Raw genomic sequence first — 108,276 nt, 5'->3', positions numbered from 1 at the left:
GTTGGGTCAGCGTCGAAGGCGACGCCTGCGGCCCCGGTGTCGGCGATGCGCGCAGCGAAGAGGCCCGCATGACGATCGCGGTTGATAAAACGTCGAGCCACGGCTTCGCCGATCTGTCGATCACGGCACACGTCGCGGAGACGCAGCGCAAGAACGGGGATTACTCGGATACGGGCAAGCGCACGGCGCGCACGATCGTCCACTACGACGGCAAGTCATACGGCATCGATATGTTCCGCGACTTCTGGTATTCACCCGCTTCGAAGAAGCGCTTCAAGTAAGACCGCCACTCCGCCCACCTACTCCACAACCTTCGGCCCGATCGCATCGGTCGGCGCCGGCATCCGCAACGCGTCGTCCCGCACGCGTCGCGCCTCGCGCGCCGAATAGCGGTCCTTCAGCCGCAGGAACGGTTTTTCGACGAGAAAATAGCTGGCGGTCGCGGCCAGCAGCGCCCACACGATGCCGAGCGGAAATGCGTGCGCGACCGGCAAATCCGGGTTCGCGAACGGCTGCTGCCACAGATAAAGGCTGAACGAGATCGTGCCGATGAACACGACGGGCCGCGCACGCAACCACCGCGCGCACCAGAACTCGCTGCGGAAATTCAGCACGACGATCACGATCGCGATCAGCGCGGCTTCGAGCGTCACGCCGTACGTCGCATTCCAGAAGCCGCCCAGCCGATGTTCGGCAAGCGGCATTCCGAGCAGCACGACGAAGACGAGCGCCGTCACGATGCGCGCCTCGCCGCGCCACGAGCCGATCCACGCCTCGAGCCGTTCGCGGTTGAGCGACGCATAGCAGCCGATCAGGATCGGGTCGACACCGGTATGGAGCATCATCCCGAGCTGCCCGCGCAGCGCGGGCGCAGCGAAATACGTGACGGCGCGCACCAGCGGCACGATCAGGATCAGCGCGGCCAGCCAGCGCGTGCCGGCGCGGCGCATGCCGAACACGAACAGCAGCGGCCAAAACCAGTAGAACTGCTCCTCGAGCGCAAGCGACCAGAAATGGCCGAGGTACCACGCGCCGTCCGGATGCAGCGCGTTGTCGCCGGTCAGCCCGAACCATGCCGAGTAATTCCACAGGTGCAGCGCCGCATAGAGCCATTGCCGGCGATCGACGTCGAACCAGCCGGCGAATGCCACGATTGCAACGGCCGCGAGATACACGTAACAGGCCGGCCAGATCCGCAACGCGCGGCGCACGTAGAACGACGTCAGCGCGATGCCGCCCGTGCGCGCGAACTCGGCGCGCAGCACGTTGGTAATCAGGAAACCGCTCAGCACGAAGAAGATCAGCACGCCGAGCCGGCCGTCGGCGATCAGCCGCAACGGCGCGTACCAGCCCGTATAGCCGCCGGGCAGCACATGCTCGGCATGACCGACGACGACCATCGCGACCGCGACGGCGCGCAACCCGGTCAACTGCGTGACGCGATGGTTCATCGGCTGGTTTCCGTTGGCACGGTAAAGAAACGGGAGTCGGCCGGCGCCCGATTGGCCCGCCGACCTGCCGCCGGGATTTTGTATGAAAAATATCGGAATGAAATTGCTTCAAAAATCCGCGTGACCAATACCGCCCGCGACGCTGCACCACAGCGTGCCAACGTCAAGCGCGACGAATGGGCATAATGACAAGCCTTGCCCGGCGGCGGCCGGTCCGATGCCCACGCAACGAATTTTGCGGCGCAGCAGCATTCGCGGCACCGTACCTCGCCCGCCCTCCGGCCCGCGCTTCGTCCGTCTCCTGTCGCCCCTTACCCGGAGCCTGCCTGTGTATCCACCGATCGAACCCTACGCCCACGGCCACCTCGACACCGGCGACGGCCATCGCATCTACTGGGAGCGCTGCGGCAACCCGGCCGGCAAGCCCGCCGTGTTCCTGCACGGCGGCCCCGGTGCCGGCTGCGGCCCCGACCATCGCCGCCTGTTCGATCCCGAGCGCTACGACATCCTGCTGTTCGATCAGCGCGGGTGCGGGCGCTCGACGCCGCATGCGAGCCTCGAGAACAACACGACGTGGCATCTGGTCGCCGATATCGAGCGCCTGCGCGAGATGGTCGGCGCCGAACAGTGGCTGGTGTTCGGCGGCTCGTGGGGCAGCGCGCTGGCGATCGCGTACGCGGAAACCCACCCCGAACGCGTGAGCGCGCTGATCGTGCGCGGCATCTTCACGATGCGTCGCGCGGAACTGCTGTGGTACTACCAGGAAGGCGCGTCGTGGCTGTTCCCCGATCACTGGGAAGACTTCCTCGCTCCGATTCCGGAGGCCGAGCGCGGCGACCTGATGGCTGCCTACCATCGCCGGCTGACCGGCGACGACGAAGCCGCGAAGCTCGAAGCCGCACGCGCGTGGAGCATCTGGGAAGGCCGCACGATCACGCTGCTGCCCGATCCCGCACTCGCCGCGCACTTCGCGGACGGCCACTACGCGCTCGCGTTCGCGCGGATCGAAAACCACTACTTCGTGAACAAGGGTTTCGTCGAGGAAGGCCAGTTGCTGCGCGACGCACATCGTCTCGCCGGCATTCCGGGCGTGATCGTCCAGGGCCGCTACGACGTCGCGACGCCTGCACGTACCGCATGGGAGTTGTCGAAGGCGTGGCCAGGGGCGACGTTCGAAATCGTGCCCGGCGCCGGGCACGCGTACAACGAGCCGGGGATTCTGGAAGCGCTGGTCGCAGCGACGGACCGGTTCGCGGCCTGAGCGGCGCAACAACGCGACGCGGCACGTGCTGCCGGGCCTACCGGCATACGCACGCGCCGCCGGTCACAACGCGGCTTCGACGATCGTCCGGCCGCTGATCGCCTGCTCGACGAGCTGTTCGTCACCGACCTTGCGGATCGCATCGTCGAGCAACCCTTCCGGCTCTTCGGTCGCCACCTTCAGCAGGCCCGACAGCCCGCGCGCGTCGAGCACGACCAGCGTCTGCATCGAATCCGCGCGGCTCACGAGCACGCGGCGGAACGCCGGGCCCGCGCCGAAGCTCGCACAAAGCTCGATCGTCTCGTTGCCGAGCGTGTAGTCGAAGTGCTTGATCATGGTCTGCCGCCGTTGCGTGGAAATGGCGACGCGCGACGGCGCGGCGCCGTGACGTCGACGCACCCGCGCGTGCCGCCGGCGTGCCGGACCGGGGTCCGAACGTTCGCCGGCATCACCATGCTAGGCGTGCAGAATTAACGAAGACTTAAAGCGCGCGAGCCCCGCCCGGCGCCCCCTCAAACCGTATCGAGCGGCTCGACCGTCACGCCGACCTTCAGCTCCTGATCCGCCCCGCCGCCGCGGATCACGCCGCGCAGCGGCGTCACGTCCGCGTAGTCGCGGCCGACGGACAGCATCACGTAGTCGTCGCCCGGCGCACGATCGTTGGTCGGATCGAGCTGCAGCCAGCCGCCGTCCTCGGGCCACGCCGGGTCGTACACCTCGACCCACGCATGCGACGCGTCGGCGCCGATCAGCCGCGGCTGGCCGGGCGGCGGCTGCGTGAGCAGGTAGCCGCTGACGTACCGCGCGGCCAGCCCCAGCGAGCGCAGCGCGCCGATCATCACGTGCGCGAAATCCTGGCAGACGCCCTTGCGCAACCGCAACGCGTCGAGGGCCGACGTCGTGATGTCGGTGCTGTTCGGCGTGTACGCGAAATCGGCATGCACGCGCCGCATCAGGTCCCACGCAGCCTGCACGAGCGGGCGTTGCGGCGTGAAGCTCGCGGCCGCGTATGCGGCGAGTTCGGAGTCGCATGCCACATGCGGCGACGCGAACACGAACTCGCTCGCCGGGTCGTAAGGCTGCCCCGCGCGGAACCGCAGGCGGTCGCGCACGGCCTCCCATGTGGTGGCATGCGCGGCGTCCGGGTTCGCGATCGCAGGCGGCGGCTCGCCGCGCGCGCCGAGCGACCACACGGGCGGCGTCACGCGCACGGTGCTGCGGCTGCGCACCAGCAGCGTGTCGTGCGGCAGGTTCAGCGCGAACGATGCGCGCGCATTGCCGAATGCATCGAGTTCGGTGCCGACCGATTCCGGCGCGGGCTCGATGTCGAGCGAGAACGACAGCACCTGCTGGCGCGGCGTCGCGAGCGGTTGCAGGCGTGCCTGATGCTGCGCGGATTCGACGCGCGCCGCGTAACGGTATTCGGTGTCGTGCGTGACGCGCAGCAACCGGCCCGGCGTGACGGCGGCCGGCGCATCCGTTGCGGCCGGAGCCGACGGCGGTGCCTGCCGTGCGGTTCCGGAACCGGCCGGGGTTTTAGGCGCGCCCTTCGTCGTCACCATAGCGTCCTGCCCGCCTCGCGCACGTGGCTGAAATAGCGCTCGCCGATCCGGTTCGACAGTTCCCAGACCGCCTTCACCGTCGTGTCGAGCGCGGCAAGCAGCTTGTCGTGCCGACCGCCTTCGGCGGTCTCGCACAGCTCGTGCAACGACCACGCGGGGATGTCCGGAACCGTCTCGGCCAGCTCGGACAGCGCATAGCCTTCGCCGCGCTCGACCTTCGTCAGCCGTCCGCGCAGCGCCTGCACGACCCAGCCGAGCGAGCGGGGGTTGTCGGTATCGAGCACGACGAGCGACAGCAGCGGCGCGACGTCGAAGCCGCGCTGGAACCGCGAGCGGAACGTGATCGTGCTGTCGAACAGTTCCAGCACGAGTTCGAAGCCGTCCTGCCGATGCACGGCGCCTTCGTCGAACGCGAACTTCAGCACGCTGCACAGGAAGTCGAGCCGGTCGATCTGCCGGCCGATCGACAGCAATCGCCAGCCGTCGTCGCGCGTCATGTTGTCGGTCTGCGCGCCGGTGATCGCGCCGAGCAGCAGGCCGACGCGTTCCAGCAGTTGCAGCGCCTCGTTGCCGATTTGCTCCTCCGCCTCCGGTTGCCCTGCGCTGTCCGCGAACAGTTGCGTCGCGTCGTCGATCAGCCGCCACTGATCGCTCGACAGCCGTTCACGAATCGCGGCAGCCGCGCCGCGCATACCGAACAGGCACGACGCGATCCCCGACGTGCGGTCGGCGCCGCGCGTCAGCGACGTCGCCAGCTCATGCTGGAACGCGCGCGGCGCATCGACGGCGTGCGGCGCGTCGGCCGCGATCAGCCCGGTGTCGCGGCACAGCGTGTCGAGCAGTTCCAGATGCGCGGGGCTGTCGACGTCGTCTTCGCCGCGCAGCCGTTCGAGCGCGGCACGCGCCAGGCGCATCAGATTGGTCGCGCGCTCGGTGTAGCGGCCGAGCCAGAACAGGTTCTCGGCCGCGCGGCTCGCGATCGCGCGCGGCCGCTCGACGAGGTCGTCGGGGCCGAGGTGCGTCTGCAGCAGCGTCGTCGAATCGACGATGCCCTCGGTCATCACCCACGTATCGACGGTGCTGCCGCCGCGCGGCATCGGCGCGTTGAACAGCGTGTCGCGCGTACCGACCCGCGATAGCCCGCCCGGCAGCAGCCGCCAGCGCTGCGCGCCGTCGGCAAGCGCGAAGACGCGCAGCAGCAGCGGCTTCGGTACGATGCGCGCGCTGCCGTTGCCGTCGGGCGCATCGGCTCGCGGCCAGGTCGGCGCCTGCGACAGCGGGAGATCCGCCTGCACCGTGTAATGTTCGGGCCGAGCGAGAATCCGCGCGCGCCATTCCGCCAGTTGCGCCTGCGTGAGCCGCGCGCCGATCACCGGTTCGAATGCACCGCCATCCTGCACGTCGGGTGGATAGGATGCCTTGACGATGCCGCGCGCGAGCTGCGGCAGCGCGTCGTCGCACGCGGCCGCCTCGCCGCACCACCACGAATGCACGGCCGGCAGCGTCAGCGTTTCGCCGAGCAAGCCTTCCGCGAGACGCGGCATGAAGCCGAGCATCGCCGGCGATTCGAGGAAGCCCGAGCCCGGCGCGTTCGCAAGCAACACGTTGCCCGCGCGCACGGCCTGCAACAGCCCCGGCACGCCGAGCATCGAATCGGGCCGCAGTTCGAGCGGATCGAGCCACGCATCGTCGACGCGCCGCAGGATGCCGTGCACCGGCTCGAGCCCGCTCAGCGTCTTCAGGAACACGCGGTTGTCGCGCGCGGTCAGGTCGCCTCCTTCGACGAGCGTGAGGCCGAGATAGCGCGCGAGATACGCGTGCTCGAAATAGGTCGCGCTGTGCGGCCCCGGCGTCAGCAGCACGATCCGCGAATTCTTCGCGGCGGGACTGAGCGACTGCATGCTCTGCAGCAGTGCACGGTAAGCGGACGCGAGCCGCTGCACGCGCAGCCCGCGAAACCCGCGCGGAAAGAGCCGCGACACGATCAGCCGGTTCTCGAGCAGGTAGCCGAGCCCGGCCGCACCCTGCGTGTGTTGCGCGACGATCCGCCACTGGCCGTCGGGGCCGCGCGCGAGATCGAACGCGACGACGTGCAACCACGTATCGCCCGGCACGCGCGCGCCGCGCATCGCGCGCAGGTAGCCGGAGTGGCCGGTGACGAGCGCTGGCGGCAGCAACCCGCGCTGCAGGATCGTCTGCGGCCCGTACAGGTCGGCCAGCGTCGCGTTGAGCAGTCGCACGCGTTGCAGCACGCCGCGCTCGATCGCGACCCAGTCCTCGGGCGTGACGATCAGCGGCAGCAGGTCGAGCGACCACGGGCCGACCGCGCCGTCGCCGGCGCGCTGCTCGTGCAACTGGTAGAACAGGCCGTTCTCGCGCATGCGCCGATGCAGCGCGTCGGCGCGGCGGTCGAGGTCGGCCACGCCGTCGCTGCCGATCGACGTGAAGAAGCTGCGCCACGCGGGCGCAAGCGCAGGCGCGTTCAGGCCGGCCGCGCTGCCGCGCAGTTCGTCGTAACGGCCGGCGGCCGCCGGTGCCGCGAGCGCGGCGGCCAGTTCGGCGGCGTCCGGCTGAGCGCCGGAATCGAAGAGCGTGGGCATCGCGTCGAGGGCGGCGAGATGATCGATGTCAATGGGCGGCACGATGTCGTTCCGTCGTCAGGATGCAGCCGCGCATGCGCGCCGCCGCACCGGCGGCAAGCTACCGCGGCGCGCGGCCGCGATCTGCCCGCATCCTAGCATTCCGGCGCGGCCGCCGGGAGGTCGGAAACCCCGCATCGTCGTCCGCCCTGTCATCGATCGATCACGGCCGCCGCAAGTCGAGCGTGAACGGGAATTCGCGGCTCGGCGCGGCAGCCGCGACATCCATCCGCCCCGGCGTGTGCCCGATCTCGACGAAGCGCGCGAGCCGGCGGCTCTCGGCTTCGTACGCATTGACCGGGAACGTCGCGTAGTTGCGCCCGCCCGGATGCGCGACGTGATACCGGCAGCCGCCGAGCGAGCGCTGCAGCCACGTATCGACGACGTCGAACGTGAGCGGCGCATGCACGCCGATGGTCGGGTGCAGCGCAGACGGCGGCGCCCACGCCTTGTAGCGCACGCCCGCGACGTACTCGCCGACGGTGCCGGTCGGCTGTAGCGGCAGCGCGCGGCCGTTGACGGTCACGACGTGCCGGTTGTCGTTCAGCCCCGTCACGCGCACTTCGAGCCGTTCGACCGACGAATCGACGTAGCGCACCGTGCCGCCGGGCGCGCCCTCCTCGCCCATCACGTGCCACGGCTCCAATGCGCCGCGCAGCGACAGTTGCATCCCGTTCACCGCGATCTGCCCGAACAGCGGGAAGCGGAATTCGAAGTGCGGCGCGAACCACGCCGGATCGAACGCGAAACCGGCGTCGCGCAGCTCGGCCAGCACGTCGTCGAAATCCATCCGGAGAAATTCCGGCAGCATGAACCGGTCGTGCAGCGCGGTGCCCCAGCGCGTGAGCGGCGTCGTGTACGGCGCCGCCCAGAAGCGCGCGACCAGCGCGCGCAGCAGCAGTTGCTGCACGATGCTCATTCGTGCATGCGGCGGCATCTCGAACGCGCGCAGTTCGAGCAGGCCGAGCCGGCCGGTGGACGAATCGGGCGAATACAGCTTGTCAATGCAGAACTCGCTGCGGTGCGTGTTGCCCGTCACGTCGATCAGCAGGTTGCGCAGCACGCGGTCGACGAGCCATGGCGGCATGTCCTGCCCGTAGAGCAGCTTGTTGCGCTGGATCTCCGCGAACGCGATGTCGAGCTCGTAGAGCTGGTCGTTGCGCGCCTCGTCGACACGCGGTGCCTGGCTCGTCGGCCCGATGAACAGCCCCGAGAACAGGTACGACAGCGACGGATGGTTGTGCCAGTACGCGATCAGGCTCGCGAGCAGATCCGGGCGACGCAGGAACGGGCTGTCGGCCGGCGTCGCGCCGCCGAGCACGAAGTGGTTGCCGCCGCCGGTGCCGACGTGCCGCCCGTCGACCATGAACTTCTCGCTGCACAGCCGCGTTTGCCATGCGGCGTCGTACAGGAATTCGGTGTGGTCGACGAGTTCGTCGAAGCTCGCGGCCGGATGGATGTTCACCTCTATCACGCCGGGATCGGGCGTCACCTGCAGCAGCTTCAGTCGTGCGTCGCGCGGCGGCGGGTAGCCTTCGAGCACGAGCTTCACGCCGCGTGCGTGCGCGGTCAGCTCGATCGCGCCGAGCAGGTCGAGATAATCCTCGAGCGCGGCGAGCGGCGGCATGAACAGGTACAGGATGCCGTTTCGCACCTCGACGCACAGCGCGGTGCGCGTGATCCACGCGGCCGATTCGAAGCGCTCGGGCTGGCGATGCGGGTCCGCGGTGCCTGATCGGCCGCTCGCGGCCGCGTCATCGGCACGCCACTGCATCACGGTCTGCGCGGACGCTTCGCGATGCACGCCGGACAGGTAGCGCGGCGCGTCGGCCGGGCCGGTATAGCGCGCGCGGATGGCCGCGGCTTCCGGCAGCGCGTCGCGCGGCGCGAACGGATCGCGATCGACGAGGTACGGATGGTCGGCGCGGGCCGCCCATGGCAGCGAATCGAGCGGCAGCCGATAGCCCATCGGCGAATCGCCCGGCACGAGGTACATCCGCTCGTCGCGGAAGAACCACGGGCCCGTCTGCCAGCGCGGCCCGTCGAGGCCCGACCGATCGCGGTCCGACTCGTCATCCGTGCACTTGACCGGCAGCACGTAGCCGACCACGCTGTCGAGCTGCTGCTCGAACACCTTGCGCAGCCGCGCGCGTTCGAGCTCGTCGTCGAGGCGCGCGTCGAACGGATCGACGTTGACGGGCAGCCGACGCTCGCGCCACAGGTAGTACCAGACGTCCTCGTAGCCGGGCTGGATGAATTCGCCGCTCAGGTTCAGCCGCGCGGCAAGCGCATGGATGAAACGCTTCGCGTCGTCGGTGGTGTACGACGACGGCTCGCGTTCGTCGGCGAACAGCGACGGATCGTGCCACACGGGCTGGCCGTCCGCGCGCCAGAAGATCGACAGCGCCCAGCGCGGCAATTGCTCGCCCGGGTACCACTTGCCCTGCCCGAAATGCAGGAAGCCGCCGTCGCCGTATTCGGCGCGCAGCCGCTGCACGAGTTCGGTCGCGAAGCCGCGCTTGGTCGGGCCGAGCGCATCGGTGTTCCACTCGGCGCCGTCGCGATCGTCGATCGACACGAAGGTCGGCTCGCCGCCCTGCGTGAGCCGCACGTCGCCGGCGGCCAATGCGCCGTCGACCTGCGTGCCGAGCGCCAGCACGGCATCCCACTGCGATTCCGTGTACGGCTTCGTCACGCGCGGCGACTCGTACACGCGCGTCACGCTCATCTCGTGCTCGAACGACACCTCGCACTCGTCGATCAGCCCTTCCACCGGCGCGGCGCTCGTCGGCTGCGGCGTGCACGCGAGCGGAATATGCCCTTCGCCGGCGAGCAGGCCTGACGTCGGATCGAAGCCGATCCAGCCGGCGCCCGGCAGGTAGACCTCGCACCACGCGTGCAGGTCGGTGAAATCGACCGACGTGCCGCTCGGGCCGTCGAGCGATTTCACGTCGGGGGTGAGCTGAATCAGGTAGCCCGACACGAAGCGCGCGGCGATGCCGAGATGGCGGCACAACTGCACGAGCAGCCACGCGCTGTCGCGGCACGAGCCGGACGCGAGTTCGAGTGTCTGCGCGGGCGTCTGCACGCCCGGCTCCATCCGCACGAGATAGCCGATGTCGTGCTGAAGCTGCTGGTTCAGCGCGACGAGGAAGTCCACGGTGCCGGCCGGCGTGCGGTCCACGCCGTCGAGATACGCGCGAAACAGCGGCGCGGCGCTCGTCTGCGGATCGCACGCGAGATACGGCGCGAGCTCGGTCTTCAGCGCGTCGTCATAGCTGAACGGATATTGGTCCGCGCTCGCCTCGAGGAAGAAGTCGAACGGGTTGTACACCGACATCTCGGCGACGAGATCGATCGTGATCTCGAAGTAGTCGGTGCGCTCCGGAAACACGAGTCGCCCGAGATAGTTCGAGAACGGGTCCTGCTGCCAGTTGACGAAGTGCTGCGCGGGCTCGACCGTCATCGAATACGCGAGGATCGGCGTCCGGCAATGCGGCGCGGGCCGCAGCCGCACGACCTGCGGGCCGAGGTTGACGAGCCGGTCGTAGCGATAGCGGGTGGTGTGATGCAGCGCGACGTGGATGGACATGGGAGCTCGAGTCGGGTTGGGCCGGCCGGGCACGCCGCGTCGCTTTCGACGCGGCGGCCCGGCATGGCGGATTCGGCGAAAACGCGCGCCGGGTCAGACGAATTCCGGCGTCTGCACGACGCTGATCTCGACGCCGACGGCCGTCGCGCCGAGCCCCGTCACCGGCTGCGCGTCGCGATGGTCGAGGCCGACCGCGATGCGCACGTAGCGTTCGTCCGGACAACGGTTCATGAACGGGTCGAAGCCGACCCAGCCGAGCCCTTCGACGTAGGCCTCGGCCCATGCATGGCCGGCCGGCTGCTGCGTCAGCGTGGCGGCTTGCGGCTGCGCGCCGAGCGCCGCCTGCGACTGCCCCTGCGATTGCGACTGCGATTGCCCCTGCGATTGCGATTGCGACTGCGATTGCATGGCATGCGACGCGCCGAGCGCCTGCTGCATGCCGTCGCCGCTCTGCAGCGCGAGCGCTGCCTCGTCCTCGACGTCGCCCGCATGCTGTTTCGCATCGGCGATGCGCTGCATCGCGCTGTCGGCCAGCACGTAGCCCGAGATGTAGCGCGCGGGGATCTTCAGCACGCGTGCGGCCGCGATGAACGCGTGTGCATGGTCGCGGCTCGTGCCCTCTCCGCTTTGCAGCGCGGTTTCCGCATCGACGGCGGCGTCGGCGGCCAGGTTCGGCGCGTACGCGATGCGGCCGTGCACTTCCGTCATCAGCCAGTGCAATGCGTCCAGTCCGAGCGGCTCGATGGGCAGCGCGTCGGTCAGCGCGCGCACGGTGTCGCCCGCCTTCGTGAGCGCGGTCTCGCGCTCGAAGACCCACGGCGGCGCATAGCCTTCGGAATGCCCGAGAATGCCCGCGCGGTCCTGCGTCTCGACGACGCCGGCCGCCACGACGACGATCTCCGCCTTCGCGCCGCGATCGTGGCGCACGAGGTCGATCCGGTTGCCGAGCCCGTCGGCGTAAGACAGCGTCGGCTCGACGCCGTCGATCGTGACCTGCCACGCGCGCACCGTTTGCCCGGGGCCCGACTGCGGGCGCAGCCGCAACCGTTGCAGTGCGTGGGTGGCCTGATCGTCGAACTGGTAACGCGAAATGTGTCGGATGGCGAGTCGCATGGCAAGCCTCAGTCGAAGTTGTAAGCCTGGGCGATTTCGAGCCCGAGGCTGTTGTTGCGGCCGATGAAGTCGGTCAGGAACTCGTGCAGGCCGCTCTTGAAGATCCGCTCGACCGAGGTATCGGACAGCATTTGCAGGATCTTCGTGGCCGTGTCGTGACACGGGTGTGTCACGCCGTAATCCTTCGCGAGCAGGTTCAGGCTCGACACGACGCGCCCGTAGCAATAGCGCAGCGAACGCGGCATGCGGCCGTTCAGGATCAGATAGTCGGCAATGTTCATCGGCTTGTACTGCACGTCGTACACCCAGCGGTACGAACGGTGCGCGGCCACGCAGCGCAGGATCGTCTCCCATTGGTAGTTGTCGAGAATCGTGCCGACGTGCGATACCGACGGCAGCAGCAGGTGATATTTCACGTCGATGATCCGCGCGGTGTTGTCCGCGCGTTCGATGAACGCGCCGATCTGCGCGAAATCGAAGATCTCGTTGCGCAGCATCGTGCTGTAGAAGCTGCCGAGAATCAGCGCGGTTTCGCGCTTCACTTCGTCGAGCACGGCCGGCAGCTCGCTTTCCGGCACCGGCTGCGCCAGCGCGCGGCGCAGCGCGAGCCACGCGCCGTTCACGCTTTCCCACGCCTCGCGCGTGAGCGCCGTACGCACCATCCGCGCGTTCGAGCGCGCCGCCTCGATGCACGACAGCACGCTCGACGGATTGTCGCGGTCGCGCAGCAGATAGTCGGTCACGGTATCGGCCGCATACGCGTCGTATTTCTGCCGGTAGCCGTCGTCCGCGCCCGAGCTGACGAGCACCGACGACCATTCGGCCGGCGCGTCGGCCGTGCGCGTGAGCGCCATCCGCAGCCCGGCGTCGACGATGCGCGCGATGTTCTCCGCGCGCTCGATATAGCGGTACATCCAGAAGAGACCGCTTGCAGTACGTCCCAGAAGCATCTCGTGTCCACTCCGTCTTCGTTCGGTTCGCGCGCCGGCTCCGGCGCGCGCGGTCGTGCCCGGCTCAGTCGGCCAGCACCCAGGTGTCCTTGGTGCCGCCGCCCTGGCTCGAGTTGACGACGAGCGATCCTTCCTTCAGCGCGACGCGCGTGAGCCCGCCCGGCGTGATGCGGATGCGGTCCGACACCAGCACGAACGGACGCAGGTCGACGTGGCGCGGCGCGAGGCCGGCGTCGGTCAGGATCGGCGTGGTGGACAGCGCGAGCGTCGGTTGCGCGATGTAGTTCGCGGGACGTGCACGCAGCTTCGCGGAAAACGCCTCGAGTTCGGCCTTCGACGCGCACGGCCCGACCAGCATCCCGTAGCCGCCCGAGCCGTGCACCTCCTTCACGACCAGTTCGTCGAGATGCTCGAGCACGTACTTCAGGCTGTCGGCCTCGCCGCAGCGCCAGGTCGGCACGTTCTCCAGCAGCGCCTTGCGGCCCGTGTAGAACTCGACGATCTCCGGCATGTACGAGTAGATCGCCTTGTCGTCGGCGATGCCGGTGCCGGGCGCATTCGCGATCGTGATGTTGCCCGCGCGGTACACGTCCATGATGCCCGCCACGCCGAGCACCGAATCCGGGCGAAACGTGAGCGGATCGAGGAACGCGTCGTCGACGCGGCGGTACAGCACGTCGATCGGGCGGAAGCCTTCGGTCGTGCGCATCGCGACGCGGCCGTCGATCACCTGCAGGTCGCTGCCCTCGACGAGGTGCACGCCCATCTGGTCGGCGAGGAACGAATGTTCGTAGTACGCCGAATTGTGGATGCCGGGCGTGAGCACCGCGATGGTCGGATTGTCGGCGTTGCCGCCCGGCGGGCAAACGGCCGCGAGCGACTGGCGCAGCATCTGCGGATAGGTTTCGACGGGGCGCACCTTCACCTGCTGGAACAGCTCGGGGAAGAGCTGCATCATCGTCTCGCGGTTTTCCAGCATGTACGACACGCCGGACGGCGTGCGCGCGTTGTCTTCCAGCACGTAGAACGCATTCTCGCCGGTGCGCACGATGTCGACGCCGATGATGTGCGTGTAAACGTTGCCGGGCGGCCGGAAGTCGATCATCTCGGGGATGAACGCCTCGTTGTGCGCGATCAGGTGCTTCGGCACGATGCCCGCGCGCACGATTTCCTGGCGGTGGTAGATGTCGTCGAGGAACGCGTTCAGCGCCATCACGCGCTGCTCGATGCCGAGCGACAGCCGGCTCCATTCCGCCCCCGAGATGATGCGCGGGACGATGTCGAACGGAATCAGCCGTTCGGCAGCCTCCGCGTCGCCATAGACGGCGAACGTGATGCCCGTCTTGCGGAACACGCCTTCCGCGTCGTGGGCCTTCTGGGCGAGGCTCGCAGGGTTCTGCGTGTCGAGCCATTGCTTCAGGCGCGCGTAAGGCGCCCTTACCATGTCGCCGGATTGCAGCATTTCATCGAATGGCTTCATCGATCTTTTCTCCATCGATCGTTTTCCCGGCATTGCGCATGCCGGACCGGCGTACTGAATGCTTTGCAAGGAACGTGCCTTGCTCGATCCCCTCGATATCCCCCTGTTTTTGCGCCGCCCAGGCATGCCCGCGCGGCATTGCGCACCACAACGGTGCAACGCGCGCCGCAACGGGCGCTTGCGGTGCGCCGCGAACGCGCACGGCCGATGCTGCGCCGCGTCCAGCGAACATAGTTCTCCCGCGTGTCACGTATGTGCAATCTGCACTGCACCAAAAGCCGCGAGCCCGGGCCCCGAAATGGCCATGAACGGGCGGGCCGGCACGCACACGGCGCAGCCGGCCCTGGGGAAGTGCCGTCCCGGCCGGCCGGAACAGTCCGACGCGGTGAACTGTCCGGTTAACCAGTGCGGCCCCTCAACGCTATGTAGCCGTAATCCCGCCGACAATGCTCATGCATATTTCGACTGACACCCATCGAAAAAAAACATCGGCCCGAGCGGCGCGAGGCGCGGTACGCTAGAACGTTGGTGCAGCGGACGGCGCCGCCTTTCCGGCGCCCGACTATAAAAAGCGAAGATCGAAATGGAAGCAAAGTGGCTGGAAGATTTCCTGAGCCTTGCGGATACCAAGAGCTTTTCCCGGGCCGCGCGTCACCGGCACCTGACGCAGTCGGCGTTCAGCAGGCGAATCGCCGCCCTCGAAACCTGGATGGACGCGAAGCTGGTGGACCGGAGCATCAATCCGATCGCGCTGACGCCCGCCGGCCAGATGTTCCGCGGGCTCGCCGCGGACATCCTGCGCAGCATGTATGCGGCGCGCAATCTCGTGAACGGTTATGACCAGTTCGCGGCGAGCGACCAGGTCGTGCGCTTCGCCGTCGCGCATACGCTCGTGTTCACGCTGTTTCCCGAATGGCTCAAGCAGCTCAACGACGAGGTCGGCCACGTGACCGCGCGCGTCAACGCGGTGAACGTGCCGGAAGGCGTGCAGCAACTGGTCGAAGGCGAATGCGACCTGCTGCTCGGCTATCACCATCCGCAGTTGCCGATCGTGCTCGACCCGAACCACTTCCCGTTCGTCAGCCTCGGCGTCGAGCGGATCCTGCCCGTGTCGTCGCCCGACGCGCGCGGCAAGCCGGTATTCCAGCTGCCCGGCACGCCCGACGCGCCGCTGCCGCTGCTCGCCTATTCGTCGGGCGCCTTTCTCGGCAACATCGTCGAGATGCTGCTGCTGAATGCGACCGAACCGTATGTCCTGCACCGGTGTTTCGAGACGCACATGTCCGAAGCGCTGAAGGGCATGGTCGTGGCAGGGCACGGCATCGGCTGGCTGCCGGAAAGCTGCGTCGCGAAGGAGCTCGCGGACGGCACGCTCGTGTGCGCGGGCACGGGCGACTGGATCACCGAACTCGAAATCCGCCTGTACCGATCGGCGCGCAAGCGCGGGCTCGCGGCCGAGCAGCTGTGGGCCTACATCATGAACCGGCCGCGCACGGCGATCGACGGTGCGATCGGCCATGAAGAGGCGGCCGCGCCGGCCATGCGCAGCGCGCGGCGAAGCGCGGGCGGCAGCCGCTGACCGAGCGTTCGCGCCGTGGACATCCACGGCGCGCATGGGCGTTCTTTCAAACTGCAATCGATCATCCCGTCCCACTCCGTGAAACCGCTCCCCGTCTGTAATCGATCTCGATAAAACGCAAACGTTTGCGTATTCATGTCGTATTTTTTACTGTTTTCCGTATCAGGTAAGAACATTCAGCCCGCTTTTCCGGGCAGAAATACCTTGTTACACAAGTTTCGATTTACCTGTAACTGTCGGAATGCCTAAAAACGTCGCACCCTCATTTCATGATGTGCGATCTGTATCCCGATTTTGATTGCTTCGCGTCGAACACAGGCGCAATAGTTTCTTTTCTCAGTCGTTATTTTTCGGCACGAACGTCGATACCTCCGATGTGATTCAAAGCGTGCTCGATCATCGCTACCGATGAGCAATTTTCATGTTCGGCAATATCGACTTTATTCTGCATTAAGCGATCCTCACCAATCCCTCCTTATCCTATTTAAATAGGATCTTTCACCCTCGTCCCATTCGGGCCACACGCGGTTGTTGGTTCAAAAACCATCGTGTATCAATAGCGTGTCGCAAAAGAACGTTGGCAAATTCGACTCGGAATCGATGCGCGTCATCGACTCCGAACGGGAGATGGAAATGTCACCCTCGCTTCAACAGCATGCTCGCCCTTTCCTGAGCGTCGCGCTCTCCGTGCTCTGCATGAACGCCATGGCCCAGACACCGGCGGCCTCGTCGCCGGCGTCCGGGCCGGGGGCAAACCGGTACATGATTTCGTATATCTGCGGCGATGCGCGAATCGACGGTACCGCGCCGCTTCCCCCGGACGGCCGCCCGTACAACCTCGGCGTGTCTTTCTTGTCCGGGAGCACCGGGCAGCCGCTCTCCAACGTACAGGTGCGCCTGCGCCGGCACGGGCGCGTGCTCGTCGAATTCAATGCATCGGGATCGCGCTGCCTGTTCAGCGTGCCGGATGCGAGCTATCGGGTCGAAGGAACCTACCAGGGCGCCACCCAGTTCGCGATCGTCGAGACCGGGACGCTCACGACGCAGTTGCGATGGTGAACGTCGCGCCGCCCCGCATCGATCACGTCATTCGTGGAACGCATCGAATCAAGGAGTCTTGAATGCCCCGTGCAGAACGACCGGACGACTCGCCCGCCCGCCAACCGAAACCCTCGTGGGGTCCGGGAAAGAATGCGGCGCTCAGCATCGCCGCGTTTGCCGCGATCTTCGGTGCTTTCGCGTATGTCGAGCGAGACGCGAGGGTCGGCCATGCGAGCGTGACGCACGATGTCGCCGGCGTGATCGGCAACGCCGTCGGCAAGTACCGCGAGTTCATCGTCGCGGCGACGGGCGGCGCGTCCCGTGCAGCGGCGCCGGCCGGTTCGACGTCGACGGTCGCGCAGGCCCCGCCGGTTCCGCCATCTGCATCGGCTGCGCCCGCGATGTCGGCCGCCGCCGAACCGGCCGCGCCGCCGCTTGCGACGGCCCATTCCGACACGAAACACACGCGCCGCGCACATGTGCCCGCGACGAAGCTCGCGGCCGACCCGCACGCCGCGTCGGCCGGCAGTCGTACGGCGCGCCCCGGCGATGCGCATCGGACGTCACGTTCGCAGGCGCTGGCGCGCACGAGAAAACACCCCGACCCCGTGCCGAGACAGCAACCGCAATCGTATCTCGCCGGCACGTCGCACATGGAGGCAGCCAGCGTCACGCACGATGAACTGGAAGGCGCCCGCGCTCTGGCCAAGGCGCGCTGGTGCGCACAGATCGACGAATGGAGCTGTGTAGAACAAAACGCGAGCCGCGCACTCGCCATCGACCCGAAGAACAGCGAATCGCGCGCGCTGCTCGGACAAGCGATCCGCAACCGCCTGTGAACCGGTCGGAGGGCACCGGGCATCGCTGCCCGGTGGTACGACGGCCGGCGACGAGCGTCGTCGGGCGTGCAACCGATGTGATCGTTTCAAAGTGAGGACACACCGTGGCCAACAATCGTCAACAACAATGCACCACCGTCACTCCGTCGAATCGGCGGATCCTCCTGCATGCACCGCTGCTGTGCCTGCTCGTCGCGTCCGGCTCCTGCCTTGCCGGCGAAGGCGACGCGGACCCGCGCGGCACGAGCGAAATCGCCGGATCCCGCGGCGCGCCGGATGCGCTGCCACCCGACCTGCAGCCGATGGGCGCGGCGATGCAGGCCGCCCAGGGTTCGGCCGGGCAGCCCCCTCATGCGCCGACGCCGATCGCTCGGGCCTCGGATGCGTCGATGCAGATCGCACAAGGATCGAACCCGGCGATGCCGACCACGGTCGTCGTGGATCCCGATGCTCCGCAGCCGAGTGCCGCGGCGCCGGGGGCAACGTCGTCGAATGCACCTGCAGCGGTCACGCGTGCGTCGAACACACCGATGCTGCTTGCCCAGGCATTCGACACCTCGCCGCCCGATACGTCTGCGCCACGCGCGCGAAGGTCCGATGCACCGCAGCAGCTCGCCCAGACCGCGACCACTGCACCGCCGGCTACGCCCACGACGCCGACGCTCACCGCGCAGGCATCCGGCACGCCGATGCCGAATTCGCCCACACCCGCGACCGGGACGCCCGGCTCGCAACCGCCGTCGTCCCAGCAACCGACTTCACAGTCACCCGGTGCGCAACTCCCCGGTGAGCCGACCCAACGATCGCAGGGACCCGACGTCGAAGTACCGAACGCGCAGGCGCCGAATCTCCGCACGGCCGATGTCCCGACGGTGCGCAACGACGTGTTCGGCCTCGCGGCGAGCGGCGGCGCGGTCAAGGCGCTCGACGAAGCGAAGGCCCGGCCCGATGCCTTCTCCGCCGTCGACATCGCGCAACTGGAAGAACTGTCGATTCGCCAGCAGGTGCGCGGCGGACGCGACAAGTCGCGTTCGATGACGAGTGCGGACCGCTTCGACGGAATCGACAGCGCGCTGCATGCGGCCGACGACCTCGACAAGCGGATGCCGGCCACGCCGGAGTACACGCCGGTCCGCACCGCACTCGCGGGCGACCGGGTAGTCGCCCTCGCGGCACGCGGCGACATGAAAACGGCCGTCGCGACGTTCGAGACGATTCCGTCCAACGCGGAAATCTCGATCGACGCGCTGGCGGCCGTCGGCGACGCATACCTGTATCTGAGCGAACCGGCCAAGGCGAACGCCGTGTACGCCCGCGCGCTGCAGCAAGCCACCGCGTCGCCGACCGATCGCGCGACCCGCGGCTTCCAGTACGGCTCCCGCACGCGTCCGATCGAACTGCAGGAAGGATTGTTCTGGTCGTACGTCGACCAGAGCCGCGCGGCGCAAGCGAAGCAGGTGCTCGACGAGATGGAGAAGTCGCTGCCGCCGGCCAAGCAAGTGACCAACGTCGGTCCGGGAGAAAGCGACTACCTGCGCTACTACCGGCTGCGTGCGCAGTACCTGATCTTCACGGGTCACGTCAACGAAGGGATCACCGCGCTCGAGCAGCTCGAGAAACAGGTACCGTTCAACGCGGAGATCCGCGCCGCGCACGCCGACGCGGTGTCGGGCCAGTCACATCCGCGCCAGGCGATCTCGATGTATCGCGCGTCGCTGACCGATCACCCGGACAGCGTCGAGATGCTCGCGGGCCTCGGTCGCGCGTCGCTCACCTCGGACGACTACGCGACCGCGAAGACCGTCGATCAGACGCTGGGCAACACGTTCCCCGATAGCGGCGCCGTGCGCGGCTTCAAACGCGACTACAACGCATACCGCAGCCCGGTGTTCACGACCGACCTGAGCTTCGAGCACGGCAACAGCGCACTGGCCGACAACAGCTTCACGTCGGACAGCTATGTGTATTCGCAACCGTTCGGCGACAACTGGCGCGTGTTTTCGCACACGTTCTACGGTTTCGCGCAGACCGACGGCGGCCACCTCAGCCGCACGCGCACGGGCATCGGCGGCGACTACCGGCATGGGCCGCTCACCGTGCTGGGCGAAGTCACGCGCTCGATGGGCTCGGACGGCCGAACCGGCGGCCGCGGGACGATCGCGTACGCGCTGAACGACTACTGGACGGTCAGCGCCGGGCTCGACACCAACGACAACTCGCTGCCGTGGAAGGCGTATGCCGCGCACATCTGGGGCCGCTCCGCGAACGTCGAGGTCGTGTATCGCCAGAACGACCGACGCGAGGTCAAGCTGAGCTACGGCGTGAGCCGCTACAGCGATTCGAACCTGCACCAGGAGATCGCGGCGACCGCCACGCAGCGCGTGTACACGTCCGCGAACCAGCTCGTGAACGTGTCGCTGAATCTCGGTACCGACAGCAACACGCGCCACGACGCGCCCTACTTCAGCCCCGGTCGCGATTACGCGGCCGCCGCGACCGTCATGCATCAGTTGACGCTGTGGAAGAAGGGCGACATGGGGCTGCAACAGCGCGTGTCGGTGTCCGGCGGCGTGTACAACGAGCGCGGCTTCGGCACCAGCCCGCTGTGGAGCGCGCGCCTCGAGCACGCGTGGACGTTCAAGCACGACATCACGCTGAGCTACGGCGTCGAGATCAGCAGCCACGCGTACGACGGCCAGCGCGAGCGCTCCGAAACCGGCTTCCTGTCGCTCAACCTGCCGTTTTAGCAAGGAGCTCTGAATGCAAACCAGACGGACCTTCATGTGCGGATGCCTCGGCACGTTTGCCGCCTGTTCGCTATTCCCGGGCGTGACCAACGCCCGGATGATCGACCTGCTGCCGCCGTCCGATCCGGCCGACGGCAAGACGTTTCGCGTGATCTGCATGCACGACGTGCGCGACAACCTGATGGCGTCGTTTTCGTCGCCGACGGCGATAGTCGATCCGTTCGCGGTCGATACCGGCACGCTGACCGCGATCTTCTCGTGGCTGCAGACCAACAACTACCACACCATCACGGTCAAGCAGATCGAGGAGTCGCGCCACGGCGGCAAGCCGCTGCCGCCGCGCTCGGTGCTGCTCACGTTCGACGACGGCTTCCGCAGCCACTACACGAAAGTGCTGCCGCTGCTCGAGCGCTTCAAGTATCCGGCCGTGATGGGCCTCGTCACCGCGTGGATCGACACACCGGCGGATACGCCGATCCGCATCAGCGACAAGGTTCAGGTGCCGCGCGACTACTTCCTGTCATGGGACGAGGTGAAGAAGCTCGGCCAGTCGGAATTCGTCGAACTCGGCTGCCACACTCACAACCTCCATCATGGCGCGATCGCGAATCCGCAAGGCAACGAATTGCCGGCGACCACGTCGCATCTCTACCTGCAAGACCAGAAACGCTATGAAACCGACGCCGAATTCCATGCACGCGTGCACGACGACCTGCAGACTTGCGTGCGGCAGATCCGCGAACGCACCGGTCTCGTCGCACGCTCGATGGTGTGGCCATACGGCGCGGAAAACCAGCCCGTGCGCCAGATATCGACATCGCTCGGCATGGACATCCAGTTCAGCCTCGATGCCGGCCCGAATACGCCGGACGTGCCGCTCGACCGGCTGAGACGGATCCTGATGATGTACGACGTCGATATCGGCGGGTTCGAGCGCTCGATGCGCGAGCCGGCGTCCAATCGCGGCGACGTCGACGTGCCCGAGCGCACCGTGCAGGTGGATCTCGACCAGGTCTACGACCCCGATCCCGCGCGGCAGGAAGCGAATCTCGGCAAGCTGATCGAGCGCATCTACCGGATGCAGCCGAAATCGGTGTACCTGCAGGCGTATGCGGACCCGAAGGGGACGGGCGTGGCCGAAGCGGTGTACTTCCCGAACCGGCACCTGCCGATGCGCTCCGACCTGTTCTCGCGTGCCGCGTGGCAGCTCAATACGCGCTCCAACGTGCAGGTGTACGCATGGATGCCGGTGCTCGCGTTCCGGCCGCCGGCCGACAAGCAGCGCGCGCTCGAGGCCGTCAGCGCATACGGCGGCGCGCCGGCGCGCGAGAACGGCACGCGCGTGTTCCGGCTGAGCCCGTTCGACCCCGATGCGCGGCTGATGATCCAGCAGATCTACGAGGATCTCAGCAAGCACGCGTCGTTCAGCGGCATCCTGTTCAGCGACGACGCCGTGCTCGACGACTACGAGGATGCGGGCCGGCATGCGCTGCGCACCTATTCGCAATGGGGGCTGCCGGCCGACGTCGGCAAGATCCGCGAGAGTCCCGACCTGATGAAGCGCTGGACGCGGCAGAAGACGCGCTACCTGATCGACATGACGCGGCAGCTCGCCCAGATCGTGCTGGCCCACCAGAACGTCGGCGACGTGCTGACCGCGCGCAACATCTTCGCGATGCCGGTGCTCAAGCCCGAATCGGAAGCGTGGTATGCACAGAACTACGACGATTTCCTCGCGGCCTACGACTACGTCGCGCTGATGGCGATGCCGTACATGGAGCAGGCGAAGGACCCGGAAGGCTGGCTGGACCAGCTCGTGAAGGCGGTGCGCACGAAGCAGCGCGGGCTGCAGCGCACCGTGTTCGAACTGCAGTCGTACGACTGGCACGCGCACAAGGACGTGCCGGCCAGCACGCTGCTTGCGCAGATGCGGCGGCTGCGCAGCGAGGGCGCCGTGAATTTCGGCTACTACCCCGACAACTTCCTGAACGGCCAGCCGGAGCTCGACGCGATGCGTGACGTGATGTCGCTGAAGTCGCGCCTCGACCCCACCTCGATCAACGCGCTGATGCAGATGCAGCAATCGCCGGGAACCAAGACGCCATGAACACCCACAGCCTCATCCAGCGCCTGCAGGATTTCGTCTTCTACTATCCGTTCTTCATGTCGTATCTGTGGATGATCGGCGGTGTCGTGCACTACTTCCTGCTCGAGGAGGGCCGCGAGCTGTCGATGCGCACGATCGCGTCGAGCGGCATCCCGAAGGTCTCGATCGTCGTGCCCTGCTTCAACGAAGCCGCGAACGCGCGCAGCGTGATCACCCATCTGAACGGGATGCAGTATCCGAACTACGACATCATCGCGGTCAACGACGGCAGCAAGGATCGCACCGGCGACATCCTCAACGAGCTGGCCGTCGAGATCCCCAGGCTGCTCGTGATCCATCATGCGCGCAACGAGGGCAAGGCGGTCGGTCTCACGACCGCGGCCGCGGTATCCAACGCGGAATACCTGCTGTGCATCGACGGCGACGCGCTGCTCGCGCACGACGCGATCGGCTGGATGCTCGAGCACTTCCTGACCGATCCGGGCGTCGGCGCGGTGACCGGCAACCCGCGCATCCGCACGCGCACGTCGCTGCTCGGCCGCATGCAGGTCGGCGAATTCTCGTCGATCGTGGGGCTGATCAAGCGCACGCAGCAGGTGTACGGCCGCATCTTCACGGTGTCGGGCGTGATCACGATGTTCCGCAAGACCGCGCTCGCCGACGTCGGCTACTGGAGCTCGGACATGCTGACCGAGGACATCGACATCAGCTGGAAGCTGCAGTGCCGCGACTGGCGCGTCGTGTACGAGCCGCACGCGCTCAGCTGGATCCTGATGCCCGAGACGATCAAGGGGCTCTACCGGCAGCGGCTGCGCTGGTCCAAGGGCGGCATCCAGGTGCTGCTCAAGTACGCGGGCACGTTGATGCGGCCCACGCAGATGATGATGTGGCCGCTGTTCGCCGAATACCTGATCGGCATCGCGTGGGCGTATTCGATGTCGTTCATCCTGCTGCTCGCGCTGATCGACGTCGTCTACCCGCTTCCGCCGAACTGGCATGTGTCCGTGGTGCCGCACTGGCACGGGATGCTGCTGGTCGCGACCTGCATCCTGCAACTGATCATCGGCAGCATGATCGATCGTCAATACGACGAGAAACTCCTGATGTACTTCCTTGACACCATCTGGTACCCCGTCGCGTTCTGGCTGATCAGCATGATCACCACCGTCGTCGCCCTGCCCGCCGTCGTACTGCGGGGCCGCGGCAAACGCGCCGTTTGGGTCAGTCCCGACCGAGGCATTCAACATGAAGAACGCGCCGATTATTGACCTTTCCCTGCGCGCACCGCGCGACATGATCGCCGAACGCGGCGGTATCGTCGGGCCCGTGCTCGTCGCGTGGTTCCGCCTCGTGCGGCCCGCGCTGGTCGGGGGTGTATGGGCATCGATCTGCATCTACACGTACCGCTATCTGTTGCCGTTCAACGAGGCCGAGATGCCGATCGAGCAGATCGTGTTCTACGTGACGAGCATCGCGCTGATCGCCGGCACGATCGTCATGTGGCTGATCGCGGGACGCGTCGTGCATCCATTCGCGTACCGGTTGCGCGTGTCGAAGATGCTGCGGCGCTCGGCCAGCGTGAAGGTGCGCTCGGTGCCGCCGAACGCCGTCGCGAGCGCACGCCGGCGCGGCGCGCGGCGCACGACGCGCATTCTCGTCGCGTCGCACGATGCGAACGGGTCGATTTCGGGCATCGAATGGGTCGCGCACGCCGGGCCGCAGCCCCGCGAATGAATCGCCGAAGACGTGCCGCGCCGCACGCGACGCTTGGCCGCGCGGCGTGGCACCGCTTCTGACATCGAGCTGCCGCGCGTCGCGCGCCAGCCAGCAACTTCCTGGAGACGAGGTGAATCATGTGCGGAATCGTCGGAGCAAGCGGCCTGAACAATCAGGTGCCGCAACTGGTCAATGCGTTGAGCCGGCTCGAATATCGCGGCTACGATTCGTGCGGCATCGCCGTGCAGGGTGATGGCCGCCTGCGCAGCGAACGCACGCTGCGACGCGTGACGGACCTGCAGGATCGCGTGCTGACGCTCGGTCTCGAAGCGCAGACCTGCATCGCGCATACGCGCTGGGCGACGCACGGCGCGCCGTCGGAAATGAACGCGCACCCGATCATGTCGGGCGACACGATCGCCGTCGTGCACAACGGGATCATCGAGAACCACGATACGTTGCGCGCCGAGCTGCGCGAACGCGGCTATACGTTTCGCGGGCAGACCGACACGGAGGTCATCGCGCACCTGATCCACAGTCTCTATCGCGACGACCTGTTCGACGCGGTGGTGCGCGCCGTCAAACGGCTGCACGGCGCGTACGCGATCGCGGTGCTCGGCGCGCGCGAGCCGCAGCGCCTCGTCGCCGCGCGCGCCGGCTCGCCGCTTGTGATCGGCATCGGCGCCAAGCAGAACTACCTCGCGTCCGACTGCGCGGCGCTCGGCGACCTGACCGACCGCTTCGTGTACCTGGAGGACGGCGACGTCGCGCTGATCACGCCGGAGCGCATCGCCGTGGTCGATGCGGGCGGACAGGAAGCGCGTCGCCCGTTGTGCGAAGTGAAGGCGCGCGCGGACGACGCCGCGCTCGGCCCGTACCAGCACTTCATGCAGAAGGAAATCTTCGAGCAGCCGAAGGCGATCGCCAGCACGCTCGACGGCATCGACACGATCTCGCCGGCGCTGTTCGACGCGACGGAAGGCACGCACGCGCAGCTGTCGCGGGTGAGAAGCGTGCTGCTGCTCGGCTGCGGCACCAGTTACTACGCGGGCCTGACCGCGAAGTACTGGCTCGAAAGCATCGCGGGCGTGCCCGCCCAGGTCGAGATCGCCAGCGAATTCCGTTATCGCGACACGGTGGCCGATCCGCGCACGCTCGTCGTCGGCATCTCGCAGTCGGGCGAAACGGCCGACACCATCGGCGCGATCGAGCAGGCACGCGCGATGGGCCAGGACCTGTCGATGGCGATCTGCAACGTCGCGACCAGCACGATCGCGCGCAACGCGCCGCTGCGGTTCCTGACGCGGGCCGGCACCGAGCTCGGCGTCGCGTCGACCAAGGCGTTCACCACGCAGCTCGTCGCGCTGTTCGTGCTGACGCTGACGCTCGCGCAACTGCGCGGCCGGCTCGATGCCGCGCAAGTCGCGACGCACCTGAAGCAGTTGCACGCGCTGCCCGATCGCATCGGCCACGCGCTCGCGCTGGAAACGCAGATCATGGGCTGGGCCGCGAAGTTCGCGCGCACCGAGAACGCGCTGTTCCTCGGGCGCGGCATCCATTTCCCGATCGCGATGGAGGGCGCGCTGAAGCTCAAGGAAGTGTCGTACATCCACGCGGAAGGCTATGCGGCCGGCGAGCTGAAGCACGGGCCGCTCGCACTCGTCACGAGCGCGATGCCGGTGGTCACGATCGCGCCGGACGATCGCCTGTTCCAGAAGCTGAAATCCAACATGGCCGAGGTGCGTGCGCGCGGCGGCCGGCTCTACGTGCTGGCCGGCAATCAGCTCGAAATCGACGCCGACCGCGACACGCACCTGATCCGCGTGCGCGAATCGGGCGACCTGCTGTCGCCGATCGTCAACGTGATTCCGCTGCAACTGCTCGCGTATCACGTCGGCTGCGCGCGCGGCGCCGACGTCGACAAGCCGCGCAACCTCGCGAAATCGGTGACCGTCGAATGAGGCGGCGAACGCGCCCGATACGGGCGGTCATGCGGCTGGCCGCGGCCGCGCTCTGCGGCGCGGGCGGCCTCGGCGCGCCGCCGCCGGCCCTCGCCGGCGCGCCGGCCGTGCATACGGTCACCGTGTCGAGCGCCCCGTCGTCGCCGCAGGACACCGGCGACCCGCGGCGCTTCATGCACGGCATCGGCGTGGCCGACGCCGGCGACGGCAAACGCTGGGTGTTCTTCAGCAGCTCGGGCGTCGCGCCGCGCGGTGCGCTGCGCAGCGGCAACTGGCCGCACGACGTGTACGTCGGCGAATGGCAGCCCGACAAGCCGCGCGTGCTGCACGTGCGCACGTTCATCAGCCGCCCCGAGGCGCAGGAACCCGTATCGATCGCGCAGAACGCGCACGGCGACATCTTCGTCACGTTCGAGGACGGCTGGGACACGCCGCAGGAAGTCAGCCAGCGCTACGGCGTCTACCGCCGCGACCTGAAGCCGATCAAGCCTTACCCGAACGACGTCGAATCGGGCGGCCATTCGGGGCATGTCGCGACGGTCGGCGACCGTTTCGTCGTGTTTTATTCGGCCGACTGGGTCGACGGCGGCGGCGTCGACAACCTCGGCAGCGGCAACGGCGTCTACCTGAAAACCTACGACGCGGCCGGGCGCGTGCTGAACCATGTCGCGGTCGCGCCGCACCGCCGCGAGTGGTGGCCCGTGATCGCGGGCTCGCCGCGCAACGCGCTGCTCGTGTGGCAGAAGTTCATCGAAGGCAGCACGGACGCAACGCTCGAATACGCGATGTTCGATCCGGTCACCGCGAAGCTGGAGAAACTCGGATCGCTGAACGACGCAGTCCAGTACTACGTGTATTCAACCGCCTATGTGCCGGAGATCGACCGTTTCATCGTCGTCACGACGACAGCGGACGATCGCGGCGTCGCGATGCTGATCGCCCCGGACGGCCGCCGCACGGCCACGCTCGATTGCCTGCCCGCTTCGGTGCGCGAATCGGGCATCGGCGTCGCCGGCACGCACGCGTACGTGCCGACCCGCGACGGGCGGCTGCTGACGCTCGCGCTTGCGCCGGCGGAAATTGCGGTGAGCGGCGTGCAGCGCTCGCCGATTCCGTGGGGCTCGACCGGCATCGCCGGTTTCCCGGCGCGAGGCACGGCGATGCATTTCGTATCGCTGACGCCGTCGGGGGTACGCGAAGCCGATTTCGAACCGGAGCAACGCACGCCGATATCGAAGAACGAAGTGTCGTGTTCGAGTCACTGATGGCGGTCCGGTAACGCAACGTCGCGAACGCGGGCAGACCGCGTGTCGCCATCGCCCCCCGCCTTCCCTGGTCCGAAACGCGTTACGCCAACACCGCGCTCATTCAGCCGCCAGGTAGCCGGGCGCGCTGTTGCGGGCCTGTTCGAGCATGACCGCCGCGCCTTCGCGCGCCGAATTCGCCAGCGCCGCCCGTACCGGATAGACTGTCGCCCGATTCCTTCCATCGGCCGCGGCGTCCCGCCTCCTGCCGCCGCCGGAACGCCCCTTCCCGGAGAACGAATGCTGAAGCGCCAGTGGTTTTCGCTCGTGCTGCTGACGGTTTGCCTGCTCGGGCAACGCGCGTCGGCCCAGTCCATGCTCGAACTCGACACCGACGGCACGGCCCGCGCCCTCACCCGACAGACGCTGCTCGCCCGGACGGACGCGACCGACATCCACGTGCCGCGCGACATCGCGTACGGCCGGCCGATGACGTTCCGCGCGGTGCCGTTCGCCGCGCTGCTCGGCGACACGCCGCTGCCGGCCGACGGCGTGCTCGAAACGCGCGCGGCCGACGGTTTCGCCGCGCAACTGCCGCTCGATCTCGTGCGCCGCCGCGCACCGGCCGGCGCGATCCCGTGGCTCGCGATCGAGGATCCGGCCCATCCGTGGCCGAAGCTGCCCGGCAAGCAGGTCAGCGCGGGGCCGTTCTATCTCGTCTGGCTCGGGCCGGACGCGTCGTCGGTACGCGGCGAGCAGTGGCCCTACCAGATCGTGCGCATCACGATCGAATCGTCGCCGCTCGCGCGCTGGCCGTCGCTCGCCGTCGATGCCGCGTTGCCCGCGAACGACCCGGCCCGCGCGGGCCAGCACCTGTTCGTCACGCAATGTCTCGCGTGTCACCGCATCGACGGCGCGGGCAGCAGCCAGGCCGGCCCGGATCTAAACGCGCCGATGAACCCGGTCGACTACTTCCAGCCCGCCGCGTTGCGCCGCTACATCCGCAACCCTGCGTCGGTGCGCGACTGGCCGGGCCGCCGCATGCCGGCGTTTCCGCCCGATCAGTTGAGCGACCGGGAGCTTGACGAGATCGTCGCGTATCTCGCGTACATGGCGCGCCGCAAGGCCGGCAAGTAAGCCGCGCGCCGGTTACCCGCCCGTCGCGCTTACGCTTCCTGCGCACTCTGCAGCACCGCGCGCAACAGCACGTCGGCGCCTGCCGTCGCCCATTCCGGCGTAATCGCTTCGGCCTCGTTGTGGCTCAGCCCGTCGACGCACGGCACGAAGATCATGCCGGTCGGCGCGACACGCGCGACATAGCACGCGTCATGGCCCGCGCCGGACACGATGTCCATGTGCGGCAGCCCGAGCGCGCGGGCCGCGTCTCGCACCGTGTCGATGCAGCGCGGCGCGAACGGTATCGGCGCATACGTGAAAATCTGCTCGATCCGCGCGCCGAGGCCGGTTTCGTCGGCCACACGTGCGAGTTCCGCGCGCAGCGCCGCGTCCAGTTCGTCGAGTACCGCATCGTCGGGGTGACGGAATTCGACCGTGAAAAAGCAGCCTCCCGGCACCGTGTTGCGCGAATTCGGCCGCGCGTCGATCATCCCGACCGTTGCGCGCGCATCCGGTGCGTAACGGCGGCCGAGCACTTCGACGAACGAGATCATCCGCGCCGCGCCGACCAGCGCGTCGCGACGGAACGCCATCGGCGTCGTGCCCGCGTGCGCGTCGACACCGGTGAGCGTCACCTCGTACCAGCGCTGCCCCTGCCCGGCCGTCACGACGCCGATCGTCTTGCCGGCCCGCTCGAGAATCGCGCCCTGCTCGATATGCAGTTCGTACGCCGCGTGCACCGGATAGCCGCCGACCGGCTCCGCGCCCGCGTAGCCGATCCGTTCGAGCTCCTCGCCGATCGTGCGGCCTGCGCCGTCGGTGCGCGACAGGCCATATTCGAGCGTGTAGACGCCCGAGAACACGCCGGCCGACACCATCGCCGGCGCGAAGCGCGATCCTTCCTCGTTGGTCCAGATCACGACGTCGATCGGGCGCTCGGTCTCGATCCCGGCGTCGTTCAGCGCGCGCACGACCTCGAGCCCGCCGAGCACGCCGTAGATGCCGTCGTAGCGGCCGCCGGTCGGCTGCGAATCGGCGTGCGAGCCCGTCATCACCGGTGCGGCGCCGGGATTGCGGCCCGCGCGGCGCGCGAACACGTTGCCCATCCGATCGACGCGCACCGTGCAGCCGGCGTCGCGCGCCCACTGCACGAACAGGTCGCGCGACTCGCGGTCGAGATCGGTCAGCGCGAGACGGCAGACGCCGCCCTTCGGCGTCGCGCCGATCCGCGCCATCCGTTCGAGCGACGCCCACAGGCGGTCGCCGTCGACGCGCGGCATGGTCATGGTGGTGTCATGCATCGCCGTTCTCCGGCACGCCTTGCAGCGCATAGCGGAAGTCGCAGCGCTTGCCGCCCTGCATGATCGTGCTCGTGCGCGTGAGCGCGATGTCCGGCGCATAGCCCTGGATGAAATAGCTGTCGCGCGCGCAGCTCAGCAGGTGCCCGATCTCGCCGAGCCCCATCGCGTGATACATCTCCGCGTAGCTGCAACGATGCACGTCGTAGTCGTAGTGCGCGTCGTCCGCGCGCCGCACCTCGACGTCGAGCGCATCGTCCTTCTCCCACAGCACCTGCAGCGCGATGAACGACTTCACGCTCGTACCGCCCGGCTCCTGCGCGGCGAACGTGCGGCCCGCGTCGACGGCCGCGCCGCGCACGGCCTCGGCGATCACGGCCTGCGCGCGCTCGGCGCCGAATTCGCGCTTCATGATCTCGTAGATCGGCTTGATGATTTCCGCTTCGATGCGGCGCCGCGCGAGGATGCCGAGGCGCGTGTCCTCGGGTGCGGCGGCGGATGTCTGGTTCGCTTCGGTCATGGGGATCGTCTTTATCGTTTACTTGGTTGCGGTGCGCGAGCCGCCGAGCACGTCGACGACGGCCCACTTGCCGCCGCGCACCTGGTAGATCGTGAAGGCCGGGTCCTTCAGGTTGCCTTCGCCGTCGAACGCGATGCGTCCCGTCACGCCGGGCCGCTCGATCGCGCGCACGGCCGCGACCAGCTTCGCCGGCTGGGTCGTGCCGGCCTTCTGCGCGGCCGCGATCAGCGTGGCGGCGGCGTCGTACGCGAAGGGCGCATGCAGTTCGATCGGCGCGTGAAAGCGTGCCCGGTATTGCGTGTCGAACGCCTTGCCGCCCGGCATCCGGTCGAGCGGCAGGCCCGGCTCGAGCGCCGTCACGCCGTCGCCGTCCTTGCCGGCGAGCGACAGGAAGGTCTGGCTCACGAAGCCGCCCGCGCCGAGCAGCGGCGCGTTCACGCCGAGCTGGCGCATCCGGCGCGCGATCGGCGCGGCCTGCGCATCGAGGCCGCCGAAGAACACGAGATCCGCGCGCTTGCCCTTGATCGCGGTCAGCACGCCGCTGAAGTCGGTCGTCTTGTCGTTCACGTACTGGCGATCGACGATCGTGCCGCCGTTCGCCTGCACGCCCTTGATGAACTGGTCGGCCAGCCCCGCGCCGAACGACGTGCGATCGTCGATCACCGCGATGCGCTTCGCGTTCAGCGTCTTCACCGCGTACGCACCGGTGAAGTTACCGCCCGCATCGTCGTGCCCCATGATGCGGAACGCCGTCGGATAGCCCTGCTGCGTGTATTGATGGCCGGTGGAAGCCGGGGCGATCTGCGGGATGCCCGCATCGCGGTACACGCGCGACGCCGGCACGCTGCAGCCCGTGTTCCAGTGACCGACGACGCCGATCACGTGCTGATCGACAAGCTGCTGCGCGACCGCGACGGCCGTGCGCGGGTCGGACTGGTCGTCGGCCGCGACGAGCTTGTAGACGACCGGCTTGCCGCCGATGGTCGGATGCTTCGCATTCGCGTCGTCGATCGCGAGTTGCGCGCCGTTCTGCAGATCCTTGCCGATCCGCGCGGACGGGCCGGTGAGCGGCGCGGCGAGACCGATCAGGACCGTCTGCGGCGCGGACTGTGCGAACGCGGGAACGGAGGCGACCAGGGTGGCCGCCGAGAAAGCGAGACTGGCGGAAAGAAAAGCGATTTTCATGTGCGGGGATCGGGAGTCGAATCAAAACATGAAAAATATTAAATATTCAGCACCCAAACCCCAAATACCCAATCGTTGGATGCTTATATCGTTCCTGACAGATTAGCGTACATCACTGTAAATGCAGGATATTTTCATGTTGTCGCTTACCCTGACTTTTCGATAAAATTCGATACATGAAAAATATCGAACAATTGCCGCACGATCCGCCGCTGCGCGCGGTGCGTGCGTTCGAAGCATTCGCGCGCCTCGGCTCGGTCACCGCGGCGGCGGGCGAACTCGACATCACGCCGTCGGCGGTCAGCCACCAGCTGCAACTGCTCGAAGCGTTCATCCAGACGCCGCTGACGGTGCGCGAGGGCCGGCTGCTCGCACTCACCGACGAAGGACGCGACTACTACCGCTCCATCAGCGCCGCGTTCTCGGTGCTGCGCAGCGCGACGCGCTTCGTGCGCGACCGTTCGTCGCTGCGGCAGATCACCGTCAGCCTGATTCCGCTGCTCGGCATCGGCTGGTTCATTCCGCGGCTCCACGCGTTCCTGGCCGACAACACGGACGTCGACGTGACCGTGCTGTACGCGCATCACCGCAACTACCGAAGCGATGCGTCGGACCTGTCGATCCGCTTCGGCACCGGCGACTGGCCCGGCTACCGCTGCGAGCGGCTGCTGCCGGGCGCGATGGTGCCGATGTGCAGTCCATCGTTCCTGAAGCGCCACGGGCCGTTCCGCACGCCGGCCGATCTCGCGCGCGCGCCGCTCGTGCACGACGAGGATCGCAGCACATGGGTCAACTGGCTGCAGGGCGCCGGCGTGCGGCACGTGTCGCACGCGGTGGGGCCGATGTTCGAGGATGGCCAGCTCACGCTGAGCGCCGCGCGCGCGGATCTGGGCGCCGCGCTGCTGCGCGCGCCGCTGGTCGAGCGCGAGCTGGCGAACGGCGAGCTCGTGAAGCTGTTCGATCATGTGCTCGACGACGGGCGCGACTACTACCTGTGCACGCGCGACGACGCGGACATGCCGGACGGCGCGCGGCGGCTCGCGGCGTGGTTGCGGAAGATGGCGGGGATTTGAGCGGGCCGGGCCGCCGCTACGCTGTCGGCCTGCTTATCAGGAAATGCCGCGACCTTGCCCTTCCTCTGCCGGATAGCCAGGATGGGCGTGTCACCTAACGGAGGTTGCAATGACCAGAGTTCCCATCGATCTGTCGGATGACCAGCACGCGGCGCTGACCAGCATCGCGGCGATCAATGGCAGTTCCCCGGCCGAGATCATCCGCGATGCAATCGATGCGTATATCGCCCAGCACGCGGTGACACTCGCTGACGATGTGTTCGGTCTATGGAAGGGCCGCGCGGTCGTCGATCTGGACAGATTGCGCTCGGAATGGTGAAAAGCCCACCCAATCAAGGGCCGGAAGCAGATAGGAATTTCCGATGCCCCGGATTGAAACAAGCAATTTCACAACTTCAGGGTGAACCCGGATACTGGCAACACTCCACTCACCACTGAAGCAAAGGAAATCACCAGATGCCGATCATCAACACCCAAATCAAGCCGTTCAAGGCAACCGCTTACCACAACGGCGATTTCGTGACCGTGTCTGACGAGAACTTCAAGGGCAAGTGGTCCGTCGTCGTGTTCTACCCGGCCGACTTCACGTTCGTCTGCCCGACCGAACTGGGCGACCTCGCCGACCGTTACGCGGAATTCCAGAAGCTGGGTGTCGAAATCTACGGCGTGTCGACCGACACGCACTTCACGCACAAGGCATGGCACGACACGTCGGACACGATCGGCAAGATCAAGTACCCGATGATCGGCGATCCGACGCTCACGCTGTCGCGCAACTTCGACGTGCTGATCGAGGAAGAAGGGATGGCGCTGCGCGGCACGTTCGTGATCAACCCGGAAGGCGAGATCAAGCTGTGCGAAATCCACGACAACGGCATCGGCCGCGACGCGGGCGAACTGCTGCGCAAGGTGCAGGCGGCGCAATACATCGCGGCGCACCCGGGTGAAGTGTGCCCGGCCAAGTGGACGCCGGGCGCGGAAACGCTGACCCCGTCGCTGGACCTGATCGGCAAGATCTGACGATCGCTGCGCGCGCCTCGTGCGAGGCGCGCGACGGCGGGCCGCCGCATCGCGCGGCCCGCGCCCTCCTCCGGCACGACGTGCCCGACCATGATTATCAATACGGAATCCGAAACGCCATGCTCGACGCCAATCTCAAGACTCAACTGAAAGCGTACCTCGAAAAGATCACGCGCCCGATCGAACTCGTCGCCTCGCTCGACGACAGCGCGAAATCGCAGGAACTGCATGCGCTGCTGAACGAGATTGCGTCGCTGACGGATCGCGTGACCGTAACCGAACGCCGCGACGACGCCGAGCGCAAGCCGTCGTTCTCGATCGGCGAGCCCGGCAAGCCGGCCGGCATCCGCTTCGCCGGCATCCCGATGGGCCATGAATTCACGTCGCTCGTGCTCGCGCTGCTGCAGACGGGCGGCCATCCGATCAAGCTCGACGACGACGTGATCGAACAGATTCGCGCGCTCGACGGCGACTACGCATTCGAGACGTATTTCTCGCTGTCGTGCCAAAACTGCCCGGAAGTCGTGCAGGCGCTGAACGTGATGTCGCTGATCAACCCGCGCATCCGCCACGTCGCGATCGACGGCGCGCTGTTCCAGGATGAAGTCGAGTCGCGCCAGATCATGGCCGTGCCGACGATGTTCCTGAACGGCGCATCGTTCGGCCAGGGCCGCAGCAGCGTGAAGGAAATCCTCGCGAAGCTCGATACGGGCGCCGGCGAGCGCGCGGCGAAATCGCTCGAAAACAAGCCGGTGTTCGACACGCTGATCGTCGGCGGCGGCCCGGCAGGCGCAGCCGCGGCAATCTACTCGGCGCGCAAGGGTATCGCGACGGGTGTGGTCGCCGAGCGTTTCGGCGGCCAGGTGCTCGATACGATGGCGATCGAAAACTTCGTGTCGGTGCAGGAAACCGAAGGGCCGAAGTTCGCGACCGCGCTCGAGCAGCACGTGAAGCAGTACGACGTCGACATCATGGACGTGCAGCGCGCCGACGCGCTGATTCCGGGCAACGTGCACCAGATCCGCCTCGCGAACGGCGCGGTGCTGAAGGCGAAGACGATCATCCTGGCGACCGGCGCGCGCTGGCGCGAAATCAACGTGCCGGGCGAGCGCGAATACCGCAATCGCGGTGTCGCGTACTGCCCGCACTGCGACGGCCCGCTGTTCAAGGGCAAGCGCGTCGCGGTGGTCGGCGGCGGCAACTCGGGCGTCGAGGCCGCGATCGACCTCGCGGGCATCGTGAAGGAAGTCACGCTGATCGAATTCGGTGCGCAACTGCGCGCGGACGAAGTGCTGCAACGCAAGCTGCGCAGCCTGCCGAACGTGACGATCGTCACGCAGGCACAGACGATCGAGCTGACCGGCGACGGCAGCAAGCTGAACGGGCTCGTCTACAAGGATCTGCGCTCGGGCGAAACGCAGCGCATCGAGCTCGAAGGCGTGTTCGTGCAGATCGGCCTCGTGCCGAACACCGAATGGCTGAAGGGTACGGTCGAACTGTCGAAGCACGGCGAGATCGTCGTCGATGCGCGCGGTGCGACGTCGGTGCCGGGCGTGTTCGCGGCCGGCGACGTGACGACGGTGCCGTTCAAGCAGATCGTGATCGCGGTCGGCGAAGGTGCGAAGGCGTCACTCGGCGCGTTCGATCACCTGATCCGGCAGGACGTGACGCCGGTGGCAACCGCGCAGCCGCAGGCCGAAGAAGCGGTCGCCGCGTAACGCACGTCAGCCCGGCGACATCAAAGTTTGTCTCTCTTGGCCCCGCATGCCTTGGTCGGCGTGCGGGGTCCTTTTTATGCCGAGGCCGATCGCGATTACTTGGTCGCGGTCGGGCCGCCGTTCGCCGGCACGGGCGTCGTCGTCTTGATATGGCTCGACTCCCTGACCAGTTGCTCGGTCATCGCGGCGGCTACCGGATTCGCGCCGGACGACGCACTTCCCTGCCGGTACGAACCGACGCTCGCCGACGTCGACGGCATGGATGAGATCGGCGGCGGCGGCAACGACGGGTCGAGCTTCGCCGATTCCCTGACGAGCGCGGCCGTCTCCGGCGTTTCGGATTTTGTCGCGGTCTGCGCGGTCTGCGCGGCCGGGGCGGCGGCTGCGTGGCGTTCGAGGCCGTCGCGCTTGCGCGGCGCACGTTGCGTGACCTGCGCGGGCGCAACCGACTGAGCAGGCTTGGCGGCCGGCGCCGGCGCTGGCGGCGGCGCCGATGGGGTCGAATCCTGCGCATCAACCGTCACGACGGTAACCTTCGGCGGCGGTGCGGCCGGCTTCGCTACCGGTTGCGGCTTGTCGCTGACCGTCGGAACCGCCGGAGCCGGCGCAGGCGCGGCGCCGACGCGCGCGGTTGCTGCCGGCGCTGGCGTGGGTGCGGGGGGAGGCGGCGCTGCAGCCGCCTGTTTCGGTGCCGTCGCGGCGGCCGGTGCCGGCGGCGCAATGGCGCCCTGCACCGCGTGATCGTTGCTCGCGGGCGCCGCGGCAACGGGCGCAGCTGTATCGCCGATGCCGGCGTCTTCGATCGCGCGATGGTCCGCGCGCAGGAGCATCACGTACGCAGTGCCGGCCGCGGCTACCAGGAGCCCGCCGGCGATCATCATGGTTTTACGGGTACTCGTCATGCTTGCTCACCGATCATATCGACGTGAACAAGCCATCATACGCGGCCATCGGCCGTTGATCCCGCAGGAATACATTTGGTTGCATTGACGTCGGCACGCGTCGGCAACGCGTTCGTCAGACGTATCGCCACCGCTGTTCCGGCACGATCAACCCACGGCCGTTACTCCGGAAACGGCAAATCGGTTTGCCCGTCCGCACGCATGCCGAACGTGTTCAGTGTCATCGCGACGAGCGCGTAATAGCCGAGCAGCGCAGCTCGCGATCCAGCCGAGGAGCGGCCCGTTCAGGTTGCCGCGCGGGCCGCCAAGGATGTCGGCAAGTACAGCCTTCTGTTCGTCGGTGGCCGACTCGGGATCGAAAGGAGGCAGTCTGTCCGGACTAACGGATTTCAAGGCGCCTCGCTACCGTCCGCTGATGTATGCAGCGAAGTTTTCTTGTGCATGGCGCATCAGACGAAATTGGTTTTTAGAACTTGTCTTATTGTGTGCGATTTGCGACGTATATAGCATCTGGAATTCGCAATACTGAGCTCCGATGACAAACGATCTAAAAAAATAGGGAGCTGAGAACGAGGAGCCGAATTTTCCAACACTCGCCTAAAAGAAAATATCCGTCATGCAACAGCTCCACAAAATCGTCCGGGGCCATGCCGCGTGCTTGATCTCGGCGGCCTTTCTGATGATCGCCGTGTCGATCTCGCCGAAAGCCCTCGCCGGACTCTCGACGGTCACGGCGTTCGGAGGCACTTAATCTGCCAAGTAACCTGGCAACGGGTACGGTGATCAGTCGCCACATGATTCCGCTGAGTCAAGTCCAATGCAACTCATCGCCGTGTCGCGTCTATGCGATATCGCTCTGGTCGAACGGGGGTTCAGCTTTGAGCTATGGACCGGACATCCAGACCAACGTATCGGGCATCTCCACTCGCCTGCTGGTCGATGGCAAGCCCGTCACCCGGTTGGACTACGTCACCGGCAACTACATCCCGCTCAACTCGTCACTCGAAGTAGAGCTGGTACGTGACGCCCGCCCGCTGTCCGCCGGAAGTCTCGCGGGCCAACAAGGCGGCAACCCATCCTATTTCTATATGTGCACGAACGGCATGGGCGCCGCGACAGGTTATTGTTCGAACAACCCCATGAGCACCGGGGTCGCCATCGCGCTGTCGGCTGATGTCAAGGTGATCCAGGGCAGTTGCACGGCGCCGAGCCAAAACGTCGCCCTGCCGAAGATGCCCATGGACAAACTCAAAGGCGTCGGGTCGACCGGCGACTTGTCCGGCACGCGGGAATTCGAGCTTCGCTTCAACAATTGTCCGCCAGGTTTCACGCGTGTCGGCTACACGCTCAACCCTGTCGGTGGCGTGGCTTCCACGCTCGCGGGCACGCTGCCGGTTCTGGCCGGCTCGACGGCGAAAGGCGTCGCGATCCAGATCACGGACTCGAAGGGCACGCCCGCGACGTTCGACAAATCGTTGCAACTCAACGCATATAGCTCGTCGAATGGCGGCTCGTACGCAATCCAGATGATTGCACGCTATATTCAAACCGGCGCGCTAGTCGCTCCCGGCACGACTGGCGGCATGATGTCCGTGTTGATAGATTACCAATAACTGCGCGACGAAGTTATCGACGCCGAAACGCCGGCCGAGATCCACCGCCACCGACGTCGATCCCCGCCTGCCGACACCGGCCGTCGCGCTCGCGACGCGGCGCGCTTGGTCACGAAGTTGATCACGCCGCCCCGCGTCACGACGCCGCTGTCGATGCCGGCCGGCCCGTCAGGATTTCCGCACGCTCCTTGTTCTCGTGCGCCACACATTCTGCTCGCCGGAAATCATCAGGCCGTCGATCCGAATCGAGCGCGCGAGATCGATCGAAAAACCGCGAATCGAAAAGCCCTCGAAGTAACCGACCGGCGCGTAAGCGTTGTTGACGGACGCGTCGCTCCTGACCATGTCGCTCAAGCGCCTCGCCTGCCGCTCATCGATCTGCCAGCGAGCGTGATGACACTCACGGAAGCCGGCGAGCGAGACCTGTACGGCTGCACGCATCACTCCGGAAACGGTAGTTCCGTCTGCCCGTCCGCGCGCATGCCGAACGTGTTCAGCGTCATCGCGACGAGCGCGTAATAGCCGAGCAGCGCAACGAGATTCACGACGGTTTCGTGACCGAAGCGGGCTTGCGCACGCGCGAACGTCGCGTCGCTCACCCGCCGCGTGTCGTACAGCTCGCTCGCGAACGCATGGATGAGCGCGTCGTCGTCCGATTCGAATGCAGGTTCGACGCCGCGCCGGATCGCATCGGCGGTCGCGGCCGGTACACCCGCGTCGAGCGCGATCGGATGGTGGATGTGCCACTCGGCCTGCGAGCGCCAGCGCGCGGCCGTCACGAGAATCGCGAGCTCCGACAGCCGCAGCGGCAGGCCCGTGCGATAGCGGCAGAACGCGCCGAGCTTCTGCGCGTGCTGGGCCAGCTCGGGGCTCGCGATCCAGCCGAGGAACGGCCCGTTCAGGTTGCCGCGCGGGCCGCTGAGGATGTCCGCAAGCACGGCCTTCTGTTCGTCGGTGGCCGACGAGGGATCGAAAGGAGGCAGTCTGTCTGTCATGGTGAAAATTCGCTGAGATCGGGTTTCACGCGCCGGCCGACGCGAGCGCCGCGTCGATCGCGCCGGACAACCGCTCGACGATCGCATCGATCTGCTGCGCGGTGCAGACGAACGGCGGCGCGATCAGGATGTGATCGCCGTGCACGCCATCGATCGTCCCACCCATCGGATACACCATCAACCCGCGCTGCATCGCTTCGCGCTTGACCGCCGCATGCAGCTTCAGCGCGGGATCGAAGGTCGCCTTGGTGTCGCGATCGCGCACGAGTTCGACGCCGACGAACAGCCCGCGGCCGCGCACGTCGCCGACATGCGGATGCGCGCCGTAGTGCTCGCGCAACGACGCGCGCAGTTGCTCGCCGCGCGCCTTCACGTTGTCGAGCAGCTTCTCTTCCGCAATCACGCGCTGCACTTCGAGCGCGGCCGCGCACGCGGTCGCGTGGCCGAGATAGGTGTGACCATGCTGGAAGAAGCCCGAGCCGTCGACGATCGTTCGGTAGATGCGCTCGCTCACCAGCGTCGCACCGATCGGCTGGTAGCCCGCACCGAGCCCTTTCGCGATCGTCAGCAGATCGGGCGCGACGCCGTCTTCGTCGCACGCATACAGGTAGCCCGTGCGCCCCATCCCCGACATGATCTCGTCGAGAATCAGCAGCACGCCGTACTTGTCGCACACCGAGCGAATCTTCTTCAGGTAGGTACGCACCGGCGGCACCGCGCCGGCCGTGGCGCCCACCACCGTTTCTGCGACGAATGCCGCGACGTTTTCCGCGCCGAGTTCGACGATCTTGCGTTCGAGCTCGTCCGCGAGCCGCTGCGCATATGCTTCGTCGGTTTCACCCGCCAACTGGTCGCGGTACGCATAGCACGGGCTCACGTGATGCGCTTCGATCAGCAGCGGCAGGAACGGCTCGCGCCGCCACGCGTTGCCGCCGATCGCGAGCGCGCCGAGCGTGTTGCCGTGATAGCTCTGGCGACGGGCGATGAAATGGCGCCGCTGCGGCTCGCCCTTCTCGACGAAATACTGGCGCGCGAGCTTCAGCGCGGCCTCGATCGCCTCGGACCCGCCCGACACGAAGTACACATGCTCGAGCCCGGCCGGCGCTGCATCGACGAGCCGGTCGGCCAGCTCCTCGGCCACGTCGGTCGTGAAGAACGACGTATGCGCGTACGGCAATTGCTGCGCCTGCCGCTTGATCGCGTCGATCACGCGCTGGTTGCTGTGGCCGAGACACGATACGGCCGCACCGCCGCACGCGTCGATATAGCGTTTGCCGGTCGAATCGATGATCTCGATGCCGTCGCCTGCGACGGCGACGGGCAAGGTGGCGCGCGGGGCGCGATGAAAAACGGTCGTCATGCGTGGCCTCATGGATCAGGATGCGCGGTGTGCGCGTCCGGACGGCACGATGCGCGTCGCGAAGCGCTGCGTGCCGTGTTGATGGACGGTGAAGTCGATCGCGGTGTCGTGAATCGCGAACACCGCGGTCGCCAGCGTGTTTTCGTCGTCGGAGTCGGCCGGATCGTCGCGATAGATCGGCAGTCCTTCCGGCGCACGATCGCCGAGCACGCGCAGCAGCGCGGCTTCGTCGATCGAGTCGATGCCGGGCGTGAGCGCGTCGACGCGTCGCTGGCGGTCGGCCGACGATTGCGTGACGATCTGCGCTTCCCCGTCGCAACCGGGATGCACCAGGTGATTCGCATGGCCCGCAAGCCGTGCGACGTCGACGACCGAACAGCGCGCGACGCTCGCTTCGATACTCAGCACGCGCGTGTCGCCGGTCGCGCCGAGCGTGTGATGAAAGCCGCTCGCGCGCGCATGCGTGCGCAGCACGTCGGCGGCCGCGTCGAGCGACGTCGCGTCGAGCACCGCCCGCGCAAGAATCATGCGCGGCACGCCCGGCGCCGGCGTGCGGATGCGCAGGTTGTTGATCGCCTGCGCGACGCCCGCGCGGTTCGCGGCGAACGTATGCCCCGGCAGCGAACCGGGGTAATAGAAACTGATGAACCCGGGCTTGCCCGCCGGTTGCACGTCGACGAGCAGGCAACGTTCGCGCAGGTACGGATCGCCGTCCTCGTTGTGCGCGATCCAGCGCGTGCCGTCCGCGCCGCGCGCGGCGAGCGTCGTGCAGCCGTCCGGTGCGTTATGAATCAGCTCGCCGCGGCAATTCCACAGAAAAATGTCCTCGGCCGGCCAGCCGACACCCGCCGCGATCCCGTCGAGTTCCGCGACGAGGTCGGGGTACGCGGCCAGCGCGGCCTGCCGCAGCGCATCGACGAACGGATGGCCGCGCCAGCGGCGCACGGCCTGCCATGCACTGCTCTGCTGCATGTACGTATCGAACACGGGACGGGCAAGCTCGCCGAGGCGCACGCCGATGTCGAACGGCGTGCCGGCGATGACGGGAGAAAGGGAAAGCGGCATGTCGGATGTTTCGGTTTCGTTCAGGACACGTGTTTCAGGAATTCCTTCAGGCGCGGCGTCGGCGGCCGGTCGATCAGGTCGACTGGATGGCCGTCCTCGGCAATGCCGCCCTGATCCATGAACAGCAGCCGCGTGCCGACCCGCTTCGCGAAGCCGATCTCGTGCGTGACGACGATCATCGTCATCCCTTCGGTCGCGAGATCCTGCATCACTTTCAGCACTTCGTGGCGCAATTCCGGATCGAGCGCCGATGTCGGCTCGTCGAACAGCATCAGCCGCGGCCGGATCGCCAGCGCACGCGCGATCGCGACGCGCTGCTGCTGGCCGCCCGACAGCTCCGACGGGTAATGATTCGCGCGCGATTCGAGGCCGACCTTGTCGAGCAGCGCCATCGCCTGATCGCGCGCCTCGGCGCGCGACGCGCCGCGCACCTGCATCGGCCCGAACATCACGTTCTCGAGCGCGGTCATTTGCGGAAACAGGTTGAACTGCTGGAACACCATGCCGGCTTCGAGCCGGATGTTGCGGATCGTCGTCGCATTGCCGCGCACGCTCTGGCCGTCGACCAGCAGCTCGCCGCCGGTGATTTTCTCGAGCGCGTTGATACAGCGCAGCATCGTCGATTTGCCCGAGCCCGACGGGCCGACCACGACGACCACCTCACCCGCGTCGATCTTCAGGTCGATGTTCTTCAGCACCGGTACATGGCCGAAGCTCTTCGACACGTTCTGGAATTCGATCATGCTCATAAGATTTTCATCCGCTTTTCGACGAGCCGAAGCGTCAACGTCATCGCGCCGGTCAGTATCAGGTAGATGACGGCCACCGCACTCCAGATCTCGACCGCCTGGAAATTGCCCGCGATGATCTCCTGCCCCTTGCGCGTCAGCTCGCCCACGCCGATCACGATGAACAGCGACGTATCCTTCAGGCTCACGATGCACTGGTTGCCGAGCGGCGGAATCAGCCGCCGGAACGCCAGCGGCCCGACGATCTTCAACAGCACGCGCGGCATCGACAGCCCCATCGCGAGCCCCGCTTCCGTCAGCCCCTTCGGGATCGACAGCAGCGCGCCGCGCACCACTTCCGCGAGATACGCGCCGGAATTCACCGTGATCGCGATGATCGCGGCCGTCAACCCGTCGATGCGGATATGCGCGAGCAGCGGCAATGCGAAATACAGGAACATCACCTGCACGACGATCGGCGTGCCGCGGATCAGTTCAATGTAGACCTGTGCGAGCACGTTCATCGCCTTCGGTCCGTATGCGCGGAACATGCCCGCGATCATCCCGACGACGAAGCCGCCCACCAGCCCGAAAAGTGCGATGAACACCGTCAACCGGACCCCGTCCATCAGGTCCGGCAGCGCCGCCCAGATCGCCGACCAATCGAAATTCACTTGTCGCTCCCCGTTCGATTCAAGACCCGCGCGGCCCCGAGGCCGCGCGCCGATGCGCCGTCACGCTCACATCTTCGGCGGCTCGGCGCCGAACCACTTCTTGTAGATCTGCGCGTAGCGGCCGTCGGCCTTGATCTTCACGAGCGACGCGTTGACCTTCGGCACGAGCGCGCTGCCCTTCGGGAAGCCGATCCCGTACTTGTCGCCGCTGACCGGCTGGCCCGCGACCTTCACCTTGCCCTTGCCTTCGTTGTTCACGAAGAACAGCACGTTCGGCGTGTCGTGCATCGCCGCGTCGACGCGGCCCGCCTCGAGCGCGAGATACGCCTGGTCGATGTTCGGGAACTGGCGGACCTCCTTCGGCTTCAGGTGCGCCTTGATCCAGTCGATCGTCGCGGTGCCCGTCTTCGCGGCGATCACCTTGCCGTTCAGGTCGTCGATCGACTTGATCGACGTATTGCCCGTTTGCACCATCGCGGCGAGCCCGCTGTCGTAATACGGCGCGGAGAAGTCGATCGCCTTCTTGCGCTCTTCCTTGATCGTCATCCCCGACAGCGCGACGTCGATGTTCTGCGTCTGCAGCGCCGGAATCAGGCCCGCGAAATCCATCGGCTGGATCGTGTATTTCCAGCCCTGGTCCTTCGCGATCTCGGCCCACAGGTCGAGATCGAAGCCGACGTACTTGTCGCCCTGCTTGAACTCGAACGGCATGAACGACGTATCGGTCCCGACGACGAGCGTCCTGGTGTCCGCGTGCGCGAGGCTGGCGCCGAGCGCGGCGACGACCGCGACGGCTTTCAGGAAGGAACGGCGACTCATGGTTTCTCTCCGCATGATTGAGCGATGTAACCGGCCGACGGGCCGGCGGAACGACGACATCAAGCCGCACCGCAACATGCGATGTTGAATTAGACCTTAGTGCAACAAGTGTTGTCAATGGCGATACTACGACAACAAAAAAGTCCGCAACAGATAAATGGATCGAGACAAACCCGGCCCCGCGGCGCGGATAGATCGGAAGAAAACGGGAGGACGGCGGAGCAGAACGCCCCGCCGGATCGCACCGCGCCGATGGAGGGCGGCACGGAGAGAGAAGAGGTTGCGCCCGCATCGAACGACAGTCGGGCACGGGACACGGGCGGCGCCTGACGGGCCGGCGTGCATGGCCGGCCTCGCGTCGCCGGTCGGCCGCTTACGGCGTCGCGAAGAACAGCGCGACGACGCACGCCATCCCGCCGAACCACACGAGCGAACGCAGCGACGCCCAGTTCAGCAGGTACATCAGCGCATAGACGATGCGGATCGCGACGAACGCGATCGCGAGCTGATCGACGCGATGCACGTTCGCGCCGTTGTGCCACGCCACCACCAGTGCAGCCGTGAACAGCGCGAGCGCTTCCCACGCATTCTGATGCGCGGCCTGGGCGCGTGCGCGCCAGCCTTCGAGCTTCGCCAGGTACGCGCGCGGCGTGCGGTTGTCGTAACCCTTGCGAGCCTTGGCGAGAAACGTCATCGGGAACGGCAACAGCGCCACGATGAACAGGCACAGCTGGGACGTCGTCATCAAAAGTCTCCTCCGTTATGATTACATTGATCAATGACAAGATCGCCGAGAGCTTAGCATCGTGCCGTGCCGTTCGCGCACCGGTTTTCTAGACGGGAGACTCGGCCGCGCAGGCTGCGGAGGACGTCGCCCGGCTCGCAACGACGCCAAAATTTCCACCAAATCGTCGACAAATACGTTAATTAAAACTGGTCGAACACCAATAATATAGCGCTCAACACTGGCTTGACGCGCGATCGCGCCAAGCCTGCCGGTTCCCCTACGCGCCGCCGTGCGCCGAACGACATCCGACCCGAGCCCTTGCCATGCCCCGTCCAATCGTCGCCCATATCCGCCCCGACGCCGTCCGCCACAACCTCGACTTCATCCGCCGCACCGCCGCGCAATCGCGCGTGTGGGCCGTGATCAAGGCAAACGCGTACGGCCACGGCATCGAACGGATCTTCCCGGGCCTCGCGGCCGCCGACGGCATCGCGCTGCTCGATCTCGACGAAGCCGTGCGCGTGCGCGAACTCGGCTGGGACAAGCCCGTGCTGCTGCTCGAAGGGATCTTCGAGCCGGCCGACGTCGAGCTGGCCGATCGCCATCGGCTGACGGTCGCCGTGCACTGCGACGAACAGCTCGACCTGCTGATCGCCGCGAAGCCGCAGCAGCCGATCGACATCCAGCTCAAGATGAATTCCGGCATGAACCGGCTCGGCTACCGACCGGCCGCGTTCCGCGCCGCATGGGAACGCGCGGCGGGCGCGCCGTCGATCGGCAAGATCACGCTGATGATGCATTTCGCGAACGCCGACGAAGGCGAGGTCGACTGGCAGCTCGAGCAATTCGACGCGACCACGGCCGGGATTCCGGGCGAGCGCTCGGTATCGAATTCGGCGGCCGTGCTGTGGCATCCGCGCGCGCACCGAGACTGGGTGCGGCCCGGCACGATCCTGTACGGCGCGTCGCCGACGGGCGCGTCGCGCCATATCGCCGACACGCCGCTGACGGCCGCGATGACGCTGACCAGCAAGATCATCGGCGTCCAGACGCTCGCGCCCGACGAAACGGTCGGCTACGGCCGCCGCTTCACCGCCGACCGGCCGATGCGGATCGGCGTCGTCGCGTGCGGCTACGCGGACGGCTATCCGCGCCACGCGCCGACCGGCACGCCGATCGCGGTGGACGGCGTGATGACGCGCGTCATCGGCCGCGTGTCGATGGACATGCTGACCGTCGACCTGACGCCGTGTCCGAACGCAGGCATCGGCGCGAGCGTCGAGCTGTGGGGCGACCAGGTGAAGGTGGACGATGTCGCGGAAGCCAGCGGTACGATCGGCTACGAGCTGATGTGCGCGCTCGCGCGCCGCGTGCCGGTCGTGATCGTGCCGCCCGGCGCGTCGAGCCTGCAACCGGCGCTGCGGACGGGCAGCTATGGGCGCTGATCGGCGTTGATGCGGCGGCGCTGCCGCGTCGCCACGCATGCCGCGTCACTTGCGGGCCGCCTCGGGCGGCCCGTTCGCATTCCGGCGGACGGGAAACGCGCGCCGGCGAAAACGCGTCATGGCCCTTCCGGGTCGTTCCCTGCCCGCTTCCGCCGACGCATCACGAACGCCACGTCGGCTTGCGCTTCTCGAGGAACGCGTCGATGCCCTCGCCCGCATCCTCTTCCATCATGTTGCGCGCCATCACGTCGCCCGCATACGCGTAGGCTTCGTCGAGCGGCAACTCGCGCTGGCGGTAGAACATCTGCTTGCCGACCCGCACCGCGGCCGGGCTCTTCGCGACGATCTCCGCGACCTTGCGCGCGACGGCCGCATCGAGCGCGTCCTCGGGCACGGCTTCGTTGACGAGCCCCCACGCGGCGGCCGTCGCCGCATCGACGAAGCGCCCGGTCATCAGCATGTCGAAGGCGCGCTTGGCCGTGACGTTGCGGCTCAGCGCGACGGCCGGCGTTGAGCAGAACAGCCCGACGTTGATGCCCGACACCGCGAAGCGCGCGGTATCGGCCGCGATCGCGAGGTCGCACGCGGCGACGAGCTGGCAGCCCGCCGCCGTCGCGATGCCGTGCACACGCGCGATCACCGGCACCGGCAAGGCGCGCATCGCGAGCATCACGCGGCTGCACTGCGCGAACAGCGTGCGGTAGTAGTCGAGTTCGGGCTTGCCGCGCATCTGCCGCAAATCGTGGCCGGCGCAGAACGCCTTGCCTTCGGCGGCCAGCACGACGCAGCGCACGTGCGGATCGGCGGCAAGCGTATCGAACGCATCGTGCAGGGCCGAGAGCATCGCTTCGGACAACGCGTTGAACTGCTGCGGGCGGTTCAGGCGCAGCGTGACGACGCCGTCGTGCGTGTCGCGCAGCAGAATCGGCTCGGCTGTCTCGTGAATGGGTTCCATGGTGTTCCGCTCGACGGGGTTCGACAGGATTCGATGCGGCGCGGCCGGACGAAAATCGCATCCGTCCGTTCGCGGCATCGTGACGAAATGGTCCTCCACATTCCGCACGACGTCCAGCCGCGTCGCCGTACGCGCCTGCGCGGCACGCCTGCCGGCCGCTGCGCCGTGACCATGCCGCTCGCGCGTCAGCGGCGTCGTTGCGCGGCTTGCGCGCGACCTGCCGTCCTCGCCGCCAGCGCGGCAATCGCATAGGCGACGCACCCGAGCGCCGCGACGGCCCACAGCGCATCGGTCAGATCCGGCAGCAGTATCGTCGCGGCGCCTGCGACGGCCACGCCGAGCAGGCTGCCGGCCTGCCGTGCCGCATTGAGGAACCCGGATGCCACGCCCGCCGCGTCGGCCGGCACCTGTTCGAGCACCGTCGCGATCATCGGCGCCACCGACAGCGCGGTCCCGGTGCCGAATGCGACCATGGCCGTCCAGACCACCGGCCACGGCGCGCGCAGCGCGAGCGCCATCGCGATCGCCGGAACGGCCAGCGCCGCCATCGCGAGGCCGCTTGCCATCAGCCTGACCGGTCGAACACGGTCATGCAGTTTTCCCGACAACAGATTGCCGAACGACAGACTCAGCGCGAACGGCAACAGCGTCAGCCCCGTCTGCCGCGCACTCATGCCGAAGCGCCCGTGCAGGTACAGGCTCAGCACGAACAGCAGCCCGAAGTAGCCGACATAGACGAGACTGCCCATCAGGTTCATCGCGACGAAGATGCGGTTGCGAAACCACGCGAGCGGCACCATCGGATGGCGGGCACGCCGCTCGACGACGACCAGCACGGCGGCAGCGAGCGCGGCGACCAGCAACGCGCACCGGACCTCCGTGGCGCCGGCGCCGCGCGTCGGCAGTTCGATCACCGCGAAACACAGCGCACCGAGCGCCGCCGCACCGACGCACTGGCCGGCCCAGTCGAAGTGGTGCACATCGCGCACGACCGATGCCCGAACGAGCGCCGCCGCGCCGGCAAAGGCCAGCGCGCCGGTCGGCACGTTGATCAGGAACGCGCTGCGCCAGCCGAAATCGTCGACCAGGATACCGCCCAGCACCGGCCCCACTGAGACCGCGACCGACGCGATGCCGGCCCACACCGCGATCGCCCGCGCACGCTCGGCCGGCACGTCGAAGGTGCTGCGCACGATCGCGAGCGACGCAGGCAAGAAAAGCGCGGCGCCCATGCCCTGCACGAAGCGCGCGACCACGAGGATCGCCACCGACGACGCGACGCCGCACGCCGCCGATGCAGCGACGAACAGCGCCAGCCCGGCGAGATACACGTGCTTCGCACCGAACCGGTCGGACAGCGCGCCGCCCGCGAGGATCAGCGCGGCGAAGCTGAGCGTATACGCGTCGACGATCCACGCGAGTTCCGCGACCGTCGCGCCGAGGCTCGCGCGCATCGCCGGCAGCGCCACGTTGACGATCGTCGAATCGAGTACCGCCATGAACATGCCGACCGCGACGAGCGCCAGCGTCCAGCGCTGCTCGCGCGCCGTCGGGCGGCTCGGTGCCGCCGCGGCGACGGGGACGGAAACGGAATGGCAATCGGACATGACACCTCCAGGCAGATGCCGGAAGTCTAGGACCGGGCGCGCGATGCGGAAAAGTGATAACTTCGCATCGGTCTGATGCAGATTTGCATCATCCATTTCCCGCCCGTCGCCGCCTGCCCGATGACACAATCGCTCCGCATGAACTGGGACAACGCCCGCTTCTTCCTCGCGTTGGCGCGCACCGGCACGCTGCGCGGCGCCGCGGCGCAACTGAACGTCGATCAGGCGACGGTCGGGCGCCGGATCGCCGCGCTCGAGGACGAACTGTCGGCCCGGCTGTTTCTCCGCACGCCGTCCCTCTATGTGCTGACGACCGCGGGCGAAGCGCTGCTCGAACCGGCCGAAACGATGGAGCGGGCGTCGCTGACGATCGAACGCCGCGTGATGGGGCTCGACGAGCAACTGGCCGGATCCGTGCGTATCGCCACGACCGACTCGCTCGGCAAGCGTTTCGTCGTCCCCGCCATCGGCCGCTTGCGGCGCAGGCATGCCGGCATCGACGTCGTGTGCGTGACGTCGGCGGAAATCGCCAACCTCACGCGTCGCGAAGCGGATCTCGCGATTCGCACGTTGCGGCCGGAATCGCCGGACCTGATCGTCAGGCGGCTCGGGCATCTCGAAACGGGCATCTACGCATCGCGCCGTTATCTGGCCGAGCGAGGCGAACCGGTCGCCGGTAGCGCGTTCGACGGGCACGATCTGGTGATGTACCAGCAACCGGTGGTGCCCACGATGTGGGACGCGCTGTGCGGCGAACCGACTTCGCGCGGCCGCGTGATGTTCCAGACGTCGTCGACGATGATGCTGGTGGAGGCCACGCTGGCGGGGCTCGGCATTGCGGAGCTGCCGTGCTTTCGCGCCGACACCGAGCCGGAACTGGTGCGCCTCATGGCGCGGCGGTGCAATCATTTCGACGTGTGGCTCGTCGCCCACGCCGATCTCTACAAGACCGCGCGCGTGCAGGCGGTGATCGAGGCCGTCGTCGACGAATTCGCAACTGCGACGGCGGGCCGGTAACCGGCTTCCGGGCCTCTACGTCAGCGCCCGGCCGCGTTCCGCCCCCTCCGCGATGTACGCACGCCCCGCCGCAATTGACCGACGCCGACGAGGAGAAACGCCGCCCCCATCGCGCCGAAAGTCAGCACGCCGCCCCAGATCGCACCGAACGTATCGATCCGCGCGGTCATCCTCGGCGCGTCCGGCGCATAGCGCACCTCCACCGCCGCGCCGTCCTGCACGCTGACGTCGCCGCCTTGCGGATATTCGACCTGCTCGCCCGCGAGCGTCGTAAACGCGATCTCCGCATGATGCGGGCCTGCATTCAGCTTGACGACCTTCCCCGGCACGACGACCGACGTTCGCAGGAACGCAAGCGTCGACTGCGCGTTCAGCGCGACGCCGATCAGCATGCACGTGCCCACGAGGGTAAAAACGACGCCCTTCGCGACCAGCATTCCGGTGTGCTGCGCAGCGGTTCGCCCGGATTCGGATGCCATCGGTTTCGTTCCGTTCCTGATGTTCGTCAATGCCGGGCGTGCGGTACATGATGCACAGCCACGCCGCCCTCGGCATCCGGCAGGATACGAACATCCCGGCGCGCTGTAAATTGCGCACGCAACCGCGTGCCGGGCCCGCCGCGCGTCACCCCGCCAGCTTCTTCAGCGCATCAAGCACCGCATCGCCCTTGAACGGCTTCACGATCCAGCCCTTCACGCCGGCGGCCTTGCCGCGCTCCTTCATCGCCGGGCTGCTTTCGGTCGTCAGCATCACGACGTTGACCGCCGTGTTCGCCAGCTCGCCGCGAATCTTCTCGACCATCGTCAGGCCGTCCATGTTCGGCATGTTCACGTCGCTGATCACGAGGCGCACGCCGGGCGTCGCCTTGAGCTTCGCGAGCCCGTCCTTGCCGTCGACGGCCGTCGCGACGTCGAGCCCGTGATTGCGCAGAAAGCCGGCCACTTCGTCGCGCACCGTGCCCGAATCGTCGACCACCAGAATCTTTGCCATGTCGTATTCCCCTTTCGTCGTTGCTGACTTCAACATTCAAAACAGTTCGAGTTCGCCCGATTCGACCATCGGCCCGACGTCCTGCACCGATTCGCGGAAATCCTCCGGCGACCAGCTCAGGCTGAACACGAAACGCTGATCGAGACAGACCGAGCGTCCCGATGCCGGATCGGTCATCCGGTACTTGAAACAGAGCTGCGGGCAATCGCCGCCGAACGAGATGAACTTCTGCTTGTGATTGACGACGAGCGGCACCTGCACCGGATGGCGCGCCAGCGCCTCGGCGTCGCCGAGATAGCGGTTCTTGAATGCTCCCCACACGAGATTGGTCAGCTCGCCGAGCACGCTGTTCACGTCGCGGAAATCCGGCGCGCGGCCGTCGTCGCGCGTGCGGCCGAGCATGTCGAGCAGCGGCTGCTCGCTCGTCTGCAACAGCATGTAGCCGCGGCACCACGCGCTTTCGAGCGCGATCAGGCTGAACACCTCGCCGAAGATGATCTGGTCGCGGACGATGCACGGCGTGTCGTGCTCGATCGCCATGCCCGGGAACAGGCTGTCGATGCGCGCCTCGGTGATCTCCGAGATGCCGCGCACGAACGCATTCGGGTAGTCGCGGCCGAACAGGTATTCGTCGATCGCGCGCTCGAGCGGCGTCATGTCGTCGGCGACGTAGGCCGCGCACGCGACACGGGCGAGCGCATCGGGCAGCCCGTCGCGCGACGCGAGCGACTCGCGGCGCAGGATGATCGGCAGCTCGGGCCGCAGCGCGTCGATCTGCGTCGCGATGATCGCGCTTTCGGCCGGCGAACCGCCGTAATCCTCGGCCAGCAGGATCGCGCCGAGATCGATGTTCGAGCGCAGCACCTTCAGCAGCCGGCTGCGCCGCACGGTCAAGCCGACCAGGTTGTGCTCGTCGCAGAAACGCTTGATCGCGTCGGCATGCACGCGGCTATCGTCGAGCACGAGCACCTTGCTGACGGGTTGGTCTTCGGTCATCTGATGGATTCCTGATGGTCGGTCAGAACAGTTCGAGCTCGCCGCCGGTTTCCGCCGTGGCCCCTTCCGGCACATGGAAATCGACGGGCGCGTTCGCGCACACGCACAGCGTCGCGCCGACCCGCACGTCGCCGTCGAGCGTCAGGTCGTACGCGGCCACGTAATCGGGCGCGAGCACGCGCATGTAGTCGATGCTCGCGCCGCTCAGCAGGTAAGGCGTCGACATCCCGAGATCGGGAAACGGCACGGTCAGCGCCTGGTTGATCGCGCCGCAACACAGGTTCGCGACTTCCATGAACGCTTCGGTCAGCGGCCGCTGGCTGCTCGTGCCCGCCGTCGTGCCTGCGAAACGGCGACGGGTCGCGTCGTCGTCGCTGAAGCGCAGCGCGAGCAGTAGACGAAAATGAAGCGCCGAAATTGTCAGCACAACGACATGCTCGGGTACTGTCGGTTTCGATCGCGACTTCGCATGCGCGCGATCGGGCGCGTCGTGTTCGTGTTCGGCGGCCGGCCGGATGTCGCACGCACCGCCGGCTGCGAGCCGCGTGCGCGCGGCATCGAAAAAAATCCGCTCGAAACCGGCCCTCGCCTGCGCGCTGATCACGCGGCCTCTCCTTCGATTCGCGCGTGCAGTTGCCCGGCCAGCGTCTCGACGGTCGCGAGCGCGGCCGTGATCATCTTTCCGCCGGCCTGGATGTCCTGGAACGTCGCGGCCGTCACGAGATCGTTGCGGTTCAGGCTGTCGCGATAGCTGTTCGACAATTGCTGCGAGCGCGCGGCCAGCCCACGCACCTCGCTCGCGACGATCGAGAAGCCGCGCCCGGCCGTGCCCGCGCGCGCGGCCTCGATCGACGCGTTCAGCGACACGATCGACACGTGCGCGACGATCGCCGACAGCTCCTGGTTCTTCGAGCGCATGTCCTGGTTCTGCGTGGTCAGCGAGATCATCTGCTCGTGCCAGCGCTCGAACGTGCCGGCGAGCCCGCGCAGGCGCGCGGCTTCGTCGGCGATCTTCATCGCGTGCTGCGCGAGCGCCGCGCGGTCGGCCGACAGCGTCTGCAACGCATCGCGCTGCTCGCCGTTCGCGGATGCCTCGCGCGTCAGCGCCTCCTCGAGCTGCGCCTCGCGTTGCGCCCATGCGTCGGCCGCTTCCGCATGCGCCGACGCCGTTTCCTCGGCGCGTGCGCGGGCTGCGTCGAGCGCATCGCGCAACGCGTCGGCCTCGCGCGCCAGCGCCGCGACGAGCCGCCTGCGCGTCACGCGCAACACGACCGCGGCCGCCGCCGCGACGACCACGCCGCCCGCCAGCGCGGCGGCCATCTGAATCATCCACGCCTGCACGATCACGCCGTCACTCCGCAGCGCCGATATCCGCGCTGCGCGCCCGCTGCGCGTGCCCCGCGCCATGCGCGGCACCGTCCGCCGCGAAGCGCGCCGGCAGCGACACGATCGTCTCGAACGCGCGATACGGCGCGCCGACGCGATCGTCGGTGAAGCGCAGCGCGATATCGCCGCCGTCGCGCTTCAGGAAATTGCGCACCGCGTCCATGCCGACGCCGCGCCCGGATACCTCGGTCACCGCCTGCGCGGTCGAGAAGCCCGGCCGGAAGATCAGCTCCGCGACATCCTCGTCGGACAGCGCCGCTTCGTTGTCGGCATCGATCCAGCCGCGCTCGCGCGCGATGCCGCGAATCCGGTCGAGCGCGAGGCCGCGGCCGTCGTCGCCGAGCACGAACCACAGCTCGCCGCCGCCTACGCCGACCGCGATGTCGATCGTGCCGGACGCCGGTTTTCCGGCCGCGCGCCGCGCGTCGGACGATTCGATCCCGTGGTCGATCGAATTGCGCAGCAGGTGCATGAATACGTTCTTCAGCGTCGCGACGATCTCGGTGCGCACACGCTGGCCGTGGCTGTCGATATGCACGACGGGCGCCGGCTTGCCGAGCTCGGCCGCGAGCGACGGCAGCGACTCGATCACGCCGCCGAGCGCCTCGCCGATGCCTTGGGTGCCGAGCTGGCTCAGCATGCGCCGCACCGCATCGCGCGCCGCGTGCCAGTCGGGCGCATTCGCCGGATCGGCGCCGTCGAGCACGCGCAAGCTCTCGCTGATGTGCGCGCGCTCGACCATCAGGAAATCGGCGCCGCTTTGCGCCGGCTCGCTGCCGCGGCCGAGCGTGACCGCGTTGATCGTCGCGTAGTGGTCGACGGCTTCGCGCACGCGCGCCAGATCGTCCATCAGCGCGTCGCGGTTCCATTCGGGGCCGCTGTCCGCGCGCCGCAGCGATTCGTACGCCTGCTCCGCTTCGTGGACGATGTTCGTCAGGTGCTGGAGGCTGTAGGTGCGCGCATTGCCCTTGATCGTGTGCATGTTGCGGAACAGCGCCGCGACGATCGAGTGATCGACGCGCTCGTGCTGGCGGATCATCCGCTCGTTCTCGCTGAGGAAGCCCTTCGCGCTGTGCACGAAGTCGTGGAACTTGTCCTGGCTGATCGACAGGATCTCGCCGATCATCTCGAGGCGCCGCTGCTGCTCGCCGGCCTGCGCGGTCAGCTCGCGGATCTCGGTCACGTCGCGCACGCACAGCATCAGGCGCACCACCGTGTCGGTCTCGTCGGTGATCGCCGACCAGCTCAGATCGAGCCATTTCTCGCGGCCGTCCGGCATCCGCTTCGCGACTTCGTTGACGAGCAGGTGCTCGTTGAACGCGAAGTTCATGCTGTCTTCGCCCAGGCACGCGTGCACGGCCGCATCGACCTGCGAACGCGCGTCGGCGCCGATCGCCGAATCGTCGAAGACGAGCGCCATCAGCTCGCGGCCGGCGATGTCGTTCGTCTCGAAGATGGTTTCGAGGTACGCCGAATACTCCGCATGCACGACGCCGCCTTCGACGACGGTCAGGATGCCCTGTTGCATGTTCTGCAGCATCGCCTGGATGTCGGCCGTCTTCTGCTTCAGTTGTGCGGCGTTCTCCTGGATCTTCTCGATCATCCCGTTGAACGCGACGATCGAATGGCCGATTTCGTCCATCCGGCCCACCGGCACGCGGCGCGTGAAATCCTGGCTCGTCGCGATCTCGCTCATCGCCGTCTGCATCCCGATCAGCGGGCGCGTGATCTGGCGATACAGCACGAAGCCGAGCGCGGTCAGCAGCACGATCACCGTGCCGGCGACGGCCGCGATCGCGGTCGCCGTGGTCGCGAGCATTCCGTTCAGCGCGCCGATCGCGTCGTCCTTCTGGCGGTTCTTCTCGACGCGCAGCGTGTCGACGATGCTTTCGAGTTCGTCGCGATACTGCGCGACGTTCGCGAACAGGTAGGCCTGCGCCATCTCGGCCTTGCCGTCCGCCTTCATCTTCACGGTGTCGTCGATCGCCGCGAAATAGTTGGCGGCGCTGTCCTTCGCCTGCGTGACGAGCCCTTCCTGCGCGCGGCCGACCGCCGATTTCGCCTGCGCGTCGAGTGCGGCACGCAATGCGGCCTGCTTCGCCTTCAGCTCGTCGCGCGTCTGCGCGGCGGTGTTCGCGTCGGGCGCGTAGACGAGCGTCATCGTCGCGATCTGGATGTTCTTCACGTCGGCGACGAGATCCGCCGACGCGAGCGCGCTCGGCACGATTCCCTGGGTGACCTGACGCACCTCGGATGCGCTCTTGCGCGTCTGGTACACGGCATAGATGCCGATCGCGGACAGCGCGAAGAACGTCAGGACGACTAGTAGCGTAATGCGATGACGGATGGTCATGAGTACAGCTCCCCGCAGCGATCCGGCTTCGATCGCCCTTTGGTCTAATGAAAGAATATGAGCGGCGAATTATCGGGGATGGTGTATGACTGTCCGATGACCGAAAATCAATCGTTCATTGAGGAAATTGAAATGAATAATTGCGAGGGGAAAAATCTAAAGTTTTTCGCGGACTTGCCGTTAACTTCACGCCGCCATACCCGGTATGGCCGCAGCGCTCGACGCATCGCCCGAATAGCGGATATTCATCGTTTTATTCATGCTCCGCAAAATCCGTTTTATTGAATGCCGGTAAAACGTTTGCGCATTATCGGCGCGCCGGTTCGTTTTGGTATTTTTTTAATAGTCGATGCGGCGTTCGCCCGGCAGGTTCGTGGATGTCGCCGCTGCATGATCCGCCGTTCAGCCTTCGCTCGGTTCGGCGAGCCAGTCTTCGAATTGCAGCCGCGGAACACGCGCGAATTCGCGGGCGTTGTGCGTGACGAGCACCAGGTGCCGGGCGCGTGCCTGCCCCGCGATCAACGCGTCGTAAGGGTCGATCGGTGTGCCGGCCGCGATCAGATGCGCACGAATTTCACCCGCATGCTGTGCATCCTCGGTGTCGAACGGCACGACCTCGAATTGAAGCGCGTCGACACGCGCGACGTTCGCTGCCGCTCGCTGGCTCTTGTACGCGCCGTAATAAAGCTCATGCGCGACGATCGCCGGGATCCCGAAATCGGCCGGCTGCCAGGCATGCAGACGGGCCAGCATTGCCGGCTCGCCCTTGAGCATGGCGATCACCGCGTTGGTGTCCAGCAGGAACTTCATTCGAACACATCCTGGCCCGAGCGCTCCTGAGCGGACGGCTGCGTGGTCGCGGCAGCCTCGAAGTCGGCATCGACCGGGCCGATCAGCGGCCTCAGCCATGCCCAGTCCTGCGGCACCGGTTCCAGAATGACGGACGCCCCATGGCGGCGAATGCGCACCTCGGCCGTATCGAAGCGGAAATCCTTCGGCAGCCGGACCGCCTGCGAGCCGCCATGCTTGAAGATCTTTGCCGTATCCATCGTCGCGCCCTTACGTATCTACAAAACGTATCTATTTTATCAACTGCACGCGAGAATGAGGAGTCGTCCGATCGGCCTGCTGTCGAGGAATTGTCGGGGTGTCGGCCCATACCTGGCCGCGTGATGTCGCGATCCGTTCCCGCAACGAACCGCAGCCCCGATTCGTTCCCGCAAGGAAATAATCAATCCCTTCGCGGCGATTCCCCTCCCGATCCGCCCGCTCTAGACTGTCGCATCGTTCCCTTTCTGACCCACGCAATGACCGACGCCCAGCCGCTGACCACCGATCCCGATTCCGGCCTTCGATATCTGCTGCGTCCGGCCACCGGCCGCCCGGCCGGCCGCCTGTTGCTGCTGCACGGCGTCGGCGGCAACGAAACCAACTTGCTGAACGTGGCCGACGCCATCGATCCGCGCATCGAAATCGCGTTCCTGCGCGGCCCGCTCACGTTCGGGCCCAATCAGCATGCATGGTTTCCGGTGCGTTTCGGCCCGAACGGCCCTGAAATCGATGCGGCGCGTGCCGATGAGAGCCGCGTGCAACTGATCACGCTGCTGCACGCACTCCGCGCGCGGGATGGCGCGGTCCCCGCGTTGACGACCGTGATCGCCGGCTTCAGCCAGGGCGGCATCATGAGCGCGAGCGTCGGCCTCACGTCGCCGGGCGACGTGAGCGCGTTCGCCGTGCTGTGCGGCCGCATCCTCCCGGAAATCGATCCGCTGATCGCGCCGCGCGATGCGCTACGGCCGCTTCACGCGCTGATTGTGCATGGACGCTTCGACGACAAGCTGCCCGTCGCGTGGGCGGACAAGGCCGAGGCGAAACTCGCGGCGCTCGGCGTCGCGCACGACACGCGGCGGTATGCGGCCGGACACGAGCTGACCGCGGAGATGGCCGGCGATTTCGGCCGATGGGTCGCCGAGCGCGTCGGCTTGAGCTGAACGGGAACCGAACTTGAACCGAACGCACCGCAGGCGCCGGCCCGCAAACGGACCGGCGCCTGCGGAGCACGGCATTACACGTTCTGCGCAGGCTCGGCAACGGCACGCGCGGATGCGGACATCGCCGCCGCCTGCTCGCGCACGGCCCCGCGCTTCGCCAGCTTCCAGCCAATCACCAGCGCGAGCACGACGACCGGAATCATCGCGACGGTCCACGTGCCGCCCGGATAGTCGAACGCCATCAGCACCAGCACGGTGACCAGAAACCCGAGCGTGAGCCACGACGTGAAAGGCGCGCCGGGCATCCGGAACGACACCGGGCTCAGTTCGCCGCGATTGACCGCGCGGCGGAACAGGATCTGGCACATCACGATGAAGCCCCAGGTCGTGATGATCCCGAGCGACGCCATGTTCAGCACGATCTCGAACGCCTGCGCCGGCACGATGTAGTTCAGCGGCACGCCGATCGCATTGACCGCGACCGTGACGAGGATTCCGCCGTAAGGCACACCGCGCGCGTTCATCCGCGACACGAAGCGCGGCGCCGAGCCGCCCATCGCGAGCGAGCGCAGCACGCGCCCGGTCGAATAGAGGCCGGAATTCAGGCTCGACAGCGCGGCGGTCAGCACCACGACGTTCATCACCGTGCCGACGTACGGCACACCGAGCTTGCTGAAGAACGTCACGAACGGGCTTTCGTGCGCGCTGTACGCGGTCCACGGCAGCAGCATCGTCAGCAGCACGACCGAGCCGACATAGAACAGCGCGATACGCCACATCACGCTGTTGATCGCCTTCGGCAACACCTTGCGCGCATCGGCGGTCTCGCCCGCGGCGACGCCGACGAGCTCGATGCTCGCGTAGGCGAACACGACGCCCTGCACGATCAGCACGGCCGGCAGGACCCCGTGCGGGAAGATCCCGCCGTGATCCGCGACGAGATGCAGCCCCGGCATCTGGCCGGCGACCGGGTGTCCGCTCGCGAGAAAGACGGCGCCGACCGCGAGGAATAGCGCGAGCGTTCCCACCTTGACGATCGAGAACCAGAACTCCATCTCGCCGAACACCTTCACGCCGATCATGTTCATTACCGACACGATCCCCAGCGCGCCGAGCGCGAACACCCATTGCGGCACGTCGGTGAACACGGCCCAGTACTTCATGTAGATCGCGACCGCGGTGATGTCGACGATACCGGTCGTCGCCCAGTTCAGGTAGTACATCCACCCGGCGACGAACGACGCGCGTTCGCCCATGAACTCCCGTGCGTACGACACGAAGCTGCCGCTGGTCGGCCGGTGCATCACGAGCTCGCCGAGCGCGCGCATGATCAGGAACGCGAACACGCCGCACACGAGATACACGAGCGCCAGCGCGGGGCCCGCACTCTGCAGGCGGCCACCCGCGCCGAGGAACAGGCCGGTGCCGATCGCGCCGCCCATCGCGATCATCTGCACGTGGCGCGGCTTCAACTTCTGCTCATAGCCGGCCTCGTGCGACGCGAACATCGCATCGCGGTCGGCATGACGGGGATCCGCGCCGCCGGCCATCTCGGCCGGGCGCTCGCTGGCGTGCTTCATGGTGTGTCTCCGTTTCTTGATGTATCGCGCCCGTCGACGAGCGCTGCGGGGAACCTGCGGGGAACGGCCGCGCGCGGGCCGCCGGCGGCATGGGCCGGCGCCGCGCGGCCGGAATCAGTACGCGCGCGGCCGGATCAGCGCTTCGGGGTGCAGCGCCTCGTCCAGTTGCGCGTCGGTCATCAACTGGTGATCCAGCACGACTTCGCGGATCGACTTGCCGCTCTCGTGCGCTTCGGCGGCCACGGCGGTCGCGCGCTTGTAGCCGATGTACGGATTCAGCGCGGTGGCGAGCGCGACCGAGCGCTCCATCGTCTCGCGCAGCCGTTCCGGATTCGCGGTGATGCCGCTCACGCATCGCTGCGCGAGCGTCGTGCAGGCGGCCGTCAGGTGGCTGAAGCTGCGGAACAGCGCGCTCGCGATCACCGGTTCGAATGCGTTGAGCTGAAGCTGGCCGGCCTCGGCCGCGAAGGTGATGGTCAGGTCGTTGCCGAACACCTCGAACGCGACCTGGTTGACGACTTCCGGGATCACCGGATTCACCTTGCCCGGCATGATCGACGAGCCGGCCTGCACCGGCGGCAGGTTGATCTCGCCGAAGCCCGCGCGCGGGCCGCTCGACAGCAGCCGCAGGTCGTTGCAGATCTTCGACAGCTTGACGGCGATCCGCTTGAGCACGCCCGACACCTGGACGAACGCGCCGCAATCCTGCGTCGCCTCGATCAGGTTCGGCGCGGTGCTCAGGTCGAGCCCGGTGATACGGCGCAGCGCGGCCAGCGCCTTCTCCGCGTACTGCGGATGTGCGGTGATGCCGGTGCCGATCGCGGTCGCGCCAAGATTGATCTCGCGAATCAGCCAGCCGGCCTCCTGCAGCCGCGCGATGTCTTCCGTCAGCATGACCGCGTAGGTCGAGAATTCCTGGCCGAGCGTCATCGGCACAGCGTCCTGCAATTGCGTGCGGCCGAGCTTCAGCAAGCCGGCGAACGCGTCGGCCCGCTCCGCGAACGCATCGCGCAGCCGCGCCATCGCTTCGAGCAGATGTTCGACCGCGAAGCACGTCGCGATCCGGATCGCGGTCGGATAGACGTCGTTGGTGCTCTGCGCGAGATTGACGTGCTCGTTCGGGTGCAGGTATTCGTACTGTCCGCGCGCGTGCCCCATGATTTCGAGCGCGCGGTTGCAGATCACCTCGTTCGCGTTCATGTTGGTCGACGTGCCGGCGCCGCCCTGGATGACGTCGACGACGAACTGGTCGTGCAGCCGCCCTTCGCGGATCTCGACGCACGCGGCGGCGATCGCATCGCGGTACGGCCGCGGCAGCAGCCCGAGTTCGCAATTGGCGTCGGCCGCCGCTTCCTTCACGGACACGAGCGCCATCACGAGGTACGGCAGCGACGCAATGGTGCGGCCGGAAATATCGAAATTCTCTTTCGCGCGCAGCGTGTGGACGCCGTAATAGGCGGCATCCGGAATACTTCGTTTGCCTAAAAGATCCGCTTCGACGCGGAAGCCGTTTTCGGTCATCGTGCCCTCCTGGATGTCTCGTGCCGCTCGTCGTTCGCCGCTTGCCGACGCGACGGGTTCGCATTCTATGCCTTTGCAAAAACAAGCTCCCTTCTGTATTATCGAAAGCGGTTTTGCGTGGGACGCAACAGCGAGAATCGAATGAAAAAAGGCGCGAGAGAAACCGGCATCGATCATCTGGGCGCGATGCGCGCGTTCGTGCGCGTGGTCGAAACGGGGAGTTTTTCGGCGGTCGCGAAGGAGATGCATGTGTCGACGTCGACCGTCGCGCGCAAGGTGACGGCGATCGAGGAGGCGCTCGGGGTCGCGCTGCTGCACCGCTCGACGCACAGCGTGACGCTCACCGAAGCCGGTCATATCTATCTGGAGCGTGCGGTCACGCTGATCGCCGATCTCGACGACACGTTGCGTGTCGTCGCCGAGCTGAATGCGCAGCCGAGCGGCCCGCTGAAGCTCACCGCGCCGGTCGCGTTCGGCCGCCGCCATCTCGCGCCGCTGATCGCGCCGTTTCTGGCGCGCTATCCGACGATCCAGCTCGACGTGCGGCTCACCGACAACCACAACGATCTCGTGGCCGGCGGCTTCGACCTCGACATCCACGAAGGCGAGAACTACCTGGATAACCTGGTCGTTCACCGGCTGTCGCGCAACGACAGCATCCTGTGCGCGACGCCCGGCTACCTGGGCCGCTGCGGTCGCCCGGCGACGCCGGACGACCTGACGCGCCACAACTGCCTGCGCTACGTGCACCCGGAAGGCGATCCGCGCTGGGCTCTCGTGAACGGCGACACGCAGCACAGCGTGCTGCCGGCAGGCAATCTCGTCACCGACCATTCGGAGCTGCTGCTGGAAGCGACCTGCTCGGGGCTCGGCATCGCGGAATTCGAGATCTGGCTGGTGCGCGACCTGCTCGCGAGCGGCCAGCTCGAAGCCGTGCTGCCGCGCTACCGGCTGCAGAACCGGCTGACCGGCGAATTCATCTACATCGCGTATCTGGCGAACCGGCGCAGCTCGGCGAAGCTGCGCGTGCTGAAGGATTTTCTCGCGGAACACCTCGCGCAGATCGGCGAGCTGTCGGATCGGGAGCTGGCGAAGATTCGCGACACGCGCGCGTAGCGCGCGCCGATGCGAGGCCCGGATCGCGGGCCGGCGGTATCGGCGCGGCGGGCGCGCTCAGGCCGCCTGCAATTCGAACGGGAACGTGGCGTGCCCGAACTGGACGCCCTGCGTGTTGAGCATCGGCGGCCGATGGAAACCGGCCAGTTGCGCGCGCTGCTCGGCCGTGCCGATCCGCAGCCGCTCGAGGATTTCGCTGACGACCATGTAGAGCACGTCGAGATTGCCGTCCTCGATCTTCACCGAGATGCCGAGCGCACCGTCCGCGCCGAGTTGCCGCGAGCATTCCGACGCGCGCACGCCGATCCCGTAGCACGCATCCGCGCCGAGCTTGCCGACCACCTGTCCGCCGAACGCGTTCATCAGTACCGTGCAATAGCGCCCGTCGCCCGCGACCAGTTCCGGATAGGCGGTCATCGCGCGGTGAATGCGCGCCAGTGCACGCACGCGATCGGTGAGCGCGCCGCCAGCTTCCGCCGCGTCCGCGCCGTCGGCCAGCGACGCGTACAGGCGCGCCAGCCGGTCGAGCGAGAACGCCGGCGTCGGCAGGTTACAGCCGTCGATGCCCCATTCGACTTCGTCGTCGCGCAGGCCGCACGCGTCGGCCACCACCTGCTTCACGCGCACCTGCATCGGATGGTCGGGCAGATGGTAATCGGCGATCGCGGCGCCGATCGCCTGCGCGCCCGCCAGCATCCCGACATGCTTGCCCGAACAGTTGCTGCATACGCCGGTCGGCGTGTAGTCGCGCTTGATCCACGACCGGTACACCGCGTCGGACAACGGCGGATGGCCGCCGCAGCGCAAATCCGATTCGTGCGCGGCGACCTTCTCCAGCATCGCGCGCGTGCGTTCGATGTGACGATCCTCGCTGCTGTGCGACGCGCACATCAGCGCGATGTCCGCGTCGTCGAAGCCGAAGCGTTCCGGCGCGCCCGTCTCGATCACCGACAGCGCCTGGGCCGGCTTGGCCGCCGACCGCGCGAGCGTCATCCGGAACGGATCGCCGAACCGGGCCAGCAGCCGGCCGCGTGCATCGACTACCGCCACATGGGCGACGTGCGTGTTCTCGATCGCATTGCCGCGGTACGTGACGACCGCTGCGCGTGGGGTGTCCATCCTCTTCTGTCTCCTTGCTCGGGGGCCTGATGCCGGGGCCCGTCCAACCGGTACGGCAGTGTAGCGAGTCGTCGCCGCCGCGCGTCGGCCCTGGCATGGAAAGCGGTGTTGCACACAATGCAAAGCCGGTCGCCCCCACGAAAGCCTGACCGGTTCAGTACAAGAACCATTCAATCGTTTACATATTTGACACCAATCCGTAGAATTGCGGACGCAAACGCGAATCATACGCATTTACATTGACGTTTTCCGATGTGCCGGGCGTGCTCCGTCGGCATCGAGACAACGCACCCGATCACCGAACCTTCCGCTGCTTCCCGATATGCCTGCCCAGTTCAAGACGAGGCCTCGCACCCTCGTATCGGCACTGACCTGCTCCGTTTTCCTGACGCCGCTGCTCGCCTCCGCCGAAACCGCTCCCGCCTCCGTTTCCGCTGCCGACGTACCGGCGCCGCTGCCGACCATCGCCGTACAGTCGTCCGCGCTGTCGGACATGCAGGTGAAGCGCTCGCCCTCGTACAAGTTCACCGCGCCGCTGCTCGATACGCCGCGCTCGGTCACGGTGATCCCCGAGCAACTGATCAAGGAAAAGAACGTCACGTCGTTCGCGGACGCGCTGCGTTCGGTGCCGGGCATTACGTTCCTCGGCGGCGATGCGGCCGCGAACCCGTCGGCCGACCGTCCGGTGATCCGCGGCTTCGAATCGCGCAACTCGATCTTCGTCGACGGGATGCGCGACTCCGGCTTGCAGAACCGCGAGACGTTCGCGGTCGAGCAGATCAGCGTGATCAAGGGCCCCGATTCGGTCTACGCGGGCCGCGGCTCGGTGGGCGGCAGCATCGACATCGTCACGAAGACGCCGCAGAACGACGACTTCATCAACAGCAGCATCGGCTTCGGCACCGACGGCTACAAGCGTGCGACGGTCGACGCGAACCGCAAGATCAACGACACGACGGCCGTGCGCCTGAACGTGATGGGGCACGACGCGAACCAGGCCGGCCGCAACGACGTGTACAACAAGCGCTGGGGCGTCGCGCCGTCGATCGTGTTCGGGCTGAACACGCCGACCACGGTCACGGTCAGCTATTACCACATGAATTCGTACGACATGCCGGACTTCAGCGTGCCGTTTCGTGCATCGGGCGGCACGCCGGTGCCGACCGATCGCGGGCAGTTCTTCGGGCTGAACACGCGCGACTATCGCTACGGACAGACCGACACCGGCGAAATCCGCGTCGAGCACAAGATCAACGATGCGTGGAAACTGAGGAACACGACGATGTTCGGCCGCTCGACGCTCGATTATGTCGCGACGAACCCGCAGATCCTCGCATCGAACCCGGCCATGCTTGGGCTGCAGGCGAAGAGCGGCAAGTACGCGCTCAACGGCTTCTCGAACCAGACGGAAGTGACCGGCAGCGCGAGCCTGTTCGGGATGAAGCACACGATGACGGCCGGCGTCGAGTTCAGCCACGAGCAGGCGCGCTACGAGGGTTATCTCGTGTCGGATTCGGCCGGCAACAACATCCGCTCGAACAGCCCATGCGCGGTGGCCGGCAACTGCACGCCGCTCGCCGGCGGCTGGAACCCGAACAGGCCGTGGACCGGCAGCATCGTGCTGAACGGCGACAAGGGCTTCCCCGGCCCGACGACGAACACGCGCACCGACACCGTGTCCGCGTACCTCTTCGACACGGTGAAGCTGTCCGAGCGCTGGCAGCTCAACACGGGGCTGCGTTTCGACCGCTACGACACGACCGGCAAGCAGGCCGGCGTCGCCGACCTGTCGAACACGTCGAACCTGTTCAGCTACCAGTTCGGTCTCGTGTTCAAGCCGGTGACCAACGTGAGCCTGTACGCGTCGTACGGCACGTCGTCGAACCCGCCGGGCTCGAACGGCGGCCTCGGCGGCGGCACCGACCAGATCACCGCGACCAACCAGGACCTCGCGCCCGAGCGCGCGCGCAACATCGAGATCGGTGCGAAGTGGGACGTGCTGCAGGATCAGCTGTCGCTGACGTCGGCGCTGTTCCAGACCGAAAAAACCAATGCACGCGTCAGCGACGGCCTCGGCCACACGGTCAACGCGGGCAAGCAGCGCGTGCGCGGCGCCGAATTCGGCTTCGCGGGCAACCTGACGCCGAAGTGGCACGTGTTCGGTGGCTACTCGTACCTGAACGCGATCACGACCGACGCGGGGCCCGGCAGCCCGGGCGCATCGGGCCTGCCGATGGTGATGGTGCCGAAGCACAACTTCACGCTGTGGACGAGCTACGACGTGATGCCGAAGCTCACGCTCGGCGCGGGCGCGACGGTGATGAGCCAGACCTACGCGTCGGTGTCGGCGACGACGAAGAAGTGGACGCCCGGCTATGCGCGTTTCGACGCGGCCGCGACGTGGCGCGTGAACAAGACGATGGACGTTCAACTGAACGTGCAGAACCTGTTCGACAAGCAGTATTACGCGAGCGCGTACCCGATCTACGCGACGTGGGCGCCCGGCCGTTCGGCGATGGTCACGCTCAACTTCTATCAGTAACGCCGCCGGCGACGGGCGGGCGTGACGCGCGGCGCGAGGCGGCCCGAGCGGCCCGAGCGGCGCGTATAGCCGCGCGCCGAGGGCCTTGCCGCCGGCGTGGTGTCGCGCGCTACGCGTCCAGCGCGAGCAACGCGAACGTCGCGAGCCAGTGTTCGCCCATGTAGTCGCCGGCCACGTGCGCGAGTGCGCTCGCGAGATGCCGGTCGGCCGCGTCGAGCAGCTTCGCGCGCCGAGCATCGCCTGCCGGCAGCGCGCCGGCCAGCGACCGCTGACACCACGCGCGGCTCAGGTTCAGCCCGTCGAGGTGCGCGATCTTGCCGTCGCTGCGGTCGCTGACGGTCGCCGGCTCGAACAGCGTCGCGGGCTCGCCGAGCGCGAGATCGGGCAGGAAGCGCGCGAACCAGCCGTCGAATTCGGCGGCCGGCAGCACGCGCCGCATCAGTTCGGCCTCCATCAGCGCGGGCGACAGGAATTCGTCGCCCGACGGCTCCCACGCCTGGCATGCGACGTCGTTCAGGTGCCAGCGCTTCGCGGCATCGACGATCAGCGCGGCAAGCCCGTCGCGCTGCGTGTCGCGGGCGAAATCGAGCGCGAGCGCCAGCGCGAACGCGGTGTTGAAGTGCGTGCCGACACGCAGCGGATAGGTCGCTTTCGGCAGGAACGTCTCGAAGCGCGACACGAACAGGTCGGCCAGCGGCGCGATCGTCTTCGCCCAGCGCGCGGCCTGCGGCAGCACGCCCTTCAGCGCGAGCCGCTCGAGCTGCGCGGCGAGCGCGAGCAGCCACGCCCAGCCGTACGGCCGCTCGAAGCCGGCGTTGTGCGGCAGCGCGAGATACGCGCGCTCGCCGGCGACGTTCGCGTCGGTGAAATGCGCATCGACGATCGCGACGATGCGTTCGGCTTCCGGCAAGGCCGGGTAGCGTTCGAGCACGCGCAGCACGAGCCAGTAGCCGTGCACGCACGAGTGCCAGTCGTAGCTGCCGTAGAAGATCGGGTGCAATGCGCGCGGCCCCTGCACGTCGTGCGGACCTTCGAGCGCATGCGTGAGCTTGTTCGGATATTCGCGGGTCAGGTGTGCGAGCGCGAGCGACGCGAATTTCGACGCCAGTTCGGGGGTGAGTCGGTCGGTCATGAGGATCTCGTCCATCGAGTCAGAAGCGGAATACGAACGCGTACATCAGCAGCGTGTTCACGGCCAGCAGCAGCACGGCCGTCGGCCACTGCACCTTGATCACGCCGTTCTTGTCCTTCAGTTCGAGCAGCGCCGCGGGCACGATGTTGAAGTTCGCGGCCATCGGCGTCATCAGCGTACCGCAGAAGCCGCTCAGCATCCCGATCGCGCCCATGATCGCCGGGTTGCCGTGGAACTGGTGGACGATCAGCGGCAGGCCGATGCCGGCCGTCATCACCGGGAACGCGGCGAAGCCGTTGCCCATGATCATCGTGAACAGCGCCATGCCGACCGTGTAGGCCGCGACCACCGCGAACGGCGAATCGATCGGCACCCACTCCTTCACGAGCCCCGACACCACCCCGCCGACGCCCGCGACGGCGAACAACGCGCCGAGCGCCGCGAGCATTTGCGGCAGGATCGCGGCCCAGCCGACCGCATCCATCGTATGGCGCGCTTCCTTCAGCGCATGCACGGGCGAATCGCGCAGCATCGCGAGCGCGACGACGAACGCGACGATCGTGCCGAGCACGAGCGAGATCAGCGTCACGCTCTTCGGGTCGACGAACGGCACGAGTTTCAGCGCGAACGTGCCGATCAGCGTGACGACCGGAATCAGCAGCGCGGGCAGGAACAACCGGTTGCCGAAGCGTTGCGCGAGCGTCTCGCGTCGCACGGCCGCCGCTTCGCCGGCCTCGTCCGACCGGCCGCGGCCGAGCTTGCCCGAACCGGCGATCAGCGCGAGTGCGATCGCGAGGCAGCCCATGACGAAATGCGGCAGCAGCGCGCCGAACAGGAACGTGACCGCGTAGACGGCCCAGAACGCGAAATTGACGACGCGCCGCGGGTTCGTGCGGTCCGTCAGGTTGAAGTAGGCGAACGCGGCGAACATCAGCCCCGCGAGCGTGTACAGCGATTCGAGGCCGATCATCGCGCGCCCTCCTGCTTCACCAGGCCGAAGCCGCGCGCGAGCCGGCGGTCGAGCAGCGCGAGGCGCGTGCAGTGAATCAGCAGCGCGGCGATCGCGGTCGGGATCGCCCACACCGACAGGTGCAGCGGCTCGATGGAGATGCCGTTCTGTTCGAGAAAGCCCTTGATCAGCAGGATCGACTGGATCGCGATGAAGATGTCCTCGCCGAAGAACACGGCGACGTTGTCGGCGCCCGACGCATGCGCGCGGATCTGCTGGCGCACCGACTCGGGCAGCTCGCCGTGCCGGCTGACCGCGCCGGCCTCGGCCATCGGCGCGATCAACGGCCGCACCATTTGCGCGTGGCCGCCGAGCGACGTGAGGCCGAGTGCGGCCGTCGCCTGGCGCAGCACGAAGTACAGCATCAGCACGCGGCCCGTGGTGGCCGCATGCACGCGCGAGATCATCCGCTTCGCCTGCTCCTTGAGCCCGTTGCGCTCGAGCAGCGCGATCACCGGCAGCGTGAGCCAGATCAGCCCCATGTAGCGGTTCTCGGCGAACGCCTTGCCGAACGCGCCGACGATGTCGACGAGATTTAGCCCGCCCGCCAGCCCCGTCGCGAGCCCCGCGATCGTGACCACCAGCAGCGCATTGAAGCGCAGCGCGAAGCCGATCACGACGATCGGCACCCCAATCAGCACCAGCATTTCCCCTCCTTGTGTCTGGACGCGCGGCACGCCGGCAACGCGCTGTCGGCCCGGTTTGCATCGGGCTCGGTCGGCGAAAATCTAACACGAGACTTTATCGATAAAAAGTCGACGATTTGCCGGTTCGGGTAAACGTTGAAGCCGGCGGATACCGTGCCCGCGCCGTGTGTCGGCCGCATTTCGTCGGACGAATCGGGCCGGCCCGCGTGGCGCAGCTCCGCGCCGCCGACTACACTGAAAAGCATCCGCAACGTACGGGAGAGTCGCCATGATTGACGTATTCCAGACCATCGGCAGCCGCGCGTTCTCCGCTCATCTGGCGAAGGACGGGATGGTGACGCTGATGGAGCAACGCCATGAAGTCGACCGCGTGACGCTCGCGACCGCTTATGCCGCGCTCGTCGAGGAAGCCGAGCAGGAAGGCGACCTGCGCGACGCGACGGTCGAAGGGATGATGCGCGCACTGATCCAGGGCTACGCGCGCAGCCATTGACGGTGCGGCGCGTCCGCTGCCTTCTACGGCCCGACACGGCCTCTACGCGGCCGGCGCGCCCGTGCCCGCACCCGTACCGAAAACCCCCGGCCCTCGCGCGGTTGTCGGTAGCGGGCCTGCGTGAAGCGCCTCGGCAAGTTCGCCACCGCGCCGTGGCTGGCGCGATCGCGTTCCGTCATGAAGGCTTCGACCTCGTCGCGGCCGGCAAACATCGCGCTGAAATAACGCTCGCGCTCCGCATCGCGTTCGACCGGACGATCGCGATAAAACGACGCGTGCCCGCTTTCGCCGTCGATCCTCTACAGCAAACAGCCGACGCGCCCGATCACGACCGGTGCGAACGGGGCGCGGCGCACGACGAGCAGGGTTTCAGGCGCGCTCATCCGGTTCTCCCCTTTCTTTTTGTCGATGCCGGCACGGTAACATGCGGACTTTTGCGGCCTGTCCGGACAGGATCGACTGGCCCGCTTGCAGGCAATGCGGCACAGTCATAGAGGAAACGCACTGAAACGGCATCATGCGCACATTTTTCGATTGCCGCCGCCCGCGCTGCATGACAGCATTCGGGCGTCGTCAACCAAAAGAATGCCGCGCCGTCCGGCCGCCGATGCCGCCCGGCAGCGCCGAACAGGCAGCCCCCTCCATGAACCCGGCCCACCTCCAACACTACGAACCGACCGGAGAATTCCGCTTGTGAACATCGGCATCGTCAACGACCTCCCGCTTGCCGTCGAGGCGATGCGCCGCGCGATCGCGCGACGGCCCGAGCACCGCGTGCTGTGGGTCGCGACCGACGGCGCGCAGGCCGTCGAACTGTGCGCCGCGCAGCCGCCCGACATCGTGCTGATGGATCTGATCATGCCGAAGTTCGACGGGATCGAAGCGACGCGGCGGATCATGCGCTCCGAACGACCGTGCGCGATCCTGATCGTGACGAGCTGCATCGGCGCGAACGCGTGGCGCGTGTTCGAGGCGATGGGCGCCGGTGCGCTCGACGCGGTCGACACGCCGCAACTCGGCGCCGGCGCCGCCGGCGACACGACGAAACTGCTGCTCGCGAAGATCGACCAGATCGGCCGCCTGCTCGACGTGCCGGGCGGCACGCGCGTCGCCGGCGCGGCCGCGCGCGGCCGCGGCGGCCCGCTGGTCGCGATCGGCGCCTCGGCCGGTGGCCCCGGCGCGCTCGCGTCGATCCTCGGCAGCCTGCCGGCCGATTTCAATGCGCCGATCGTGATCGTGCAGCACGTCGATCGCGCGTTCGCCGAAGGCATGGCGCAATGGCTCGACGGTCAGACCCGGCTCGCCGTGCGCGTCGCGCGCGAAGGCGACCGCCCGCAGCCGGGCGTCGCGCTGCTCGCCGCGACCGACGATCATCTGCGCATCACGCGCGCCGGCACGCTCGAATACACGCGGGAACCAGCCGCCACGCCGTATCGACCGTCGGTCGACGTGTTCTTCAACAGCCTGACCGAGCACTGGTCCGGCCGCGTGATCGGCGTACTGCTCACGGGGATGGGACGCGACGGCGCGATCGGCCTGAAGGCGCTGCGGATGAAGGGCTACCATACGATCGCCCAGGACGAGGCGACGAGCGCGGTGTACGGAATGCCGAAGGCGGCCGCGACGCTCGGCGCGGCGCGTGCGATCCTGCCGCTCGGGCGCATCGCGGGCGAGCTGGCGGCGCTCGCGCGGATCTGAGCCCGACGATGACCGCGCGCAACGCCCATGCCTGCCCCTGCAACGACCGCAACGACCCGCATCGCCCATGACGATTGACCTGACTCGCCCGCCGGGCGGCCCGACCGCGTCGCCCGCCGACACGCCGGCGATGGTGTTGCTGGTCGACGACCAGACGATCGTCGCGGAGGCCGTGCGGCGCGCGCTCGTCGACGAGGAAGGCATCGACTTCCACTACTGCCCGCGCTCGGACGACGCGATGGCCACCGCGATCGAGACGCGCCCGACCGTGATCCTCCAGGATCTCGTGATGCCGGGCATCGACGGGCTGAGCCTCGTGCGGGCGTACCGCGCGAATCCGGCGACGCGCGACGTGCCGATCATCGTGCTGTCGACGCAGGAAGAACCGGTGATCAAGAGCGCCGCGTTCGCGTCCGGCGCGAACGACTATCTGGTCAAGCTGCCCGATCGCATCGAGCTCGTCGCGCGCATCCGCTACCACTCGCGCTCGTACATGAACCTGCTGCAACGCGACGAAGCCTACCGTGCGCTGCGACAGTCGCAACAGCAACTGCTCGAGGCCAATCTCGAACTGCGGCGCCTCACGCACTCCGACGGCCTGACCGGGCTGGCGAACCGGCGCTATCTCGACGAATACCTGGCCGCCGAGTGGCGGCGCGGCACGCGCGAGCGCAGCGAGCTGTCGCTGCTGATGATCGACGTCGACAACTTCAAGCTGTACAACGACACGTACGGGCACGTGTCGGGCGACAGCGTGCTCAAGCAGATCGCATCGACGATCGAGCGCTGTCTCGGGCAGTCGGGCGATCTTGCCGCGCGCTTCGGCGGCGAGGAATTCGCGGTCGTGATGCCGGCCACGTCGCCGGGCGCCGCGCGGCTGCTCGGCGAGAAGATCCGGCTCGCGGTCGAGGCGCTGCGACTGCGGCATGCGCATTCGTCAACGGGCAACCACACCGTGACGATCAGCATCGGCGGCGCGAGCATCGTGCCCGCGCCCGGCCTGCCGACGACACTCCTGATCGAGGCGGCCGACCGCGCGCTCTATCGCGCGAAGCACGAAGGCAAGAACCGGGTCGAGATCGATCCGCCGCCGGGCGCCGGCGGGTTCGGCGCGCGCTAGCGGGACACCAGGCGAGCGCGCGCTTATGCGGCGCCTAGCCGGCGCGCGTAGTCGCTCGCGTCCAGCGGGCGGCTGAACAGATAGCCTTGCTGCATGTCGCAGCCGATCTGCTGCAGGAACCACGACTGCGCCTGCGTCTCGACGCCCTCGGCCGTGACCTTCATCCCGAGCGAATGGGCCATCGCGACGACCGCCTGCGTGATCGCGACCGAGTCGTGATGATCGGGCACGCCCGACACGAACGAGCGGTCGACCTTCAGGTTGTGCAGCGGAAAGCGCTTCAGGTACGCGAGCGACGAATAGCCGGTGCCGAAATCGTCGACCGAGATCCGCACGTTCATGTCCGCGAGCGCTTCGAGCATCGGCAGCACGGTATCCGTGTCGTTCATCAGCACGCCTTCGGTGATCTCGAGTTCGAGCGCGGAGGGATCGAGCCGCGTTTGCGCGAGACAGCGGGCGACCGATTCGACGAGCCCTTCGTGAAACTGCCGCGGCGACAGGTTGACGGCCAGCATCAGGTCCGGCGCGATCGTGCGGCGCCACTCGGCCGCCTGCCGGCACGCGGTTTCGAGCACCCACTGGCCGATCGCGACGATGAGCCCCGTGTCTTCCGCGACCGGAATGAATTCCGCCGGCGACATCGGCCCGAGCTCGGGGCTCGTCCAGCGCAGCAGCGCCTCGGCGCCGACCGTGCGGCCGCTGCGCGCATCGACGACGGGCTGATAGGCGAGCCGCAGCATGTCCGACGCGAGCGCGCGCCGCAGCGACTGCTCGATCGCGAAGCGGCGCTGCAGCCGCAGGTTGAGCTGGGCGGTGAAGAACGTGAAGTGGTTGCGCCCACGCTGCTTCGCGTCGTACATCGCCGAATCGGCGTTGCGCATCAGCGTCACGGCGTCGTCGCCGTCGCGCGGCGCGACGCTGATCCCGATCGATACGCCGAGCCAGTATTCGTTGTTCGCGACCGCGAACGGCTTCGCGATCGCCTCGATGACCTCCCGCGCGAGCACCGCGAGACGCTCGGGATCGTCGCAGTCGTCGACGAGCATCACGAACTCGTCGCCGCCGACGCGGGTAAGCGCGTAGCGGCCGTCCGCGCAGGCCGCGAGCCGCGCCGCGACGCTGCGCAGCAGCGCGTCGCCCGCGTCGTGGCCGGCCGTGTCGTTGACTTTCTTGAAGCCGACCAGATCGATGAACAGGATCGCGACGCGCGCGGGGCCGGCCGCCGCATCGTGCTCGCCGAACAGCTCGCGCATGCGGTCGCCGAGCCAGCGGCGGTTGTAGAGGCCCGTCAGCGCGTCGCGGGTCGCGAGATACCGCAACTGCTGCTGCGCCTCGCGCACGGGGCCGATGTCGTTGAACGACACCAGCACCGAGTCGGCCTGCGTCTCGCCCGGCTTCACGATCGGCACCGCGTTGCCGCGCACCCAGATGACGTCGCCGTCCGCGAGGCCGAAGCCGACCGTGTAGCCGAGCTGCGGCGTGCCCGTCAGGAGCGCGATCCGGCTCGGCCAGTCGTCCGGCGCGAGCAGCGTGCCGTCTTCGTGCAGCTTGCGCAGGATCACCGTCGACAGCCGGCGGCCGACGGGGTCGCGCTTCACGCGCATCATCCGGTTCGCGCTCGGATTGCTCGCGACCACGACGCCGTCGCGCGACACGACGAGGATCCCTTCGTTCAGGCTGTTGACGACGAGCCGGTGATGTTCCTCGCTGCGCGCGAGCTGCCGCGCGATCCGGTCCTGGTGCACCGCGAGGCCGACGCTGTTGCCGATATCGCGCAACAGTGCGGTTTCCTCGTCGCTCGGGCAGCACGGCCAGTGGTGATAGATGGCGAACGCGCCGAGCACGACGCCGGCATCGTCGATGAACGGCACCGACCAGCACGCGCGCAAGCCCACCGGCAATGCAATGGCGCGGTAGTCGGCCCACAGCGGATCGGTTTCGATGTTCTCGACGGCGACCATGCGGCGCTCGTACATCGCGGTGCCGCACGAGCCGGCCGCGGGCCCGATCGCCGCGCCGTCGATCGCCGCGCTGTACTGTGCGGGCAGCGACGGCGCCGCGCCGACGCGCATGTGCACGCCGTCCGTATCGAGCAGCAGGATCGTGCACGACGCGCCGTCGCCGAGCAAAGCCTCGGCACGCCGGCAAACTTCGGACAACAGTTCCGGCAGCGGCGTGTTGCGTGTGATCAGCCTCAGTACGCTCTGCTCGGATGCGAGGACTTCCGCGGCGAGCCCGAGGCTGTAGCGAGAACTTTGCGGTTCGGTATTCAAGATGAATCCTGCCGTCTGTCCGATCGGGTCTGATGCGCCCGATTCGTTATCGATTTCGTGCCCCTGTCCCGCCCCGGGTTTACGCCGATGCCCGGTGCGCCCCGTTTGCGCGCCGTGCCAGGACGCGCCGAAATGTATTTAACACCAATCCGTGACGATCGGCATACCTGCTTCCATCAGGGGATACGCTCGGTCGCCGCGAGCCTCGCTAGCGGCGGCCGGTGCGACGCCAGGTTGCTGCGCTGCACGAAGGCGCGGGCGCCGCGCGTCAATCCTTCCGGAGGGGCTCGGCCGGGAAATCGATCGGCACGCGCACGCGCACGCGCGGCAGCAACCCGCGCCACGACGGGAATACCACGCCACGCATCGCGGCTTCCCGGGCCGCGTTTTCGTATCCGTGATTCAATGTCCGTCGAACCGACGTCGCGCCATCCGGCGGCACGGCGATGTGAACCCCGTCGAACGACCTTCACTGGATCACCATGACGAACCCTGCCGAAATCAAGGCGCTCGTTTTCGATGTCTTCGGAACGATCGTCGACTGGAGAAGCGGTGTCGCACGCGGCGCCGCCGCATTCCTGGAGCGCCACGCGCCGACGCTCGACCCGTTCGCGTTCGCCGATGCGTGGCGCGCCGAGTATTCGCCGTCGATGGAAGAAATCCGCAGCGGACGTCGCCGCTACGTGCGGCTCGACGTGCTGCATCGCGAGAACCTCGTGCGCACGCTCGACCGTTTCGGGATCGACGACGTGCCCGATGCCGACATCGACACGCTCAATCTCGCGTGGCATCGGCTCGATCCGTGGCCCGATTCCGTCGCCGGGCTGCAGCGGCTGAAGCAGCGCTACATCATCGCGCCGCTGTCGAACGGCAACATCCGGCTGATGGTCGACGTCGCGAAACACGGCGGGCTGCCGTGGGACGCGATTCTCGGCGCCGAGGTTGCCCGCGCGTACAAGCCGTCGCCGGCCGTCTATACCGAAGCGGTCGAGATTCTCGGCCTCGCGCCGGCCGAGCTGTGCCTGGTGGCCGCGCACAACGGCGATCTTGCCGCCGCGCGCCGGCTCGGGCTGTCGACCGCGTTCGTACTGCGGCCGACCGAGCACGGGCCCGGCCAGACGACCGACCTGCAAGCCGACGATGCGTGGGATTTCGACGTCAGGGACCTGAACGAACTCGCGGATCGGCTGGGTTGCCCGGATTGAATGCCCGGTCAGGTGCGCGATCGCGGAGCGCTGCCGGCCGCGAAGCAGCGCCGGCGGAGCGGCGCGTCGTGCACAAACGCAGACGGCTGGTAGACTCCGCAAACCCTGTCCCTTTGCGGCCACCTTCCCCATGTCATCCTCCCTGCGTCTCGTCGAAGGCAAACTGACCGCGTTGCGCTTTCTCGAGCGCCCCGACCAGGACAGTGCCGGGAGCCGTCAGGTACCGCCCGTCGACCGCGAAGCCCGAAAGAAATCGCTGGGTTACTGGTTCACGCACAGCGCCGTGCCGATCATGGCCGCACTCACCGGCAACGGTGCCGCAGCCAATGCGCTGGTGTTTCAGCAAACCGATGAAGACCTCGTCCTGGCCCGGTTGAATGCCGCAGCCGACAAGGTCGAGCATCCGGCGACGTGGTCGTACGCGAACATGCGCGAGACGAGGACCTTCGTGTCGGCGAACGCATACGTGACCGTGGGGAAGAACGGCAAGATCCTGTTCGCGAAGCTTCCGGTCGAAATCGAAACAGGCGGCAAAACGTACCGCGGGTTCCTTGGCGGCCAGTGCTTCGACGTTGGCGACGACGTGGTTGCGGTGGTCGATCGTCGCGGTCGCCTGCTCGCGCTGTCGTCCCCCGACCGGCACCGCATGGTCATGGATCACGCGTGCAGCGACACGGGGCTGGCCGGCCTGACGCGCGACCTCGGGCTGGCGTGGAAATGGTCGTTCATCGGCATGAACTGCTTTCTCGTACCGATCATGGCCCTGGTGCTATGGACCAGCGACGGCGGCTTTTCCGACCTGGGCCTCGATCTGGCCATGCTGCTGGGCGGACCGCTCACGGTGGGCATCCTGCTCGCGCTGGTCCTGGGCGTGCGGCTGTCGTGGTCCGACTGGCTGCCGGCGTGGCGCACGTCGAGCATCCTGAAGGCGCTGGGACGCGCGGATCTGTGCACGGTCGATTTCCTGGCTACGTGCACCGAGGCCGAACGCAACGGCCCGGCGCGCGACACAGATATCGGGCGAATCTACTACGCGCCCGCGGGCAAGGCCTAACGCGCCGACTCCATCGCGACCGCCTGCCCCTGCGCGGCTATCGCATCCAGTTCGATCATCACGCCGCCGTCGCGACATGCCCGTCCACCGCTATTCCGGCTCGCCGACGAATCGCAGCATCCCCGATTCCCCCGACAGCAACGCCCGATTCGCATCCGCCGCCGCACGCAGGTAGTCCCACAACGCGGTCACGCGCCGCAGCTTGCGCAGATCCTCGCGGCACGTCAGCCAGAAACACCGCGTGACGACCACGTCGTTCGGCAGCACCGGCACCAGCGCCGGCTGCGTGGCGGCCATGAAGCACGGCAGGATCGCAAGCCCGCCGCCCTGCAGCGCCGCGAACAACTGCGCGATCACGCTCGTCGTGCGCAGCCCGGCCGTCGCGCCGGGCACCGCGCGGTCCAGGTACAGCAGCTCGTGGCTGAACGCGAGATCGTCGACGTAGCTGATGAACGCGTGCCGCGCGAGATCGTCCGTGCACGCGATCGGCGCGTGGTTCGCCAGATAGTCGCGCGTCGCATAGAGCCGCAACTGGTAGTCGCACAGCTTCGTGACCACGTAAGGGCCGCGTTCGGGCCGCTCGAGCGTGATCGCGAGATCGGCCTCGCGCTTGGGCAGGTTGACGAAATGCGGCACCGGCAGCAGGTCGACCGTCACGTGCGGATGCGCGGCGCGGAACCGCGCGAGCTGCGGCGCGAGAAAAAAGCAGCCGAACCCTTCGGTCGACCCGATCCGCACGTGGCCCGACAGCGCCGCGCCCGTGTTCGCGACCTGGTCGCACGCGGATTGCACGGTCGTCTCCATCGCATCCGCATACGCGACGAGCCGCTGCCCTTCGGCCGTCAGCGTGAAGCCGCCGGAGCGCGACTTGTCGAACAGCAGCGTGCCCATCGCGGCCTCGAGCGCGCGGATGCGCCGCGCGACGGTCGTGTAGTCGACGCCGAGCCGCTTCGCGGCGCCGCTCGCGCGCTGCGTGCGCGCGACTTCGAGGAAAAAGCGCAGGTCGTCCCAGTTCAGGTTGCCGGAAACCGGCTCGGTGGCATGTCGCATCGGCGAGGGAAAAAAGGGCGGGCGTCTCCGGGCCGGCTATCGATATGCATAAATGCACATCCAACCGGTTTCTTTATCGGTACATCATGAATCTGCGCATAACTATACTCGACCGTGACCTGCGGACCACGAGCCGCGGCAACTACCACGGAGACACCATGCAGACCCGATCCACCCTCGATGAGCATGCGACAGTCGCGACGCCGGCCCCCGAGCGCACCGCGAAGCACTACCTGCTGGCCGGCTGGGCCAGCATGGCCGGCACGACGATCGAGTGGTACGACTTCTTCCTTTACGGCACGGCCGCGGCGCTCGTGTTCAACCGCATCTTCTTCCCGTCTCTGGACCCCGTCGTCGGCACGCTCGCAGCATTCGGCACGTTCGCGGTCGGCTTCATCGGGCGGCCGATGGGCGGCATCCTGTTCGGCCACTTCGGCGACCGCATCGGCCGCAAGTCGATGCTGATGATCACGCTGCTGCTGATGGGCGTGCCGAGCATGATCATCGGGCTGATCCCGTCGTACGACAGCATCGGCTACTGGGCCGCCGCGCTGCTGATCGCGATGCGCTTCCTGCAGGGCATGGCCGTCGGCGGCGAATGGGGCGGCGCGGTGCTGATGGCCGTCGAGCACGCGCCGAAGGGCCGCAAGGGGCTGTTCGGCAGCCTGCCGCAGACGGGTGTCGGGCTCGGCCTGATCCTGTCGTCGGTGGCGATGGCCGCGGTGGCCGCGCTGCCGGAAGCCGACATGCTGTCGTGGGGCTGGCGCGTGCCGTTCCTCGCGAGCATCGCGCTCGTCGGCCTCGGCTGGTTCATCCGCGCGAAGGTGCCGGAATCGCCCGACTTCGAGAAGATGCAGCGCCAGGGCAAGGCCGAGAAATCGCCGGTGATGGCCGCGCTGCGCCGCCATCCGCGCGAAGTGCTGACGATCGTCGGCGCGCGCGCCGCCGAGAACACCTGGTTCTACATGGTCGTCACGTTCGCGCTCGCTTACGCGACTCAGCAACTGCATCTGCCGAAGGCCGAGATGCTGCACGCGATCACGGCCGGCGCGGTGCTGTCGCTCGTCACGATGCCGTTGTGCGGGCATCTGAGCGACCGCATCGGCCAGCGTCGGATGTTCGCGATCGGCCTCGTGCTGATGTGCGCGTTCGCCGCGCCGTTCTTCATGATGCTCGGCACGCAGCAGACGTCGTACGCGTGGTGGGCGATCGTGCTCGGCCTCGGCGTCGTGTTCCCGATCCTCTATGCACCGGAATCGCTGCTGTTCGCGCAGCAGTTCCCCGCGGAAATCCGCTACAGCGGCATCTCGCTGTCGGTGCAGCTGGCCGGCGTGATCGGCGGTGGCTTCGCGCCGATGATCGCGACGTCGCTGCTCAAGGCCGGCGGCGGCCAGCCGCACTACGTGATCGCGTACCTCGTCGGCTTCGGCGTGTTCGCGCTCGTGTGTACCGCGTTGATGCGCCCGGCGCGCGCCTAGCACGCCGGCCGCCTTCATTCGATTTCAGTATTTCAGTTCGACCTGCCGTCCGCCGTGGCCGCACGCCCGGCGGACGCAGGCCACCCTTTTTCTTCGCACCACCGTTTCCCGGAGAGTTCCATGAACGCCGCAGTTCCCCAGACCACCCTCGCCCTGCCCACCGCCAAGCTGCTGATCGACGGCGCGTTCGTCGATTCGCAAAGCGCCGAATGGGGCGACATCGTCAACCCCGCGACGCAGGAAGTCATCGGCCGCGTGCCGTATGCGACGCTCGACGAGGTCGATGCCGCGATCGCATCCGCGCAGCGCGCGTTCCAGACCTGGAAGACGACGCCGATCGGCGCCCGGCTGCGCATCATGCTGAAGTTCCAGGATCTGGTGCGCCGCAATCTCGAACGGATCGCGCACACGCTGACGGCCGAACAAGGCAAGACGCTGCCCGATGCGCAGGGCGACATCTTCCGCGGTCTCGAAGTGGTCGAGCACGCGTGCTCGATCGGCACGCTGCAGCAAGGCGAATTCGCGGAGAACGTCGCGGGCGGCGTCGATACCTACACGCTGCGCCAGCCGATCGGCGTCTGCGCGGGCATCACGCCGTTCAATTTCCCCGGGATGATTCCGCTGTGGATGTTCCCGATGGCGATCGTGTGCGGCAACACGTTCGTGCTGAAGCCGTCGGAGCAGGATCCGCTGTCGACGATGCAGCTCGTCGAACTCGCGATCGAAGCCGGCGTGCCGCAAGGCGTGCTGAACGTCGTGCATGGTGGCAAGACGGTGGTCGACCGCCTGTGCACGCATCCGGACATCAAGGCGATCTCGTTCGTCGGCTCGACGCGCGTCGGCACGCATGTGTACAACCTCGGCAGCCAGCACGGCAAGCGCGTGCAGTCGATGATGGGCGCGAAGAATCACGCGGTCGTGCTGCCCGATGCGCACCGCGAGCAGTCGATCAACGCGCTCGTCGGCGCGGGCTTCGGCGCGGCCGGCCAGCGCTGCATGGCGACATCGGTCGTCGTGCTGGTCGGCAAGGCGCGCGACTGGCTGCCCGATCTCGTCGAGAAGGCGAAGGCGCTGAAGGTCAACGCGGGCGCCGAGGCCGGCACCGACGTCGGCCCGGTCGTGTCGAAGGCGGCGAAGGAACGCATCCTGTCGCTGATCGACGCCGGCGTGAAGGAAGGCGCGACGCTGCTGCTCGACGGCCGCGACGTGAAGGTGCCCGGCTACGAGCACGGCAACTTCGTCGGCCCGACGATCTTCTCGGGCGTGACGACCGACATGTCGATCTACACGGAAGAAATCTTCGGGCCGGTGGTGGTCGTACTCGAGGCCGACACGCTCGACGACGCGATCGCACTCGTCAACCGCAACCCGATGGGCAACGGCGTGGGCCTGTTCACGCAGAGCGGCGCGGCGGCGCGCAAGTTCCAGAGCGAGATCGACGTCGGGCAGGTCGGCATCAACATCCCGATTCCGGTGCCGGTGCCCTACTTCAGCTTCACCGGTTCGCGCGGCTCGAAGCTCGGCGATCTCGGCCCGTACGGCAAGCAGGTCGTGCAGTTCTACACGCAGACCAAGACGGTCACCGCGCGCTGGTTCGACGACGACGCGACGGCCGGCGGCGTGAACACGACGATCGCGCTGCGCTGATGCAAGGCATGGGGAGCCACGACATGGAAATTGCATTCATCGGACTCGGCAACATGGGCGGCCCCATGGCCGCCAACCTGCTCAAGGCCGGCCATGCGCTGACGGTATTCGACCTCGACGCGCACGCGGTCGACGCCGCGGTGCGCGCCGGCGCGACGGCGGCCGCCTCGCCGCGCGACGCCGCGGCGCGCGGTGCGGTCGTGATCACGATGCTGCCGGCCGCGCAGCACGTGCGCGCCGTCTACCTCGGCGGCGACGGCGTGCTGGCCGGCGCGCGCGCCGGCGCGACGCTGATCGACTGCAGCACGATCGATCCCGGCACCGTGCGCGCGGTGGCCGAAGCCGCCGCGCAGCGCGACTTCCCGCTCGCCGACGCGCCCGTGTCGGGCGGCACCGGCGGCGCGCAGGCCGGCACGCTGACCTTCATGGTCGGCGCGGACGGCGCGCTGTTCGAGCGCATCCGCCCGGTGCTGCTGGACATGGGCAAGAACGTCGTGCACTGCGGCGGCACCGGCACCGGGCAGATCGCGAAGATCTGCAACAACCTGCTGCTCGGGATCTCGATGATGGGCGTGGCGGAAGCGATGGCGCTGGGCGCCGCGCTCGGCATCGAGCCGGCCGTGCTGGCCGGCATCATCAACACGTCGACCGGCCGCTGCTGGAGCGCGGACACGTACAACCCGTATCCGGGCGTGAGCGACACGGCGCCGGCCGCGCGCGGCTATGCGGGCGGCTTCGCGGCGAACCTGATGCTGAAGGATCTCGGGCTCGCGACCGAAGCCGCGCGCAGCGCGCATCAGCCGGTCTGGATGGGCGCGCTCGCGCAGCAGCTGTATCAGTCGATGAGCCAGCAGGGGCTCGGCACGCTCGACTTCTCCGCATGCGTGAAGCTGTACGAGGCGCAGCCCGCCTGACCCGCCCGGCCGTCGCCGGACGTGCGCCGACCCGCGATGTGCCCTGAACGGCATCGCGGATCGGTTTGCATGCGGGGGAAGAAAAACGCGGGCGGCGTAATCATGCCGCCGCTCGGTCAACCGCGCGGGTTCGATGCCGTCTCGAAGGTCGGATGGCACTCGAACGCGAGTTCGGAACGTGCGTCGATGCGGCGGCCGGCGGTCAGCGATTCCTGCTTCACGCTCGCGCGCATCCCGCGCTGCGTGCAGTAGTTGGTGGCTTCGCTGACGGCCTTCTCGTGGGCGTCGGCCCACGTCGTCGACACGCCGACCGTGCGCGTCGTCACGGTGTATACGTTCGGGTTCGACGTCGCGGTCACGTCGGAAGCAGTCGAACACGCGGCGAGCAAGCATGCGGCAGCCGCAATGGTCAACCATCGCAGGGTTCGGAAAGAGACTGGAATGGACATGGAAGGCAAGCGCACGCCGTTCGACGTGCATTGAGCAACATAGGCGACAGTATGCCTGCTCGATCGCCGGAGATCATGCCCCTTTCAGTGAACACATTGTTTCGAATGGTTAAACGATGGCCGAATCAGGCAAGATTTACAGCCGTCGCCGGCCATCGTTTTCGTCCGGCAGGTCATTTCGCCCGTCGCGCCCGCCGGCCCGGGCGCTCACGCCGGCGCGACGGCCAATGCGCACCCGCCTGCCGGATTCTCGCGGACGCTTGCGCGACGTTTCGCCACGCCGGCTGCCGCGGCGCGTAGCGAGCGCGAATGTATGCGGCAGGCTCGGCCATCTGGCGATCGTCGAACGCATCGCCGAAGCCCGGCATGTAGCCGCGCCGGTCGGTGGCCGGCTGGTCAACCCGGTGGTGCAGCACGCGCAGCAAGTTGTCCGGCGTCGCCTGACTGACGCTCGTATCGAGTCCCATCAGCGGACCCACGCCGCGATGCCCGACGTCGCCCGATTCCGCATGACAGACCGCGCACGCCCCGTCGCACGCGCGCCGCTGTCGAGGCCGAGCGTCGCGATGGCTTCCGCTGCCTTTTTACAATCTCTCCGATTGCGCGGCCTGCCTCACGTTCTCCGCGTCGTCCCACGCACGCCGCCATCCCTGTGCATGCGCGCTTTTCGCCTCCGCGCCGCCGTCGCTCGCCGCTTTTTTCTCCGCACAGGCACGTCGATTGCGCCATCCCCGCGCCCGCCATCCGGTGGACAGCCATCTTCCTTCCAACCGGCGCTGCGCCCCGCGCGATTCCTTGCGCGGCGGTCCGGCATCGCAATGCAGGTTTCCTGAACGAGAGGACGACATGAAATCAATACGAACGATAGTGGCCCTGTGCTCGGTCATCTCCGTGCTCACAGCATGCGGCGGCGGCGACGACGCCGGGACCGAACTCGGCATCTCGAAGCCGCAGGCGCGCTTCATCAACGCGGTGCCGGCCGGCCCGAATCTCGACTACTACCTGAATGCGAAGATCGACCAGTCGGGCGTCGCATACAAGGGCGTGACGCGCTATCACGATGTCGATTCGGGCACGCAGAACGCGAGCTACGACGTGTCGGGCACGACCTCGACCATTGCGTCTCAATCGTTCAGCGCGGCGAACGGTCACCATTACACGACGATCGCGCTGCCGAGCACGACGTCGCTGATCTCCGTCATCGACGATCCGTACGCCAAGGGCCTGCTGTCGGACAAGGCGCGCGTGCGCAGCTTCAACGCATCGCCGAACGCGCAGAACGTGGACGTCTACGTCGTGCCGCCGGGCACCGACATCACCACGCAAAGCCCGACGATGGCGGGCGCGGCCTACCAGAATGCCGTGCCGGCGACGACGCAGGATTCGGTCTACCTGAACGGCGGCACCTACCAGGTGATCGTCACGACGGCCGGCAGCAAGTCGCCGATCCTGAAGACCGCGCCGGTCAGCATCGGCAACAACGCCGACTGGCTGCTCCTGACGATTCCATCCGGCGGGGTGGGCGACGTGACGCCGAACGATATTCACGTACTCGTCGCGCAGGGCAACAACGCCGATACGTCCGCGCAGGAACTGGGGCCGCAGTAAGGGCCGAAAACGGTTGCGGCGGCCGATGCAACATGCATCGGCCGCCGCGTGTCGAATACCGGTATCAATCCGGTATCAGTCGTCGGACCGTTCGAGGCAGATCACATGCTCCGCGCGCGTCCCGTCGCCGTGCTCGATGTCGACATCGCCGACATGGCGCACGCGCCAACCCGGCCGCGTCGCGATCTGCGGCATGTTGCCGGACGGCCGGCTCTCGATGCCGCCGAGCCCTTCGTCGGGCGTATCGACCGCTTCGTCGAGCGACGCGTTCGAATAGATCACGTTGTCCTGCAGCTCGGACGCGCCGGTGCGGGCCTCCATGCCCTTGCCGTCGACGTCGACCGTGTTGTCGGTCATCGCCATGTTCGCGTTGTCGAGCGTGACGATCCGGCCGGCCGCCCGGCGCACCGGATCGCCGCTGTCGACCGCATGCGCGCTTACGTCGATCGCCGGCAGGCCGGTCGGCATTTTCCCGGCGACCGCCTCCGGCGTCAGCGGACGCCGCGCCGTCTGCGCGGCCTGGGTCGCCGCGTCGGGCATGTCGCCGGCCGCCGGCGTCTTCACCGGGCTCTTCTCGATCTGTTCCCGCTGCTTTTCGGGGGTAGGGTTCGATTCCGCGTTCTGCATCGCACCTCCTTGGCCGGCCCGCGGACGCCGGCGTCGCGCCAGCGCCGCCGGGCCGGAAATCGCTACAACGGTCCTTGCAAATCTTTCATGCGCACGGCCACGCACGCGCGCCATCCGGCGCGCGTGCCACCGGCACGGCACCGCCGGCGGACCGCACGCTCGCGCGCCGTCCGCCCGACCGCCCACCGTGCGTCAGCCGCCGCTCGCGCCGGCCGGCGCGGAAGCAGCGCCCGGCATGCTTGCACCGGTATCGCCGCTGCTGCCGGCCGCCCCGCTGCTCGGCATGCCCGATGGCGCGGTCGAAGGCGCGGCCGACATGCCGCTCGCCGCGCTCGAGTCGGAACTGGCTGCGCCGTTGTCGCCCTTCTTCTGGCAACCCGCGCCTGCCGCCAGGCCCGCGATCAGGATGCCGGCGAAGACGGCTCGCGATACGTGACGAAATGAATATCGCTGCATGACACCTCCGCTGATGTCGATGTGGATGGAACCCGCTGATTCGCAATTTGCGTGCCGTCCCCGGCCGCCGCGGCCGCGTGCGTCGCATTCATTTTTCGAATGACGCCCAGCCGAATATTTAATTTCCCATCGTCAGGGCCGCCGCCCATACTCGGGAACAAATCCGAGACATAACGTCCACGGCGGCCGGGGCCGCGCTGCGTACACACGCGGCGCGGTTTCGCGCCCCGCACATGGAAGGAGACAACGGCGTGCAACTGGAAGCCATCCACCGCGCGGGCATCGGGCTCGGCGCGGACGACGCATCGCATCGAACCGACACGGCCGCGCGCGATCCCGCGCTGAGCCCGCGGCTGCACAACCCCGATCTCGCGCCGACCAAGGCCGAAGGCCGCACATGGGGCCGCTACAGCATCTTCGCGCTATGGACCAACGACGTGCACAACATCGCGAACTACTCGTTCGCGATCGGGCTGTTCGCGCTGGGCCTGTCGGGCTGGCAGATGCTCGCGTCGCTCGCGATCGGCGCGGTGCTCGTGTACTGCTTCATGAATCTCACCGGCTACATGGGCCAGAAGACCGGCGTGCCGTTCCCGGTGATCAGCCGGATGAGCTTCGGCATTTACGGCGCGCTGCTGCCCGCGATGATCCGCGCGGTGATCGCGATCGCATGGTTCGGCATCCAGACCTATCTCGCGTCGGTCGTGCTGCGCGTGCTGCTCACCGCGATCTGGCCGGCCCTCGCCGCCTTCGACCAGAATGCGATCTTCGGGCTGTCGACGCTCGGCTGGATCACGTTCGTCGCGATCTGGCTGGTGCAGATCGGCATCCTCACGTACGGAATGGAGACGGTCCGCAAGTACGAAGGGCTCGCCGGCCCGGTGATCCTCGTCACGACGCTGTCGCTCGCCGCGTGGATGCTCAGCCGCACCGGCGGCCATCTCGCGATGTCGATCGGCAAGCCGATGACCGGCCTGAAGATGTGGACGCAAATCCTCGCGGGCGGCTCGCTGTGGCTCGCGATCTACGGCACGCTGGTGCTCAACTTCTGCGACTTCTCCCGTTCGTCGCCGAGCGCGAAGACCGTGCGCGTCGGCAACTTCTGGGGCCTGCCGGTCAACATCCTCGTGTTCGCGACGATCAGCTTCGTGCTCGCGGGCGCGCAGTTCGAGCTGAACGGCCACATCATCCACAGCCCGACGGAAATCATCGCGACGGTGCCGAACAAGCTGTTCCTCGTGCTCGGCTGCCTGGCATTCCTGATCGTGACGGTGGCCGTGAACATCATGGCGAACTTCGTCGCGCCGGCCTTCGTGCTGACGAGCCTCGCGCCGCACCGTCTGTCGTTCCGCCGCGCGGGCCTGATCAGCGCGACGATCGCCGTGCTGATCCTGCCGTGGAACCTGTACAACAGCCCGATCGTGATCGTCTACTTCCTGTCCGGCCTCGGTGCGCTGCTCGGCCCGCTGTACGGGATCATCACGGTCGACTACTGGCTCGTGCGCAAGCAGCGCGTGAACGTGCCCGATCTCTATACCGAAGCGCCGTCCGGCGCCTACTTCTACACGCGCGGCGTGAACCGCAAGGCGCTCGCGGCGCTCGTGCCGTCCGCGCTGATCTCGATCACGCTCGCCGTCGTGCCGGCCTTCAGCGCGATGACGCCGTTCTCGTGGCTGCTCGGCGCCGCGATCGCGGGCAGCGTGTACTGGCTGCTGGCCGATCGCAAACGGCACTACGAAGCGCGCTCGGGCGAACACATCGCGGTCGCCTGCGCGCAACACTGACACACGCATACGGAGTCACCGATGAGGATCCTGGTAGTCAACGTCAACACGACCGAGTCGATCACCGACGCGATCGCCGCGCAGGCGCAGGCCGCCGCGTCGCCCGGCACGGAGATCGTCGGGCTGACGCCGCGCTTCGGCGCTGAGTCGATCGAAGGCAACTTCGAGAGCTACCTCGCGGCGATCGCCGTGATGGATCGCGTGTTGAGCTACGACGAACCGTACGATGCCGTGATCCAGGCCGGCTACGGCGAACACGGCCGCGAGGGGCTGCAGGAACTGCTGACGGTGCCCGTCGTCGACATCACCGAAGCGGCCGCGAGCATCGCGATGCTGCTCGGCCATCGCTACTCCGTCGTCACGACGCTCGACCGCACGGTGCCGCTGATCGAGGATCGCCTGAAGCTCGCCGGGCTCGACGCGCACTGCGCGTCGGTGCGCGCGAGCGGCCTCGCGGTGCTCGAACTCGAAGAGAATCCGGCCCGCGCGATCGAGTCGATCGTCGGCCAGGCGCAGCGCGCGGTGAAGGACGATCACGCGGAAGTGATCTGCCTCGGCTGCGGCGGGATGGCCGGCCTCGACCGGCAGATCGAGGAATGCACGGGTGTACCGGTGGTCGACGGCGTGTCGGCGGCGGTCGCGCTCGCCGAGTCGCTGGTGCGCCTGAAGCTGAAGACGTCGAAGGTCCGCACGTACGCGCCGCCGCGCCCGAAGCGGATCGTCGGCTGGCCTGGAACCTTCGCAAAATGATGGCCCGCCGGCCGGTTGCCGCGTGGCGCGCACGCCCCGTCTCACCGGGAAGCGTATCGGCATGCGCAACCCGCTAGACCCGCCGGCCCTGCCCCGCGACGCGTCCGACGCCGCGGGCGCGCTCGACGTGCTCGATGCACGGCTGATGCGCGTCCTGCTCATGCTGCTGACCGAGCGTACCGTGTCGCGTGCGGCCGTGCGCCTGAACATGTCGCAGCCGGCGACGAGCGCCGCGCTCAAACGCCTGCGCACGCTGCTCGGCGATCCGCTGCTCGTACGCAGCCGCTACGGGATGGTGCCGACCGAGTTCGGCGCGCGGTTGATCGAGCCGCTGCGTAACGCGCTGCGCGTGATCGACTTCATCCGCATCCAGCAGCCGACGTTCGACGCCCGCACCTCGGTGCGCACCTACCGGATCGGCTGCCCCGACTACCTGAACGTGCTGTTCGTGCCGAAGCTCGTCGCGCTGTTTCGCGAGCGGGCGCCGAACGCGCAATTGGTGTTTCATCCGCTCGGCGACGGCTTCGACGACGAGCGCGCGCTGGCCGACGGCGAACTCGACGTCGTGATCGACAACCGGCCCGCACGCCGGTCGCGCTTCCGGCAGGACGACCTGTTCGACGATCGCGTCGTGTGCCTGATGCGCGCGACCCATCCGCTCGCGCGGCGCGGCGCGATGACGGCGGCCGGGTTCGCGGCGGCGCCTCAGCTGTGCCCGACGCCGTCGTGGCTCGAAGCGTCCGGCGCGATCGACCGGCAGCTCGAACGCGTGGGCCTGCAGCGGCGCATCGTCGTCACGCTGCCGCACTTCGAGCTCGCCGCGCATGCGCTCGTGCGCAGCGACCTGATCCTCACCACCACGTACCGGCTCGCGCGGCACTACGCGAAGCTGCTGCCGCTCGCCGCGGTCGCGCTGCCGGCCGAGCCGCCGGACATCGTGTACCGGATGACGTGGAATGAATCGGGATCGTGCGCGGAAGGCGGTCGGTGGCTGCGCGCACTGATTGCCGAAGCGACGCGCGCGTGGCTCGACGCCGAGGCGATGCTGCCGGCGGTCGCAGCGTTCGCCGCGGTCGTCGCTTCCCGGGCCGATGCGGACACCCCGACGACCGTGCCGGCCGTGGCCGAGCCGCCCGAGCCTACCCGCCGCACGCGCCGCGGGCCGGCCGCGCATTGCCACGCATCACACACGGCGCGCGTCGCGCAGGCGGCACGCATCCATCGCATCGCGACGAAGTCGCACTGACCGGCGCCACACCTGGGCCGAAAGCGTGCGCTCGACCTCTGCATGTCAGACCGGTCCTATTTACCCGCGCCGCGTCGACTCGTCAGAATGGCGCCTTGAACACGTACCGACGGACGTCGCCTCGCGAACGCCCGTAGCCGCCGTATCGAATCGAGGAAATCCACATGAAGAACGCACTCATCGCGCTGGCCGTCCCGGTCGCGCTATTCGCGAGCACCGGCGCATTCGCCGGCACTCAGGACTGCGCGACCCGCATCCGCGCGCTACACACGCAGATCGACAACGCGAAGCGGTTCGGCAACACGCAACAGGCGATGCACCAGCAGGCCGCGCTCGAACGAATCAAGGCCAACTGCACGGACGCCGGCCAGCTCGCACGCGCCGAACGCAAGCTGACCGACAAGGCGCGTGACCTGCGCAACGCGGAAGACGAAGTACGCAACGCGGAGGCGCGCGTCCACGAAGCCGAGACACTCGGCGACGCAAAGAAGCTGAACAACGCGCAACGCAAGCTCGCCGACAAGCAGGCGAAACTGCGTAACGCCACGCGCGACCTGCACGACGCGCGGATCGATCGCGACGCGCTGAAAGGCTGACGGATCGAAACGACGTGCCGCGCGAGTACGGGCAGCACCGATAGCGACACGATCAACCCGAACGTCGACAGCAGAGCGTGCGCGACGTCACGCCCCTCCACGCACCTGTTGCGCAAGCAACTTGTATGCAACGACGGCCGCACCGAGCGCCAGCACGCCGCTCACCGTCAGCGCAGCGGCGAACCCGCTTGCGAACGCGACCGGCGCCGCCTGCGCGAGCGCACCGGCAGCCGACGGCGGCACGCGGCCGAGCGCCTGCGCGAGGTCGCCGGCCAGCAGGCTCGACATGAACGATGCATCGGCGAACGCGCGCAGGCCGGGGGTCGCGGACAACAGGCTCACGAGCCGGGCATGCGTACTCGCGGCCAGCACCGCGCCGAGCACGCCGACGGCCGTGACGATCGCCGAGAAGCGCGTCGTCGTGCTGATGCCCGACGCCATGCCCGTGCGATTCGGCGGCACGCACGCCATGATCGCCTTCTGCGTGTCGCCGTTCATGATGCCGGCGCCGCACCCCGTCACGAACATGCCGAGCGCGACGAGCCGATAGTCGCCGCTGGCGGTCAGCGCCGCGGTCGCGAGGTTGCCCGCGCCGATCAGCGCGAGTCCGCCCGCCAGCACGCCGCCGGACGACACGCGCGCGGCGAGCGCCGCGCCGAGCGACGGGCCGGCGATCATCGCGACCGCGAACGGCAGCATCCCGAGCCCCGCGTCGATCGCCGACATCCCGAACGCGTTTTGCAGGTACAGCGGCAGGAACGTCATCATCACCTGCGCGCACGCCGCGTAACCGAACATCGCGAGCACGGCGCCGACGAAGCGCGGCTGGCGGAACAGCGCGAGATCGATCATCGGCCGCGCCTGCCAGCGCTCCGCGCCGATGAATGCCGCCAGCAGCGCGGCCGCGAGCGCGAGCCGGCCAAGCGTCGCGGCCGACAGCCAGCCGTGCGACGGCGCGCCGATCAGCGCCGCGATCGCACTGGCGAGCGCTGCGCCGAACAGCAGGCTGCCGGCCGCGTCCACGCGTTTCGCATGCGGATCGTTCGATTCGTCGATCGCCATGCGTGCGCCGGCCGCCAGCAGCACGCAGACGGGCAGGTTCAGCAGGAACACCCAGCGCCACCCGATCCATTGCGTGATCGCGCCGCCGACGAGCGGCGCGATGGCCGTCGCGATCCCCATGCACATGCCCCAGATCGCCCACGCGCGCGCCCGTTCGCGTCCGTCCGGGAAACGGTTCGCGATTACCGCGAGCGCCGCGGTCAGCAGCAGCGCGGCGCCGCCGCCCTTCACCGCACGTGCGGCGATCAGCCAGCCGGCCGACGTCGCGATGCCGCAGCCGAGCGACGCGACAAAGAAGAGCGCGAGCCCCGCGAAGAGCATCCGCTTGCGCCCGAAGCGGTCGGCGAGCCCGCCGGCCGGCAGCAGGCACGCGGCGAACGCGGTCATGTACGCGCTCACGACCCATTCGATGTCGGCGAAGCTCGCGTGAAAGCCGCGCGCGATGCTCGGCAGCGACACGGCCACCACGTTCGTATCGAGCACGATGAGCGAGCAGGTTGCGGACGCGACGGCGAGCGTCGCGGCGGCAGGCAGGCGTGCCCCCGCGTGCGGGGCGACAGCCGCGCTCGCGCGCGACGCCGGTGAAGACTGGGACATCGGCCACTCCGGAACAGGATGAACGAGCCGTATGCTAGGCTTGCCCGGTATTGCCTGTCATTGATGTTTCAACGCTGTTTTATTGACGAAAATTGCAACCATGAGCCAGCTCGAATTCCGTCACGTACGCGCGTTCCTGAGCGTCGCGCAACACCTGCATTTCGCGCGCGCGGCCGAAGCGCTCGACATGGCGCCGCCCGCGCTCACGCGGCAGATTCAGGAGGCCGAGCGCGTGCTCGGCGTGCGGCTTTTTCACAGGTCGCGCCGCGCGGTCACGCTGAGCGCGGCCGGCGAGGCCTATCTCGCGCAAGCGCGCGCCGCGCTCGACCATCTGCAGCGCGGCCGCGAACTCGCCACGTTGGCAGAACGCGGCGAACTCGGCCGGATCGAGATCGGCTACGTGTCGTCGGCCGTCTATTCGGGCACGCTGCAGCGCACCGTCGGCGCGTTCCGCGCCTCGCATCCACGCATCGAGTTGAACCTGCGCGAAGTGCCGATGGACGACGTCGCGAACCAGCTCGACACGGGCCGGCTCGACCTCGCGTACGTGCGCCCGCCGCTGCCGTTACCGGGCGGGCTGCGGATCGTCACGCTACAGCGCGACGTGTTCGTCGCGGCCGTGCCGGCCGATTCGCGCTATGCGGCGATGGCGGCCGTGCGCGCGGCTGACCTCGCCGACGCGCGCTTCGCGGTGCCCGAACAGGAGCTCGGCACGCTCGAAGTCGCGCGCCGCGGCCGCTTCGCGCCGGTCGTCGCCGCGCGGCCGGGCGGCCTGCTCGCGGTCCTCGCGTGCGTATCGGTGAACGGCTGGGTCGCGGTGATTCCCGATGCGCTCGCCGGTTGCGTGTCGCTGCCGGGCGTCGTGTACCGGCCGATCGCCGGCAAGCCGATCAAGTCGGAACTCGCGCTCGCGCACCGGCGCTTCGAAAAGGCGCCAGCCGTGCGGGCCTTCCTGCGCACGATCGCGCCGGCCGCGTAAGGCGGCCGCGCAAGCGCCCGGGCGTCGGCGCGCCACCGGGCCGCACCGCCCGCCCCGCGCGAATATGCATTTCACGATTCGATGTTTGTCGGCCGGAAACCGATTCCGTAACCTGCCCGGCAGCCGCGCCGCCCGCGCGCGGATCACCGAGGACACGCCGCCGATGAATCACGCTTTCGCCACGACACGCCGCCGCGCGCTGCAGCGCCTTGCCGCCCTCGCCGCCGCGCCGCTCGCGGGCGGCCTCGCACTGCCCGCCCGCGCGGCCGGCGCCGACCTGTCGGGCGTCACGCTCGTGCTTGGCGACCAGGCCGGCGGCCTGCGGGCGCTGGCCGAAGCGGCGCGCGTGCTCGACGGCACGCCGTACCGGTTCCGCTGGGCCAACTTCCAGGGCGCCGCGCCGCTGTTCGAAGCGCAGCGCGCGGGCGCGATCGATCTCGCGCCGGCCGGCGACCTGCCCGTCCTGACGGCCGCGCTCGGCGATCCGTCGCTGCGGATCGTCGCGACGCGCGTCGGCTCGCCGACGTCGCTCGGCATCGTCGTGCAGCCCGACTCGCCGGTTCGCACGGTGGCCGATCTGAAAGGGCAAACCGTCATCGTGTCGTCGGCGCGCGGCAGCATCTCGCAATACCAGTTGTACGGCGCGCTGCGCGAACACGGGCTCGCGCCGCGCGACGTCGACGTGCGCTTCGTGCTGCCGGTCGACGCGTTCGCCGCGTTCGAGGCGAAGCGGATCGGCATCTGGGCCACGTTCGATCCGTACTACGGGCATGCGGTGCGACGCGGCGCGCGCATCGTCCGCGACGGCAGCGGCATCAATTCGGGGCTCGCGTTCCTCACGTCGCCGGTCGAAACCCTCGACGATCGCGGCAAGCGCGCGGCGCTCGCGGACGTGCTCGCGCGGCTCGCCCGTGCGGGCCAATGGGCGCTCGCGCACCCGGCCGACTACGCGAGCGTCTATGCATCGCTCACGCGCCTGCCGACCGACGCGGCCACCGATATCGCGCGCCGGGCCGCGCTCGCGCAGCGCAGCCTCAGCGGTGCCGACATCGACGTGCTGCAGCGCGTCGCCGATCGCGCGGCGGCGGACGCGATCCTGCCGCGCCGCGTCGACGTCGCGTCGATCGCCATCCGGAACGTGACGGCCTGAGTGGTACCACGCGGGGCGGCGCACGCGTTCAGCGCGGCCGCGCCATATCGAGATCCGGCACGTCGTCGCCGAACGTCGACGCGACGAGCGTGCGCATTGCGGCGATCAGCAACGTCGGCCCCGACTGATTGAACGTGCAGCGCTCGCCCGCGGCCGGCACGGCCCGGTGCAACACCGCGCGCCACGCGCCCCGCCCGCCGTCGCGCTCGAACGCGGCGAACGGCAGCCGCTCGACGATCGGGCCGCCGTCCGCCCACGACGACGATGGCGCGAACGGCGTCGGCGCGCCGCCCGGTTCGCGAATCGCTGTACATGCCGACGTGTCGATGCGCGGGTCGACGAGGTCTTGCGCCATCGCCACCCAGTAGTCGAGCGTCGCGCCTGTCAGATCCTGGACTTGCATGGCTGTCTCCGTATGTCCGTTCTCTTGAACGACATCCTGCCTGGCGCGTGCGCTACGGCGAGGACTGCGTCCCATGCGCGATGAGGTTTCGTCCCCGGTCGCACTGCGATAAGCATAATTCAACCCCGCCGCATCGCGTTCAGGGACAACCTTGCGGCAGCTCATCTCGCACCCCGTCGACCTCTTCGATCTCGACTGAGACCGCCAGCGCTATCGCACGACGGACACCGGCAACGTGCCGATCGACCTCGACGGCCGGCCGTCGGTCACGCGCGAAGGCACGCCGGTCGAAACGGCCGCGGCCGTCGCGCTCGACTGACGCGGCGAACGCCGGCGCGCAAGGGCGCGCCGGTTTTTTTCTCCGTCAATCGAGCCACACACCGTCGAACCGGTGTCCGCCGAGCGGCGAGAACGTCAGCCCGTGTACGCGTTTGGAAATCGGCAGCGACACGATCGACGTCGCGATCGGCGTGAACGGCACCTGATCCTTGAACACCACCTGCGCCTGCTCGTACAGCGCCGTGCGCTTCGCGACATCCGCATTCGATCGCGCCGCCGTCACCAGTTGCTCGAAGTCCTTGTTGCACCACTTCGCGAGATTGCTGCCGTGCACCGCGTCGCAGCCGAGCAGCGTGCCGAGCCAGTTGTCGGGGTCGCCGTTGTCGCCCGACCAGCCGTACAGGATCGCGTCGTGCTGCCCGTCGTGCTTCGCGCGGCGGTTGTATTCGCCCCATTCGTAGCTGACGATCTTCGCGCGCACGCCGATCTTCGCCCAGTCCTGTTGAATCAGTTGCGCCATCAGCTGTGCATTCGGGTTGTACGGGCGCTGCACGGGCATCGCCCACAGCGTCAGGTCGAAGCCGTTCGGAAAGCCGGCCTGCGCGAGCAGCGCTTTCGCGGCGGCCGGATCGCGCGGCGCGTCCTTCAGGCGCGGGTTGTACGACCATTGCGCGGGTGGCATCGGGTTCGTCGCGATCGTCGCGTCGCCGTTGAACACGGTCTTGACGATCGCCGTCTTGTCGATCGCGATGTCGAGCGCGCGCCGCACGTCGACGCGATCGAGCGGCGGATGCTGCGTGTTGTACGCGACGAAACCGACGTTGAAGCCCGTCCCCGAAAACAGCGTCAGCTTCGGGTCGCGCCGCACCGTCTCGAGATCGGCCGGCCGCGGAAACACCGACACCTGGCACTCGCCGGCCACGAGCTTCTGCAACCGCGCGGCCGGATCGGGCGTGATCGCGAACACGAGGCGCGCGAGCTTCACGTCGTCCGGTTTCCAGTAGTCGGGATTCGCGTCGTAGCGGATCAGCGCGTCCTTCTGGTACGTGCGCAGCAGGAACGGCCCCGTGCCGACCGGAAACTGGTTGATGTCCGACTCGCGATGGCGTGCGGCGAGCTGCGACGCATATTCGGCCGACAGCACCGACGCGAACGCCATCGCGAGATTGCGCACGAATACGACGTCGGGCGACTTCAGCGCGAAGCGCACCGTATAGTCGTCGACCTTCTCGATGCGCTCGATGTTGCGGTCGAAGCCGAGATCGCTGAAATACGGGAAGCTGACCGGATAGGCCTTGCGAAACGGATCGTCCGCGTCGAGCATCCGGCGGAACGTGAACACGACGTCGTCGGCCTGGAATGGCCGGGTCGGCTTGAACCACGCGGTCGTCTGGAATTTCACGCCGCGCCGCAGGTGGAACGTGATCGTGCGCTGGTCGGGCGACACGTCCCAGCTCGTCGCCAGCGAAGGTACGAGATCGAGCGTGCCGCGCTTGAACTGCACGAGCCCGTTGTAGATCGTGTACGTGCTCGCGTCGAAATCGGTGCTCGTCGTGTGCTGGCCGGGATCGAAGCCGGCCGGGCTGCCTTCGGAGCAGTACACGAGCGTCTTGCCCGCGGGCGCCGCGAGCGCGTGCGTCGCGGCGCCGGCCAGCAATAGCGACGCGACGATCCAGCGCAGCGCGGCGCCGGCATGCGATACGCCGCGCGTACGGCGCGCGGCTGACGAAACGAAAGGATTCTTCATGGTGACGGAGGGAAGAAAGGGTGCCATGCGAATGACGACCGTCGATCTTCGCGCGCATCCCGCCGATCGCTTACCAATTAATTCCGCGTTGCTTATCGTCACGGATGCATCCCGCTGCCCCTGCATGAGAATGTCCATGCGAGCGCCGCGGACATGCTCGCGAACACCGCCGCGACGCGCCCGGCGCTGCGTCATGACGCAGCGCCATTCGCTCACGGCGGCGGGCGTCCTTCCGGCCCTCTGCAGGTTCCGCGAAATTGGCGCATCGTATCGGTTGGCCAACGCCGGCACCGGTGCGCGGGAATCCGCCGGCGCACGCGTGCCGGCACGGCGCGCCCGCGGGTGCGCCGCCCGTTCCTGGAGGACCCACGATGTCGATCAACCCCGATACGCCCTCTCGTCCCGTGAAGTCGCCGGGCCCCGATCATCCGATCCTGATCGAGCCGCACTCGTCGCGCGTGGTCGTGAAGGTCGCCGGTAAGGTCGTCGCCGATACGCGCCATGCACTGGTGCTGCGCGAGGCCAGTTATCCGGCGGTGCTGTACATTCCGCGCGAGGATGCCGACATGTCGCTGCTCGAACGCACCGACCACGCGACCTACTGCCCGTACAAGGGCGATTGCGCGTACTACTCGATTCCGGCCGGCGGCGAACGCGCGACCAATGCGGTGTGGACGTACGAGCATCCGAATCCGGCGGTCGAATCGATTCGCGGACACCTCGCGTTCTATCCGGACCGCGTCGATTCGATCGAGGAAAGCCTGCTCGTCACCGAGTGAGCGCGGCGGCGCCCTGCCGCGTCATCGTTCACGTATCGTCCGGCCGCTGATTTGCATATGCGGATTCATTGGTTGGCCGCCGTCCCGCATGGCCGTATCGTCTTGAGTCCGGCGCGGGCCGGCCGCGCGCATCGCCCGGCACCGGCCGCGTCCCGTGCCGGTCGCGCCATGCCCGCGCGACCCGTGAACCCGCCAGCAGGACGCCTCGATGAACGACACACCGCACGCAGACCTTGAAACGACCCCGGCGAACCCGCGCCGCCGCCGGTGGCTGCACGGCGCGGCCGCCGGGCTGGCCGGGCTCGCGCTCGGGCCGCTCGCGGCCGTGCCCGCGCGCGCCGACGCCAGCGGCACGCGGTTGCGCATCGGTTTCCAGAAATACGGCAACTTCGTCGTGCTCAAGGCGCGCGGCACGCTCGAGAAGCGTCTCGCGGGCCAGGGCGTCACCGTGCAATGGCTCGAATTCCCGGCCGGCCCGCAATTGCTCGAAGGGCTGAATGCCGGCGCGATCGACGTCGGCACGGTCGGCGAAACCCCGCCGATCTTCGCGCAGGCCGCCGGCGTCGATTTCGTCTACATCGGCAACGAGCCGCCCGCGCCGCAGGGCGAGGCGATCGTCGTGCTGCCCGATTCGCCGATCCGCACCGTCGCGCAACTGCGCGGCAAGAAGGTCGCGTTCAACAAGGGCTCGAACGTCCACTATCTGCTGGTGAAGGCGCTCGAGCATGCGGGCCTCACGTATGCCGACATCCAGCCGATCTACCTGACGCCGGCCGACGCGCGCGCCGCGTTCGTGCAGCGCAGCGTCGATGCGTGGGTGATCTGGGATCCGTATCTGGCCGCCGCCGAACGTCAGCTCGGCGCGCGCGTGATCGCGAACGGCGATGGGCTCGTGCGCAACACGCAGTACTACCTCGCGGCGCGCAAGTACGCGGCCGCGCACCCGCAGGTGCTGCGCGCGCTGCTCGACGAAGTCGACGCGGTCGATCGCTGGGCGCGCGATCACGTGCCCGAGGTGGCCGCGCAACTGTCGCCGCTCGTCGGCCTCGACGCGCCGACGCTCGAAGTCGCGCTCAAGCGCGCCGGCTACGGCGTGCAGCCGATCACCGATGCGACGGTCGCGTATCAGCAGAACATCGCCGACGCGTTCAGCACGCTGAAGCTGATTCCGGGCAAGCTGTCGGTGGCCAGCGCGCGCTGATGTCCGCCGGCGCAGGCACGCGATTCGCGATGGGACGCGTCACGACGCAGGCGCCGCGCCGATGCGCCGCCATTCGTCATAGTCGGTGACGAGGCCCGCGTCGTCGATCGCGATATCGGCCGCATAGGTACCGCTCTCGTATCGATACACGTGCGGCGCCGTGCGCGTATAGCGCTGCTCGCCGCGCACGATGTCGAAATCCGGAAACCGCAGCCACGCGGTGAGAATCGCGGCCGACTCGCCGACGGCGAGCGCCAGCCGCCGGATCGGCAGCGTATTGGTCGACGGACTGAAGCCGAGATCGATGTCGGTTGCGCCCGCAAGCATCGGCACATCGACGCCGTCGATCGTCCACCGCCCTGCGTCACAGGCGATGTCCCATTGCCGGGGCGCCGCCGTACCGGTCCACCGCGTCACGCGCGCCGAGCGCGTGAGCCAATCGGTCCCGCATGCGATCGCGTACTCGATGCGAAACGGCGTGCCGTCGATCGCACCCGCCACCACCCCCGACAGCGCGATGCCCGTTTTCGACTCGTCGAGCCGGCACCATTCGGCCGCCTGCCACGTCTGCACGATCTGCCATGCAACGCAGTGCGTCCGTCCGGCTTCATTCCGTTGCGTCATGTCGGGTCTCCTGTCGGTCGCGCGGAAGGAAGCCGATTTTCGCTCACGGCGCGGATGAACGCACGCGGCTTCGGCGGTGTCGGTCGCGTTCCGGCCGATAGTCAGTATCGGCCCGGCGCACACCGTCGTCCGTGCGCTGCTTTGGTACCATCCGTCGATCGGCAAAAATCGAACCGGAAGATAAAAGGCGCGCTTTCATGGATTTGTTGGCGACGATGCGTATCTACGTCAGGGTCGTGGAGCGCGGCACGATGTCCGGCGCGGCGCGGGATCTCGACATGGGCCAACCGGCCGTCAGCGAGCGCATCGAGAAACTCGAAAAGCATCTCGGCACGCGGCTGCTGATGCGCAGTGCGCGGACCCTCGCGTGCACGGAGGAAGGCCGCATCTTCTACGAACGCAGCAAGGCGATGCTCGAAGCGGCCGAACTGGCCGTTGCATCGGTCTCGAAGACGGAGAATGCGCTCGACGGCACGATCCGGCTCGCGGCGCCGCAATGTTTCGGCGAGGTCGTGATGCCGGCCGTGCTGATGCGGATCCGCACCGCGTATCCGAAACTGCACATCGACCTGGTGCTGAACGACGATATCGTCGATCCGGTCACCGAGGGCGTCGACATTTCGATCCGGGTCGGCCAGCTCGGCAATGGCGGATTCGTCGCATATGCGCTCGGCGCGGTCGGCCGCGTGCTCGTCGCCGCGCCTTCGTATCTCGACCGGCACGGCCCGCTCGATACGAAGGCCGATCTCGCGAACCATCCGTTCATTCGCGTGAAAGGCGTGTTCGCGAACGAACAGGTGCCGCTGCAGCGTGACGGCAACGCAGTCGAATACGCGCGCATCCGGACGGTTATGACCACCAGCCACTGGCGCCCGATGTTCGACACGATCGCGGCGGGCGGCGGCATCGGCGTGGTCCAGCACCCGGCTTGCGCCGATGCGCTCGCGCACGGCCGGCTCGTCCGCCTCCTGCCGCAATACGACGTCCCCGACTTCGCGCTCAACGTGCTGGTGCATGCGCAGCGGCCGCTGCCGCCGCGCGTGCGCGCCGTCGTCGATCTGCTGAAAACGGCGCTCCCGCCGCTACTGACGAAGTAAGACCGGTAGCCGTCACGCCTGCAACGACTTCCCCGGCTCCTTCACGTGCGCGTCGACTTCCATCTGGTAGAAGCGCGCGCTGACGAAGCCGAACAGCGTCCAGCCGAGGAACACGCACAGGCCGCCGAGCATCAACGCCTGCTCGCCCGAACTGAACAGTGCGTAAAAGCTGTATGCGGTCGCGACCATCGCGATCACGTTCGTCACGAGCGCCTTGCCCGGCGGCACCTTCGCGACCTTCTGAATCGTGATCAGCGCGGCCATCGACATCACGTAAGGCACGAGGTTCGTGACGACCGCGAGATCGACGATCTTCTGGAACTGGCTGCTCAGCTCCGGGCTGATCGTCATCAGCGCCAGCGCGACCTGCGCGACCAGCAGGATCACCATGCCGACGATCGGCGTGCCCGTGCGCGTCGCGCGTGCGAACACCGGCAGGAAGTAGCCGACGTCCGCCGAGCTCTTGAACACCTGCGCCACCGTGAACTGCCAGCCGAGCAGCGAGCCGATGCACGCGATCACCATCAGCGCGGTGACGATCGCGCCGACGGTCGGCGTGAACATCGTCGCGAACGCGATGCCGAACGGCGCATTCGATTTCGCGAGGATCGCGTTCGGCACGATCCCGGCGATCACGTTGGTCGACACGATGTAGAAGATCGCCGACGCGATCGTGCCGCCGAGCACGGCGATCGGCACGTTGCGCTCCGGATTCTCCACGGCGTCCGAGTTCGCGCACGCCGATTCGAGCCCGAGAAACGCCCACAACGTCACCGCGATCGAGCCGCCGACGGCCGGGCCGAACGGCATGTGGTGCGGATTCCACGCCGCGCCCCAGGTCGCGCCGCTGAACCAGAACCAGCCGATCAGCGACACGACGACGACCGGAATGATCACGCCCCACACCGTCACCGCGCCGATCCGGCCGGTGATGCGCGAGCCGCCGAAGTTCGCGACCGTCGTCAGCACGAGCAGGAAGATCGTCCACAGGCCCGTCTGCAGCGGCGACAGCGTCGCGTCGAACAGCACGGTGCCGTAACCGACCGCCGTAACACCGATCGCGACGTTGGCGATCACGAGCGACAGCCCGTACGTGTAGTTCGCCATGTAGTTGCCGGCCTTGCCGAACGCGTACTCCGCGTAGCCGCCCATCCCGCCCGGCTTGCGGCTCAGCATCCCGCAGCGCGCGAACGCATAGGCCAGCGCGAGCGAGCCGCCGGCCGTGACGATCCACGACAGCAGCGAGATCGTGCCGACCTGCGCGAGCTTCGACGGCAGCAGGATGATGCCGGAGCCCATCATGTTGACCGCCGTGAGAATGGTGAGCTGCCAGACGTTCATCCGGTTCTTCGGCGCGGCCGCCGTGACCGCATCGGATATGCGCGCTGCGTTTTCCATGGTGTCGATCCTTCGATGTGAGGCCGCCGCGCGGCCGGTCGCTCGTTCGTTCGTCCGGCGGGGCTTCAGGCTGTCAGGCAGTACACGCGGTACGTGCCGTCCTCGACCTCCACGCCGTGCGTGTCGTGCGCGAACCCCGGGAAACGCCGGTCATATGCTTCGAGCGCCTTCAAATAGCCGAGCACCGGGCCGCCGGCCGGCCCCGCGTTCTCGCCCGGCATCAACAGCGGAATGCCCGGGGGATACGGCACGACGCCGGTGGCGACCGTGCGACCGGCCAGCTCGTCGAGCGTCACTTGCTCGATGCGGCCCTGCACGAGATGCTCGTACGCGCGCACCGGGCTCATCTCAGGCTTCGGCAGGATCGAGAACGCCTCCGACATCAGGCGCGTCGTGCCGAGCTGCTCCATCGCCGCGAACATCGTGTCGGCCAGATCCTTCAGCCCCATGCCCGCATAGCGCGAGCCATGCTCCTTCGCGAGCGACGGAATCGCCATGTCGAGCGGCAGGTTCGCGTCGTAGTCGCGCTTGAAATCGCACAGCGCGCTGACGAGTGAGCCCCACTTGCCCTTCGTGATGCCGATCGAGAACAGGAACAGGATCGTGAAATCGGTCGTCTTCTCGACGACGATGCCGCGCGCATCGAGATACGCGGTCACGACACTCGCCGGGATACCGACCGGCATCAGTCCACCGGCCGCCGCCACACCGGGCGTGACGATCGACACCTTGATCGGGTCGAGCATGCAGTAGCCGTCCTCGATATTGCCGAAGCCGTGCCATTGCGCGCCGGGGCGCAGCACCCAGCATGCCGGGTCGCTCGCAAGCAGTTCGGGCGGCGCGTCATGGAACGGCAGCGTGCGGCCCGTGCGCGCCTCGAGCACGGTATCGGGCTGCCAGCATTCGAAGAACCAGTCGCCCTTCGCGCCGAATTCGCCGTTCATCCGCGCGATCATCTGCCGGAACGCGACGGCCTCCTCGATCGACTCGTGCGTCAGCGCGGCGCCGCCGGGGCCGTCCATCATCGCGGCCGCGACATCGTTCGACGCGATGATGGCGTAGTTCGGCGACGTCGACGCGTGCATCATGAACGTCTCGTTGAACTGGCCATGCGGAATCGGGCTGCGGCCGTCGCGCACGTGGATGTACGACGCCTGCGACAGCGCGGTCAGCAGCTTGTGCGTCGACTGCGTCGCGAATACCGTGGGCCGATCCTTGTGGTGGTCGCGCGGGTCGCCGTGCATCGCATGGCGGTCGCGGTAGATCGGATTGAAACGCGCGTAGCCGTACCATGCTTCGTCGAAGTGCAGCCGATCGACGCTCGCGCCGAGCAGTTCCTCGACACGCGTCACGTTGTAGCAGAGGCCGTCGTACGTCGAGTTCGTGACGATCGCATGCTTCGGCTGGCGGTCCGCCAGCCCCGCCGCGAGTGGATTCGATGCGATCGCTTCGCGGATCGCCGCCTGCGTGAGGCGCTCCGACGCGATCGGCCCGATGATCCCGTAGCGGTTGCGCGTCGGCACGAGGTAAGTCGGAATCGCGCCCGACATCGTCATCGCGTGCTCGGCCGACTTGTGGCAGTTGCGGTCGCACAGCGCGATCTGGTCGCGGCTCACGCTCGCCATCAGGATGATGCGGTTCGACGTCGACGAGCCGTTCGTCACGTGATACGTGCGATGCGCGCCGAACACGCGCGCCGCGTAGCGCTCGCTTTCGCCGATCGGGCCGGAGTGGTCCAGCAGCGAGCCGAGTTCGCCCACCGAGATCGACAGGTCCGAGCGGAACAGCGATTCGCCGAAGTATTCGAAGAACGCCCGGCCGACCGGCGATTTCAGGAAGCCGGTGCCGCCCGTGTGGCCGGGCGTATGCCACGAGTATTCGTAGACGCGCGAGAACTTCGCGAGCGCGCCGAACATCGGCGGCAGGACGGTCGAGCGATAGCGTTCGATCGCCGCATGGATGCGCCCGCCGATGAAATCGGCCGTATCCTCGAGCAGCCACACGAAATCGTCGACCTTGCCCATCACCGCCGCCGGTACCGACGACGCGACGCTGCGGTCGGCCAGCAGGAAGATCGGCACGCTGCCGTTGCGATGCCGGATTGCATCGACCACCGCCTCGGACGGCCCGTGGCCGTCCACGCCGAGATCCCAGTCGAGCAGCACGCACTGGATCGACGGATCGGAGCGAACCAGCACGATGGCATCATCGGCGGATGTCGCCGTCAGCACGTCGACACCGCGTTGCGCGAGCTCCGCGCTCAGCGTGCGAACCGCACGCCCGGTCGCGGTTTCCTGCGCGATTTCGTCGTCGACCAGTAGCGCACGCATGCCGAGACGACGAATGCCGCCGACAGAAGTATTCATGGTGTTGCCCTCGCTGTTGCGTTGCTTCGATTGGTATTGTTCGTCTCACGAGCACGCGGACAGCAGGTCACGGGCAGCGGCATGAGACGCTCGCAATTCCGGCTTGATTCGCCATCCAATTCGGAGCCGACTATGCCATAGATGCCTTTCTCTGAAAAGCTGACGATCCGGTAAAACCATCGGCACCTTTCAAATCAGTTTTCATCATTGGATCATTTTTATGTGCACCGCAGCACACCAATTGCCGATTATTTGATCGTGCTCATGCCGCCATGGCATTGTCGATTCGACTCGATTGAATTCGCGTGCCTTTGTTGCTACGATCGGCTGCGCCGGGCACCGCCCGATCGTGGCGGCGGTGCCGCGCCGCGCAAGGGTTCTTCGTGCGGTGCGCATTCGCATCCCGCATTCGCGGGATCGTTTCAATCGGCTGCAATGTGTGTCGGTTCGGGATTTCGCGCCGGCGCGAATGCGGCTCCCGTTTCAGGTCATTTACCGGAGAGTTCGCGTGAGCCTGTTGAAAATCGCAGTCGAACCCGCGCTGATCGGCGCCTTCCTCACCACGCATGAACAGGTCGACGTATTTCAAAGCGATTTCACGAATATCGCAGCAATCGTCGTCGGAATCGATTCCGCGGAAAAGGTGCTGAAAACCGTCGAAAGAACCGGTTTCGCGATTCCGTTCTTCGTCGCGGTCGAGCCCGACCAGGAAGTGCCGCCGTCGGTCCTGCCCAGCGCGAGCGGCGTGATCCAGCTCCGGCACGGCGGCCGCCATTACCACGGCCGGCAGATTTCCGCCGCCGCCGACATCTACAGCGAGAATCTGCTGCCGCCGTTCTTCAAGGTCATGCGCGAATACGTGCAGCGCGGCTACGTCGAATTCGACTGCCCGGGCCACCAGGGCGGCCAGTTCTTCTCGAATCATCCGCTCGGCCGGATGTTCTTCGATTTCTTCGGCGAGACGCTCTTTCGCGCGGATCTCTGCAACGCGGACGTCCGGCTCGGCGACCTGCTGATTCACGAAGGCCCCGCACTGGAAGCGCAGCGCAACGCCGCAAGGATCTACAACGCGGACAAGACCTGGTTCGTGCTGAACGGCACGTCGACGTCGAACAAGGTCGTCACGAGCGCGCTGCTCGCGCCCGACGATCTCGTGCTGTTCGACCGCAACAACCACAAATCGGTGCACCTCGGCGCGCTCGTGCTGTCCGGCGCGCGGCCGGTCTACCTCGAGACCGCGCGCAACGCGTGGGGCCTCATCGGCGGCGTCGACAGCGCGGCGCTCGGCGAAGCGCGCATTCGCGACGCGATCCGCGACGTCGCACCCGAGCGCGCCGACCTGCCGCGCCCGTTCCGGCTCGCGGTGATCCAGCTCGGTACCTACGACGGCACGATCTACAACGCGCGCGAAATCGTCGACCGGATCGGGCATCTGTGCGACTACATCCTGTTCGATTCGGCGTGGGTCGGCTACGAGCAGTTCATCCCGATGATGCAGGACTGCTCGCCGCTGATGCTGACGCTCGGCCCCGACGATCCGGGCATCTTCGTCACGCAGTCGGTGCACAAGCAGCAGGCCGGCTTCTCGCAGACGTCGCAGATCCACAAGAAGGACAGCCACATCGAAGGGCAGAAGCGCTTCTGCGATCACCGACGCTTCAACAACGCGTACATGATCCACGCGTCGACGAGCCCGTTCTACCCGATGTTCGCGGCGCTCGACGTCAACGCGCAGATGCACGCAGGCCCGGCCGGCAAGCGCCTGTGGCGCGACTGCGTCGCGCACGGCGTCGATGCGCGCAAGCTGCTGCTGAAGACCTGCCGCCAGATCCGCCCGTTCGTTCCGCAGCATGTCGACGGCCGCCCGTGGGCCGACTATCCGACCGAGCAGATCGTCGACGACCTGCGCTTCTTCCGCTTCCATCCGGCCGACGCGTGGCACGGTTTCGAAGGCTATGCGAACGATCAGTACTTCGTCGATCCGTGCAAGCTGCTGCTGACGACGCCCGGCATCGATCGCGACACGCACGAGTACGCGCCGTTCGGCGCGCCGGCGCCGATCCTCGCGCGCTACCTGCGCGAGCACGGCGTCGTGCCCGAGAAGGCCGACCTGTATACGATCCTGTTCCTGCTCACGCCGTCGGAAAGCCTCGGCAAGCTGCAGCATCTGGTCGCGCACCTCGCGCAGTTCGAGCGCCATCTCGATCAGGACACGCCGCTGCGCGAAGCGATTCCGTCGCTGTGCGAAGCGTATCCGGAGCTGTACGGCACCATGCGCCTGCGGCAGCTGTGCCAGCGCATGCACGATTTCTACCGCAGCCACGACATGAAGCATCTGCAGAAACAGATGTTCCGGCGCGCGCAGTTCCCGAAGCAGGCGATGCTGCCGCAGGCCGCGAATGCCGAGCTGATCCGCAACAACGTCGAGCTCGTCACGCTCGATCGCATCGAAGGCCGGATCGCGGCCGAAGGCGCGCTGCCCTATCCGCCCGGCATCTTCTGCGTGGTGCCCGGCGAAGCGTGGGGCGGCCCGGCGCTGGACTACTTCCGTGCGCTCGAAGCCGGGATCAACGCGCTGCCGGGTTTCGAGCCGGAGATCCAGGGCGTGTACCTGCAGACGAAGCCGGATGGCACGAAGCAGGCATCGGCCTACGTGGTCGCGGCCGGCACCGACGCGTCGCGCATGTAAGGCCGGTGCGCGGCCGCGGGCTCGTGGCCGTCGCGCCGGCATGCGCGTGCGTTGCAGCACGGTTCGCGCAGCGAGCCGCGTGTGCATCGTGAGCCGTGACGGCCGACGCCGTGCTGCCGCCCCCTCACCAGGCCTGCCGGTAAATCTCCAGCGCGTCGGCCTCGGTCACCTCGCGCGGATTGTTCACGAGCAGGCGCGTCTGCAGCATCGCGTCCGACGCCATCCTCGGCAGGTCGTCCTCGCCGACGCCGACCTCGCGCAGCGCGCGCGGAATCCCCGTCGCGACGATCAGCCGGTCGATTTCCGCGATCAGCGCATGCGTTTTCGCTTCGTCGCTGCCTGTGGCCGACGGCGCGACGATGGTCGCCAGTTCCGCATACAGCGGCGCGGCGGCCGGCGCGTTGAAGCGCAGCACGTGCGGCAGCACGAGCGCATTCGACAACCCGTGCGGCACGTGGAAGATCCCGCCGACCGGATAGGCCAGCGCGTGTACGGCCGCGACCGGCGCATTCGCGAACGCCTGCCCCGCGAACATCGCGCCGACCAGCATCGCTTCGCGCGCGTGCCGATTCTGCCCGTCGTCGCATGCGGCCAGCAGGTTGCGCGACAGCAGCGTCAGCGCGTGCGTGGCCAGCATGTCGGATACCGGATTCTTCAGCCGCGCGGACGTGTACGCCTCGATCGCATGCACTATCGCGTCGATGCCGGTGGCGGCCGTCGCCGCGCGCGGCAGGCCGAGTGTGAGTTCCGCGTCGAGGATCGCGACGTCCGCGAACAGGTGCGGCGACACGACGCCCATCTTGCGCGCCTCGCCGACCGTGACGATCGACACGGCCGTAACCTCGGAGCCGGTGCCGGCCGTGGTCGGCATCTGCACGAGCGGCAGCCGAGCGCCGGCGACCTTGTCCACGCCGTACATGTCGGCCAGCGCCTGCCGCCCCGGCGCGAGCACCGCGATCAGCTTCGCGACGTCCATCGACGAGCCGCCGCCCAGGCCGAGCACGATCTCGGCATCGGCCGCGACGGCCCGCTCGGTCGCTTCGAGCACCACGTGCTCGGGCGGATCGGCGATCACGTCGTCGATCACAGTAACCTGCCAGCCGTGCGCGGCGAGGCTCTCCAGCGCGGGCACGAGCACGCCGCTGCGATGCAGGAACGCGTCGGTGACGACGCACAACCGCACGAGCGCCGGAAAGCGTTCGCGCAACAGCGCGCCGAGCCGGCGCGCGGCGCGGAATTCGACGATCTGCGTCGGAACGGTACGGAATTGAAACGGGTTCATCGGGCGCCTCCCGGGGGCGTCGCCGTGCCGGTGTCCGGCTGCACCATGTAGCGGATCACGTCGCGACGATCGAGCAACGGCATGATCGCGCCGACACCGATCCGCTGGAAATGCGGCGTTTCCCGATGCACGTCGAGGCCGTCGGCATCGCTGTAACGCTCGAGGATCACGATGTGGTCGGGGTTTTCCGGCGAACGGAAGTACGCATAGTCGAGGTTTTTCGGCTCGGTGCGCGTGGCCGGTGCGAGTTCGGCAAGCAGTTCGACCACGCGGTCGCCGTTGCCGGGTTTCGCGAAGAAATGCGCGATGACCTGCAGATAGGGTTCGTTCATGCTGCGCTCCATGTTCGACACAAGCCCGTCGCGACGGGAGCGCACCCCATCCGCCATGAACCGGATGGATTCAAACGCGATGAGGTGGCACCGTATCAGTGACGCGTCGTCGCATTGTATTGAATCGGCACGGCCGTCGCAGTGCTGCGACCGGGCCGCGAGCAGCAGGCCGAATCGCGCAGCACGTTAACGGCGAGCCGGAACCTGGCCGGCCGCCGCGCGCTTGCGCCGCCACCCCGGCTACCAATGCACCGTCCGCCCCAGATAGTCGAGGTATTCGAGCCCGGGCCGCGCCCGCTTCGCCAGCAGCACGTCGACGAGGCTCGGCACGCTCTCGTCGATGGTCAGGCGCGCATCTGGGCCGCCGAGTTCGGTGCGGACCCAGCCGGGCGCCATCAGCGCCATCGCGCGGCGCGTATCGGCCTGACGCGCCGCGAAGCTGCGCATGAACTGGTTCAGCGCGGCCTTGCTGCCGCGATACACCTCGCGCATCCCGCTGACGTTGTTCGCGACGCTGCCCTGTCCCGACGACATCGCGCCGATCAGCCCGTCGTCGGTCACCAGATCCTGCAGCGTCTCGATCGCACGCATCGGCGCGAGCGCATTCGTGATCATCACGCGCACGAATTCGTCGGTCGTCACTTCGCCGATCGTTTCATTCGGATCGTTGGTCGTGCCCGCATTCACGAACAGCATGTCGAAGCGCCGGCCCGACAGACGCTCGCGCAGCGCAGCCAGTTGCGCGGGCTCGCAGATGTCGAGCGTGCCGATCTCGATGCGGCCGTCGAAGCGGTCGGCCAGGTCGTGCAGCTTCGTGCGCCCCGATCCTTCGCGCACGGTACCCGTCACGTTCCAGCCCTTGTTCACGAATGCCTCCGCCATCGCCAGCCCGAGGCCGCGCGACGCCGCAACGAGCAGGATCGTGGGAACGTTTCGTCGATTCGATTCCGTAGAGTGCATGGGTTTTTCGCCTTTGCCGTGTTTCGTCATGCGCTCACTATAGGCGTGCACCACGACATGCGCCAGACGCACCGAATGCAATCCATCATTGCACCAGACGCCATATCAAACCGCATGATGGCGTATCCTGTCCGCATGGAAGACATCGACCTGAACCTCGTCACCGCCCTCGACGTGCTGTTGTCGGAAGGCAGCGTGACCGGCGCCGCGCGCCGGCTGGGCCTGAGCACGTCGGCGATGAGCCGCACGCTCACGCGGCTGCGCATCGCGACCGGCGACCCACTACTCGTGCGCGCCGGGCGCAAGCTCGTGCCGACGCCGCACGCAGCCGCGTTGCGCGACCGCGTGCATGCCGTCGCGAGCGACGCGCGCGCCGTGCTTCGGCCGGCGGCCGCCGACGTCGACCTCGCGACGCTCACGGCCACGTTCACCATCCGGGCGGCCGCATCGTTCATGGAAATGCTGGCCGGCTCGGTCGTCGCCGCCTTGGCCGACGTCGCGCCGCACGTGCGTATTCGCTTCGTCCCGAAGCTCGGCCGCGATCCGCAAGCGCTGCGCGACGGCACCGTCGACCTGGAAATCGGCAAGCGCGGCGACGACGCACCCGAACTGCACACGCGCATGCTCTTTCACGACTGGCACGTCGCGGTGGCGCGCGCCGGGCATCCGCTGTTCGCGTCGGCCCGTATCACGCCCGCGCGCTATGCAGCCTGCCGTCACGTCATTGCGGCCCAGTTCGGCGATTTCGGCGGGCCGGCCGACGGCTCGACCGGCGAGACCGACCCGGGCCTCGCCGTGCACGTCGTCGTGCCGGGCTATCCGGACGCGATGCGTGTCGCGGCCAGCACCGACCTGATCGCGCTGGTGCCGCGCTCGAGCCTCGGCAACGCATGCTCGCCCGGGCTCACCGAAGCCCTCGGGCTACGCAGTTTCGAGATCCCGGTCCGCCTGCCGTCGATCCTGGTGTCCGCGCTGTGGCATCCGCGCATGCACGGCGACCCCGTGCATCGCCGCCTGCGCGACACGGTCATCGCCGTCTGCCAGCGTGCGTATCCGGATGCCCGTCCGCCACGCGCCACGGCGCGCGGCACGGGCGCACGCGCCGCCGGCTGACGTCACACGGCTCAAACCAACCGGCCGCCACCGTCGATGTGCAGGATTTCGCCATTCATGAAGCGGTTGCCCAGCAGGAACGCGATCGCTTCCCCGACTTCGTCGGCGCGGCAGGGGCGGCCGCCCGGCAACGCCGCGGCGGCGCCCGCGTATGTGGCGCAGGCACCGAGGATCCGCCGTCCGGAAGATCTCGCGAAGCACGAGTATGTCGGTTACGCCCGCGCGGACATCATCGGCAGCGATCTGACCTTCGCGCGGGGCGACGAGAA

96 protein-coding genes and 4 pseudogenes (1 of these 100 only partly in view) are annotated in these 108,276 nt (G+C 67.6%); 48 read left to right on the top strand and 52 right to left on the bottom strand.

Going from position 1 to position 108,276, the window contains the following annotated elements; all coding sequences use genetic code 11:
- Positions 1-281 (top strand): annotated as a pseudogene (locus tag C4B30_RS07990) (multidrug ABC transporter ATPase); the annotation flags it as partial.
- Between the two features lie 18 nt (positions 282-299).
- Here the strand turns inward: C4B30_RS07990 and C4B30_RS07985 are convergent.
- On the bottom strand, positions 300-1,451 hold the full coding sequence (locus C4B30_RS07985; RefSeq protein WP_105132302.1) for an acyltransferase family protein: 1,152 nt from the start codon (positions 1,449-1,451) through the stop codon (positions 300-302).
- Here C4B30_RS07985 and C4B30_RS35215 point away from each other — a divergent pair.
- Positions 1,443-1,637, top strand: coding sequence for a hypothetical protein (locus tag C4B30_RS35215; protein ID WP_158683406.1), 195 nt, complete (start codon positions 1,443-1,445; stop codon positions 1,635-1,637). The genes C4B30_RS07985 and C4B30_RS35215 overlap by 9 nt on opposite strands.
- 142 nt (positions 1,638-1,779) lie before the next feature.
- Complete coding sequence (gene pip / locus C4B30_RS07980; RefSeq protein ID WP_105132301.1) at positions 1,780-2,712, top strand: prolyl aminopeptidase; 933 nt, start codon at positions 1,780-1,782, stop codon at positions 2,710-2,712.
- 63 nt (positions 2,713-2,775) lie between these two features.
- On the opposite strand, the gene C4B30_RS07975 is transcribed toward pip, so the two are convergent.
- The 8 genes from C4B30_RS07975 to C4B30_RS35210 form a co-directional block, all read right to left on the bottom strand.
- A complete protein-coding gene (locus tag C4B30_RS07975) occupies positions 2,776-3,048 on the bottom strand; it encodes a hypothetical protein (RefSeq protein WP_105132300.1) in 273 nt (90 codons plus the stop codon).
- A gap of 176 nt (positions 3,049-3,224) precedes the next feature.
- A complete protein-coding gene (locus C4B30_RS07970; protein ID WP_105132299.1) occupies positions 3,225-4,274 on the bottom strand; it encodes a transglutaminase family protein in 1,050 nt (349 codons plus the stop codon).
- A complete protein-coding gene (locus C4B30_RS07965; RefSeq protein ID WP_034185366.1) occupies positions 4,268-6,874 on the bottom strand; it encodes a circularly permuted type 2 ATP-grasp protein in 2,607 nt (868 codons plus the stop codon). Before C4B30_RS07965 ends, C4B30_RS07970 begins: the two co-directional genes overlap by 7 nt.
- 202 nt (positions 6,875-7,076) lie before the next feature.
- Positions 7,077-10,505 carry a transglutaminase family protein gene (locus tag C4B30_RS07960; protein WP_105132298.1) on the bottom strand — a complete coding sequence of 1,143 codons (3,429 nt, stop codon included), beginning with the start codon at positions 10,503-10,505 and terminating at the stop codon, positions 7,077-7,079.
- Positions 10,506-10,598: 93 nt separating this feature from the next.
- Positions 10,599-11,618 (bottom strand): transglutaminase family protein, encoded by a 1,020-nt coding sequence (locus C4B30_RS07955; protein WP_105132297.1) that lies wholly within the window; start codon positions 11,616-11,618, stop codon positions 10,599-10,601.
- Positions 11,619-11,626: 8 nt separating this feature from the next.
- Positions 11,627-12,568, bottom strand: coding sequence for an alpha-E domain-containing protein (locus tag C4B30_RS07950; RefSeq protein WP_027782780.1), 942 nt, complete (start codon positions 12,566-12,568; stop codon positions 11,627-11,629).
- Between the two features lie 64 nt (positions 12,569-12,632).
- Positions 12,633-14,048, bottom strand: coding sequence for a circularly permuted type 2 ATP-grasp protein (locus C4B30_RS07945; protein ID WP_027782779.1), 1,416 nt, complete (start codon positions 14,046-14,048; stop codon positions 12,633-12,635).
- The gene (locus C4B30_RS35210) at positions 14,032-14,280 is read right to left on the bottom strand and encodes a hypothetical protein (protein ID WP_155257317.1); all 249 of its coding nucleotides are present in this window, start codon (positions 14,278-14,280) and stop codon (positions 14,032-14,034) included. The genes C4B30_RS07945 and C4B30_RS35210 overlap by 17 nt, the downstream gene beginning before the upstream one ends.
- Before the next feature lie 351 nt (positions 14,281-14,631).
- Here C4B30_RS35210 and C4B30_RS07935 point away from each other — a divergent pair, with 351 nt between their 5' ends.
- From C4B30_RS07935 to C4B30_RS07890, 10 genes are all read left to right on the top strand, one after another.
- Complete coding sequence (locus C4B30_RS07935) at positions 14,632-15,627, top strand: LysR substrate-binding domain-containing protein (RefSeq protein WP_027782778.1); 996 nt, start codon at positions 14,632-14,634, stop codon at positions 15,625-15,627.
- Positions 15,628-16,260: 633 nt separating this feature from the next.
- Entirely contained in the window at positions 16,261-16,686 is a 426-nt protein-coding gene (locus C4B30_RS07930) for a hypothetical protein (protein ID WP_027782777.1), read from the top strand.
- A 62-nt stretch (positions 16,687-16,748) separates the two neighbouring features.
- The gene (locus C4B30_RS07925; RefSeq protein WP_105132296.1) at positions 16,749-17,507 is read left to right on the top strand and encodes a hypothetical protein; all 759 of its coding nucleotides are present in this window, start codon (positions 16,749-16,751) and stop codon (positions 17,505-17,507) included.
- A 104-nt stretch (positions 17,508-17,611) separates the two neighbouring features.
- Positions 17,612-20,254, top strand: coding sequence for a poly-beta-1,6 N-acetyl-D-glucosamine export porin PgaA (gene pgaA / locus C4B30_RS07920; protein ID WP_105132295.1), 2,643 nt, complete (start codon positions 17,612-17,614; stop codon positions 20,252-20,254).
- Between the two features lie 13 nt (positions 20,255-20,267).
- Positions 20,268-22,361 (top strand): poly-beta-1,6-N-acetyl-D-glucosamine N-deacetylase PgaB, encoded by a 2,094-nt coding sequence (pgaB, locus tag C4B30_RS07915; RefSeq protein ID WP_105132294.1) that lies wholly within the window; start codon positions 20,268-20,270, stop codon positions 22,359-22,361.
- Positions 22,358-23,629, top strand: coding sequence for a poly-beta-1,6-N-acetyl-D-glucosamine synthase (pgaC, locus tag C4B30_RS07910; protein WP_027782773.1), 1,272 nt, complete (start codon positions 22,358-22,360; stop codon positions 23,627-23,629). Before pgaB ends, pgaC begins: the two co-directional genes overlap by 4 nt.
- Positions 23,607-24,095: a biofilm PGA synthesis auxiliary protein PgaD gene (locus C4B30_RS07905; RefSeq protein ID WP_027782772.1), complete on the top strand. Its 489-nt coding sequence runs from the start codon at positions 23,607-23,609 to the stop codon at positions 24,093-24,095. Before pgaC ends, C4B30_RS07905 begins: the two co-directional genes overlap by 23 nt.
- Positions 24,096-24,214: 119 nt before the next feature.
- A complete protein-coding gene (glmS, locus tag C4B30_RS07900; RefSeq protein WP_089501586.1) occupies positions 24,215-26,038 on the top strand; it encodes a glutamine--fructose-6-phosphate transaminase (isomerizing) in 1,824 nt (607 codons plus the stop codon).
- On the top strand, positions 26,035-27,303 hold the full coding sequence (locus C4B30_RS07895) for a hypothetical protein (RefSeq protein ID WP_105132293.1): 1,269 nt from the start codon (positions 26,035-26,037) through the stop codon (positions 27,301-27,303). The genes glmS and C4B30_RS07895 overlap by 4 nt, the downstream gene beginning before the upstream one ends.
- A 279-nt stretch (positions 27,304-27,582) precedes the next feature.
- On the top strand, positions 27,583-28,419 hold the full coding sequence (locus tag C4B30_RS07890; RefSeq protein ID WP_105132292.1) for a c-type cytochrome: 837 nt from the start codon (positions 27,583-27,585) through the stop codon (positions 28,417-28,419).
- 29 nt (positions 28,420-28,448) lie between these two features.
- Here the strand turns inward: C4B30_RS07890 and C4B30_RS07885 are convergent, their stop codons facing one another.
- From C4B30_RS07885 to C4B30_RS07875, 3 genes are read right to left on the bottom strand one after another with little or no spacing between them, the layout of a single operon-like run.
- Entirely contained in the window at positions 28,449-29,699 is a 1,251-nt protein-coding gene (locus C4B30_RS07885) for a Zn-dependent hydrolase (protein WP_234015415.1), read from the bottom strand.
- Positions 29,692-30,216 carry an L-2-amino-thiazoline-4-carboxylic acid hydrolase gene (locus tag C4B30_RS07880; RefSeq protein ID WP_105132291.1) on the bottom strand — a complete coding sequence of 175 codons (525 nt, stop codon included), beginning with the start codon at positions 30,214-30,216 and terminating at the stop codon, positions 29,692-29,694. Before C4B30_RS07880 ends, C4B30_RS07885 begins: the two co-directional genes overlap by 8 nt.
- An 18-nt stretch (positions 30,217-30,234) precedes the next feature.
- Positions 30,235-31,401, bottom strand: a complete 1,167-nt coding sequence (locus C4B30_RS07875; protein WP_105132290.1) for a branched-chain amino acid ABC transporter substrate-binding protein — start codon at positions 31,399-31,401, stop codon at positions 30,235-30,237.
- A gap of 176 nt (positions 31,402-31,577) precedes the next feature.
- On the opposite strand from C4B30_RS07875, the gene C4B30_RS07870 reads away from it, so the two are divergent.
- From C4B30_RS07870 to ahpF, 4 genes are all read left to right on the top strand, one after another.
- Positions 31,578-32,474, top strand: coding sequence for a LysR substrate-binding domain-containing protein (locus C4B30_RS07870; protein ID WP_105132289.1), 897 nt, complete (start codon positions 31,578-31,580; stop codon positions 32,472-32,474).
- A 109-nt stretch (positions 32,475-32,583) separates the two neighbouring features.
- Positions 32,584-32,793 (top strand): CopG family transcriptional regulator, encoded by a 210-nt coding sequence (locus C4B30_RS07865; protein WP_105132288.1) that lies wholly within the window; start codon positions 32,584-32,586, stop codon positions 32,791-32,793.
- A gap of 137 nt (positions 32,794-32,930) precedes the next feature.
- On the top strand, positions 32,931-33,494 hold the full coding sequence (ahpC, locus tag C4B30_RS07860; protein WP_027782763.1) for an alkyl hydroperoxide reductase subunit C: 564 nt from the start codon (positions 32,931-32,933) through the stop codon (positions 33,492-33,494).
- Positions 33,495-33,613: 119 nt separating this feature from the next.
- A complete protein-coding gene (ahpF, locus tag C4B30_RS07855; protein ID WP_105132287.1) occupies positions 33,614-35,212 on the top strand; it encodes an alkyl hydroperoxide reductase subunit F in 1,599 nt (532 codons plus the stop codon).
- A gap of 95 nt (positions 35,213-35,307) precedes the next feature.
- Here ahpF and C4B30_RS07850 read toward each other — a convergent pair whose 3' ends face one another.
- Together C4B30_RS07850 and C4B30_RS36285 are read right to left on the bottom strand one after the other, a co-directional pair.
- Positions 35,308-36,114, bottom strand: coding sequence for an extensin (locus tag C4B30_RS07850; RefSeq protein WP_105132286.1), 807 nt, complete (start codon positions 36,112-36,114; stop codon positions 35,308-35,310).
- Positions 36,115-36,275: 161 nt separating this feature from the next.
- Positions 36,276-36,368 (bottom strand): annotated as a pseudogene (locus C4B30_RS36285) (carboxymuconolactone decarboxylase family protein); the annotation flags it as partial.
- Between the two features lie 362 nt (positions 36,369-36,730).
- On the opposite strand from C4B30_RS36285, the gene C4B30_RS36045 reads away from it, so the two are divergent.
- Positions 36,731-36,865, top strand: coding sequence for a hypothetical protein (locus C4B30_RS36045; RefSeq protein WP_267896569.1), 135 nt, complete (start codon positions 36,731-36,733; stop codon positions 36,863-36,865).
- Positions 36,866-36,992: 127 nt separating this feature from the next.
- Positions 36,993-37,727: a fimbrial protein gene (locus C4B30_RS07840; protein WP_158683404.1), complete on the top strand. Its 735-nt coding sequence runs from the start codon at positions 36,993-36,995 to the stop codon at positions 37,725-37,727.
- Positions 37,728-37,739: 12 nt separating this feature from the next.
- On the opposite strand, the pseudogene C4B30_RS07835 reads toward C4B30_RS07840, so the two are convergent.
- The 8 genes and pseudogenes from C4B30_RS07835 to C4B30_RS07800 form a co-directional block, all read right to left on the bottom strand.
- Positions 37,740-38,164, bottom strand: a pseudogene (locus C4B30_RS07835) (TonB-dependent receptor plug domain-containing protein); the annotation flags it as partial.
- A gap of 3 nt (positions 38,165-38,167) precedes the next feature.
- Positions 38,168-38,722 (bottom strand): carboxymuconolactone decarboxylase family protein, encoded by a 555-nt coding sequence (locus C4B30_RS07830; protein ID WP_105132284.1) that lies wholly within the window; start codon positions 38,720-38,722, stop codon positions 38,168-38,170.
- A 25-nt stretch (positions 38,723-38,747) separates the two neighbouring features.
- A complete protein-coding gene (locus C4B30_RS07825; protein WP_105132283.1) occupies positions 38,748-40,082 on the bottom strand; it encodes an aspartate aminotransferase family protein in 1,335 nt (444 codons plus the stop codon).
- Positions 40,083-40,097: 15 nt separating this feature from the next.
- Complete coding sequence (locus C4B30_RS07820; protein ID WP_105132282.1) at positions 40,098-41,147, bottom strand: C45 family autoproteolytic acyltransferase/hydolase; 1,050 nt, start codon at positions 41,145-41,147, stop codon at positions 40,098-40,100.
- Between the two features lie 20 nt (positions 41,148-41,167).
- Positions 41,168-41,896, bottom strand: coding sequence for a glutamine ABC transporter ATP-binding protein GlnQ (gene glnQ, locus C4B30_RS07815; protein WP_027782757.1), 729 nt, complete (start codon positions 41,894-41,896; stop codon positions 41,168-41,170).
- Positions 41,893-42,549: a glutamine ABC transporter permease GlnP gene (glnP, locus tag C4B30_RS07810; RefSeq protein WP_105132280.1), complete on the bottom strand. Its 657-nt coding sequence runs from the start codon at positions 42,547-42,549 to the stop codon at positions 41,893-41,895. The genes glnQ and glnP overlap by 4 nt, the downstream gene beginning before the upstream one ends.
- Positions 42,550-42,615: 66 nt before the next feature.
- The gene (gene glnH, locus C4B30_RS07805; RefSeq protein ID WP_027782755.1) at positions 42,616-43,368 is read right to left on the bottom strand and encodes a glutamine ABC transporter substrate-binding protein GlnH; all 753 of its coding nucleotides are present in this window, start codon (positions 43,366-43,368) and stop codon (positions 42,616-42,618) included.
- A 373-nt stretch (positions 43,369-43,741) separates the two neighbouring features.
- A complete protein-coding gene (locus C4B30_RS07800) occupies positions 43,742-44,113 on the bottom strand; it encodes an MAPEG family protein (RefSeq protein ID WP_027782754.1) in 372 nt (123 codons plus the stop codon).
- A gap of 305 nt (positions 44,114-44,418) precedes the next feature.
- Between C4B30_RS07800 and alr the strand changes: the two genes are divergently transcribed.
- Complete coding sequence (alr, locus tag C4B30_RS07790; RefSeq protein ID WP_027782753.1) at positions 44,419-45,540, top strand: alanine racemase; 1,122 nt, start codon at positions 44,419-44,421, stop codon at positions 45,538-45,540.
- A 160-nt stretch (positions 45,541-45,700) separates the two neighbouring features.
- On the opposite strand, the gene C4B30_RS07785 is transcribed toward alr, so the two are convergent.
- Both C4B30_RS07785 and C4B30_RS07780 read right to left on the bottom strand, forming a co-directional pair.
- Positions 45,701-46,495, bottom strand: a complete 795-nt coding sequence (locus C4B30_RS07785) for an enoyl-CoA hydratase (protein WP_105132315.1) — start codon at positions 46,493-46,495, stop codon at positions 45,701-45,703.
- Positions 46,496-46,680: 185 nt separating this feature from the next.
- On the bottom strand, positions 46,681-48,102 hold the full coding sequence (locus C4B30_RS07780; protein WP_105132278.1) for an MFS transporter: 1,422 nt from the start codon (positions 48,100-48,102) through the stop codon (positions 46,681-46,683).
- Between the two features lie 138 nt (positions 48,103-48,240).
- Here C4B30_RS07780 and C4B30_RS07775 point away from each other — a divergent pair, with 138 nt between their 5' ends.
- The gene (locus C4B30_RS07775) at positions 48,241-49,119 is read left to right on the top strand and encodes a LysR family transcriptional regulator (protein ID WP_199779060.1); all 879 of its coding nucleotides are present in this window, start codon (positions 48,241-48,243) and stop codon (positions 49,117-49,119) included.
- A gap of 20 nt (positions 49,120-49,139) precedes the next feature.
- On the opposite strand, the gene C4B30_RS07770 is transcribed toward C4B30_RS07775, so the two are convergent.
- The 6 genes from C4B30_RS07770 to C4B30_RS07745 all read right to left on the bottom strand — a co-directional run bounded on the left by C4B30_RS07770 (position 49,140) and on the right by C4B30_RS07745 (position 54,844).
- Positions 49,140-49,598, bottom strand: a complete 459-nt coding sequence (locus C4B30_RS07770) for a DUF3592 domain-containing protein (protein ID WP_105132277.1) — start codon at positions 49,596-49,598, stop codon at positions 49,140-49,142.
- A gap of 145 nt (positions 49,599-49,743) precedes the next feature.
- Positions 49,744-50,109: a response regulator gene (locus tag C4B30_RS07765; RefSeq protein WP_006486240.1), complete on the bottom strand. Its 366-nt coding sequence runs from the start codon at positions 50,107-50,109 to the stop codon at positions 49,744-49,746.
- 36 nt (positions 50,110-50,145) lie between these two features.
- The gene (locus C4B30_RS07760; protein WP_105132276.1) at positions 50,146-51,105 is read right to left on the bottom strand and encodes a chemotaxis protein CheX; all 960 of its coding nucleotides are present in this window, start codon (positions 51,103-51,105) and stop codon (positions 50,146-50,148) included.
- 22 nt (positions 51,106-51,127) lie between these two features.
- A complete protein-coding gene (locus C4B30_RS07755; protein ID WP_105132275.1) occupies positions 51,128-51,709 on the bottom strand; it encodes a hypothetical protein in 582 nt (193 codons plus the stop codon).
- Positions 51,706-52,434, bottom strand: coding sequence for a methyl-accepting chemotaxis protein (locus C4B30_RS07750; RefSeq protein WP_105132313.1), 729 nt, complete (start codon positions 52,432-52,434; stop codon positions 51,706-51,708). The genes C4B30_RS07755 and C4B30_RS07750 overlap by 4 nt, the downstream gene beginning before the upstream one ends.
- A 22-nt stretch (positions 52,435-52,456) precedes the next feature.
- Positions 52,457-54,844: an MCP four helix bundle domain-containing protein gene (locus C4B30_RS07745; RefSeq protein ID WP_105132274.1), complete on the bottom strand. Its 2,388-nt coding sequence runs from the start codon at positions 54,842-54,844 to the stop codon at positions 52,457-52,459.
- Between the two features lie 57 nt (positions 54,845-54,901).
- Between C4B30_RS07745 and C4B30_RS07740 the strand changes: the two genes are divergently transcribed.
- Entirely contained in the window at positions 54,902-55,129 is a 228-nt protein-coding gene (locus tag C4B30_RS07740) for a hypothetical protein (protein WP_105132273.1), read from the top strand.
- Between the two features lie 117 nt (positions 55,130-55,246).
- Here the strand turns inward: C4B30_RS07740 and C4B30_RS07735 are convergent, their stop codons facing one another.
- Positions 55,247-55,654 (bottom strand): type II toxin-antitoxin system VapC family toxin, encoded by a 408-nt coding sequence (locus C4B30_RS07735; protein WP_089501567.1) that lies wholly within the window; start codon positions 55,652-55,654, stop codon positions 55,247-55,249.
- Positions 55,651-55,893 carry an antitoxin gene (locus tag C4B30_RS07730; RefSeq protein ID WP_105132272.1) on the bottom strand — a complete coding sequence of 81 codons (243 nt, stop codon included), beginning with the start codon at positions 55,891-55,893 and terminating at the stop codon, positions 55,651-55,653. Before C4B30_RS07730 ends, C4B30_RS07735 begins: the two co-directional genes overlap by 4 nt.
- A 258-nt stretch (positions 55,894-56,151) precedes the next feature.
- On the opposite strand from C4B30_RS07730, the gene C4B30_RS07725 reads away from it, so the two are divergent.
- The gene (locus C4B30_RS07725) at positions 56,152-56,835 is read left to right on the top strand and encodes an alpha/beta hydrolase (protein ID WP_105132271.1); all 684 of its coding nucleotides are present in this window, start codon (positions 56,152-56,154) and stop codon (positions 56,833-56,835) included.
- Between the two features lie 74 nt (positions 56,836-56,909).
- Here the strand turns inward: C4B30_RS07725 and C4B30_RS07720 are convergent, their stop codons facing one another.
- Together C4B30_RS07720 and aspA are read right to left on the bottom strand one after the other, a co-directional pair.
- Positions 56,910-58,415 carry an amino acid permease gene (locus tag C4B30_RS07720; protein WP_105132270.1) on the bottom strand — a complete coding sequence of 502 codons (1,506 nt, stop codon included), beginning with the start codon at positions 58,413-58,415 and terminating at the stop codon, positions 56,910-56,912.
- A 114-nt stretch (positions 58,416-58,529) separates the two neighbouring features.
- Entirely contained in the window at positions 58,530-59,936 is a 1,407-nt protein-coding gene (gene aspA, locus C4B30_RS07715) for an aspartate ammonia-lyase (RefSeq protein ID WP_105132269.1), read from the bottom strand.
- Between the two features lie 141 nt (positions 59,937-60,077).
- Between aspA and C4B30_RS07710 the strand changes: the two genes are divergently transcribed.
- Positions 60,078-61,052, top strand: coding sequence for a LysR family transcriptional regulator (locus C4B30_RS07710; protein WP_105132268.1), 975 nt, complete (start codon positions 60,078-60,080; stop codon positions 61,050-61,052).
- 57 nt (positions 61,053-61,109) lie between these two features.
- On the opposite strand, the gene C4B30_RS07705 is transcribed toward C4B30_RS07710, so the two are convergent.
- Positions 61,110-62,171 carry an asparaginase gene (locus C4B30_RS07705; protein WP_105132267.1) on the bottom strand — a complete coding sequence of 354 codons (1,062 nt, stop codon included), beginning with the start codon at positions 62,169-62,171 and terminating at the stop codon, positions 61,110-61,112.
- A gap of 322 nt (positions 62,172-62,493) precedes the next feature.
- Here C4B30_RS07705 and C4B30_RS07700 point away from each other — a divergent pair, with 322 nt between their 5' ends.
- Positions 62,494-64,713: a TonB-dependent receptor gene (locus C4B30_RS07700; protein WP_105132266.1), complete on the top strand. Its 2,220-nt coding sequence runs from the start codon at positions 62,494-62,496 to the stop codon at positions 64,711-64,713.
- A gap of 109 nt (positions 64,714-64,822) precedes the next feature.
- Here C4B30_RS07700 and C4B30_RS07695 read toward each other — a convergent pair whose 3' ends face one another.
- The 3 genes from C4B30_RS07695 to C4B30_RS07685 are packed head-to-tail and all read right to left on the bottom strand — an operon-like array spanning position 64,823 to position 67,501.
- Positions 64,823-65,845, bottom strand: a complete 1,023-nt coding sequence (locus C4B30_RS07695) for a DUF2891 domain-containing protein (protein WP_105132312.1) — start codon at positions 65,843-65,845, stop codon at positions 64,823-64,825.
- Positions 65,846-65,864: 19 nt separating this feature from the next.
- Positions 65,865-66,815: a DUF979 domain-containing protein gene (locus tag C4B30_RS07690; RefSeq protein ID WP_105132265.1), complete on the bottom strand. Its 951-nt coding sequence runs from the start codon at positions 66,813-66,815 to the stop codon at positions 65,865-65,867.
- A complete protein-coding gene (locus tag C4B30_RS07685; RefSeq protein WP_105132264.1) occupies positions 66,812-67,501 on the bottom strand; it encodes a DUF969 domain-containing protein in 690 nt (229 codons plus the stop codon). The genes C4B30_RS07690 and C4B30_RS07685 overlap by 4 nt, the downstream gene beginning before the upstream one ends.
- Positions 67,502-67,769: 268 nt before the next feature.
- Here C4B30_RS07685 and C4B30_RS07680 point away from each other — a divergent pair, with 268 nt between their 5' ends.
- The 4 genes from C4B30_RS07680 to C4B30_RS07665 all read left to right on the top strand — a co-directional run bounded on the left by C4B30_RS07680 (position 67,770) and on the right by C4B30_RS07665 (position 70,812).
- Positions 67,770-67,994, top strand: a complete 225-nt coding sequence (locus C4B30_RS07680) for a hypothetical protein (protein ID WP_027782734.1) — start codon at positions 67,770-67,772, stop codon at positions 67,992-67,994.
- A gap of 152 nt (positions 67,995-68,146) precedes the next feature.
- Complete coding sequence (locus tag C4B30_RS35205) at positions 68,147-68,488, top strand: hypothetical protein (RefSeq protein WP_158683402.1); 342 nt, start codon at positions 68,147-68,149, stop codon at positions 68,486-68,488.
- Between the two features lie 199 nt (positions 68,489-68,687).
- Positions 68,688-69,692 (top strand): chemotaxis response regulator protein-glutamate methylesterase, encoded by a 1,005-nt coding sequence (locus tag C4B30_RS07670; protein WP_105132263.1) that lies wholly within the window; start codon positions 68,688-68,690, stop codon positions 69,690-69,692.
- A 67-nt stretch (positions 69,693-69,759) separates the two neighbouring features.
- Positions 69,760-70,812, top strand: a complete 1,053-nt coding sequence (locus C4B30_RS07665) for a response regulator (protein WP_027782732.1) — start codon at positions 69,760-69,762, stop codon at positions 70,810-70,812.
- A 23-nt stretch (positions 70,813-70,835) separates the two neighbouring features.
- Here C4B30_RS07665 and C4B30_RS07660 read toward each other — a convergent pair whose 3' ends face one another.
- Positions 70,836-73,085, bottom strand: coding sequence for a putative bifunctional diguanylate cyclase/phosphodiesterase (locus tag C4B30_RS07660; protein WP_105132262.1), 2,250 nt, complete (start codon positions 73,083-73,085; stop codon positions 70,836-70,838).
- A gap of 482 nt (positions 73,086-73,567) precedes the next feature.
- Here C4B30_RS07660 and C4B30_RS07655 point away from each other — a divergent pair, with 482 nt between their 5' ends.
- Together C4B30_RS07655 and C4B30_RS07650 are read left to right on the top strand one after the other, a co-directional pair.
- Positions 73,568-74,290, top strand: a complete 723-nt coding sequence (locus C4B30_RS07655; RefSeq protein WP_105132261.1) for a haloacid dehalogenase type II — start codon at positions 73,568-73,570, stop codon at positions 74,288-74,290.
- Between the two features lie 172 nt (positions 74,291-74,462).
- Entirely contained in the window at positions 74,463-75,344 is an 882-nt protein-coding gene (locus tag C4B30_RS07650) for a hypothetical protein (protein WP_234015414.1), read from the top strand.
- 90 nt (positions 75,345-75,434) lie between these two features.
- Here C4B30_RS07650 and C4B30_RS07645 read toward each other — a convergent pair whose 3' ends face one another.
- The gene (locus tag C4B30_RS07645; RefSeq protein ID WP_105132259.1) at positions 75,435-76,394 is read right to left on the bottom strand and encodes a LysR family transcriptional regulator; all 960 of its coding nucleotides are present in this window, start codon (positions 76,392-76,394) and stop codon (positions 75,435-75,437) included.
- Between the two features lie 158 nt (positions 76,395-76,552).
- Between C4B30_RS07645 and C4B30_RS07640 the strand changes: the two genes are divergently transcribed.
- From C4B30_RS07640 to mmsB, 3 genes are all read left to right on the top strand, one after another.
- Complete coding sequence (locus C4B30_RS07640) at positions 76,553-77,872, top strand: MFS transporter (protein ID WP_105132258.1); 1,320 nt, start codon at positions 76,553-76,555, stop codon at positions 77,870-77,872.
- 120 nt (positions 77,873-77,992) lie between these two features.
- Positions 77,993-79,519, top strand: a complete 1,527-nt coding sequence (locus C4B30_RS07635; protein WP_105132257.1) for a CoA-acylating methylmalonate-semialdehyde dehydrogenase — start codon at positions 77,993-77,995, stop codon at positions 79,517-79,519.
- A 23-nt stretch (positions 79,520-79,542) separates the two neighbouring features.
- The gene (gene mmsB / locus C4B30_RS07630) at positions 79,543-80,433 is read left to right on the top strand and encodes a 3-hydroxyisobutyrate dehydrogenase (protein ID WP_105132256.1); all 891 of its coding nucleotides are present in this window, start codon (positions 79,543-79,545) and stop codon (positions 80,431-80,433) included.
- A gap of 116 nt (positions 80,434-80,549) precedes the next feature.
- Here the strand turns inward: mmsB and C4B30_RS07625 are convergent, their stop codons facing one another.
- Positions 80,550-80,882 carry a hypothetical protein gene (locus C4B30_RS07625; RefSeq protein ID WP_027782724.1) on the bottom strand — a complete coding sequence of 111 codons (333 nt, stop codon included), beginning with the start codon at positions 80,880-80,882 and terminating at the stop codon, positions 80,550-80,552.
- 173 nt (positions 80,883-81,055) lie between these two features.
- A pseudogene (locus tag C4B30_RS35825) lies at positions 81,056-81,465 on the bottom strand (c-type cytochrome); the annotation flags it as partial.
- A 263-nt stretch (positions 81,466-81,728) separates the two neighbouring features.
- Between C4B30_RS35825 and C4B30_RS07615 the strand changes: the two are divergent.
- Complete coding sequence (locus tag C4B30_RS07615; protein WP_027782722.1) at positions 81,729-82,490, top strand: DUF4397 domain-containing protein; 762 nt, start codon at positions 81,729-81,731, stop codon at positions 82,488-82,490.
- Positions 82,491-82,565: 75 nt separating this feature from the next.
- Here the strand turns inward: C4B30_RS07615 and C4B30_RS07610 are convergent, their stop codons facing one another.
- On the bottom strand, positions 82,566-83,117 hold the full coding sequence (locus tag C4B30_RS07610) for a DUF3005 domain-containing protein (protein ID WP_089501553.1): 552 nt from the start codon (positions 83,115-83,117) through the stop codon (positions 82,566-82,568).
- A gap of 187 nt (positions 83,118-83,304) precedes the next feature.
- Here C4B30_RS07610 and C4B30_RS07605 point away from each other — a divergent pair, with 187 nt between their 5' ends.
- The 5 genes from C4B30_RS07605 to C4B30_RS07580 all read left to right on the top strand — a co-directional run bounded on the left by C4B30_RS07605 (position 83,305) and on the right by C4B30_RS07580 (position 87,949).
- Positions 83,305-83,553 (top strand): hypothetical protein, encoded by a 249-nt coding sequence (locus C4B30_RS07605; RefSeq protein WP_230469084.1) that lies wholly within the window; start codon positions 83,305-83,307, stop codon positions 83,551-83,553.
- 253 nt (positions 83,554-83,806) lie between these two features.
- Positions 83,807-85,357 carry an NCS1 family nucleobase:cation symporter-1 gene (locus tag C4B30_RS07595; protein ID WP_105132255.1) on the top strand — a complete coding sequence of 517 codons (1,551 nt, stop codon included), beginning with the start codon at positions 83,807-83,809 and terminating at the stop codon, positions 85,355-85,357.
- A 21-nt stretch (positions 85,358-85,378) separates the two neighbouring features.
- Positions 85,379-86,107 carry an aspartate/glutamate racemase family protein gene (locus tag C4B30_RS07590; RefSeq protein WP_105132254.1) on the top strand — a complete coding sequence of 243 codons (729 nt, stop codon included), beginning with the start codon at positions 85,379-85,381 and terminating at the stop codon, positions 86,105-86,107.
- Between the two features lie 61 nt (positions 86,108-86,168).
- Positions 86,169-87,353, top strand: a complete 1,185-nt coding sequence (locus C4B30_RS07585) for a LysR family transcriptional regulator (RefSeq protein WP_105132253.1) — start codon at positions 86,169-86,171, stop codon at positions 87,351-87,353.
- A gap of 164 nt (positions 87,354-87,517) precedes the next feature.
- Complete coding sequence (locus tag C4B30_RS07580) at positions 87,518-87,949, top strand: DUF1090 family protein (RefSeq protein WP_105132252.1); 432 nt, start codon at positions 87,518-87,520, stop codon at positions 87,947-87,949.
- Positions 87,950-88,036: 87 nt separating this feature from the next.
- On the opposite strand, the gene C4B30_RS07575 is transcribed toward C4B30_RS07580, so the two are convergent.
- A complete protein-coding gene (locus tag C4B30_RS07575; RefSeq protein WP_105132251.1) occupies positions 88,037-89,608 on the bottom strand; it encodes an MFS transporter in 1,572 nt (523 codons plus the stop codon).
- A 100-nt stretch (positions 89,609-89,708) separates the two neighbouring features.
- Between C4B30_RS07575 and C4B30_RS07570 the strand changes: the two genes are divergently transcribed.
- Both C4B30_RS07570 and C4B30_RS07565 read left to right on the top strand, forming a co-directional pair.
- Positions 89,709-90,587 carry a LysR family transcriptional regulator gene (locus tag C4B30_RS07570; RefSeq protein WP_105132250.1) on the top strand — a complete coding sequence of 293 codons (879 nt, stop codon included), beginning with the start codon at positions 89,709-89,711 and terminating at the stop codon, positions 90,585-90,587.
- Positions 90,588-90,750: 163 nt separating this feature from the next.
- The gene (locus C4B30_RS07565) at positions 90,751-91,737 is read left to right on the top strand and encodes an ABC transporter substrate-binding protein (protein ID WP_105132311.1); all 987 of its coding nucleotides are present in this window, start codon (positions 90,751-90,753) and stop codon (positions 91,735-91,737) included.
- Between the two features lie 28 nt (positions 91,738-91,765).
- Here the strand turns inward: C4B30_RS07565 and C4B30_RS07560 are convergent, their stop codons facing one another.
- A complete protein-coding gene (locus C4B30_RS07560) occupies positions 91,766-92,140 on the bottom strand; it encodes a phage protein NinX family protein (protein ID WP_105132249.1) in 375 nt (124 codons plus the stop codon).
- Positions 92,141-92,504: 364 nt separating this feature from the next.
- Entirely contained in the window at positions 92,505-94,166 is a 1,662-nt protein-coding gene (locus C4B30_RS07550) for an ABC transporter substrate-binding protein (protein WP_105132248.1), read from the bottom strand.
- Positions 94,167-94,537: 371 nt separating this feature from the next.
- Here C4B30_RS07550 and C4B30_RS07545 point away from each other — a divergent pair, with 371 nt between their 5' ends.
- The gene (locus C4B30_RS07545; RefSeq protein WP_027782710.1) at positions 94,538-94,945 is read left to right on the top strand and encodes a DUF427 domain-containing protein; all 408 of its coding nucleotides are present in this window, start codon (positions 94,538-94,540) and stop codon (positions 94,943-94,945) included.
- 208 nt (positions 94,946-95,153) lie between these two features.
- On the top strand, positions 95,154-96,146 hold the full coding sequence (locus C4B30_RS07540; protein ID WP_089501545.1) for a sulfonate ABC transporter substrate-binding protein: 993 nt from the start codon (positions 95,154-95,156) through the stop codon (positions 96,144-96,146).
- Positions 96,147-96,185: 39 nt separating this feature from the next.
- Here C4B30_RS07540 and C4B30_RS07535 read toward each other — a convergent pair whose 3' ends face one another.
- Positions 96,186-96,770 carry a putative glycolipid-binding domain-containing protein gene (locus tag C4B30_RS07535; RefSeq protein WP_105132247.1) on the bottom strand — a complete coding sequence of 195 codons (585 nt, stop codon included), beginning with the start codon at positions 96,768-96,770 and terminating at the stop codon, positions 96,186-96,188.
- Between the two features lie 197 nt (positions 96,771-96,967).
- On the opposite strand from C4B30_RS07535, the gene C4B30_RS07530 reads away from it, so the two are divergent.
- Entirely contained in the window at positions 96,968-97,867 is a 900-nt protein-coding gene (locus tag C4B30_RS07530) for a LysR family transcriptional regulator (protein ID WP_105132246.1), read from the top strand.
- Between the two features lie 12 nt (positions 97,868-97,879).
- On the opposite strand, the gene potE is transcribed toward C4B30_RS07530, so the two are convergent.
- Together potE and C4B30_RS07520 are read right to left on the bottom strand one after the other, a co-directional pair.
- Entirely contained in the window at positions 97,880-99,265 is a 1,386-nt protein-coding gene (gene potE, locus C4B30_RS07525) for a putrescine-ornithine antiporter (protein WP_105132245.1), read from the bottom strand.
- A gap of 65 nt (positions 99,266-99,330) precedes the next feature.
- Positions 99,331-101,631, bottom strand: coding sequence for an Orn/Lys/Arg decarboxylase N-terminal domain-containing protein (locus C4B30_RS07520; protein WP_105132244.1), 2,301 nt, complete (start codon positions 101,629-101,631; stop codon positions 99,331-99,333).
- 508 nt (positions 101,632-102,139) lie between these two features.
- On the opposite strand from C4B30_RS07520, the gene C4B30_RS07510 reads away from it, so the two are divergent.
- Positions 102,140-104,320 carry an ornithine decarboxylase gene (locus tag C4B30_RS07510; RefSeq protein ID WP_199779059.1) on the top strand — a complete coding sequence of 727 codons (2,181 nt, stop codon included), beginning with the start codon at positions 102,140-102,142 and terminating at the stop codon, positions 104,318-104,320.
- A 124-nt stretch (positions 104,321-104,444) separates the two neighbouring features.
- Here the strand turns inward: C4B30_RS07510 and C4B30_RS07505 are convergent, their stop codons facing one another.
- The 3 genes from C4B30_RS07505 to C4B30_RS07495 form a co-directional block, all read right to left on the bottom strand.
- The gene (locus C4B30_RS07505; RefSeq protein ID WP_105132241.1) at positions 104,445-105,602 is read right to left on the bottom strand and encodes an iron-containing alcohol dehydrogenase; all 1,158 of its coding nucleotides are present in this window, start codon (positions 105,600-105,602) and stop codon (positions 104,445-104,447) included.
- Entirely contained in the window at positions 105,599-105,934 is a 336-nt protein-coding gene (locus tag C4B30_RS07500) for a putative quinol monooxygenase (RefSeq protein ID WP_105132310.1), read from the bottom strand. Before C4B30_RS07500 ends, C4B30_RS07505 begins: the two co-directional genes overlap by 4 nt.
- 240 nt (positions 105,935-106,174) lie before the next feature.
- Positions 106,175-106,894, bottom strand: a complete 720-nt coding sequence (locus C4B30_RS07495) for an SDR family oxidoreductase (protein WP_105132309.1) — start codon at positions 106,892-106,894, stop codon at positions 106,175-106,177.
- A gap of 135 nt (positions 106,895-107,029) precedes the next feature.
- On the opposite strand from C4B30_RS07495, the gene C4B30_RS07490 reads away from it, so the two are divergent.
- Both C4B30_RS07490 and C4B30_RS07480 read left to right on the top strand, forming a co-directional pair.
- The gene (locus C4B30_RS07490; RefSeq protein WP_105132240.1) at positions 107,030-108,007 is read left to right on the top strand and encodes a LysR family transcriptional regulator; all 978 of its coding nucleotides are present in this window, start codon (positions 107,030-107,032) and stop codon (positions 108,005-108,007) included.
- A gap of 57 nt (positions 108,008-108,064) precedes the next feature.
- On the top strand, positions 108,065-108,276 hold the beginning of the coding sequence (locus tag C4B30_RS07480) for a LysR substrate-binding domain-containing protein (protein WP_234015412.1). The gene runs 316 nt beyond the window's last position; only the first 212 of its 528 coding nucleotides appear in the window; its start codon is at positions 108,065-108,067; the stop codon falls past the right edge of the window.

Source organism: Burkholderia sp. BE12 (genome assembly GCF_002959955.1).
Classification (GTDB): domain Bacteria; phylum Pseudomonadota; class Gammaproteobacteria; order Burkholderiales; family Burkholderiaceae; genus Burkholderia.
This window is presented reverse-complemented; position numbering and strand designations above follow the sequence as displayed.

What these genes read in the sequence shown, in the direction of transcription:
- C4B30_RS35215 (WP_158683406.1), top strand. Translation starts at nt 1,443, where the DNA reads ATGGTTCATCGGCTGGTTTCCGTTGGCACGGTAAAGAAACGGGAGTCG.
- C4B30_RS07985 (WP_105132302.1), bottom strand. Translation starts at nt 1,451, where the DNA reads ATGAACCATCGCGTCACGCAGTTGACCGGGTTGCGCGCCGTCGCGGTC.
- C4B30_RS07975 (WP_105132300.1), bottom strand. Translation starts at nt 3,048, where the DNA reads ATGATCAAGCACTTCGACTACACGCTCGGCAACGAGACGATCGAGCTT.
- C4B30_RS07970 (WP_105132299.1), bottom strand. Translation starts at nt 4,274, where the DNA reads ATGGTGACGACGAAGGGCGCGCCTAAAACCCCGGCCGGTTCCGGAACC.
- C4B30_RS07965 (WP_034185366.1), bottom strand. Translation starts at nt 6,874, where the DNA reads ATGCCCACGCTCTTCGATTCCGGCGCTCAGCCGGACGCCGCCGAACTG.
- C4B30_RS07960 (WP_105132298.1), bottom strand. Translation starts at nt 10,505, where the DNA reads ATGTCCATCCACGTCGCGCTGCATCACACCACCCGCTATCGCTACGAC.
- C4B30_RS07955 (WP_105132297.1), bottom strand. Translation starts at nt 11,618, where the DNA reads ATGCGACTCGCCATCCGACACATTTCGCGTTACCAGTTCGACGATCAG.
- C4B30_RS07950 (WP_027782780.1), bottom strand. Translation starts at nt 12,568, where the DNA reads ATGCTTCTGGGACGTACTGCAAGCGGTCTCTTCTGGATGTACCGCTAT.
- C4B30_RS07945 (WP_027782779.1), bottom strand. Translation starts at nt 14,048, where the DNA reads ATGAAGCCATTCGATGAAATGCTGCAATCCGGCGACATGGTAAGGGCG.
- C4B30_RS35210 (WP_155257317.1), bottom strand. Translation starts at nt 14,280, where the DNA reads ATGTTCGCTGGACGCGGCGCAGCATCGGCCGTGCGCGTTCGCGGCGCA.
- C4B30_RS07935 (WP_027782778.1), top strand. Translation starts at nt 14,632, where the DNA reads ATGGAAGCAAAGTGGCTGGAAGATTTCCTGAGCCTTGCGGATACCAAG.
- C4B30_RS07930 (WP_027782777.1), top strand. Translation starts at nt 16,261, where the DNA reads ATGTCACCCTCGCTTCAACAGCATGCTCGCCCTTTCCTGAGCGTCGCG.
- C4B30_RS07925 (WP_105132296.1), top strand. Translation starts at nt 16,749, where the DNA reads ATGCCCCGTGCAGAACGACCGGACGACTCGCCCGCCCGCCAACCGAAA.
- pgaB (WP_105132294.1), top strand. Translation starts at nt 20,268, where the DNA reads ATGCAAACCAGACGGACCTTCATGTGCGGATGCCTCGGCACGTTTGCC.
- pgaC (WP_027782773.1), top strand. Translation starts at nt 22,358, where the DNA reads ATGAACACCCACAGCCTCATCCAGCGCCTGCAGGATTTCGTCTTCTAC.
- C4B30_RS07905 (WP_027782772.1), top strand. Translation starts at nt 23,607, where the DNA reads ATGAAGAACGCGCCGATTATTGACCTTTCCCTGCGCGCACCGCGCGAC.
- glmS (WP_089501586.1), top strand. Translation starts at nt 24,215, where the DNA reads ATGTGCGGAATCGTCGGAGCAAGCGGCCTGAACAATCAGGTGCCGCAA.
- C4B30_RS07895 (WP_105132293.1), top strand. Translation starts at nt 26,035, where the DNA reads ATGAGGCGGCGAACGCGCCCGATACGGGCGGTCATGCGGCTGGCCGCG.
- C4B30_RS07890 (WP_105132292.1), top strand. Translation starts at nt 27,583, where the DNA reads ATGCTGAAGCGCCAGTGGTTTTCGCTCGTGCTGCTGACGGTTTGCCTG.
- C4B30_RS07885 (WP_234015415.1), bottom strand. Translation starts at nt 29,699, where the DNA reads ATGCATGACACCACCATGACCATGCCGCGCGTCGACGGCGACCGCCTG.
- C4B30_RS07880 (WP_105132291.1), bottom strand. Translation starts at nt 30,216, where the DNA reads ATGACCGAAGCGAACCAGACATCCGCCGCCGCACCCGAGGACACGCGC.
- C4B30_RS07875 (WP_105132290.1), bottom strand. Translation starts at nt 31,401, where the DNA reads ATGAAAATCGCTTTTCTTTCCGCCAGTCTCGCTTTCTCGGCGGCCACC.
- C4B30_RS07870 (WP_105132289.1), top strand. Translation starts at nt 31,578, where the DNA reads ATGAAAAATATCGAACAATTGCCGCACGATCCGCCGCTGCGCGCGGTG.
- C4B30_RS07865 (WP_105132288.1), top strand. Translation starts at nt 32,584, where the DNA reads ATGACCAGAGTTCCCATCGATCTGTCGGATGACCAGCACGCGGCGCTG.
- ahpC (WP_027782763.1), top strand. Translation starts at nt 32,931, where the DNA reads ATGCCGATCATCAACACCCAAATCAAGCCGTTCAAGGCAACCGCTTAC.
- ahpF (WP_105132287.1), top strand. Translation starts at nt 33,614, where the DNA reads ATGCTCGACGCCAATCTCAAGACTCAACTGAAAGCGTACCTCGAAAAG.
- C4B30_RS07850 (WP_105132286.1), bottom strand. Translation starts at nt 36,114, where the DNA reads ATGACGAGTACCCGTAAAACCATGATGATCGCCGGCGGGCTCCTGGTA.
- C4B30_RS36045 (WP_267896569.1), top strand. Translation starts at nt 36,731, where the DNA reads ATGCAACAGCTCCACAAAATCGTCCGGGGCCATGCCGCGTGCTTGATC.
- C4B30_RS07830 (WP_105132284.1), bottom strand. Translation starts at nt 38,722, where the DNA reads ATGACAGACAGACTGCCTCCTTTCGATCCCTCGTCGGCCACCGACGAA.
- C4B30_RS07825 (WP_105132283.1), bottom strand. Translation starts at nt 40,082, where the DNA reads ATGACGACCGTTTTTCATCGCGCCCCGCGCGCCACCTTGCCCGTCGCC.
- C4B30_RS07820 (WP_105132282.1), bottom strand. Translation starts at nt 41,147, where the DNA reads ATGCCGCTTTCCCTTTCTCCCGTCATCGCCGGCACGCCGTTCGACATC.
- glnQ (WP_027782757.1), bottom strand. Translation starts at nt 41,896, where the DNA reads ATGAGCATGATCGAATTCCAGAACGTGTCGAAGAGCTTCGGCCATGTA.
- glnH (WP_027782755.1), bottom strand. Translation starts at nt 43,368, where the DNA reads ATGAGTCGCCGTTCCTTCCTGAAAGCCGTCGCGGTCGTCGCCGCGCTC.
- C4B30_RS07800 (WP_027782754.1), bottom strand. Translation starts at nt 44,113, where the DNA reads ATGACGACGTCCCAGCTGTGCCTGTTCATCGTGGCGCTGTTGCCGTTC.
- alr (WP_027782753.1), top strand. Translation starts at nt 44,419, where the DNA reads ATGCCCCGTCCAATCGTCGCCCATATCCGCCCCGACGCCGTCCGCCAC.
- C4B30_RS07785 (WP_105132315.1), bottom strand. Translation starts at nt 46,495, where the DNA reads ATGGAACCCATTCACGAGACAGCCGAGCCGATTCTGCTGCGCGACACG.
- C4B30_RS07780 (WP_105132278.1), bottom strand. Translation starts at nt 48,102, where the DNA reads ATGTCCGATTGCCATTCCGTTTCCGTCCCCGTCGCCGCGGCGGCACCG.
- C4B30_RS07775 (WP_199779060.1), top strand. Translation starts at nt 48,241, where the DNA reads ATGAACTGGGACAACGCCCGCTTCTTCCTCGCGTTGGCGCGCACCGGC.
- C4B30_RS07770 (WP_105132277.1), bottom strand. Translation starts at nt 49,598, where the DNA reads ATGGCATCCGAATCCGGGCGAACCGCTGCGCAGCACACCGGAATGCTG.
- C4B30_RS07765 (WP_006486240.1), bottom strand. Translation starts at nt 50,109, where the DNA reads ATGGCAAAGATTCTGGTGGTCGACGATTCGGGCACGGTGCGCGACGAA.
- C4B30_RS07760 (WP_105132276.1), bottom strand. Translation starts at nt 51,105, where the DNA reads ATGACCGAAGACCAACCCGTCAGCAAGGTGCTCGTGCTCGACGATAGC.
- C4B30_RS07750 (WP_105132313.1), bottom strand. Translation starts at nt 52,434, where the DNA reads ATGATTCAGATGGCCGCCGCGCTGGCGGGCGGCGTGGTCGTCGCGGCG.
- C4B30_RS07745 (WP_105132274.1), bottom strand. Translation starts at nt 54,844, where the DNA reads ATGACCATCCGTCATCGCATTACGCTACTAGTCGTCCTGACGTTCTTC.
- C4B30_RS07740 (WP_105132273.1), top strand. Translation starts at nt 54,902, where the DNA reads ATGAGCGGCGAATTATCGGGGATGGTGTATGACTGTCCGATGACCGAA.
- C4B30_RS07735 (WP_089501567.1), bottom strand. Translation starts at nt 55,654, where the DNA reads ATGAAGTTCCTGCTGGACACCAACGCGGTGATCGCCATGCTCAAGGGC.
- C4B30_RS07730 (WP_105132272.1), bottom strand. Translation starts at nt 55,893, where the DNA reads ATGGATACGGCAAAGATCTTCAAGCATGGCGGCTCGCAGGCGGTCCGG.
- C4B30_RS07725 (WP_105132271.1), top strand. Translation starts at nt 56,152, where the DNA reads ATGACCGACGCCCAGCCGCTGACCACCGATCCCGATTCCGGCCTTCGA.
- C4B30_RS07720 (WP_105132270.1), bottom strand. Translation starts at nt 58,415, where the DNA reads ATGAAGCACGCCAGCGAGCGCCCGGCCGAGATGGCCGGCGGCGCGGAT.
- aspA (WP_105132269.1), bottom strand. Translation starts at nt 59,936, where the DNA reads ATGACCGAAAACGGCTTCCGCGTCGAAGCGGATCTTTTAGGCAAACGA.
- C4B30_RS07710 (WP_105132268.1), top strand. Translation starts at nt 60,078, where the DNA reads ATGAAAAAAGGCGCGAGAGAAACCGGCATCGATCATCTGGGCGCGATG.
- C4B30_RS07705 (WP_105132267.1), bottom strand. Translation starts at nt 62,171, where the DNA reads ATGGACACCCCACGCGCAGCGGTCGTCACGTACCGCGGCAATGCGATC.
- C4B30_RS07700 (WP_105132266.1), top strand. Translation starts at nt 62,494, where the DNA reads ATGCCTGCCCAGTTCAAGACGAGGCCTCGCACCCTCGTATCGGCACTG.
- C4B30_RS07695 (WP_105132312.1), bottom strand. Translation starts at nt 65,845, where the DNA reads ATGACCGACCGACTCACCCCCGAACTGGCGTCGAAATTCGCGTCGCTC.
- C4B30_RS07690 (WP_105132265.1), bottom strand. Translation starts at nt 66,815, where the DNA reads ATGATCGGCCTCGAATCGCTGTACACGCTCGCGGGGCTGATGTTCGCC.
- C4B30_RS07685 (WP_105132264.1), bottom strand. Translation starts at nt 67,501, where the DNA reads ATGCTGGTGCTGATTGGGGTGCCGATCGTCGTGATCGGCTTCGCGCTG.
- C4B30_RS07680 (WP_027782734.1), top strand. Translation starts at nt 67,770, where the DNA reads ATGATTGACGTATTCCAGACCATCGGCAGCCGCGCGTTCTCCGCTCAT.
- C4B30_RS07665 (WP_027782732.1), top strand. Translation starts at nt 69,760, where the DNA reads ATGACGATTGACCTGACTCGCCCGCCGGGCGGCCCGACCGCGTCGCCC.
- C4B30_RS07655 (WP_105132261.1), top strand. Translation starts at nt 73,568, where the DNA reads ATGACGAACCCTGCCGAAATCAAGGCGCTCGTTTTCGATGTCTTCGGA.
- C4B30_RS07645 (WP_105132259.1), bottom strand. Translation starts at nt 76,394, where the DNA reads ATGCGACATGCCACCGAGCCGGTTTCCGGCAACCTGAACTGGGACGAC.
- C4B30_RS07640 (WP_105132258.1), top strand. Translation starts at nt 76,553, where the DNA reads ATGCAGACCCGATCCACCCTCGATGAGCATGCGACAGTCGCGACGCCG.
- C4B30_RS07635 (WP_105132257.1), top strand. Translation starts at nt 77,993, where the DNA reads ATGAACGCCGCAGTTCCCCAGACCACCCTCGCCCTGCCCACCGCCAAG.
- mmsB (WP_105132256.1), top strand. Translation starts at nt 79,543, where the DNA reads ATGGAAATTGCATTCATCGGACTCGGCAACATGGGCGGCCCCATGGCC.
- C4B30_RS07625 (WP_027782724.1), bottom strand. Translation starts at nt 80,882, where the DNA reads ATGTCCATTCCAGTCTCTTTCCGAACCCTGCGATGGTTGACCATTGCG.
- C4B30_RS07615 (WP_027782722.1), top strand. Translation starts at nt 81,729, where the DNA reads ATGAAATCAATACGAACGATAGTGGCCCTGTGCTCGGTCATCTCCGTG.
- C4B30_RS07610 (WP_089501553.1), bottom strand. Translation starts at nt 83,117, where the DNA reads ATGCAGAACGCGGAATCGAACCCTACCCCCGAAAAGCAGCGGGAACAG.
- C4B30_RS07595 (WP_105132255.1), top strand. Translation starts at nt 83,807, where the DNA reads ATGGAAGGAGACAACGGCGTGCAACTGGAAGCCATCCACCGCGCGGGC.
- C4B30_RS07590 (WP_105132254.1), top strand. Translation starts at nt 85,379, where the DNA reads ATGAGGATCCTGGTAGTCAACGTCAACACGACCGAGTCGATCACCGAC.
- C4B30_RS07585 (WP_105132253.1), top strand. Translation starts at nt 86,169, where the DNA reads ATGCGCAACCCGCTAGACCCGCCGGCCCTGCCCCGCGACGCGTCCGAC.
- C4B30_RS07580 (WP_105132252.1), top strand. Translation starts at nt 87,518, where the DNA reads ATGAAGAACGCACTCATCGCGCTGGCCGTCCCGGTCGCGCTATTCGCG.
- C4B30_RS07575 (WP_105132251.1), bottom strand. Translation starts at nt 89,608, where the DNA reads ATGTCCCAGTCTTCACCGGCGTCGCGCGCGAGCGCGGCTGTCGCCCCG.
- C4B30_RS07570 (WP_105132250.1), top strand. Translation starts at nt 89,709, where the DNA reads ATGAGCCAGCTCGAATTCCGTCACGTACGCGCGTTCCTGAGCGTCGCG.
- C4B30_RS07565 (WP_105132311.1), top strand. Translation starts at nt 90,751, where the DNA reads ATGAATCACGCTTTCGCCACGACACGCCGCCGCGCGCTGCAGCGCCTT.
- C4B30_RS07560 (WP_105132249.1), bottom strand. Translation starts at nt 92,140, where the DNA reads ATGCAAGTCCAGGATCTGACAGGCGCGACGCTCGACTACTGGGTGGCG.
- C4B30_RS07550 (WP_105132248.1), bottom strand. Translation starts at nt 94,166, where the DNA reads ATGAAGAATCCTTTCGTTTCGTCAGCCGCGCGCCGTACGCGCGGCGTA.
- C4B30_RS07545 (WP_027782710.1), top strand. Translation starts at nt 94,538, where the DNA reads ATGTCGATCAACCCCGATACGCCCTCTCGTCCCGTGAAGTCGCCGGGC.
- C4B30_RS07540 (WP_089501545.1), top strand. Translation starts at nt 95,154, where the DNA reads ATGAACGACACACCGCACGCAGACCTTGAAACGACCCCGGCGAACCCG.
- C4B30_RS07535 (WP_105132247.1), bottom strand. Translation starts at nt 96,770, where the DNA reads ATGACGCAACGGAATGAAGCCGGACGGACGCACTGCGTTGCATGGCAG.
- C4B30_RS07530 (WP_105132246.1), top strand. Translation starts at nt 96,968, where the DNA reads ATGGATTTGTTGGCGACGATGCGTATCTACGTCAGGGTCGTGGAGCGC.
- potE (WP_105132245.1), bottom strand. Translation starts at nt 99,265, where the DNA reads ATGGAAAACGCAGCGCGCATATCCGATGCGGTCACGGCGGCCGCGCCG.
- C4B30_RS07520 (WP_105132244.1), bottom strand. Translation starts at nt 101,631, where the DNA reads ATGAATACTTCTGTCGGCGGCATTCGTCGTCTCGGCATGCGTGCGCTA.
- C4B30_RS07505 (WP_105132241.1), bottom strand. Translation starts at nt 105,602, where the DNA reads ATGAACCCGTTTCAATTCCGTACCGTTCCGACGCAGATCGTCGAATTC.
- C4B30_RS07500 (WP_105132310.1), bottom strand. Translation starts at nt 105,934, where the DNA reads ATGAACGAACCCTATCTGCAGGTCATCGCGCATTTCTTCGCGAAACCC.
- C4B30_RS07495 (WP_105132309.1), bottom strand. Translation starts at nt 106,894, where the DNA reads ATGCACTCTACGGAATCGAATCGACGAAACGTTCCCACGATCCTGCTC.
- C4B30_RS07490 (WP_105132240.1), top strand. Translation starts at nt 107,030, where the DNA reads ATGGAAGACATCGACCTGAACCTCGTCACCGCCCTCGACGTGCTGTTG.